This window comes from Arenimonas terrae, assembly GCF_006265115.1.
GTDB classification, from domain to species: Bacteria; Pseudomonadota; Gammaproteobacteria; order Xanthomonadales; family Xanthomonadaceae; genus Arenimonas; species Arenimonas terrae.
Genome location: NZ_SMDR01000001.1, coordinates 56791 through 167033, shown reverse-complemented (window position 1 = coordinate 167033; position 110243 = coordinate 56791). Strand labels below are relative to the sequence as shown.

The following is a 110243-nucleotide window of genomic DNA, read 5'->3' as shown; positions in this document are numbered from 1 at the left end:
GCGCCTGTTCCCCTCGCCGCGCGCCATTCCGGGCTTCGCGCTCGAGCAGTCCGACGGCACGCCGCTGACGCCGGAGGAACTGCAGGGCCACTGGACCGTGGTGTTCCTGGGCTTCACCCACTGCCCGGACGTCTGCCCGACCACGCTGAGCGAGCTGGCCCAGTCCCAGGCCGTCTGGGAAACGCTGCCCGAGGCCGTGCGCCCGCGCGTCCTGTTCGTCTCGGTCGACCCGGCCCGCGACACCCCGGCCAAGACCGGCGAGTACGCCGCTTATTTCCACAAGGCCACCCTGGCCGCCACCGCTCCAGAGCCGGCCCTGGGCCAGTTCGCCGCGGGCCTGGGCCTGGTTTACATGAAGGTCGCCACGACCGACGGCGACTACACCATGGACCACAGCTCGGCCCTGGTGGTGATCGACCCTCAGGGTCGCCAGGCCGGCCTGATCCGGCCGCCGCTGGTGCCGGCCGACATCGCCGCCGACCTCGCCACGCTGACGGAGGCCGCGCCGTGAGCCCGAAGGTCTTCCTGCAGTACGTGCTGCCGCACCGCCTGCTCTCGCGCATCGCCTACGGCGTGGCGCGCACGCGCACGGCCTGGTTCAAGGACTGGTTGATCAAGCTGGTGGTGCGCAGGTTCAACGTGGACATGGCCGAGGCCGTGGACCCGGTGCCGACCAACTACCTGCACTTCAACGCCTTCTTCACCCGCGAGCTCAAGCCCGGCGCGCGCACGGCCGACGCCGACCCGGCGACCCTGCTGATGCCCGCCGACGGCAAGATCAGCCAGGCCGGCCGCATCGAGGCCGGACGCATCTTCCAGGCCAAGGGACAGGCCTTCACCGCCGCCGAGCTGCTGGGCAACGAGGCCATGGCTGCGCCCTACGCCGACGGCTGGTTCGCCAACATCTACCTGTCGCCGCGCGACTACCACCGCGTACACATGCCCTGGACCGGCACCCTGGTCGAAACGCTGCACGTGCCGGGCCGGCTGTTCACAGTGGCGCCCTGGGGCGTGCAGGCGATCCCGCGGCTGTTCGCGCGCAACGAGCGCCTGGTCTGCCACTTCGAGACCGAGTTCGGGCCGATGTGTTCGGTGATGGTCGGCGCCCTGCTGGTCTCGGGCGTGGAGTCGGTGTGGAACGGCGAGGAAATCCCGCCGTACGCGCACAAGCCGGTGCGCCGCGACTGGCGCGGCCAGGGTATCACCCTCGCCCGCTTTGCCGAGATGGCCCGCTTCAACTACGGCTCGACCGTGATCCTGCTCTTCCCGCGCGACGCGGTGGCCCTGGACAGCTTCGCCACCGAGACCCCGACCCGGGTCGGCCAGCGGCTCGGCCGGGTGCTGCCGCGCTGAATCCACGCATGCATCGCCGGCACGCGCGGGCCCGTTTGCGCCGGCGCCGCCCGGCGGTCGTAGACTGAGGCCCATGGGCAACCAGCACGCCATCCGCCTGTTCCAGACGCTCGAGCACGCCTGCGGCTACTGGCCCGACCGGCTCTCGCGCGACCTGATCATCGACCCGGCCGATCCGCACCTGCCCAGCGTGTTCGCGCAGGCGCTGTCGATGGGCTTCCGCCGCTCCGGCGGCCACGTCTACCGGCCCTACTGCAACGGCTGCCGCGCCTGCATCTCGGTGCGCATCCCGGTGGCGGCGTTCCGGCCGAACCGGGCCCAGAAGCGCTGCCTGGCGCGCAACGCCGACCTCGAGATGCGCATCGTGCCGCCGCGCCGCACGGCCGAGAACTTCGCGCTCTACCGCCGCTACCTCGACACCCGCCACGTCGGCGGCGGCATGGACGACCCGGCGCCGGAAAACTTCGACGCCTTCCTGGCCTGCGGCTGGAGCCCGACCCAGTTCATGGAGTTCCGGCTCGACGGCCAGCTGGTGGCGCTGGCGGTGACCGACGTCGTGCCCAAGGCGCTGTCGGCGGTCTACACCTTCTACGATCCCGCGCACGCCGCGCGCAGCCTGGGCACCTACGCCATCCTGCGCCAGGTGCAGCGCGCGCTCGAGGACGGCCGCGAGCACGTGTACCTGGGTTTCTGGCTCGACGGCCATCCGAAGATGACCTACAAGCGCGGCTTCCGGCCGCTCGAATTCCTCGACGGCGCGACCTGGCGCCCGATGCCCGCCGGCTGAATTGCGGGCACAATCGCGCCCATGCGCTTCCCTGCCCTGCTGTCCGCCGGCCTGCTGGCCGCCCTCGTCCTCGCCGGCTGCGCCGCTCCCGTCGCCGCCCCGCGCCCGTCCGCTGCGGAAAAGCCTGCCATGCCCCTGCGCTTCGCCACGCTCAACACTTCCCTCTACGACGAGGAACATGGCGGCCTGATCGCGCGCCTGGACGAAGGCGACGCCGACGCGCGCAAGATCGCCGCGATCGTCCAGCACCAGCGGCCGGACGTGGTGCTGCTCAACGAGTTCGACTACGACGCCGCCGGCCTGGCGGCCGACCTGTTCCAGCGGCGCTACCTGGAAGTCGGCCAGTACGGCGAGCAGCCGATCACCTATCCCTACCGCTACCTCGCGGAAGTGAACACCGGCGTGCCCAGCGGCCTGGACCTGGACGGCGACGGCAAGATCGGCGGCGAAGGCCGCTTCCACGGCAACGACGCCTGGGGCTACGGCCTGCACCCGGGCCAGTACGGCATGCTGGTGCTGTCGAAGTTCCCGATCGACGCGGCGGCCGCGCGCAGCTTCCGCCTGCTGCGCTGGAGCGCGCTGCCCGGCGCGCTAGAGCCGAAACATCCCGACGGCCGCGCCTTCTACCCGCCGGCGGTCTGGGCGCAGCTGCGGCTGAGCTCGAAGTCGCACTGGGACCTGCCGATCGACACGCCGCTGGGCCGCATCCACCTGCTGGCCGCGCACCCCACGCCGCCGGTGTTCGACGGCCCCGAACGCCGCAACGCCGCCCGCAACCACGACGAAATCCGGCTCTGGGCGGAGTACCTCACGCCGGGCGACAAGCCCTGGCTCTGCGACGACGCGGTCCGCTGCGGCGGCCTGGCCGAGGGCGAACGTTTCGTGATCGCCGGCGACTACAACGCCGACCCCGCCGACGGCGGCAGCCTGCCCGGCGCGATCCACCAGCTACTGGAACACCCGCGCGTGCTGCGTTACGCGACGCCGCGCAGCGAGGGCGCGATGGCCTCGGCGCAGGCCAACGCGGTCAACGGCGCACACAGGTCCTTCGCCGGTCACGACACCGCGCAGTTCGGACCGCGCAACGGCAACTACCGCGTCGACTATGTGCTGCCCTCGGTCGGCCTGCCGGTGCAGGCCAGCGGCGTGTTCTGGCCGGCGCCCGGGCAGCCGGGCACGGAGTGGCTGGACGCCACGGACCACCGGATGGTCTGGGTCGACCTTGAGGGCGCAGACCCGCCGGAACTCAGCGCGACGCGACCCTGATTGCCGCAAGTGCCGCCAGGGCCTGGCGACGGACCGCCTCGGGGCCGCCGGGGGCGTCGTCGTTGGCCAGCACGGTGAAGGTGAGCACCGCCTCGCCCACGACCAATGAGCCCTGGGTCAGGTGCTTGAATTCGCCCGCCGGCGGCGCGCGGTCGGTGGCCTGGAAATAGACGCCGCTGACCTGGGGGCCGGTGAGGCTCTGGACCGTCAGCACGGCCTCGACCGAGCGGGAGCGGGCCTGGTCGGCCGCGACCTGAGTGCTTTCGCGAAGGTCGGACGCGGTGATCGGCGGACGGCTGGCATCGCGCGGCAACGGGATCAGGGTCACCAGCATCCGGAAGGACGCGCCCTGCGCCGGCGAGAACGCCAGCGTCGTCACCGCGGCCCCTTCCGGGTTGGCGGTGAAGCCGCGCCAGCCGGCCGGCATGTCCAGCACCAGCTGTTCGTTGGTGGCCGAATCGATCCGGAACTCGGCGCCCTGGGCCGGGAGCGAGAACAGCAGCGCGGCCAGCAGGCCGATCCAGCGCAGGGTTGCAAACATCATTCCAACTCCACCGTGAGCGCCGCCGCGGCGCGACGCGCCTTGGCGCGGGCCGCGTCGACATTGATATCACGTGCCAGCGTCACCGCGATACGACGATGACCTTCGACCTTCGGTTTGCCGAACAGGCGCAGTGCGGTATCGGGTTCGACCAGCGCGCCGTCGACATTGCCGAACCGCGGCACGCCGTAGCCGGTGGCCAGCACCGCGCACGAGGCCGAGGGCCCAAGCGAGGCGATGTTCGGGATCGGCAGGCCGAGGATGGCGCGCGCGTGCAGGGCGAATTCGCTCAGCTCCTGCGAGATCAGCGTGACCAGGCCGGTGTCGTGCGGGCGCGGCGAGACCTCGCTGAACCAGACCTGGTCGCCCTGCACGAACAGCTCGACGCCGAACAGGCCCCGGCCGCCGAGGTTGTCGGTGACGGTCTTCGCGATGCGCTGCGATTCGCGCAGCGCCGCGTCCGACATCGGCTGCGGCATCCAGCTCTCGCGGTAGTCACCATCCACCTGCAGGTGGCCGATCGGATCGCAATACGAGGTACCGTCGCGGTGGCGCACGGTCAGCAGCGTGATCTCGTAGTCGAAGCGGATGAAGCCCTCGACGATGCAGCGGCCCTGGCCGGCACGGCCGCCGGACTGGGCGTAGTCCCAGGCAGCGTCGATGTCGGCATCGCTGCGCACCGTGCTCTGGCCCTTGCCCGAGGACGACATCACCGGCTTGACCACGCAGGGCAGGCCGATGGCGGCGACGGCGGCGCGGTACTCCTCGCGGGTGTCGACGAAACGGTAGGGCGAGGTCGGCAGGCCCAGCGTTTCGGCGGCCAGGCGGCGGATGCCCTCGCGGTCCATGGTCAGGCGCGCGGCGCGCGCGGTGGGAATCACGCGCAGGCCTTTCTCGGTCTCCAGTTCTACCAGCGTCTGGGTGTGGATGGCCTCGATCTCCGGCACCACCAGGTCGGGCTTCTCGTGCGTGATCAGGTCGCGCAGCGCGGCCGGGTCGAGCATGTTCAGGGTGTGGCAGCGGTGCGCGACCTGCATGGCCGGGGCGTTGTCGTAGCGATCGGCGGCGATCACCTCCACGCCCAGCCGCTGCAGCTCGATCGCCACTTCCTTGCCCAGTTCGCCGGAGCCGAGCATCAGCACGCGGCGGGCGGACGGCGAAAGCGGCGTGCCGAGGGTGACGGGGCGCGGGTCGGTCATGGCGGCGGATTCGGTGGTGGAAGGGCGCAATTGTAGCGGCCGAGGTTCAGGCCGGGCGGCGTTTCTGTCATGCTCGGACCTCAAGACCCGCGGTTATTCATGCGCCGAATCCTGCCCACCCTCCTCCTGGTGCTGCTGCCAGCGCCCGCCTTCGGCGCCCGTTGGGGCGATCCCGAAGTCGCCGGCCTGGTCACCGACCGGGCGCTGGACGAGATCAGCGGCCTGGCCGCCTCGCGCGCGCATCCGGGCCACTACTGGGCGATCAACGACAGCGGCAACAGCGCCGAGCTGCAGCTGATGGACGAACGCGGCCAGCACCGGGCCAGCGTGCCGGTGACCGGGGCGGCCAACATCGACTGGGAGGACCTGTCCTCGTTCGAGCTCGACGGCAGGCACTACCTGCTCATTGCCGACACCGGCGACAACGGCGGCATCCGCCAGGACCTGGTCCTGCACGTGCTCGAGGAACCCACCGACCTGACCCGGCCCGTCGCCGTGGCCTGGAGCCTGACCTTCCGCTGGCCGGACGGCCCCCGCGACTGCGAAGCGGCGGCCGTGGACCCGGCGCGCGGGGAGGTGCTGCTGATCTCGAAAAAACGCGTGCCGCCCGAACTCTTCCGCATCCCCTTGCGCCCTGGCGAAGACCAGGCCGTGGCCGAGCACCTGGGCAACCTGCCCGGCATCGAACAGCCCGACGCCGGCGACCTGCGCCGCAGCCCGATCTACGGCCGCTACCGCGCCCAGGTCACCGGCGCCGCGCTGAGCCCGAACGGCCGCGTGCTGGCGGTGCTCAACTACCGCTCGGTGCATTTCCTGGTGCGCCCGCGCGATGGCGACTGGACCCCGGCGCTGCGCGACAAGCCCTCGCATCTGACCCTGCCCTGGATGCCCCAGGCCGAGGCCATCGCCTTCTCGCCCGACGGCCTGTCGCTGACCATCGGCAGCGAGCAGCTGCCCTCGCCCTTCCTGCGCTACCGCGTCGAACCCTGAGGCAAGCCCTTGTTTGCAAAGGCCAGGGCCATCCGGTCCGGTTGACTTTCGTCTGGCCTATTGCACATTGATATCTTTTTGATATCTTGTGGCCACCACTCGGGAGATCCGCCATGAAAGAACAGTCCATCCGCTCCTACCCCGGCATTCCGGCCCTTCTCCTCCTGATCGCGCTGTGCGCCTTCGCCGTCTATCTGTTCGTGATGGGCGCCAAGGGCGACGGCGTGCCGAACCCCGGCCTGCTGGTCGCCGGCCTGGTGGTGGGTGCGCTGGCCTCGGTCGCGCTCGGTGGCTTCTACATGGTCGAACCCAACCAGGCCGCGGTGCTGAGCCTGTTCGGCAAGTACGTGGGCACGTCCAAGGACCAGGGCCTGCGCTGGAACAACCCCTTCTACTCGGCCAAGAAGATCAGTCTGCGCGTGCGCAACTTCGAGTCGGGCAAGCTCAAGGTCAACGACCTCGACGGCAGTCCGATCGAGATCGGCGCCGTGGTCGTGTGGCAGGTCGTGGACTCGGCCGAGGCCGTCTACAACGTCGACGACTACGAAAGCTTCGTGCACATCCAGTCCGAGGCCGCGCTGCGCGCCATGGCCACCAGCTACCCCTACGACCAGCACGAGGACGGCAAGATCTCGCTGCGCAGCCACGCCGCCGAGATCGCCAAGCACCTGACCGAGGAAATCCAGGAACGCCTGGCCCAGGCCGGCGTCAACGTCGCCGAAGCCCGCATCAGCCACCTCGCCTACGCCCCGGAAATCGCCCAGGCCATGCTGCAGCGCCAGCAGGCCGGCGCGATCATCGCCGCCCGCACCCGCATCGTCGAAGGCGCGGTGAGCATGGTCGAGATGGCGCTCGAGCAGCTGTCGGCACGCAAGGTGGTCGACCTCGACCCGGAGCGCCGCGCGGTGATGGTGAGCAACCTGCTGGTGGTGCTGTGCGGCGAGCGCGGCACGCAGCCGGTGGTCAACGCCGGCTCGATCTACTGAGGCCACCATGGACGAAATGACCCAGGCCGGCGTGGCGTGCATCGCGATCGGACTGCCCTGCGTCCTGGTGGGCGTGCTGGTGGCGACGGGCAAGTTCCCGTCGCACTCGGCCGCGGCTGCGCGCGATCCGGCGCGCGCACGCCTGGCGGAAGGCATGCTGCTGATCGCGATCAACGCCGCGCTGGTGCTGATGGGGCTGGCATTCCTCGTGGTACCGGAGCTGATGACCAAGACGGTCACCGGCTGGCTCGTGACGGGGGTGGTCGTGGGCTCGGTGTTGGGCCTGATCCCCGTGTTCCGGGCGCACCGGACCTGAGATGGCCGAGAAAAAAGCCTACCCGCTGCGCATCAACGCCGAAGTGCTGGACGCCATCCAGCGCTGGGCCGACGACGAGCTGCGTTCGCTCAATGCGCAGATCGAGTACGTGCTGCGGGACGCCCTGCGCAAGAACGGCCGGATGAAGAAGGCCGAAGACAGCAACGACGACGACACCTCATCCTGAGCCTGGAGAGAACCGACATGCTCCACATCGTGCACCTGATCCAGAACCGCCGCGCCGGCCGCCCCACGCCCGCCGCCCTGCCTCTCGCCGCCGTCTCGACGCTGGTGCTGCTCGCCGGCCTCGCCCTGCTGCTGGGCCGCTGAGATGGACCGCCGCCTCGCCCTGACGCCGCTGGGCAAGGCGCCCGTGCTGTTCGCCATCGGCTTCGGCGCGGTGCTGCCCCTGGTGATCGCCGTCGTGGTGATTCTGCAGGTGCGCAGCGAGGCGCTGTCCCCGGCTTTCATGCTGCTGATCCAGGGCGTCGTCGCGGTCTCGGTGCTGGCCGTGGTGCTGCCGATGTGGCGGCGCGAGGCGAGCTTCGACGGACGGCGCCTGCGGGTGAAGGCCACGTTCTACACCCGCGAGGCGCCGCTGGCCGACTTCGATCTGGCCGCGGCGCGGGCGGTGGACCTGCGCGAACACACCGAACTCCAGCCCCGGCTCAAGACCAACGGTTTCGCCCTTCCCGGCTTCCAGGCCGGCCACTTCCGCCTGCGCGATCGCCGCAAGGCCTTCTGCCTGGTCACCGATCCGTCAAAGGTGCTGGCCCTGCCGCATGCCGACGGCCGCGTATGGCTGCTGAGCCTGGAGCATCCCCAGGCCGTGCTCGACATCCTGCGCCGCGCCGCCGGCTGAGCCAGGCTTCACGCCGATGGCGCCGGCCCGCTAAGCTGGCCCCATGCGCGCCCTGAACTGGCACCTGGTCAACAGCGAAAAGGTCGAAGCCTGGCCGGCCCGGCTGCTGCGCGCCCGCGCCAATGCCGACGCCCGCGCCCTCGCCGGCGCCGAATGGGCGCTGCGGCGCAAACGCGACGGACGCTTCCTGGCCGCACTCGAAGGCCCGCGCCTCACCGCCCTCGTGCCTCGGCTGCACCACGAGCCCGGCCTCGCCGATGCGCTGCAGGCGCTGGACGCGATGCACGAACGCGCCGGCGCGGGTTTCGACCTGCCGCTCGACGGACTGCGTGAGCGCCTGCACACGCTCGGCCTGGACGAAAGTTACGGCGAACAGGTCGGCCTGCCCCTGGTCGCCGAGCCGGCACGGCTGGAGTTCGCCGGCTTCGACCGCTATCGCCGGCCGCTGTGGCTGCTCGACCCGGCCGCGCGCGCCTGGCGCCGGATGCAGGCCGCAGCCCACGACGACGACATCCGGCTCGAGGCGATCTCCGGTTACCGCAGCCACGACTACCAGCTGGGCATTTTCGAACGCAAGCTCGCGCGCGGGCTGACGGTCGAGCAGATCCTGGCGGTGAACGCCGCACCCGGCTACAGCGAACACCACGGCGGCTGCGCCATGGACATCGGCACGCCGGGCGAACCGCCGGCCGAGGAAAGCTTCGAGGCCACGCCCGCCTTTGCCTGGCTGCACCGCCGCGCCGGCGACTTCGGCTTCCGCATGAGCTACCCGCGCGGCAACCCGCACGGCATCGTCTACGAACCCTGGCACTGGCGCTGGTTCGAAGCCAGCTGAACGCACGACACGAGAACGTCCCATGCTGCAGATGCGCCCCGGCTGCGAACGCTGCGACCGCGACCTGCCCGCCGACCAGGACGGCGCCTGGATCTGTTCGTTCGAGTGCACCTTCTGCAGCGACTGCAACAACCGGACGCTGCACGGCCGCTGCCCGAACTGCGGCGGCCAGCTGCAGCCGCGCCCGACCCGGAGCGGTGACGCGCTGGCGCGCCATCCGGCCTCGACCGCGCGGGTGTTCCGCCCTGCGCCGGGCTGATCAGTCCTGCGAACGTTTGACCGGCGGCTTCTCCGGCGCGACGAAGTCGGCGACGCGCCAGAGGTACAGCCCCGCCAGCGTGCGGTACGGCCCCCACTTCTCGCCGCGTGCGGCCAGTTCCTTCGGCTTGGGCATCTCGTCGAGCCGGTCCAGCAGTTGCGCGCCCTTGCGCACGCCCAGGTCGTCCACCGGCAGCACGTCGGGGCGGCCGAGCTTGAACATCAGCATCATCTCGACCGTCCAGCGGCCGATGCCGCGCACGGCGGTCAGGCGTTCGACGATCAGGTCGTCGGGCATCGCCGCCATCTCGCGCAGGCTCGGCACCTCGCCGGTGGCCGCGCGCGCGGCGAGGTCGCGCAGCGCCAGGGTCTTGTTGCCCGAGACGCCGCAGGCGCGCAGCGCTGCGTCGTCTACGCGACCCAGGGTGTCGGCGTGCAACTTCTTCGAGCCGATCGCCGCCTCGACGCGGCCCACGATGGTCGCGGCGGCCTTGCCGGACAGCTGCTGGTAGAGGATGGCGCGCGCCAGCGCGTCGGTCGGGTCGAAGGGCTTGCGCCAGCCGCCGGCGACATCGAGCGGGCCGATGCGGTCGATCCAGCGGCCGAACTTGCGGTCGCGGCGGCGCAGATGGTCGGTGGCGGCCTCGAGGTCGAAGCCGCGGGGATGTCGGGGCATGGCGGGCTCAGCGGCGCAGGGCGTCGACGGCGATGATGAGCCAGCCCAGCATCAGCAGCAATCCGCCGGCCGGCGCCAGCGTCGTCGGCGCCGCGAACAGCGCCGCGCCGAGCAGGCTGCCGGAAAACAGCAGCAGGCCCAGGGCCAACATCATCAAACCGACTACCTTGACGCGCGTGCGCGCGCCCGGCGCGAGCAACAGCAGCGCCAGCCCGTGACCGAAGGCGAACAGCGCGGCCAGGCCCGCGCGCCGCGCGTCCTCGCCCTGCAGGCCGTGACTGGCGTAGGCCGACAAGCCCACCGCCGCCGCGCAGGCCAGCGCGCCGAATGACGCCAGCGCGCGGCGGGCGGGGGTCACGGCGATCCGGCGAGATAGTCCTCGCGCGACTTCATCAGGTTGGCGGCGAGCTGCGGCGGCAGCAGGAACTGCCGGCCGGCGAACCGGGCCTGCCAACGCTCGACCTTCGCGCGCAGCGACTTCAGGCGTTCACCGGCGTCCGGCGTCGCGTCGCTCTGCGCAGCGGCGTCCATCGTGGGAGCGACCGGTTCGTTCGCGAACCAGGCCTGCGCCCGCGCCTCGTCCAGCTCCACCGCGAGCCGCGCCCAGGTTCCGCCGCCGTCGTCGCGCCAGGCGGCGATGGTGATGCGCAGCCCGTCCACACTCTCGAACACCGCGGTCTGGCCGGCGGCGGCGCCGCTGTCGGCAGCGACATCGTCGAGCACCAGCTGTTCGACGACACCCGCGGTGGCATTGCCGTCGTCGGGATTGGCCAGTGCCGCGGACGGCTGGCCGTCGAGGCTGAAACGATCGTCGCCGGCGCGGGTGAGCCGGAAGGCGCGGCCCTGGGCCGGAGCGATACGGACTTCCGCGACGCGGGCCAGCGGCAGATCGAGCAGGCGGCGATCGAGCCAGTCGACCGGATTGCGCGCCGGGCCGACATCCACATCGAGCAGCCAGACCTGGGCCTCATCGCCGATCCGCGCGTAGCTGCCGCCCAGGCTGGGATGGTTCCGGCCGATCGTCAGGCGCAGCGGTTCGCCGCCGCCGGACAGCTGCAGTTCGGCGCCCTTGGCATCGGCGGCGGCGACCGCTTCCACGCCGAGGCGGGCGTGGCGCTCGGGATTCGCCGTCTTGGCCTCCTGGCGCCGGGCCTGCGACAGGCGGAACAGCGCACGGCTGATTTCGCGCTGGTTTGCCGGCCAATCCTGGCGTGCCGGCATGCGCCAGCGGCCGTCGGTCTTCACGATCTCGACCAGGACCTGATCGCCGGCGCCGCGCACCTGCAGTCGGTCCAGCGATTCCAGCCGTGCCTCCAGCCCCGGCAGCAGCAGCGATCCCGCCGCGCCGTCGCCCGCCACCGGCCGCTCCAGCAGCCACCAGGCGCCGGCCGCGAGCAGGACCGTCAGCACGCCCGCGCCGGCGAGGATCCGCGCCTTCATGGCTCAGGCCTCCGCGGCGCGGCGCCGCGACCAGCGGCGCCAGGCCACGAACAGCGCCAGCAGCACCAGCAGGGCCGGCATGCCCAGGATGTTGATCAGCTTCAGCCGCGAGCCCAGCGCCTCGATGTCGGCGTTGAGGCGGTGCTGCACTTCGCGCAGCTCCTTGCGCATGCGCAGCTTCTCGTCCTGGAAGCGCAGGATCTCGGCCTGCTGCTGCGGCGACAGCGCCTGCGCCTGGCCCTCGGGGCCGGGCTGCTGCAGGCGGGTGAGCTCCTGCTCGAGCGTGTCGAGCTGGCGCTGCAGTTCCTGTTCCTTGGCGCGGTAGCGCTCCTCGGCGCCCCGGCGCAGCGCGGTGACGCGCTCGAACGGGCGCGAGGCCGCGGCGCGGGTGCGCACCGCGATCAGGTCGGAATTGCCGACCAGGTTGTCCACCGCGTTGTAGACGAAGTCGCCGTTGCTGGCGAAGGGGTTGTAGACCGGCTCGCCCATGAACTCGCGCGCCTGCACCCACAGCCGGTCGGTCAGCACGTCGGTGTCGGCGACGACGATCAGGTTCACCGGCTGCTGCGCCTGCGCGATGTGTCCCTCGCCGCTGCGTCCCGGGAAGGCCGACGTGAGCGGACCGCTGAAGCGCGCCGCCAGCACCAGCGGCTGGCCGCCGGGCTGGAAGCCCTCGCGCAGCTGGTCGGGATCGGCGGTGGCTTCGCGCACCCGTTGCACCGAAGCCGTACCGGACGCGCCCGAGCTCTGCGCCAGGGCCTCCATCACCAGGCTCGAAGCGTCGGCCAGCTTCAGCGAACCGGCGCTGGAGAAGTTCAGGTTCTCGAGCTCGGCCGACACCACGTCTTCCTGGTTCAGCGCGGTCTTGCCCAGGCCCAGCACCGCCAGGTGGCGCACCGGCGGGCCGTTCGGATCGGGCTGCACCTGCAGCGCGTGCACTTCGTCCAGCACCAGGCGGGTCGGGTCGTAGTCGATGCCCCAGGCCTTGAACAGCTCCGGCAGGTCGGAGGAACGCGGCACCTGCAGCGACAGCGGGTCGAGCGGGTCCACGCCGGACTGGTCGGCCTCGGAATCGGGATCGACGAAGGCCAGCAGCCGGCCGCCGCGCATCACGAACTGGTCGATCGCGTACAGCGTGTCCTCGGGCAACTGCCGGGGATGCACGACCATCAGCAGGTCGACGTCGTCGGCGATCGCGGTCGGCGCGCCCTGCATGCGGCGCAGCTCGAACAGCTCGCTGATCTGCCGGTCCACCACCCAGCCCGGGTTCTGGCGGCCGGAGGGGTCCATGCTGGGGCCGGTGGGCAGACCGCTGATCAGCGCGACCACCGGCTTGGTGTCGACGCTGAGCGTGGAGATGAGCTTGGCGACGTCGTATTCGAGGAACGATTCCTTGTCCGGCTGGATGAAGGGCATCGTCGTCTCGCCGTCGGTGCTGTTGGTGCCGACCAGGCCGAAGTAGAGCTTGTCGCCGCTGGCGCCCAGCGGCACGCCCTGCAGGCCGTAGGCGGCGGCCTGGTCCTCGGCCTCGGAGAACGGCTCCGGGTCGATCACTTCCAGCACCACCTTGCCCCTGGAGCGCGCGGCGATCTCTTCCAGCAGCTCGCGCACGCGGGTGGCGAAGACGCGGAACTGCTGCAGGTCGCGGGTGGCGTGTTCGGAGTAGTAGAGCTTGAGCGTGATCGGTTCCTCGATCTTGCCCAGGATGTTCCGGGTGCCTTCCGACAGCGTGTAGAGCTGCTTGTCGGTCAGGTCGATGCGGGCGCCGCGCAGGGCCACGGTCGAGATCGCCACCAGGGCGACGAAGGCCAGCGCCAGCAGCGCCAGCGCGACCAGGTAGGTGGAGCGTCGGGTGAAGGGCTTCATGGGCTCAGTCGGCTTTCTTCAGGTCGATCACCAGCACCGTCGCGGCCAGCCAGGCGGCGATGCTGAGCAGGAAGAACACCACGTCGCGCAGGTCGAGCACGCCGCGGCTGATGGCCTGGAAATGGGTGAGGAAACTCAGGCCGGCGAAACCGTCCACCCAGGACTGCGGCGCCCAGCCGCGCACCAGGTCCAGCGCCATCGGGAAACCGGCGAGCAGGAACAGCAGGCACACCACCACCGTCAGGATGAAGGCCACCACCTGGCTGCGCGTGGCCGCCGACAGCGCGCTGCCCACGGCCAGGAAGGCGCCGGCCATCAGCCAGCTGCCGAGGTAGGCGGCGAGGATCGCGCCGTGGTCCGGGTCGCCCAGCCAGGCCACCGTCAGCCACATCGGGAAGGTCAGCGCGAGCGCCAGGCCCAGGAAGGCCCAGGCGGCGAGGAACTTGCCCAGCACCGCCTGCCACAGGCCCAGCGGCAGGGTCAGCAGCAGCTCGAGCGTGCCGGACTTGCGCTCCTCGGCCCACAGGCGCATCGCCACCGCCGGCGCCAGCAGCAGGTAGAGCCAGGGGTGGAAGCGGAAGAAGGGCTGCAGGTCGGCCTGCCCGGCTTCGTAGAAGCCGCCCAGGTAGAAGGTGAAGGCCGTGGACAGCATCAGGAAGATCACCAGGAACACCAGCGCCAGCGGCGTGGCGAAGTAGCTGGCGAACTCGCGCTTGAACACCGAACGCAGCGCGCTCATGGCTTCGCCTCCGCGGTGGTGATGCGGCGGAAGACTTCGTCCAGCCGCCCGCGCTCGGGCTGCAGGCCGCGATGGGCGACGCCGCGATGGCGCAGGCGCTCGGCCACCGCGTCCAGCGGCACCGGCTTGCTGCCCTGCGGGAATACGTACAGGCGGCCATCGTCGCCGTCCTGGTGGAAGCCGCTGACGCCGGGCATGCCGTCGAGCGCCGCGCGCGCCGCGATGCTGTCGGTGGCCAGCAGCGACACCGCGCCCTGGTAGCGCGAGCGCGCCAGCAGTTCGGCCGGCGTGGCGTCGGCCATCACCTTGCCGCGGGCGACGATCATCGCGCGGCTGCACACGGCTTCCACTTCCTCGAGGATGTGGGTGGACAGCAGCACGGTGCGCTCGCGCGCCAGCTCGCGGATCAGGCCGCGCACCTCGTGCTTCTGGTTCGGGTCCAGGCCGTCGGTGGGCTCGTCCAGCACCAGGGCCGGCGGGTCGTGCAGGATCGCCGCCGCCAGGCCGACGCGGCGTTTGAAGCCCTTGGACAGCGTGTCGATCGGCTGGTGCAGCACGCCGCGCAGCGACAGCCGCTCGAGCACGGCGTCGAGGCGCTCCTTTCGGCGCGCGCCGACGAGCCCGCGCACATCGGCGACGAAGCCCAGGAAGGCCGCCGGACTCATCTCGCCGTAACCGGGCGCGCCCTCGGGCAGGTAGCCCAGCGCGCGGCGCGCGGCCATGGCGTCGGACTGAACGTCGTGACCGCAGACCTTGGCGGTGCCGGCGGTCGGCGCCAGGAAGCCCGCGATCATCTTCATCGTGGTGGATTTGCCGGCGCCGTTGGGGCCGAGGAAGCCGAGCACCTCGCCGGGCTCGACCTTGAAGCTGATGCCGTCCACGGCCAGCAGGCGGCCGTAGCGCTTGTGCAGGGCGTGTGCCTCGATCATCGCGGGGAAGTCTCGCTGATTCGTGCTCGATGGAAAGGCGGCGCGGCGGGAACCGGTTGCCGGTGCGTGGACCGCAAAGGATGGCGCAAGTTCCACACGCGGGGCGGACCCCAAAAGCACAGGGCGGGCACTTGGCCCGCCCTGCTGTATTGCCTGATCAGGCGGCCGGTGCCTCGGCCGCGGGCTCGCCTTCGGCGGCCGGCTCGGTGGCCGGCGCCGTGCCTTCGGGGGCCGGCGGCGGCGCGATCTGCACCGGTGCGACGGTCTCGACGCCCGGGACCTTGACCGGCCAGTAGACGTTGAACTCGGCCTCTTCGGACAGCATGTCCTTGATCGGGTCGAGGTAGTCCTCGTACGGGCGGTCGGTGGTCTCGCTGCCGCGGACCATGGCCCAGGCGCGGGTCAGGTCGCGGATGCGCGGCAGGCCCGGCGACGGACCGACGTAGCTGGTCTTGGCGGCGCGGATGGCCGGCAGCTGCACGTACAGCACCGGGTTGCCGGCGCCCTCGAGCTTGACGTCGAAGGTTTCCAGCGGCGCGTTCGGGTCCACCGGCGCGGCGACCGGGGCGACTTCGGCGGCGGTTTCGCCGGCATCGCCTTCCGCGGCCTCGTCGGCCTCGCCCTCGGCGGGCGCGGGACCGGTGCCCTTGCGGCGGATCGGCATCACCACGTCGAAGCCGTAGGTGTCGGTGCTGAACTCGTTGGTGACGATGCGCATCGGGCCGGACGGCTCGAGGTTGTTCTTCTCCATGACCTGCTCGATCCACTTGAGCTGGTTGGTCATGGCCAGGGCGATATCGTCGTTGGCGCGCTTGGCGGCCGTCGTGACCACCAGGGCATTGGTCGCCGGCAGGTCGACGAACTGGAAGCCCGGCTCATGGCTGCTGTAGTCGAAGCGCGGGATCGTCGCCAGCAGGTTGCTGAGCTTGTTCAGGCCGCGCTTCATGTCGTCGCCGACGTCGTCGGTGACGTACAGGCCGGCGTAACGGCCGATCAGGTCCCAGCCGTAGTCGACGGTGTAGCGCTGGGTGATCTCGATGTTCTGGTTGCGCTGGCCGGTCCGCTCGAACGTGAAGGTCATGCGCTTGTTGGTGCCGCGGCCCGGGGTGTTCAGGGCATAGACGATCTTCTCGCCCGGCTCGTTCTCCACCAGCTCCCAGGAGCCCGAACCGACGACCGGGTCGTTCGAGCTGAAGTCGAGCTTGGCGCCCACGCCCTGCTCCGGACCGGACGTGGTCAGCTGCATGCGCGGGTCGTGGTTGATCAGCGCATTCCAGTCACGGAAGCGGGTGAAGCTGCCCACCAGGTCGGTGACGGTCGACATCGGCCGGTTGGTCTCGACGGAGTGCGAAACCGAACGCTTGGCCGGCAGGAACACGCCAATCATCACGAACAGCACGATGACGATCAGCAGGGAAACAATCCACTCGATAACTCGGGTCATTCGGAAGCTCTCCAGGAACGGCCCCCGGCGGGTTCACGATGCCCGGCCGCAGGAACGGAGGAGGATATCAGGTCAGGACGGCCCCCGGCAGGGGGCCGCCGTCACGGTCCTGAATACCCGTCGCGACGGGCTTTCCGGCCGTCGGTCAGACCAGTTTCAGCTCGAAGGCCTTGAGCACGGCCCGGGTGCGGTCGCGCACGCCCAGCTTGGACAGGATGTTCGACACGTGGTTCTTCACCGTGCCTTCGGCCACGCCCAGCGAATTGGCGATCTCCTTGTTGGAGAAGCCGCCGGCCATCAGGCGCAGGATCTCGGTTTCGCGGTCGGTCAGCGGGTCGGGCTGGTCCAGGCTGACGAATTCGTTCTGCAGGCCTTCCAGGCCCGAGAGCAGGCGCTGGGTGACGGCCGGCTGCACCAGCGAGCCGCCGTCCGCCACCGTCTGGATGGCCGAGACCAGCTGGTCCAGCGAGACGTCCTTGAGCAGGTAGCCGCGGGCGCCGGCGCGGATGCCGGCCAGCACCAGCTGGTCGTCGTCGAAGGTGGTGAGGATGATCGTGGGCGGCAGCTGGCCCTTGGCGGTGAGCGCCTGCAGCGCCTCAAGGCCGGACATCACCGGCATGCGCATGTCCATCAGCACCACGTCGGGCTTGATCTGCGGGATCAGCTCCACCGCCTGGCGGCCATCGCCGGCCTCTGCGATCACCTCGATGCCGTCGGCCAGTTCGAGCAGGGATTTGACGCCCTGGCGCACCAGGGTCTGATCGTCGACCAGGCAGACACGGATCATACGGAGTTCTCCAGGGGAAGTCGGATGTCCAGCGCGAAGCCCTGCCCGCGCCCGGTGATGATATCGACCCGGCCGCCGTAGGCGCCCAGGCGTTCGCGGATGCCGCGCAGGCCGTTGCCCGGGGCCGGGTCGTCGGCGCCGCGGCCGTCGTCGCGGGCCTGGATGCGGGCCTCGCTTCCGTCGCGGGCGATCGACAGCCAGAGTGTCGAGGCGCCGGCATGGCGCACGGCGTTGGTGATGATTTCCTGGGTGCAGCGCAGCAGCACGTGGGCGCGGTCCGGGTCGTCGATGTTCAGCGGCTCGGGCAGGTCCAGGCGGATGTCCAGCGCCGGCACGCCCTCGACCAGGGTGCGGATGGCACCGCTGAGGTCGATCGCGCCGTCCTCGCGCATCTCGCTCACCGCCTCGCGCACGTCGGTCAGCAGCAGCTTGGCCAGGGTGTGGCTCTGGCGCACATGTTCCTGGGCGCGGCCTTCGGTCAGGTGCCCCGCGACTTCCAGGTTCAGGCTCAGGGCGGTCAGGTGGTGGCCCAGCAGGTCGTGCAATTCCCGGGAAATGCGCACGCGTTCGCTCATCCGGGAACTTTCGGCCAGCAGGGCCCGGGTGGCGCGCAGCTCGGCGTTGAGGCGGCGCTGCTCCTCGCGGGCCTCGGCCTGCTGGCGCGCGACCAGGCCGATCACCATCGCGAAGCTCGAATAGCCCACGTAGGTCATCGCCTGCAGCACGGCGAAGCCCGGGGTGAAGCCTTCCATCTTGCTGAACACCGGCACCAGGGCCGCGTGCTGCAGCACCAGCCAGAGCACGCCGACCTTCAGCGGCACCAGCCAGGGGATGACGCCGGCGATGATCATCATCAGCACGGCGCCGACGCCGCTGCCGGTCTGGTAGCTCACCACGATGGCCGCGACGGTGAGCGCCGCCAGCAGCACGATGTCGCCCAGCCGGCGCTTGCGCAGGCCCAGGGCGCGGGTCATCTGCCAGTAGATCAGCCCGAAGGCGCCGTAGGCCAGGATCAGCAGCAGCAGGCCCGGGTTGAGGATGTTCGGCCCGCCGTCGGCGGCCTCGATGGCCGGGAAATACCAGGTCAGCGCCACCACCGGGATGCCGACCACGGCCCAGGTGAACAGGCCGGAGTAGCGCAGCAGCTGGGTGTGGGAGAGTCGGTTCAGCATCCGCGCATCATAGGCCGGACCGGGCCCGGGCAAGGCGCCCGAAAGTAATGGCTGCCGCCCCAGGGCCCGGCACCCGTGCGATAATCCCGGCCCGATCGCCCGCCGGCGTCTCCCGCCCCAGCGGCCCCCATGCCATCGGAGTCCGAAAGACAATGCCGATCACCATCCGCGACGTGCGCGAGCACGAGCTGGATTCCGTTCTAGCCCTGAACAACGCGGCCGGGCCGTCCATCCTCCCGATGGATGCGGCCAAGGTCCGGTTCTTCTGGGAACACGCCGAATACTTCCGGGTCGCCGAACAGGACGGCCTGATCACCGGCTTCCTGGTCGCCCTGAGCCAGGACGCCCCGCACGACAGCCCGAATTTCCTGTGGTTCCGCGAGCGCTACGAGCGTTTCCTGTACGTGGACCGCATCGTCATCGCCCGGCCGCGCCGCGGCGGCGGCCGCGGCCGGGCGTTCTACGCCGACGTGCAGAGCTTCGCCGAGCCGCGCTGGCCGCAGCTGTGCTGCGAGGTCTTCCTGCAGTCCGGCAACGACCCGGCCCTGCTCTTCCACGGCAGCTTCGGCTTCCGCGAGGTCGGGCAGCAGGTCATGGCCGGCACCGAGATCCGCGTGGCGATGCTGATGAAAGAGATGTGCAGCCACGCCTACGTCGCCCAGGCCTACGGCGACAAGCTGCCCGACCAGCCCTGGCTGCGCGCCCGCGCCCTGCCCGGCCGCGCGCCCAGCCGCGCCACGGGAACCTGAGGCCATGGCGGCAACGACGATCGACTACGAACAGGCCGGCGAACTCAAGTTCGGCCAGGTCGGCATCGCCAACCTGCGCGTGCGCACCCTAGACGCCGCCCGGCTGGCGGCGGAGATGGCCGAACGCGTGCAGCGCGCGCCCAAGCTGTTCGCCCGCGCGGCGGTGGTGCTGGATTTCGGCGGCCTGAGCCGCTGCCCGGACGCCGCCGAGGTGCGCGCCCTGCTGGACGCGCTGCGTGGCGCCGGCGTGCTGCCGGTGGCCCTGGCCTACGGCACCAGCGCCATCGAGGAGCTCTCGAAGGACGTCGGCCTGCCGCTGCTGGCCAAGTTCCGCGCCTCCTACGAGCGCGAGGGCGAGGCCGACCCGGCCCCGGCCCCGCGCAAGGCCGTGGCCGAAGCGGCGCCCGTTCCGGCGCCCGCCGCCGCGCCCGCCGCGCGCACCGAACCCGGCCTGATGCACGTGCACCCGGTGCGCTCGGGCCAGCAGGTCTACGCCCAGGACCGCGACCTCACCGTTTGCGCGACGGTCGGCGCCGGCGCCGAGGTGATCGCCGATGGCTCGATCCACATCTACGGCGCGCTGCGCGGCCGCGCCCTCGCCGGCGCCGGCGGCCTGGCCACCGCGCGGATCTTCTGCCGCGAGTTCCACGCCGAGCTGGTCGCCGTCGCGGGCCACTACAAGGTGCTCGAGGAAATCCCGAAGGAGCTGCTCGGCAAGGCCGTGCAGATCTGGCTGGAGCATGACAAGCTGCGGATCGAACAACTCGATTGACCCCCCACAGACGCCGGCAAGGCGCGAATCAAGTTACGGAGAAGAACATTGGCTGAAATCATCGTGGTGACCTCGGGCAAGGGCGGCGTCGGCAAGACCACCACCAGCGCGTCATTGGCCTGCGGCCTGGCCAAGGCCGGCAAGAAGACCGCCGTCATCGACTTCGACGTCGGCCTGCGCAACCTCGACCTGATCATGGGCTGCGAGCGCCGCGTGGTGTACGACTTCGTCAACGTGGTCAACGACGAGGCCAACCTCAAGCAGGCCCTGATCAAGGACAAGCGCTTCGAGAACCTGTTCGTGCTGGCCGCGTCGCAGACCCGCGACAAGGATTCGCTGACCAAGGAAGGCGTCGAGAAGGTGCTCAAGGCGCTGGCCGAAGACGGCTTCGACTTCATCGTCTGCGACTCCCCGGCCGGCATCGAGAAGGGTGCGTTCCTGGCGATGTACTTCGCCGACCGCGCCGTCGTGGTGGTGAACCCGGAAGTCAGTTCGGTGCGCGACTCCGACCGCATCCTCGGCCTGCTCGCCTCCAAGACGCGCAAGGCCGAGAACGGCGAACGCGTCAAGGAGCACCTGCTGCTGACGCGCTACAACCCCAAGCGGGTGGAAGCGCAGGAAATGCTCTCGATCAAGGACGTGCAGGAGATCCTCGGCCTGGACGTGGTCGGCGTCATTCCGGAGTCGCCGGAGGTGCTGCAGAGCTCCAATGCCGGCGTGCCGGTGATCCTGGACGAGACCTCGCCGGCCGGCCAGGCCTACACCGATGCAGTCGCGCGCATCCTGGGCGAAGAGCGCCCGATGCGGTTCACCACGGTCGAGAAGAAGGGTTTCTTCTCCAAGATGTTCGGGGGCTGAGCCATGGGCATCTTCGATTTCCTCACCCAGCGCCAGAAGAACACCGCCAGCGTCGCCAAGAGCCGGCTGCAGATCCTCATCCAGCAGGAGCGTTCGCTGCGCGGCGCGCCCGACTACCTGCCGCTGCTGCAGCGGGAGCTGCTGGAAGTGATCCGCAAGTACATCAACGTCGACGCCGACGCGGTGAAGGTGGACCTGCACAAGGACGGCGACAGCGAGCTGCTCGACATCTCGGTCGCGCTGCCCGAGAAGGCCGCCTCCGCGAACGGTTGATCGCGATGCACCACGACCACCCGACGGCACCGGCGCCTGCCGGTGCCGTTTCCGTTTCCGGGGCCGCCGGCGGCGAAGCCTCGGTCGCCACACTGGCCGACATCGGTTTCGCGGCGCCGGCGGCGCTGCTGGCGCGCCACGGGTTGACGCTGGTGCCGGTCGGCGACGGCGAGGCCATTCCGGGCAGTTTCTGGGGCGAACGCGAGGCCGGCCTGATCGGCACCACGGTGTACGCGCGCGCCGACACGCCGGTGCATTCGCTGCTGCACGAGGCCTGCCATCTGATCGTGATGCCGCCCGAACGTCGTGCATCGGTGCACACCGACGCCACCGATTCGGTGCCCGAGGAAGACGCCACCTGCTATCTGCAGATCCTGCTCGCCGACCAGCTGCCCGGCATCGGCCGCGAGCGCCTGATGGCCGACATGGACGCCTGGGGCTACACCTTCCGCCTCGGCTCCACCCGCGCCTGGTTCGAATCCGACGCCGACGACGCCCGCGCCTTCCTCGCCGCCCGCGCCCTCCTTCCTTACTGATGCGCTTGCTGCGCAAGTAGGTCTAGGGCTCGTATTCGGTTGATCCGGCGTGCGCCGTCCCGCACACCTAGGGTCCCCTGCCCGCTCAATCACAGCGGCGTCCTGCCCAGTGATTCGCGGGTCGCTCACGGGCATCCTGCCCTCCGCGACACTTGGACTCCTGTCCAGCGCCGCTACGGCATCCTGCCTTCGCTTCAGGGGTACCTATGTGTGCAGGCCGTCGCCACGTCTCACCTTCGCAAGCCGAAGGGATAGGCGCGTGCCCCCAAAAGGCACGGAAGCTCGCAGCGTGCACTGAAGGGGCTTCTAGGTAAGAGCCGAGCGAGCCGCCGCTCGACGGTAAAGACGCCAGAAGCTTTGCCAATGCGAGCTTCTCAGATTCGATAGACCGGCCCGGTGGGTCCGCAGGCCGTCGTGCGTGAGGGCTCTTCCCGGGGCTTCGAAAACATGGACGTTTTCGAAGAGCCTCCAGGGATGGATTCACGGCGTCCCCGGGAAGAGACCTCACGTACGGCGGACTATCGCCACGAACGAACCCGGCACCAGAGCCCTCACGTACGGCGGACTACCGCCACGAACGAGCCCGGCGCCAAGAACGAGCCCGGCAAGAGAAGCGACCCGGCGCAAAACCGCCCCGGGCCGCCACTTGCGCCGGGAAAGCGGGGGGTCTAGCCTGCCCGCACCCTGCGTTTGGCAGCGGATCCCGACCCGAAACCGGAGCCTTTCCCGTGAAATCCCAACGCGCCCTGCTGGCGCTCGCCATCTCCGCCAGTCTGCTGGCCCTGTCCGCCTGCAAGCCCGCCGACCAGACCGATTCCGCCGCCGATGCCCCGAAGGAATCGGCCGACGAGTTCGTCGCCCGCGTCAACAAGACCGCCAAGGAAGTGACGCCGGAGATCACCTCCGCCGCCTGGCTGGGCGCGACCTACATCAACGCCGACAGCCAGCGCGTCGAAGCCGCCGCCAACGAGCGCTACCTCGCCCTCAACAACGCCTTCATCGAACAGGCCAAGACCTACCCGACCGAAGGCCTGAACGCCGACACCGCGCGCGCCCTGCACCTGATGAAGGTCGGCGCCTCCCTGCCCGCCCCGCGCGACCCGGCCAAGCTCAAGGAACTGACCGAGATCACCAGCCGCCTGGGCGCGACCTACGGCGCCGGCAAGTGGTGCGTGGACGGCCAGGAGTGCCGCGACATCGGCCAGGTGTCCGAGATCCTCGCCGACACCCAGGGCAAGAGCTACGACGAGATGAAGGCCGCCTGGGAAGGCTGGCACACCATCTCGGTGCCGATGCGCAAGGACTACCAGCGCTTCGTCGAACTGACCAACGAGGGCGCCAAGGAAATGGGCTTCGCCAACACCGGCGAGGTCTGGCGCGCGGGTTACGACATGCCGGCCGCCGACTTCCAGGCCGAGGCCGACCGCCTCTGGGGCCAGGTGCAGCCGCTGTACGAACAGCTGCAGTGCTACACCCGCGAGAAGCTGGTCGAGAAGTACGGCGAGCAGGGTTCGGTCAACGGCATGATCCCGGCCCACCTCACCGGCAACCTCTGGCAGCAGGACTGGGGCAACCTCTGGCCGCTGCTGCAGCCCTACGACAACGTCGGCAGCCTCGACGTCACCGGCGCGCTGAAGAAGCAGCGCGAGGCGATCCTGGCCGAGCTGGTGTCCAAGGCCGGCGGCATGGGCAAGCTCACCGCCTCCGAGCAGGTCGAGATCGAGCGCCAGGCCGACCTGGAGATGGCCACGCGCATGACCAAGCTGGCCGAGAGCTTCTACACCGGCCTGGGCATGCCGGCACTGCCGGAGAGTTTCTACACGGACTCGATGCTGGTGCAGCCGCGCGACCGCGACGTGGTCTGCCACGCCAGCGCCTGGCCCATGAACACCGAGGGCGAAGTGCGCATGAAGATGTGCATCAAGCCCAACGAGGAAGAGCTGACCACGATCTACCACGAGCTCGGCCACATCTATTACTACCTGGCCTACAAGCAGCACCCGCCGATGTTCCAGAACGGCGCGCACGACGGCTTCCACGAGGCCATCGGCGACACCATCGTGCTGTCGATGACCCCGGAGTACCTGGCCTCGATCGGCCTGGTCGACAAGCCGGCGGTCAGCGAGGAAGCGGTGATCAACTCGCAGATGCGCATGGCGCTGGCGAAGGTGTCCTTCCTGCCCTTCGGCCTGATGATCGACCGCTGGCGCTGGGGCGTGTTCGACGGCTCGATCGCGCCGGACAAGTACAACCAGGCCTGGTGGGACCTCAAGGCCAAGTACCAGGGCGTAGCGCCGGCCGACGCGCGCGGCGAGGAGTTCTTCGACGCCGGCGCCAAGTACCACGTGCCGGGCAATACGCCGTACACGCGCTATTTCCTGTCGCACATCCTGCAGTTCCAGTTCTACAAGTCGCTGTGCGACGCGGCCGGCCACGAGGGCCCGCTGTACACCTGCAACTTCGCCAACAACCCGGAAGCCGGCAAGCGCTACTGGGCGATGATGGAGCGCGGCGCTTCGCAGCCCTGGCAGCAGACGCTCAAGGAGCTGACCGGCGGCGAGCAGATGGACGGCTCGGCGGTGCTGGAATACTTCGCGCCGCTGCAGGCCTGGCTGGTCAAGCAGAACGAAGGCAAAACCTGCGGCTGGCAAGCGGCCAAGTCCTGATCCCCGCCTCGTGACCTGAGCCACCCGCGGCCGGCGAAGCGATTCGCCGGCCGCTTCGTTTGGATGCCAGAATCGCCGCCATGAATCCGACCGTCCGCCGCGCCGTCGAGTCCGACCTGCCCGCCCTGCTGCCGCTGTTCGCCGGCTACCTGCGCTTCTACGGAAAACCCGTGGACGAGGCGAAGGTAGCGGCTTTCCTCGGCGAGCGGCTGCGGCGGGAGGAATCGGTGGTCTTCCTGGCCTGGCGGGGCGAACAGGCGATCGGCTTCGTGCAGCTCTACCCGGCGTTCGCCAGCCTGTCCCAGGCGCGCAGCTGGATCCTCAACGACCTGTTCGTGGCACCCGAAGCGCGCGGCGGCGGCGTGGCGCGCGCGCTGATGCTGGCGGCCCGGCGGCTCGGCGAAGACACCGGCGCGACCGAGCTGTTCCTGCAGACCGCGCACGACAACCGGGCCGCCCAGCGGCTCTACGAAAGCCTGGGCTGGACCTTGGACGAGCAGTTCCGCGTCTACACGCTGGACCCGCGACGCTAGCCTTTCGCGGCGCCGCGGGGGGCCGCGGACGGCCCCTCTTCCGCCCCGGTCGCGGGCGCGCAATACTGCCGCGGTCCCGCTTCCGGTACCGCCCCATGAACCCGCGCCTGCCCGACCCGCTCGCTCCGCAGCAGCTCTCCCATGCCGTCGCCCTGGCCGCGGACTTCTACCTGGGCGAGGCCATGGTCCAGCGCGACCGCGACGCGGTGTTCGCCCGCAGCTGGCAGCTGGTCGGGCATGTGTCGGCGCTGGCCAATGCCGGTGACCACGTGGTGACCGAGATCGCGGGGCTGCCCATCGTCGTGATCCGCGACACCGAAGGCCGCCTGCGCGCCTACCACAATGTCTGCCGCCACCGCGCCGGCCCGCTCGCCACCTGCGACGGCAAGGCCGCCAAGGTGCTGCGCTGCAAGTACCACGGCTGGACCTACACGCTCGAGGGCGTGCTGCGCAGCGCACCGGAGATGCAGACCGCCGAGGACTTCGTGCCCTCGGAGATCCGGCTGCCGGAACTGCGCGTGGACGTCTGGCAGGGCCTGGTCTTCGTCGCCGGCGACGGTGCGGTGTCCTTCGCCGAGTTCAGCAAGGGCCTCGACGATCCGCTGCGCGCGCTGTCGCCGAAGGACTTCGTCTTCCACAAGCGTTTCCGCTACGAGGTCGCCTGCAACTGGAAGGTGTACTGCGACAACTACCTCGAGGGTTACCACGTACCGCACATCCATCCGGGCCTCAACAGCCTGCTGGACTACCGGCAGTACGTCACCGAGTGCGGCGACTGGTTCTCGTACCAGTACAGCCCGCTGGAAAGCGACCCGGCGCTGTACGGCGACGGCGACGCGCTCTACTACTTCATCTACCCGAACACGATGCTGAACCTGCTGCCGGGCCGGCTGCAGACCAACCGTGTGCTGCCGCTGGGCCCGGACCGCTGCGTCGTCGAGTTCGACTACTACTACCGGGCCGACGACAGCGCCGAGGCCGAGGCCCGCAAACAGGCCGACCACGACTTCGCGCACCAGGTGCAGGACGAGGACATCGAGATCTGCGAGCACGTGCAGCGCGGCCTGGGCTCGGGCTCGTATGTGCCGGGCCGTCTGAACCCGCTGCGCGAGAACGCGGTATTCCATTACCACGAGCTGCTGCGCGCCGCCTACCGGGCGACGCCTTGACGCCGGCCGCCGCGCGCGGCAATCCCTGGCTGCTCGCCGGCGCCGCGGCATCGGCGCTGGCCGCCGTCGCGCACCTGGCCTGCATCGCCATCGGCCCGGCCGCCTACTTGACGATGGGGGCCGGACCGCGCATGGCCGAACTGGCCGCGGCCGGCCATTGGTATCCGCCGACGATCACCGTGGTCATCGCCGGCATGCTGCTGGTCTGGTCGGCCTACGCGCTGTCGGTGGCCGGCGTGATCCGGGCGCTGCCGCTGCGGCGCACGATCCTGGTCGCGATCACCGCGGTCTACCTGCTGCGCGGCTTCGCGCGGCCGGTGCTGGAGCCGTATTTCCCCGACAACAGCGACAGGTTCTGGTTCTGGAGTTCGGCGATCTGCCTGGCCATCGGCGCGCTGCACGCGATCGGCCTGGCCACCCTGCCCGGCCGCGCGCCGCGCCCGGGCTGACCGCGCCGCCTTCAGAGCTCCTGCGTCGGCTCGTGGCGGGCGATGTTGCGGTCCGGATCGGGGATCGGGTCCGGATAGCGGTCGCTGTGCGAGACGTACCAGCGCCACAGCCCGTACGCGACGACGGTGAACGCCGAGGCCGCCAGCGCCAGGTGCAGGCCGTTGTTGCTGACCAGGGGCGAGAGCAGGCCGGCGATGGCCGCGTTCGACAGCAGGCCGACGAAGGCCTGCATCGACGACGCGCCGCCGCGGTGGCGCGGGTACATGTCCAGGATCGCCAGGGTCACGATCGGAAACACCAAGGCGATGCCGAAGGCACCCAGCGCGGTGGGCAGCACCGCCCAGGGCAGGCTCGGCGTTTCGGTGAGCGCGTTGTAGGCGATGTTGTAGGCCGCGGCGATGCCGCAGCACAGGAAACCCCACTCCACCAGCCGTCGCCCGGTGATGCGGCCGGCGGCGCGGCCGCTGACGAAGGCACCCAGCATCATGCCGCCGATGGTCGGTGCGAAGAACCAGACGAAGTCCTGCTCGCCCAGGCCCAGCAGGTCCATCACGAACGCCGGCGCCGAGGCGATGTACAGGAACAGCGCGCCGAAGTTGAAGGTGCCCGCCAGCGCCAGCAGCCGGAACTTCCGGTTCGAAAGCATGTGGACGTAGTCGGTGATCAGGGTCCTGGCGTGCAGCGGCACGCGGTTCTCGACCGGATGGCTCTCCGGCAGGCCCCAGGCGGTCAGGCCCAGCAGCAGCAAGCCGAAGGCCGCCAGGAACCAGAAGATGCCGTGCCACTCGGAGAAGCCCAGGATCCAGCCGCCGATCACCGGCGCGATCGCCGGGGCGATGCCGAAGATCATCGATATCTGGCTCATCAGCCGCTGCGCGTCGTCGCCCTGCAGGCAGTCGCGCACCACGGCGCGGCCGACGATCAGGCCCACGCCCGCCGACAGGCCCTGCAGCCCGCGGTAGACCAGCATCGTGGTCATGTCGTTGGCCAGGGCCGCGCCGACCGAGGCCAGGGTGAACACGACGATGCCCGCCAGCAGCACCTTCTTGCGACCGATCGCGTCCGAGATCGGTCCATGGAACAGCGACATCGCCGCGTAGCCGATCAGGTACACGCTGATCGTCTGCTGCATCGCCACCTTGCCCACGCCCAGGTCCCGCGCCATCACCAGGAAGGCCGGGAACACGGTGTCGATCGAGAACGGCCCGAACATGGCCAGGCCGCCCAGGATGAAGGCCAGCCGGGCGCGGGAGATTTGCAGGTGGGAGATCATGGCAGCCCGGCGCGGAAAACCGTGCCAGCATACAAGCCCGGCCGCCGCCGCGGTTGAACCCCGGTGCAACGCTACCCTCTGCCAGACATGACCGAACCCGCCGCCCCCACGCCCGAAGCCCCGCCGGTCCGCGAACGCCGCCTCGGCGAGGTGCTGCGCGAACTGCTGCCCTTCCTGCGCCCCTACCTTGGCCGCATCGTGCTGGCGATGGCCTGCCTGGTGCTGGCGAAGTTCGCCAACCTGGGCGTGCCGCTGGTGCTCAAGCGGCTGGTGGACGGGCTTGATGTCGAACCCTCGCTGCTGGTGCTGCCGGTCGGCCTGCTGCTGGCCTACGGCGCGGCGCGGCTGTCGGTGACGCTGTTCACCGAGCTGCGCACGATCGTGTTCGCGCGGGTGATGGCGCGCAGCTCGCGCACCGTGATGTTGCGCGTATTCCGCCATCTGCATGCGCTGAGCCTGCGTTTCCACCTCAACCGCCGCACCGGCGGCGTGGCGCGCGACGTCGAACGCGGCGGAACCGCCATCTCCGACCTGCTCGACTGGACCATCTACACCATCCTGCCGACCCTGCTCGAGATCGCGCTGGTCACGGCCGTGCTGGTCTGGGCCTACGACTGGGGTTTCGCGGTGATCACCCTGGGCACCATCGCCGTCTACGTGGCCTGGACCTTCCGCGTCACCGAATGGCGCACCACCTTCTACCGCGCCGCGGTCGAGGCCGACACCCGGGCCAGCGCCCGCGGCGTGGATTCGCTGCTCAACTACGAGACGGTGAAGTACTTCAACAACGAGGAGCACGAGGCCCGCCGCTACGACGAGCACCTGCAGGAGATGGAGAACGCCTCGGTGAAGAGCCTCAAGTCGCTGGCCGTGCTCAACCTGGGCCAGAGCGCGATCATCGCGTTGGGCATCACCGCACTGATGTGGCGGGCCGCCGCCGGCGTCGCCGCCGGCACCATGACCATCGGCGACCTGGTGCTGGTGAACGCCTACCTGCTGCAGCTGTCGGCGCCGCTGAACTTCCTGGGCATGGTCTACCGCGAGGTGAAACAGGCAATCACCAACATCGAACGGCTGTTCGGCCTGCTCGACGAAGCCCAGGAGGTGCGCGACCGCCCCGATGCCCGCGCCCTGGTCACGCACCAGCCGAGGGTGGAATTCGAGGACGTGCGCTTCGGCTACGACAGCCGCCGCGAGATCCTGCACGGCGTCAGCTTCTCGATCCCGCCCGGCGGCACGCTGGCCGTGGTCGGGCATTCGGGCAGCGGCAAGTCCACGCTCTCGCGCCTGCTCTACCGCTTCTACGAAATCCAGTCCGGCGCCATCCGCATCGACGGCCAGGACCTGCGCGAGCTGCAGCAGAACAGCGTGCGCGCGGCGATCGGCATCGTCCCGCAGGACACCGTGCTGTTCAACGACTCGATCCGCTACAACATCCGCTACGGCCGCCCCGACGCCAGCGACGCCGAGGTCGAGGCCGCCGCGCGTTCCGCCCACATCCACGACTTCATCCTCACCCTGCCCGACGGCTACGACAGCGAGGTCGGCGAGCGCGGGCTCAAGCTCAGCGGCGGCGAGAAGCAGCGCGTGGCCATCGCCCGCGCCCTGCTGAAGAACCCGGCCGTGCTGATCTTCGACGAGGCCACCTCGGCGCTGGATTCGGCCAGCGAACAGGCCATCCAGGACGAACTCGACCGCATCGCCGTCGGCCGCACCACCCTGGTCATCGCCCACCGCCTGTCCACGGTCATGGACGCCGACGAGATCCTGGTGCTCGACCAGGGCCGCGTGCTCGAGCGCGGCAGCCACGCCACCCTGCTGGCGAAGGACGGCCACTACGCCCGGATGTGGCGCCTGCAGCAGCAGGAAGCCCTGGCGCCCGCCGCGTCGCCGGCCGCCGCGGGCGACTGACGCGCCGCTGACCGCGGCGACTGGAGCGGCCTCGCGGGCTGAACCGGCGGCGTGTCAGTACGTGGTGTGCGCCCCCAGGCACAGCACCTTGCGGTATTCGCAGAGGTCCTTCACCAGCCCTGCTTCCGCCGCCAGAATGCCGGCCTTCTCCGACTCGCCCATCATCTGGATGAAATAGCTCTGCTCGCCGATGCCCTGGCGGTCGACGAATGGGTAGCGCAGCGTCTCCGGGTCGGTGAGGTCGGGCGCGGCGCCGATGTCTTCGTTGCGGGCGTGCGGCGCGTAGAACATCAGATGCGGCATCGCCATGGTATGCACCGCCATGTCGGGCGGCCCGGCCGTGCGCATGATCGGGCCGAGCATGTACGACAGCCCAGGCCGCGAGGGCACGGCATAGGTCTTGTCCTGCCAGCGCCGGGTGATGACCGCCTTCAGCGCCGCCGCGTCCAGGCCTTCGGCGCGAAGCGCCGCGGCGTCGCGGATCACTTTCAGATAGGTGCTGGCGCCGGCGGCGTCGTAACAGAGCGGGAAATAGATGTCGTCGCGGAAATCGCCCAGTTCCCAGACGGTGCGCTGGACCAGGCATTCCTGGCCATTGTTTCCCTTCTTCGCAAGCCGGTAGCCCGTGGCGGGATCGAGCAGGTAGACCGCGGCGCCGTCGCGCAGCCCGGGCGGCAACGCGCTCAGGGCGAACCGGGTTTCCAGTCCGGCGGGCATGGTTTCGAGGTCGGTGGCGGCACGGGCCGGGGCCGAAGTGCAGGCCAGGCTCCCCGCCAGCAGGGGCATCAGCAGAAAACGTTTCATGGTCGTTTCTCCCGGATCGCGCTCAGGCCGAAAGCCGGCGTGTGTACTCCGCTCGCAGCCGGGCGATGCCGTCCCAGAATGGCTCCGGTTCGGTACCCGACAGGCGCGCGGCCAGGACGTCCAGGTGCATATGCCAGCCGGCGCTGACGCTGAGCAGCATCGCGGGGTCGGGCAGGCGGTGGTGGGTGACGGTCAGCACCACGTGTTTGCCCTGTTCGCTCAGCTCGAAGCTGACGCCGCCGCTGCGGCCCCAGGTGAAGGCGAGCCGATGCGGCGGATCGACTTCGGTGATCTCGCTTTCCATCTCGTGGCGGCCGGTGAAGCCTTCCGGGCGCGGGCCCGGCGGCGTGGTCAACTCGTCGTTGCGCCAGACGAGTTCGAACTTGGCGCCGACCTCCAGTGTCATCTCGCCGGAGGCCAGCCACTGCCGGCGCAGCTCGCCTTGGGTCAGATAGGCCCACACACGATCGATGGGCCCGGGCAGCACGCGCTGGATCGTCAGGGTCGCGGGTTCGGTCAGGACGCCGTAGCCGTCCCGGGGGGTCGAAACATTCATCGCTCACTTCCTCTTGGGTTTGGTCGTCGGCTTGGGCTCGCCTTCCTGGCGGAGCAGCCGGTCGAGTACGTCGAGGTGCTGGGTCCAGAACACCTCGTAGAAACGCAGCCATTCATGCGCGCTCGCCAGCGGGCCGGGCTCGAGCCGGCACAGGTGGGTGCGGCCGCGCACCTCGCGGCGGATCAGCCCGGCGCTCTCGAGCGACTTGATGTGCTTGGAAGCGGCCGCCAGCGAAATGGCGAAGGGTTCGGCGAGCTGCCCCACCGTGCGCTCGCCCTGGGCGAGGTCGCGGAGCATCTGCCGGCGGGTGCCGTCGCCGAGGGCGCGGTAGATGGCGTCGAGCCGGGATGTGTTTAATTCAACCATGTGGTTGAACTTAGGCTCGGCCCCGGCGTTTGTCAACCATTTGGTTGAATGGATTCCCTTACCCGGTCCCGCGTCGGGGCCCTAGCCCGCGCCGAGCATCGGCCCGACCAGCAGGTACAGGCCCAGCACGATGAGGCCGACGAACACCAGGCGCAGCACGAAGCCGGTGATCTTGATCGCCAGCACCAGGCCCACGATCACCAGGAAAATTCCCAACAGGCTCATGGTCTTGCTCCTTTGTGTGGAAGGGGCATCACAACCGGTCGGGGCCGGTAGAATGTGGCCCATCGTTTGCTCCCGAGCCTGACCTGCGCATGACCGAACCTGCCCGCCCCGCCTTCCACGGCTTCGAACAGATCCCGCTGCGCGAATACGCCGAGCGCGCCTACCTGGACTATTCGATGTACGTGGTGCTCGACCGCGCCCTGCCCTTCCTGGGCGACGGCCTGAAGCCGGTGCAGCGCCGCATCATCTACGCGATGAGCGAACTGGGCCTGGGCGCGGCCGCGAAACCGAAGAAGTCCGCGCGCACCGTCGGCGACGTCATCGGCAAGTTCCACCCGCACGGCGACAGCGCCTGCTACGAGGCCCTGGTGCTGATGGCCCAGCCCTTCTCGTACCGCTATCCGCTGATCGAAGGCCAGGGCAACTTCGGCTCCACCGACGACCCGAAGTCGTTCGCGGCGATGCGCTACACCGAATCCAAACTCACGCCGATCGCCGAAGTGCTGCTGGGCGAACTCGGCCAGGGCACCGCCGACTGGGTGCCGAACTTCGACGGCACCCTGCAGGAGCCGAGCTGGCTGCCGGCGCGCCTGCCGCACCTGCTGCTCAACGGCACCACCGGCATCGCCGTCGGCATGGCCACCGACATCCCGCCGCACAACTTGAATGAAGTCGTCAGCGCCGCCGTGCGCCTGCTCGACGATCCCGACGCCACCGTGCGCGACCTGTGCGAGCACGTGCGCGGCCCCGACTACCCGACCGCGGCGGAGATCATCACGCCGGCCGCCGACCTGCGGAACATCTACGAAACCGGCGGCGGCAGCGTGCGCGCCCGCGCCACCTGGATGCGCGAGAACGCGAACATCGTCATCACCGCCCTGCCCTACCAGGTCTCGCCCTCGAAGATCATGGAGCAGGTGGCCCTGCAGATGCGCAGCAAGAAGCTGCCCTGGCTCGAGGACCTGCGCGACGAATCCGACCACGAGAACCCGGTGCGCCTGGTCCTGGTCCCGCGCAGCAACCGCGTCGACTACGACGGCCTGATGGGCCACCTGTTCGCGACGACGGACCTGGAGAAGAGCTTCCGCGTCAACTTCAACATCATCGGCCTCGACGGCCGGCCGCAGGTGAAGAACCTGCGCGACTTCCTGTCGGAATGGCTGGTGTTCCGCACCGACACCGTGGCGCGCCGCCTCAGGCACCGCCTGGAGAAGGTCGAGCGCCGCCTGCACCTGCTCGAAGGCCTGCTGGTCGCCTTCCTCAACCTCGACGAAGTCATCCGCATCATCCGCACCGAGGACGAACCCCGGCCCGTGCTGATGGCGCGTTTCGGCCTGGACGAGGAACAGGCCGACTACATCCTCGAGACCAAGCTCAAGCAGCTGGCCCGCCTGGAAGAGATGAAGATCCGCGGCGAGCAGGACGAACTGGCCAAGGAGCGCGAGAAGATCAAGTCCATCCTCGACTCCAAGGCCAAGCTCAAGAAGCAGGTCAAGGACGAACTGCTGGCCGACGCCAAGAAGTTCGGCGACGCCCGCCGCTCGCCCCTGGTGCAGCGCGAGGCCGCGCAGGCCATCAGCGAGACCGAGCTGGTGCCCAGCGAACCGGTGACCGTGGTGCTGTCGAAGAAGGGCTGGATCCGCAGCGCCAAGGGCCACGATGTCGAGGCCGCGGCGCTGAGCTACCGCGACGGCGACGGCCTGCTGCAGGCCGCGCGCGGGCGCAGCACGCAGCAGGTGGCCTTCGTCGATTCGACCGGGCGCAGCTATTCCACGCTGGCGCACACCCTGCCGAGCGCGCGCGGCAACGGCGAACCGCTGAGCGGCCGCTTCTCGCCGCCGGCGGGGGCGAGCTTCGTCGGCCTGGCGGTGGCGGACAATGACGCGCGCTACCTGCTCGCGTCCAGCTGGGGTTACGGATTCGTCACCCGCTTCGAGAATTTCACCGGACGCAACAAGGCCGGCAAGGCCCTGATCAACGCCGACGCCGCGGCCGACATCCTGCCGCCGGTGCCGGTGAACGACCCGAAGACCGACTTCATCGTGTCGATCACGAGCGCCGGCCACCTGCTGGCCTTCCCGATCGCCGAGCTGCCGGAACTGGACAAGGGCAAGGGCAACAAGCTGGTGCAGATCCCGCCGGCGAAGCTGAAGTCGGGCGAAGAGAAGGTCATCGCTGTCGCCAGCGTGCGTCAGGGCGGCGAACTGACCATCTATTCCGGCCGCCAGAAGCTGGTGCTGAGCTGGCGCGACCTGCAGGCCTACGAAGGCAGCCGTGCGGCGCGCGGCAATGTGCTGCCGCGCGGGTTCACCAAGGTGGACCGTGTCGAAAGCGCCTGACCAGGACCTGGAATCCGCGCCGGCCTATCGCGGCCCGTCGGCGTTCATTCCGCTGGCGTTCGCAGCGGCGCTGCTGGTCTGGGACTTCGCGCTGGGCCAGGCCGGATCCAGCACCAGCTCGGGCGTCCCGCTGCTGTTGGGAGTGGTGTTCGGGCTGAGTTCTCCGCTGCTGGTGCTGGGTTTTCTCGTGGCGGCCCTTGTCGTCGCGATCCGATGGATGCAGGGCGGGTACCGGCCCACCGCATCGCCGGCGGGACTGATCGCATGGCTCGGCGCACTGCTCCTGTACGTGGGCCTGATCGCCTGGCGGGTCGTCGAGTGATCGGACCCACCTCAGCGGCAACTCAGTGTGCTTCGCCCTGACGGCGGGCACGCCATTTGGTCGCGTACGGCAGGAAGAACAGGTACAGCCCGGTGAGCATCAGCAGGAACAGCGGCAGCAGCGGCGAATAGGTGATCCATGCCGGCGGCGTGCCCTGCGACATCGCCACGAAGTTGGCGATCACCGTCAGGGTGAAGAGCATGGACACCCACCGGTGGAACTGCCGGATTCCCTTGCTGACCTTCATCGCCGGCTCCTTCTGCGTCGGCCCTGCCGCGAAATGGCGCGCGCCGCTCACGGCCGCGCCTCGATCAACTTCCAGCCGTTGCCCGACGGGTCACGGAAGCTGGCGTCGGTGCTGCCGTAGCGCGTCGTCGGCGCCTGGGTGAACTCGACGCCGCGGGCGCGCATCGTTTCGTAGGCGGCCCGGCAGTCGTCGACCACCAGCACCAGGGGCGGCATCGCGCCCTTGGCCACCGCCTCGCGCAGGGCCTGCGCCGTGGCCGCATCCACCAGCGGCGCCTGCGGCGTGAACAGGCCCAGCTGGAAGGACGGCTGCTCCGGGTGCTGCACGGTCAGCCAGCGGTAGTCGCCGTTGCGGGCATCGGTGTGGACCTGGAAGCCCAGCTTGCCGACATAGAAGCCCAGGGCTTCGTCCTGATCGTGGACATACAGGCCCACCACTGCAATTCCCTGGCTCATGGCACCTCCGCTGTTGGATTGGAGTCCAGCCTATCGGCCGCCTCCTGCCGGCGCTTCTCCGAAACTGCGGAGATGAGTCCGGGCCGGCGCGCGGCGCTGACGAAGCAGGCCGGCACCCGGTCCAGCGCGTGCACGGCCGCCTGGTCGCTTTCCCGCCAGTCGCCCGGGCTCAGGCCGGTGATGTCGCGGAAGGTGCGGCCGAAGGTGCCCAGGCTGCTCCAGCCGGTCTGGAAGGCGATGTCGGTGATCGGCAGCGCCGTGTCGCGCAGCAGCGCGGTGGCCTTCTCGATCCGGCGCGTCAGCAGGTAGCGGTGCGGCGGCAGGCCGAAAGCGTCCTTGAACGAGCGCGCGAAGTGCGCCTCGGACACGCCGCTTACCTTCGCCAGGCGCCGCACCGGCCAGGCTTCGTGCGAGGCCGCGTCCATGCGGTCCTTCGCGCGCAGCAGGCGGCGCAGCAGCGCGGGATCGCGCGGCGGCGAGGGGCGCTCCGGAGGAACGGCGTCGGGTTCTGGCATGGCGCACTCCCGGCGGGACCCCGTCAGTCTAAGCGAGCCCCCGCCGGCCGCGAACCCGGGCGATGTTCAGTCCGTCGTCCGCAGGTAACGTTCGCCGTCGAACTCGAAACCCGTGATGCGGCCGGCCTGGTCGCGCAGGAAACGCAACGGCTGCGGCGGGTCCAGGCGCAGCCAGCTGGCGCCGAACAGATCGCGGCTGGCGGGCGCCAGCCGGCGCTGCAACGCACCGATCGTCAGCTGCAGCCCCTGCGACCCCGTCGCCAGTTCGGCCATGACCGGCAGGCGCTCGCCGCGATAGCGGCCCGCGTACGCCGCCAGCTCACCGGCCTTGGGCGTCCAACGCCAGCCCTGCCACTGCGGTTCGGCACGGATGGTGGCGAGCTGCTCGCGTCGGAACTTCAGATAGTCGGCCACGCGCTGCGGATACATCCCCTGGCGGGTCTTGGCCCAGGACTCGGCGTCCGGATGGTCGACCAGGTACTGCAGGAACTGGACGATGGTGCGCGAGGTCAGCCAGCCGGTCATGTTGTCGGAGTTCGAGAACACGCCGATGCCGACGCCCAGGTCCGGCGCGAAGGCCATCATGGTGCGGGCGCCGGTGTAGCTGCCGCCGTGGATGAACAGGCGATGGCCCTCGAAGTTGCACTGGTTCCAGCCGAAGGCGTAGCCATCGCAGGGCAGTTCGTAGGCGTTGCGCGCCTTCGGATCCACGTCGGCGCCCTTGCGGTGTGCGGCCGCGAGCAGCCCGGCATCGAAGCCGTCCGGCGCTTCGCCACCCAGGTGCAACTGCAGCCAGCGCGCCAGGTCGTTGGGCGAGGTGACCATGCCGCCGGCGGAATGCATCACGCCGTCGGGCTTGGAGCCGATGCGCTCCCAGCCTTCCGCGTCGCCCAGCCAGGTGTGGCTGGCGGCCAGCACGGCGTCGTCGAACGCAGACGTGCGCGTCGACGTGTGCGCCAGCCCCAGCGGCCGGAACAGCTCCTCGTCCAGCCATTGCTGCCAGGATTTGCCGGTCTTCTGGAACAGGATGGCGGCGTACACGTTGTAACCGAGGTTGTCGTAGTCGAAACCGGCCGGGCGCGCGGTGGCCAGCGTTGCCAGCAGCTGCGGATAGCCCGCCGGATCGGGCGACTGCAGGTAGGACTCGAGCACGGTGATCGCATCGGCGCTGATCGGCACGCGGTGGTTGAGCAGGTCGGCCAGCGTCCACGCCGACGGATCCACACCGTCCGGAAGTTCCAGCTCCGGCCAGTGGTCCGCCAGCGTGCTGTCCAGGCGCAGCACGCCGCGGCGGTCGAGGATGTGGGCCAGCAGGCCCAGGTAGGACTTGGTCTGCGAGGCGATGTAGATCGGCGTGTCCAGCGTGAGCGGCGCGCCGGTGCCGGCATCGCGCTGTCCTCGCACGTAGTCGAGCAGATGCCTGTCGCGATCCACGACCACCACCGCGTAGCCGGGGCCCAGGTCGGGGATGCCGTCCAGGAAAACGCGCAGCTTCTCCGACGCTTCGGCCGGGGTGTCGGCCCGCGCCGGCGCGGCCGGCATCAGGGACAGCGACAGCAGGAGCAGGAGCAGGATCGGGCGCATGCGGACTTCCGGCGTTGGGCGATGCAGCGAGCTTGCCGCGTGGCCACCCTGCCGTCTTGAACGGATTGAACCTGGCCTCAGGCCACCAGGCAGCGCAGCTGCCGCGGCGTGAGGCCCACCAGTTCGCGGGCCGACCGGCTGAAATGCGCCTGGTCCGAAAACCCGGCCGCCAGCGCCGCCGTCGCCAGCGGCTGGCCGCTGGACACCATGCACAGCGCCCGCTGGAAACGCGAGCGCGCGCGGAAGGCCGATGGCGCGCAGCCGGTCCAGCGGGAAAACGCGCGGGAAAAGTACACCGGGTGCAATCCTTCATCGCGCGCCAGCTCGACCAGGGGCGTGGCCTCTTCCTGCAGCCGCTCGCAGGCCCGCATGACCCAGGCCGGACGGGAGCCGCCGGGCGCCGCGCGACGGCCCTTCAGGCATGACAACAGCTCCCAGACCCGCCCCTCCGCCTCGGCCGCGACGGCACGTCCTTCCAGAAGGTCCGTCACCAGCCTGCGGCCGCGCGACATCAGCGCCGTCGCGGGGTTGGGATGCCACTGCCAGATGGCATCCAGGCCGAGCCGATGCAGGTCGGCCTGCGGTTCCAGATCGATGCCCAGGATCAGGGCACCGCGCGGGCCGTAGTCGTTCGCGTGTGCGAATCCGGCCGGCTTCACGCCCACCGCCGGCACGTCGAGCCGCAGGTCGCCGCCACGCCCGGATTCGCCCAGCGTTCCGGCCAGCAGCAGCGAAAGCTGGTGCTGCGCGTGTTCGTGCGAGGCCATTCGCAGGCCCGGTGCGTACCAGCTCAGCCGCGCGGTGATGCCGCGCCCCGCGAAGAGCAGGCGGCTGCGTGACGCGGGCGGAAGCGGAGCGCTCGGCATGGCCGGACCATGGGCAGGAAGTCGGCTGGAGCATAGCCCCGGACTGCGTGCGCGGCCCCTGCCATTGGTCGCGGACGCGATGCGGCGGACCGCGCCCGGTCGATCAGGCCTTGGCTTGCAGCCGCGCCGCCTGATGGAACAGCCGCGCCGAAGCCAGCCACAGCGCGCACATCACGCCGGTGAACACCCAGACGTGGCCCAGGCCGGCCGCCCACGCGTAGACGCAGGCGCCCAACTGCGCGACGGCCGTGGCCACCATCACCCAGGCCATCGCCCGGGCGCGCAGCAGCGCCAGCAGCGCGCCGGCGAACTCGACCGCGAGCACCCAGTAGAAGATCTCGTTCGCGGGATTGTCCTCGCTGCCGATGATGCCGACCGCCCCGTTGGCCCATACCGTGAGGAAGGCGCCGCCGATGGCGATGGCCGCGGCCACCATGTAGGCATTGCTGCGCGCGAGCCGGGCCGCGATCTCGTACACCACGCAGACCGTCAACAGCATCCCGCCCATCACCAGGAAATCGAAGCCATCCCAGTTCACTTCGGCGGTGAACTGCATCGCCACCAGCGGCAGCAGCAGCAGTCCCGCCGCCCCGCCCCACACCAGCCAACGCCACGGACCGCGGCGCAGCTGATCGCTTTCGAGAATGTCGCTCATGTTCCCTCTCCCGGTTGGCGCCGCGCCCGGACGGGCCGGCCGCGGGAAGCATGGAAACGATATCTGGCTTTTTGCGGGCGGGCACGGGGGGATTCCGGGGCAATCGGGCCCGGCTTGACGCCCGCCCCGCTCCGCACGGACCCTATCGGCCGGGGACGCCGGGCCGGCGCCCGGCCTTCCAGGGGAAATACATGTCGCTGACGATGCTGATCGGGCTGATCGTGCTGCCCGTGCTGGCCCTGAACCTGCTCGGCCCGCTGCTGATCTGGCGCACCCAGCGCCTGCCGGCCCGCATCCGTTTCCAGCCGCACGACGAGGCCAGCTTCATGGCCAGCCGCGACGAGGTCTTCCGCGGCCTCGACGCCGACATGCGCGGCCTGGGCTTTCGCTACCTGGGCTCGTCCTTCATGCGCGACACCCACACCGAAACGAACTTCTCGCTGTACGCGCACGACGACCAGGCCTGCGCCATGGTGGTGAGCATCGTTTCGAAGGTGAAGTCGATCTCCTACGTCGAGTTCGCCCAGCTCTACGCCGACGGCTCGATCCTGGACGTGACCAACACGCCCATTCCCTCGCCCTATCCGCGCGTGGACCTGAAGATCCACGCCCGCTTCCCCGAGGTCCAGGCGACGGCGGAGCTGCACGCGCGTTTCCTCGCCCTGCGCGCGACGCTGAAGAACACCGCCCAGCCGATGCCCTACTCGGCAGACGCCGGCTTCCGGATGGTCGAGGACTTCATGGACCGCGAGTCGGACCTGATGACCCGGCTGGGCTACTGCCACCCCGAGGTGGACGCCGACGGCCGGCGCCCGCTGACGCTCAAGGGCGCCTACCTGCTGAGCTGGCGCAGCATCTTCCCCGGCCGCACCCTGCGCGGCTGGCGGGAGAAGCAGCGCTCGGCGCGGCTGCTGGCGGACGCCTCGGCCAAGGCCTGAGGGCCCGCCGCATTCGGACCCTCCGCGTGGCGGCGCCTGCGCCTCAGCGGCGCGTACCGAGCTTCGCCACCTCGCCCAGGTACCAGACGATCAGCGGCCGCATCTTCTCGGCCTCGGCCGACTTCCAGTCGCGGAAGAACTCGGTGGACAGGGCCAGCGCGGTGTTGGGAATGGCGCCGGCATGGGTCATGCGGTCGATGGCGGTGGCGTGCGCGGTCTGCGACATTCCGCCGACGGCGTCGGCGACGATGGTCACTTCGTAGCCCTCCTTCAGCGCGTCCACCACCGGGAAAGCCAGGCAGATCTCGGTGTACAGCGCGCCGAAGACCAGGCGCTTCCTGCCGGTGGCCCTGACCGCGTCGACGAAGGGTTTGTCTTCCCAGGAATTCATGCTGCTGCGGTCGATCACGACAGCCCCCGGGAGTTCGGCGGCGATCGATTCACGGGTGGGTTCGTTGACGCCCATCTCCACGCCCACCGTGCTCAGCACGACCGGGATATCCAGCGCCTTCGCAACGCGGATCAGGAAGCGGGTATTGAGCTCGATCAGCTCCGGGCCGGTTTCCGAGCGGATGTTGGCGAACATCTCCGGCTGGTAGTCGATGAGCAGCAGCGCCACCTCGTCGTGGTTCCAGACCGCGCCCTGCGGCGAACGGCGCTGCGACGGATAGGCGGACGAGCCGACCGAGGGCGCGCCCGTGGACTGCGCGAATACCGCACCCGAAACGGCGGCGGCCAGCGCCGCGGTGACCACCTGACGACGACTGAACATTGCACCTGACATGGCGACACCTCCTGGTTTCAGGAGATTCTGGGCCGACCGCGCCGCGATGCACGGTACGTTCCTGCGCTTTGCTGTCGGTTCCTGCGGTGGCCTAGATCCGGTTCTCGCGCCGCCAGCGCGAGGGCGTGGTGCCCACGAACCGGCGGAAGGTGCGCACCAGGTGGGCGCTGTCGACGAAGCCGGTGGCCTCGGCGATCTGGTCGAGCGAGGCCTCGCTGCCGCGCAGCCGGGCCTGGGCCCGGCGGATGCGCTCCTCGAGCTGCCACTGGTAAGGCGCCCTTCCGGTCGAGGCCTTGAAGGCGCGGCTGAAGTGCGCCTGCGACAGCCCCGCCAGGTCCGCCAGCTCGCGCAGCTCGACCCGTGCCGGCAGCCGCGACTGCAGATGGTCCACGACCCGACGCAGCTGCCACGGCGCCAGTTTTCCGGCCGTGGCCACCTCGGACCGCGGCCGCAGCAGCAGCGCCCCAAGCGCGGTCACCAGCCCGTCGCCGTAAAGCTGGCTGGCCGGATCGGGATCGTCGCAGGCATCGGCCAGCAGGTGGGCCAGGGTCCACACGCGCGCATCGGTGAAGCCCAGGCGCGGCGTGCCGGCCAAGGTGGCATCCAGCCGTTCGCCCAATCGCTCGCTCAAGGCCTCGACATCGAAGCACAACGTGGCATCGCGCACGCGGTGGATGTGGTCGCTGTAGCCCCACACCGGCAGGCCGGCAGGCGCGAAGGCCATGTGCCGCGGTGCGTAGGGCGTTGGACAGCGGGCGTTCTCCGCCAGCCGCGGTTCGCAGCGGCCGCCCTCTTCTTCCAGCACCACCGACAGGCGAGTGCGGTCCTGGTGGCAGAGCAGGTGGACCGCGCGGCCGTCGCACTGGAAGTGCGCGGTCTCGACCAGCACGCCGTTCCACTCGCGTTCGTGCAGGGCGATGGCCCGGATGTTGGCCGGAAGGTCGAGCGCAGCGGTACGCATCACGGCATCTCGGCGGGGGGGGCATGTCGGGAGTCTATGCCCCGGGCGGGGCGGTTGGCGACGCGGAGCCCCGGCCTAGGCGCCCGGAAAGACCAGCGACCGGTGCAACTGCGCCCCGGCCCAGGCGCCATCACCCACGGCCAGCGACACCGAATGCGGCATGCGCGCCACGTCGCCGCAGGCGAACACGCCGGGCACAGTGGTTTCCTTGCTGTCGGCGGTCTGAAGCTGCGTGCCCATCGGCGTGTCCATCAGCGCGCAGCCCAGGCCTTGCGCGACCGGCGTGGCCGGCGCGTTGCGCGGCGCGGTGAACAGGCCGGCGAAACGCAGCCGCCGCCCGTCGGCCAGCACGACATCGGCATGGCCGTCCAGGCGGGCGATGGGCGTGGCTTCGATCGTCACGCCGCGGGCGCGCAGATCGTTTTCCGCATCATGGTCGAGCTCGATCGCGCCGTTGAGCAAAAACGTCGTCGTGCCCCACTCCGGCAACAGCTGCGCCTGGTGGATCGACATCGGCGTGACCGCGATCACGCCGATGCGGCCCTGGTTCAACTCGTAGCCGTGGCAGTAGGGGCAGTGGAAGACTGCGGTGCCCCAACGCTCCGCCAGGCCCTCGATGGCCGGCAGCTGGTCGGAAACGCCGGTGGCCAGCAGCAGGCGGCGGGCCCGGTGTTCGCTGCCATCGCGCAGACGCACGCGGAAGTCGTCGCGTTCGCCGGCGGCCTGCACGGCTTCGCCCTCGCGCCATTCCAGCGTCGGGTAGGCCATCAACTGTTCGCGGGCGGTGCGCGCGATCTGCGCCGGGTCGGCGCCGTCCTGGGCCAGGAAACCGTGCGAATGCGCGGCCATGCGGTTGCGCCGCCTGCCGGCATCGATCACCAGCACCCTGCGGCGGGCGCGCAGCAGCTGCAGGGCCGCCGCCATGCCGGAATAACTTCCGCCGATCACGATCACGTCGTGTTTCATTTCTTACGGGCTCCCTTGTGGGCCGCGTGGCGGCGGGCGAAGTCCGCGGCCAGGTCGGCCAGCGTCACGGTGGCGAAGCGTTCGAGCAGCAGGGCCTCGGCCGCGTCGAAGGCATCGTCGAGGGCCGCATTGACCACCTGCTCGACGAGGCAGGACGGGTTCTCGTGCCGGTTTCCGATGGCGAACGTGGCCGGTTCGCCCAGCGCCTCGTGCAGCTGGCGCAGCGTGATGCGCGACAGGTCGGCGCTGATGCGCCAGCCTCCGGCGTGGCCGCGGCCCGCCGATACCAGGCCGGCATCGCGCAGCAGGCCCATCGTGCGGCGGACCACCACCGGGTTGGTGTTCAGGCACCGGCCCAGCGCCTCGGAGGTCATGGGCTTGTCCTGCTCGGCCATGTGCAGCAGCGCATGCAGGACCGCGGAAAGCCGGCTGTCTCTTTTCATGTAACAAATGCTGTTACATTAAACCGGCACTGTCAAGCCAAGGGTGTCGTGATGACGATGTTTTCCGATCCGCAGGCGGCCGCCCGCTATTCCGAAGGCCCGGTGCGCCAGGTGCCGGGCTTCCATGCCCTGCAGCAGATGACCTGCCTGTTGCTCGCGGAGCGCGTACCGCCAACGGGCGAAATGCTGGTGCTCGGCGCAGGCGGCGGGCTGGAGCTGAAAGTACTTGCGGAATCGCAGCCGGACTGGCGGTTCCTGGGCATCGATCCATCGGCGCCGATGCTGGCGGTGGCGCGCGACACCCTCGGGCCGCTGGTGTCGCGCGTCGAACTGCTGGAGGGGTATATCGACGACGCACCCGACCGCGCTTTCGACGGCGCCACCTGCCTGCTGACCCTGCACTTCCTGCTTGCCGAACATCGCCTGCGCACGCTGGAGCAACTGCGGCGCCGGCTGAAGCCAGGCGCGCCGCTCGTCGTCGCACACCACAGTTTTCCGCAGGGCGCCGGCGAGAAGCGGCGCTGGCTGGAACGCTATGCCGCCTTCGCGGCGTCCTCCGGCATCGCGCCTGTCGATGCGGGGCGCGCGATCGAAGCCATGGGCGCACGGCTTCCCGTGCTCTCGCCCGAGGACGATGTGGCCTTGCTGCGGCAGGCGGGTTTCGAAACGGTCGAGCTCTTCTATGCGGCGTTCACCTTCAAGGGCTGGGTTGCGTATGCGCCGGAACCTCCGTCTTGAGACGCCGGATTCCGCCAGCGCGCGCTTTTGCTTGCTTCGCCAGCACGACCTTGATGCAGACCAGCACCGGCGCGGCCGCCACGAACAACAGCGCCACCGCGGCGAAGGCCGTGTCGAAGGCGAGCACAGTGGACTGACCGGCGACGGTGCGGCCCAGCAGGCTCATCGCGCCCTTTCCGGCCGCCGCCGCGTCCATGCCGCGCGCGACCAGCATTGCCGTGATCGCCGACAGACGATCGGCGACGGCCGGACTTCCTGCCGACAGGGTCGCGCCCACCACCGACGCGTGGCTGGCGGCCTGGTGTTCGATCAGGGTCTGCAGGCCGGCAACGCCGATCAGGCCGCCGAGCTGGCGGCCGGTGTTGAACAGGCCGATGCCGGAGGCCAGGTTCCGCGCATCTAGCTTGCCGAACGCGATCAACGTGATCGAAAGGAACAGGAAGCCCAGGCCGAAGCCGCGCAGCAGGATGGCCGGCATCATGTCGTCGGCACCGCTATCCCGGGTGGACCCGGACAACATCCACATCGCCGCCATGATCATCAGGATTCCGAATGGCACCGTGGCTACCGGCGGCAGTCCGCGCCGCTGCATCAGAAAGGCCGCGACCAGCAACGATGCGACGAACAGCACGCCACTGGGTAGCAGCAGCAAGCCGGCTTCGGCCGCCGTGAAGCCGAGCACAGACACCGCGAAGGCCGGGATCAGGAAGACGCTGCCAAACAGCGCGGCGCCCGCGACGAAGCTGACGGCAAAGGCGAAGTTGAAGTCTTCCGACCGGAACACGGACAGATCCAGCAGCGCGCCGTCCCCGGCCCGACGCTGTTGGTACACGAAGGCCGACAAGCTCGCGACCGCGACCACCGTCAGCCACACGATGCGCGGTTCCTCGAACCAGTCCCAGCGGCTGCCCTGGCTGAAGACATAGGTGAGGCAGGACAGCGCGACCGCGATGAGGGCGAGGCCGGCCCGGTCGAATGGATGGCGCGTGGCCGTGGTGGGAGCCGGTTCGTCGGCGATCAGCAGCAAGCCCGCCGCGGCCAGCGCCATCGGCACGATGCCGAAAAAGGTCCAGGTCCAGGACTGGCTGTCGATCAGCCAACCCTGCAGGGCCGGCGCCAGCGTCGCCGGGGCGACCACCGCACCCGTCGCGAACAGCGCCTGCAGGAGCGGCTGCTGTGCACGCGGGTAGTGAAGGAACAGCGCGGCCTGGCCTGCGACCAACAGGGCGCCGCCGGAAAGCCCCTGGACGAACCTCAGGGCAATCAACAGATCAAGCTGCGTGGTCGCGGCCGCCAGGCCGCAGGCCGCACCCATGACCAGGCTCGCCGTCAGCGCCACGTGTCGCGGCCCGAGTCGCGCCAGCCACCATGGCGCCACCAGGAAACCGATGAACTTCATCGCCACATAACCGATGTCGAGCCAGGCGAACTCATCGGGCGTGGCATGGGTGTCGCCGATCAGGTCGGCCCGGCCGAGCGAGAGCACCGTGCCGGCGAAGGCCTCGGTGAGCGCCGCCAGTACGATGCCGACGAACAGCAGCCCGCCTGCCGCCGACCGGTGGCGATCCGCGGTGGCGACGGCGGGACTCATGATCCGCTGTCCAGGTGAATCTCGACCCGTGCCGACAGGCCCGGCACCAGGCGACCCGGCAGGATGTCGTCGACAAACCGGATCTTCACCGGCACGCGCTGCACCACGCGCACGAAGTTGCCGGTCGCGTTGTCGGCCGGCAGCAGGCTGAAGGCCGATCCACTGCCCGGCGCGAAGCTGTCCACCACGCCGTCGAAGCCCACATCCGGGTACCCGTCGACGGTGATCCGCACCAGCTGCCCCGGCTGGACATGCTCGAGCTGGGTTTCCTTGAAGTTGGCGACGATCCACAGGTCGTCCACCTGCACGATGTCGAGCAGCGGCACGCCCGGGGCCGCCAGCCGTCCGACACGGACCTGGCGATTGCCGACCACGCCCTCGACAGGCGCCCGCACCACGGTGCTTTCCAGGTCGATGCGGGCCAGGTCGCGCATCGCCTCGGCCTGCGCCACCGCGGCGACGGCGGCTTCACGCTGCGTGGCCAACACGGCGATGCGCTGCAGCTGCGCGTCCACCGTCGCCGAGGCCGCCGATACCCCGGCTTCGGCACGCGACTGCGCCGCATCGCTTTCGTCCACCTGGCTCTGCGCAACATAGTTCTTCGCGGCCAGTTCGCGGCGACGCTCGGCCAGTCTGGTCGCCAGCGCCACCTCGGCCAACTGCGAACGCCGCTGGGCCTGGGCCTGGCGGATCAGGGCCTGTTGGAGTCGGGCTTCCGCGTCGACATTGACCAGCCGGGCCCGCGCTGCCTGGACATTGGCCTCGGCCTGGGCCAGCCGCGCGAGGTGGTCGCGGTCGTCGATCCGGAACAGCACATCGCCGGCCTGCACCGCCTGGTTGTCCTGCACCATCACGGCCGTGACGTAGCCGGCGACCTTGGGCGCCAAGGACGTGACGTCGCCGTGCACGTAGGCATTGTCGGTCACGGCCTGCCCCGTCGATTCCGCCCAGGTCCAGCCGGCGATCGCGGTCGCCACCGCGGCGGCGCAGAGCAGCAGGCCGACCTTCCGCCTGCTTCCCGACCGCGCCGGCATCACGCCGGTCGCGGGGCTTCCGGCGGCGGAGGCGACTTTTCCGGTGACCGTTTCCATCTTCCCTGCTCCTTCGGGTGCCGGTGGAATCACCGCAGCGCCGCAGCCGCGGTCCGGGCCAGCCACTGATCGAGACCGATCTTTCCCAGACGCGCGTCCTTGCCGGCGGTCAGCGATTGGTCGTCGAGCACGGACCCGAAATAGCGCGCACGCACGTCCGGAACGACTTCGCGGCTGTCGTTGGTGGCCTTCAGGAAACGCCGCACCAGTTCGTCCATCGGCAGGGCCTCGGGGCCGCCGACTTCGGTGGTGCCGTTGAGCGGCGCCGCCAGCGCGACATCGGCCAGCACGGCGGCCACATCGTCGGAGGCGATCGGCTGGATCAGCGCCGGCGACATGCGGATCTCATGTCCGACGGTGGCCGACTGGGCGATGCCGGCGACGAACTCGAAGAACTGGGTGGCGCGCAGGATGCTGTAGGGAATGCCCGAGGCCTTGATCAGGTTCTCCTGCGCGACCTTGGCGCGGAAGTAGCCGTTGTCCGGCAGCCGCTCGCTGCCGACGATGGACAGGGCGATGTGGTGGCGTACGCCGGCGGCGCGTTCGGCGGCCAGCAGGTTGCGGCCCGAGGTCTCGAAGAAGTCGAGCACGGCCTGGTCCTCCCACACCGGCGCATTCGCGACGTCGACCACGACCTCGGCCCCGTCCATGGCTTCGGCCAGCCCTTCGCGGGTGATGGTGTTGACACCGGTGTTGGGGGCGGCGGGCAGCACGTCGTGGCCACGCTCGCGCAGGATGGCGACGAGCTTGGAGCCGATCAGGCCGGTGCCGCCGATGACGACGATCTTCATGAGGAATCTCCCATTGGGTCCGGCGGCGCGGTGCCGCCGGTGCGTGGCCAGATTGGATTCCAGCCGCGGGGAAGTCCTTGCACCCGCCTTGAAGATCCCTTGGATTTCCGTCCAAACCGGCTCAAAGCCCCTCGCCCCTCGCGGGGGAGGGGTTGGGGAGTGGGGGCCGCCGTACCCGGACACCTCGGCTAAACTCCCCACGACCGCGCGAACCAAGCCGCGGCGCGCTTCAATGAGGCCCACCTTGCCGCTGCTGTTCGCCGACGTCGCCCTAGACCCCGACCGCCGGGAACTGACCCGCCGCGGCCAGCCCGTGCCTATCGGCCCCCAGGTCTTCGACCTGCTGCTCTACCTGGTCCAGCACCGCGACCGTGTCGTCGGCAAGGACGAACTGCTCGACGCGGTGTGGCAGGGCCGCATCGTCTCCGAGTCCACCATCACCAGCCACCTCAACGCCGTGCGCAAGGCGATCGGCGACACCGGGTCGGAGCAGCGGTTGGTCAAGACCGTCGCACGCAAGGGCTTCCGCTTCGTCGGCGAGCTCGATGAAGCCGCGAAAGCCGCGCCGCCCGACGGGCCGGCCACGCCGGCGCTCGCCCTCCCCGACAAGCCGTCCATCACCGTCCTGCCTTTCCAGAACCTCAGCGGCGACCCGGCGCAGGACTATTTCGCCGACGGTGTGGTCGAGGAAATCATCACCTCGCTGTCGCGCGTGCGCTGGCTGTTTGTCATCGCCCGCAATTCCAGCTTCAGCTACAAGGGCCAGCCCGTGGACGTGAAGGAAGTCGGCCGGACGCTGGGCGTGCGGTACGTGCTGGAAGGCAGCGTGCGCAAGGCCGGCGACAAGGTGCGCATCACCGGGCAGCTGATCGATGCGACCACCGGCACCCACCTGTGGGCCGAACGCTTCGAAAGCACCCTCGACGACCTGTTCGAACTGCAGGACCGGATCGCCGAAAGCGTGGTCGGCGCGATCGCGCCCCAGGTCGAACGCGCCGAGATCGAACGCGCCAAACGCAAGCCCACCGGCAGCCTGGATGCCCACGACTACTACCTGCGCGGCATGGCGAAACTGCATGCTGGCAGCCGCAGCGACATGGACGAAGCGTTGCCGCTCTTCTACCGGGCCATCGAACTCGACCCGGACTTCGCCTCGGCCCACGCCGGAGCCGCCTGGTGCATCTTCTGGCGCAAGGTCAACGGCTGGATGAGCGACCGCGCCACCGAAATCACCGAAGGCGAACGCCTGGCCCGCCGCGCGGTGGTGCTGGGCCGCGACGACGCGGTCGCACTGACCCGCGCCGGCCACGCACTCGGCCACCTCACCGGCGACCTGGACGGCGGCATCGCCCTGATCGACCGCGCCCTGCTGCTGAATCCCAACTTCGCCCCGGCCTGGTTCCTCGGCGGCTTCCTGCGCATCTTCCGCGGCGAAACCGACAGCGCCATGCAACATCTGGCCCATGCCATGCGCCTGAGCCCGCTGGACCCGGAAATGTTCCGCATGGAAGCCGGCATCGCCCTCGCCCACTTCTTCGCCGGGCGCTACGACGCTGCCTCCGCCATGGCGGAGAAGGCGTTGGGCAATATGCCCAGCCTGCTGATCGCCGCGGCCGTGGCGGCGGCGGGCCATGCGCTGGCCGGCCGCAACGATGAAGCGCGGCTGGCGATGCAACGCGTCCGTGCGCTGGATCCATCACTCCGGGGCGGCAGCCTCGGCGAATGGCTGCCGATCCACCGCGCCGAGAACCGGGCGCGGTTCGGAGAGGGGCTGCGGCTGGCGGGACTGCCCGACTAGCCCGTCCTCGAAGTGCGCGCCCCCGGCAGATGGCGCGGCAGCGCCATCGACACCAGGGCCGCGACCACGATGAAGCCCGCCGACACCCACAGGCAGGCCGCCAGCCCCGCCGCCTGGAACACCCAGCCCGACAGCACCGTGCCCAGCAGGCGGCCCATCGCATTGGCCATGTAGTAGAAACCGACATCGAGCGACACGCCGTCTTCGGCGGCGTAGCTGACGATCAGGTAGCTGTGCAGCGAGGAGTTGACCGCGAACAGCACGCCGAACACCGCCAGGCCGGCGACCAGCACCGTCTGGGGTTCCAGCCCCAGCAACAGGGCCATCGCTGCCGGCACGACCGCCAGCACCGCCGCCCATGCGAAGGCCGCGCGGCCATCCGGCACCTTGCTGCTGCGGCGCCCGGTCACCCACGGCGCCACCGACTGCACGGCGCCATAACCGATGAGCCACGCGGCGAGAAAGCCGCCGATGCGCCAGAAGTCCCAGCCCAGCGACGTCGCGAGGAAGACCGGCAGCGCGACCACGAACCACACGTCGCGGGCGCCAAACAGGAACAGCCGCGCCGCCGACAGCAGATTGACCGCACGGCTCTTGGACAGCATCTGCGAGAATTTCGGCTTGTTCTTCGCCTTGCCGAGGTCGCGACGCAGCAGTACCAGGCTCAGCAGCCAGACGCCCAGCAGCACGCCCGCCATGCCCACCATCGAACCCGTGAAGCCCACCGTCGACAGCAGCGCACCGCCCAGGAAGAAGCCCACACCCTTCAGCGCGTTCTTCGAACCGGTGAGCGCCGCCACCCACTTGTACAGCACACCCTGCCGGTCGTTCGGCACCAGCAGCTTGATGCTGCTCTTGGCGCTCATCTTGTTGAGGTCCTTGGCGACGCCCGACAGCGCCTGCGCGCCCATCACCCACGGCACCGTCAGCCAGGCCGCCGGCAAGGTGAGCATGCCCAGCGCCACCACCTGCAATGCCAGCCCGAGGTTCATCGTCCGGTTCAGGCCGATGCGCGCCCCGAGCCAGCCGCCCACCAGATTGGTGACGACGCCGAAGACCTCGTAGAACAGGAACAGCATCGCCACTTCCAGCGGCGAATAGCCGAGCTGGTGGAAGTGCAGCACCACCAGCATGCGCAGGGCGCCGTCGGAGAGCGTGAACACCCAGTAGTTCCCGGTGACGACCAGGTACTGGCGGACCTCGGGGGCCAGGCGCGAAAACATCGTCAGCCCGCGGCGCCGACCAGGCGCACGAGTTCGGCCGTGCGGTTCGCGTAGCCCCACTCGTTGTCGTACCAGGCGTAGATCTTCACCTGCGTGCCGTTGATCACCAGCGTGGACAGCGCGTCGACGATGGACGAGCGCGGATCGTGCAGGAAATCGATGGACACCAGCGGCCGCTGCTCGAAGCCCAGGAAGCCCTTCAGCGCGCCTTCGGCCGCCGCCTTCAGCAGCGCGTTCACCTCGGCCACGGTCGTGGGCCGCTCGACTTCGAACACGCAGTCGGTCAGCGAGGCATTGGTCAGCGGCACGCGCACGGCATGGCCGTCGAGCCGGCCCTTGAGCTCGGGGAAGATCTCGGCGATGGCGGTGGCCGAACCCGTGGACGTCGGGATCAGGCTGCTGCCGCAGGAACGGGCGCGGCGCAGGTCCTTGTGCGGGGCGTCGATTATGGTCTGGGTATTGGTCAGCGAATGGATGGTGGTGAGGCTGCCGTGCCGGATGCCGAGGTTCTCGTGGATCACCTTGACCACCGGCGCGAAGCAGTTGGTGGTGCAGGAGGCCGCCGAGACGATGCGGTGCTTCGACGGATCGAAACGCTGGTGGTTCACCCCCATCACGACGTCCAGCGCGCCGGCGGCCTTCACCGGCGCGGTGACGACCACGCGCTTCACGCCCTGGTCGAGGTAGGGCTGCAGCACGTCGGGCTTGCGGAACTTGCCCGAGGCCTCGATCACCACATCACAGCCCGACCAGTCGGTCGCGGCCAGCTCCTTGTTGCGGGTCACCGGAATGCGCTGGCCGTCGATCACGATCGCGTCGCCGTCGGCCACGGCTTCCCGGTCCCAGCGCCCGTGCACCGAATCGAAGTTGAGCAGGTGCGCGAGGGTGGCGGCGTCGCCGGCGGGGTCGTTGATCTGCGCAAAGCGCAGCGCCGGATCGCCCCAAGCCGCGCGCAGGGTCAGGCGGCCCATGCGGCCGAAGCCGTTGATGCCAACGTTCAGTGCCATGGTGAAAACTCCGGTCTCGAAAGGAAAAGGTCGGCGCGCGCGAGGCAGCGCCTGGGTTCGCAAGGCCTCATCGGCTTCGCCGGGCGCGCACGGGAATGGCGGCCGCCGATACCGCGACTTCGGGCGCGCATTTGGACGGATCGCCCCCGCAGCAGTTCTGGCTGAGGAAATCGACCAGCGCCTGCATCGCCGCGAAGTCGGCGCGGTAGCGGATGTTGCGGCCGCTGCGCACCGAGTCGACCAGGCCGGCGTGCTGCAGGGTCTTGAGATGGAAGGACAGCGTCGCGGCCGGCAGCTCGAGCTGTTCGGCGATCTCGCCCGGCAGCGCGCCTTCCGGCCCGCGTTCGACGAGCCAGCGGAAGATGCTCAGCCGCGAGGCTTGCGCCAGGGCAGCTAGAGCGGGAACGGCGGTCTTGGTATCCATGGTTCCATAGTGGTGGAATCATCGAATCGAGGCAAGACAGCCTAGGCGCCTCCGGTTTCGGAAATGTGACAGGGCGCCGCAGCCGGCGGCGGCACCGCGTCGTCGAAGCGGTCTGCGGGCGCGGCTTCGCGCAACAGCGCCGGGGCGAGCACGGCCAGCGCGAACATCGTGACGCACAGCGCCCCCAGCACGATCGGCGCACTGCTGACGGCGGCCAGGGCCACGGCCAGCACCGGGCCGAGCGCCCTGGCGAAACCCTGCACCCGCGCGACCTGGCCATTCCAGTAGCCGGCAGCCTGCACGCCGTACAGACGCTGCACCAGCCAGGGCCGCGCCAGCGTATGCAGCCCCGCGCCGAGACCGAACACCGCCACTGAAGCCGCGGCAACACCGATGCCGGGCGCGCAAGCCATGCCGGCCAATCCCAGCGCCTGCAGCCCCAGCGGCAGCGCGGCGAAATGGCCGGGCGACGGCTGCGCGCCGCCGCGCAGCATCCACAGGCGCCCCGGAAGCTGGGCGATGCCGAGCATGGCGAGCACCGTCGCCGCCAGCGGTGCCGACACCCCGCGCTGGACCAGCAGCGGGATCAACAGCGTCGTCACCGCCATCGCCGCGATGCTGGCCGTCGAGAAGCAGGCGACCAGCGCCAGGAAACGCGCTTCGCGTCGCGAGCGTCGCACCGGAACCGCCGGCGTCGGCCGTCCGGCCTGGGACGGCAGCGCCGGAAACACCCGCCGCTCCATCGCCACCGCCGCCAGCAGCACGAAGCCCGCCGCCACCAGCTGCGTCTGGCGCCATCCCAACCGCTCGACGACCAGCGCCAACAGCGGCAGGAAGAGCGTGCTCGCCAGGCCGCCCATCACCGTCACCGCGGCCAGGGCGCGCAGGCGGTTGCCGGTGTCGTCGACGGCGCGGATGACCAGCGCGAAGGCCGATTCGTACAGCAGTGCCGCCATCGCCAGGCCCAGCACGCACCACGCGGCGTACAGACCCGCGACCGATCCCACCTGCGACAGGGCCACCAGCCCGGACACGGCCAGCGCGGCGCCGACACGCACCACGACCGGGCCCCGGCCCTGGTCGAGCCAGCGCCCGATGCGCGGCGCGACCAGGGCCATCAGCAGCAGGCCGCAGGAAAAGGCGCCCGCCACCGTCGCCTGCGAGGCGACCAGGGCCCGGTCGATCGGCACCAGCACCACGGAAAAGCCGTAGTACAGCACGCCCCAGAAGACGCACTGGCAGGCGCCGAGCCACCACACCGCGCGCCGCAGCTGCGCCGTCATGCGGCGGTCAGCGGCAGCATTCCGACGCGGTCGCCGCCGGTGCGGCGACGGCGACGGGCACGACGGCGGCAGCCGGGACGGCGACGGGCACCGGGCTGGCCGCGCGCTGACCACAGCCGCAGCCAGAGGTGCCCGAGGCCTTGGCATCCTCGTCTTTCACGCAGCAGGCGTCAGCGTTGGACTTGGGCGGTCCGCCGCAACATGCCGCTGTCGCGTCGCCGGTGACCGCAGCGGCGACCGCAGGCGCAGCGGCGTCGACAATGGTCGGACCGCAGCAAGCGGGCGCCGCGCCGACGGCTGCTTCGTCCTCCGCGAACTGCGTGATGCACACGCCCGTCTCCGGCAGCACCAGTTCGACGCGCCGCGCCGCGTCCCAGTCGCCGGCGATGGCGGCGACGACGGAGCGCACCTGCTCGTAGCCGGTCAGCAGCAGGAAGGTCGGCGCGCGGCCGTAGCTTTTCATACCGACGATGTAGACGTTGGCGTCGGGATGGCGCAGCTGCTCGGCGCCGTGCGGGCGGACGCTGCCGCAGCTGTGTTGGTTCGGGTCGATCAGCGGCGCCAGGGCCACCGGCGCCTGCGTGCCGGCGTCGAGCGCGATGCGCAGTTCGGACAGAAGCCCCACATCCGGACGGAAGCCGGTCGCCGCGACGATCTGATCCACCGGCGCCAGGGCCGTGCCGCCGCTGTACGCGACCCAGCCGTCCGGCGTGCGCTCGATGCGGTCGAGCTGGAACGACGTCGCCACCGTCAGCGCGCCCTCCTTCACCAGCCGCCCGATCGTCAGGCCGAGCCTGCCGCGTTCGGCCAGCTGGTCGTTCTCGCCGCCACCCAGCACGCGCTGCAGGGACGGGCGGCGGATCGCCCACTGGATGCGCGTGCCGGGCGCCTGCTGCGCCAGCCGGGCCAGGTCGTTGAGCACGTTGAAGGCCGAATGCCCGCTGCCGACCACCAGCACGCGCTTGCCCGCGTAACTATCACGATGCGCGCCGAGCACGTCCGGCATGCCGTAGAACACGTATTCCCGCGCGCCGCGCTCGCCGAGCGCCGGCAGGCCGGACGCGCCCAGCGGGTTGGGTGTACGGATGGTGCCGGAGGCGTCGATGACCGCCTGCGCCAGCAGCTCGTGTTCGCCGTCGGCGTCCTCGTAGCGCACCACGAAGGGCACGTCGTCGCGCTGCGCGTCCTTCATACGGTCGCGGCGCTGCTTGCTGACCGCGGTGACGCACGCGCCCAGACGCAGGTGCGGCGCGATCTCCGGCGTGCGGGCGAGCGCGTCGAGGTATAGCTGGGCCACGTCGCCGCCGGTGGGAAAGGCCGAAGGCTCGGGTGCCGTCCAGCCATGGCGCGCCAGGATCCGCGCCGCGGCCCGGTCGATCGTGAACTCCCAGGGCGAGAACATGCGCACCTGCGCCCAGGTGCGCATGCCCGCGCCGACACTGGCGCCCGCCTCGAACACGACGGGCGTGAGGCTACGCTCGACAAGGTGCGCGGCGGCCGCCAGGCCGACGGGACCGGCACCGATGACGACGACGGGCAGGGAATGGGCTTTCATCAGGAACTCCTTCCGGACGGACCGGTTGTGGAAACAGCGGTGAGGGAGCGTTCGACGATCACGACATCGAGCCATCGGCCGTCGAGCTGGGCGTGTTTTTCGTAGGTGCCGACTTCGCGGAAGCCGCAGGCCCGGCACAGCGCCCGGCTGGCGGCGTTGAACGGGAAGATGCGCGAGACGAGTTTCCAGAAACCGCGTTCCGCGGCGGTGTCGATCAGCGCGTTCAACAGCCGCCGGCCGACGCCCCGCCCGCGCGCGTCGCGGTCGAGGTAGATCGAGAATTCGGCGATGCCCGCGTAGCAGTCGCGCGGGCGGTAGCTGCTCAGGCTCGCCCAGCCCAGCACCCTGCCCGTCGCATCGGCGGCGACCAGCACGGGGTAGCGGTCCACGTCCGACAGCCGCTCGGCCAGGTCGGCCTCGGTGCGCGGCACGGTTTCGAAGGTGGCGCCGCGGTCGGCGATGCCCTGGTTGTAGATCGCGGCGATGGCCGCGGCGTCGGTGGGGCGTGCATTCCGGATCGTGTCCATGGAATTCCGTTGGTAGTGACAACTATCAGAGCAAAAAAACTCAGCCACACTTTCCCTTGCCCGCCGCGCCCGGCGCGCAGGCGGGCTCGCACGGCCCCACGCTGACGCCCGCGACGAAGCGCGCCTCGGCGGCCTTGGCCAGGCGGCGGATGATTTCGGTGGCGCCGGCGCGCACGTCGGCGTCGAGGCCACGCAGAAGGTCGGCCTGCTGCTCGATCAGTTCGCCGTTGATCCGCTCGTACAGCGCCCTGCCCGACCGGGTCGCCCGCAGCGACACCGCGCGTGCGTCCTCGCCGTCGGCGGCCTTTTCGACGTAACCCTTGCGCACCAGGGCATCGACGACGCGCGAGGTGGTGCTCTTGTCGAGCTTGAGCCCGTCCGCCAGCGCATTGCTGCGCAGCGGGCCGCGTTCGACCAGCACCTCCAGCGCGTAACACTGGGTGACCGAAACGTCGTGGCAGCAGATCTTGTCGCGGTCGCGGAACTGGTACACCCGCACCAGGTGCGACAGCGCCTCATGCAGGGCCTGCGCGTCTTGCTGCAGGGCGGCGTCGGAGGCGGGGCGGCGGGCGGTCTGGGTGGGCATGGCGAATCCGTTGTTAGTGCCAACCATATTCCCGGGCCGTGGGCGGTGTCAACCGCCGGGGAAACCTCGTCGCCTCGATGGGTCGGCGGAGCCATGCGCTTGGCGAGCCCGTCGCGCCGGAGCACGAAGAACCGCCACCCGTCCTGCGCGGCGGAAAGCGGACCACTGCGCCCGCCCTGCCCGGCTGTGCCAGACTTGCGCCCGAAGCGCGGGCGGGACCGCGCGGCCGGGGGCAGGAATGGCGGAGGAACCGGGGCGGGCTCCCGTGACCGAATGGCTGGCGCGCGGCCGCGCCGGCGACGCCGCGGCCCGCGATGCCGCCTACGCGGCCGTCTACGAACAGCTCAAACAGGCCGCGCACAAACAGCTGCGCGGCCAGCGCCACGCCCTGCAGACCACGGCCCTGGTGCACGAGGCCTGGCTCAAGCTCGCCGGCAATGCCGAGCTCGCTCCGGCCGACCGCAATCACCTGATGGCCCTGTCCACCCACGCCATGCGCCACATCCTGGTCGACCATGCCCGCCAGGTGCAGGCCGCCAAGCGCGGCGGCGGCGAGCAGGCGCTCACCCTCACCGCCAGCGGCATCGCCCAGCCGCAGGCCGAGGTCGAGGTGCTGGCCCTGCACGCGCTGCTGGAAGAACTGCAGGGCTTCGACCCGCGGGCCGCGCAGATCGTCGAATTGCGTTATTTCGGTGGCTACGACGAACCACAAATCGCCGGCCTGCTCGACATCAGCCTCACCACCGTGCAGCGCGACTGGCGCCGCACCCGCGCCTGGCTGGCGGCCAAGCTGGGCGACTGACTTCCGATTCCAGAGCGAGCGCGCATGAGCACCGACCGCAGTCCGCAGGCGATGCGAATCTTCGAGCAGGTGGTCGACCTGCCGCCGGCGCAGCGGGCCGCGACACTCGATGGGCTCTGCGGTGGCGACAGCGGCCTGCGGGCCCTGGTCGAGGCCATGCTGGCCGCCGACGGACGCGCGGACGAACCGTTCTCCGGCAATGCCGCCCAATGGAGCGACGCGCTGGGCGGCGATGCCGCCGCCGAGCCGCCCACCGCGCAGACCGGCCGGACCATCGGCCCCTGGCGCATCACCGGCGAACTCGGCCGCGGCGGCATGGGCACGGTCTATGCCGTGCAGCGCGACGACGGCGCCTACACGCAGCGCGCGGCCCTGAAGCTGATCCGCCGCGCGGCGGACTCGCCGGCCGCGCGCGAACGCTTCCTGCGCGAGCGCCAGCTTCTGGCCCAGCTGCAGCACCCGCACATCGCCACCCTGCTCGACGGCGGCTTCACGGCCGACGGCGACCCCTACTTCGTCATGGAATACGTCGACGGCCAGCCCATCGACGCCTGGTGCGACGCGCGCCGCCTGGGCCTGCGCGAACGCATCGCCCTGTTCGGGCAAGTGCTGGACGCGGTGAACCACGCCCACCGCAACCTGGTCGTGCACCGCGACCTGAAACCCTCCAATCTGCTGGTGGATGCCCAGGGCCAGGTGAAGCTGCTCGACTTCGGCATCGCCAAGCCGCTCGATGGCGCCGACGCGACCGCCACCAACGACCGCGCGCTGACCTTCGAATACGCCAGCCCGGAGCAGCTGCACGCGGGCCCGATCACCACAGCCACCGACCTCTGGCAGCTGGGCATCGTGCTGCACCGGCTGCTGTCGGGCGCGCATCCCTTCGGGCTGGGCTGCGATACGCCCCTGCCCCGGCAGCTGCAGCTGCTCGAACGCGAGCCGGAGCCGCTGACCCGCGCCGCCGCGCTGGCCGACCCGGGCACGGCGGCACTGCGCGACGGCATGAGCCCGGCCGCGCTCGCCAGGGAACTGCGCGGCGCCCTGTCGAATGTCGTGCAGGGCTGCCTGCGCCGGGATCCGGCCCAGCGCTACGCCAGCGCCGATGCCCTGGCCGACGACCTGCAGCGCTGGCTGCAGCACCGCCCGCTGCGCATCGAAGCGCCGTCGCGCGCGACGGCCGCACGCCTGTGGCTGCGCCGCAACCGCGGGCCCGCCGCCGCCGCCGCCGCGGTGCTGCTTGCCGTGCTGGCGGGCAGCGCGGTGGCGCTCTGGCAGGCGCGCGAGGCGCGCGCACAGGCGGCGATCGCCGAACAGCAGCGCAACGAGGCGCAGCGGCAGGCCCTGGCGGCCCGTGCGTCCCTGCAGTTCCTGACCAACACGCTGGCCGCGGCGGCGCCGGAAAACGCGCTGGATACCGACGTCAGCGTGCGCGAGCTGCTCGACCATGCCCGCGCCACGCTCGACCAGAGCGGCACGGTCGACCCGCAGGTGAAACAACCGGTGCAGCGCCTGCTCGGCGAGCTCTACCACTCGCTGGGCGACCTGAAGACCGCGGCCGCGCTGTTCGCCGACGGTTTCGAGGGGGTGGAGCCGCGCAGCCGCGAGGACGCCGAAAGCCTGGCCCGGGAAATGGCCACCTACTCGGGCGTGCTGCACGGCCTGGAGCGCGGCGAGGAAAGCCTGGCCGCCGCCGAACGCGCCGCCGCGTGGTACCGGCACGGTGCGGCCGACGATGCCGCCGCGCAGGTGAAGGCCCTGGTCGTGCTGGGATCGGGCCACTCCGCGATGGCCGACTACCCCGTGGCCGAAAAGCACTGGCAGGAGGCGATCGCGCTGGCGAAACCGCTGCCCTCGTCACCGCGCGACGACGTCATCGAGGCCTACCAGCTGCTGGGCGGCCTGTTGAACCTCACCGGCGAGTACACGCGCGCCCTGCAGGTCCTGGACGAAGGCCTGGCCTTCGCCGACGCCCGGGGCGTTGCGCCGGATTCGCTGCTGCGCGTCAGCCTGCTGCGCAACAAGGGCGAGGCGCTGGGCCACAACGGCGACTTTGCGGCGGCGGAAAGCACGATCCGCGAGGCCATCGCGCTGCAGGAAAAGGCGGTCGGCTCGCGCGGCACCACCACCAGCCTGCTGTACGGCGCACTGGGCACCGCGCTGAACAACCTGGGCCGCTACCGCGAATCGCTGGCGGCGCTGGAGCACGCCGACGTCCTGGCCGCCGAAGCCCGCGGCACGCCGCTGGACGCGGCCATCAACCTGAGCAACCTCGCTTCGGTCTATGAAAGCGCGGGCGACTACCCGAAGGCGGTCGAGCTGTTCGAACGCAGCCTGGTGCGCCTGGAGGAAGCCGGGGATTCCGGCGAGGCGGCGGCGATGCGCTGGGGGCTGGAGCGCAACTACGCGCGCGGACTGGGCCAGGCCGGTCGCTACGCCGAAGCCGGCGCCATTTTCGACCGCCTGCGCGCGAAGGCGCTGGCGGACGAAGGCGCGGACTCGTTCAGCTACGCGTTCATCGTCTGGCAGCAGGTGGTGCTGGCCAAGCGCATGGGCGATGCCGGACACGGGTCGCAGGTGCTGGAGGAAGCCCGCACGCGGCTGGGCAAACTGGCGCCGGCGGCCCATCCGGTCTTCGCCCACGCGCTGCGCGCCGAGGCCGAGTTCTCGCGGGTCCGCGGCAACCTGGCCGCCGCGGAAACCGCGCAACGCGAAGCGCTGGCGCGGCTGTCCGCGTCCGGTGGCACCGACACCGCGATCGCGCAGGCGGAGCTGGCCGGCATCCTCGCCGCCGCCGGCAAACGCGACGAAGCGCAGGCCTTGCTGCAGCAGGCCCTGCCGGTGCTGCGCGAGGCGGTGCTGCCGCAGGAACTGCACCGCGCCGCCGCCGAGAGGCTGGCCACGCAACTCGGGGTGTGACGGTCCGGCCCGCAGCGGCTCAGCCGCTGCGGCGGCCGCAGCGCAGGTCGCCCACGCGGATCGATTCGCCCGGTGCCGGGTCGCCCTGGTTCTTGCGGAACACGATGGCATTGCCGCGGCGCGCGCCGCGCCAACCGTCATAGCTGCCGCCGTGGAAGCTCACCACGTCGCCGCCCGCCTGCACCGTGCCGCCGGCGCTGCTGCTGGTGTAGCGGCCGCCCTGGATGGCGAACCACATGCCGGTCGGCTGGTACTGGAAGCTGAAGTTCGCGCCGGCGCCGTGCGAGAGCTGGGCCATCTGGCATTCGTAACGGCCGTCGACGCCGGAGGCGTCCGATACCACGGTCGGCGCCGTCGTCGCCGCCACCGCGCCGCTGGCCGAGGCCGGCTGCAGCAGCTGGCGCACCTCGTCCGGCTCCATCTTCATCAGCTCGCGGCTGTACTGCGCGGCCAGGGCACGGGCCTGCTCGATCTGGGCCGGGTTCTTTTTTTCGCTGCCGTCGATGAACAGCAGCAGCGGCAGGCTGGCACCGCCGATCAGGGTGCTGTAAAGCTCGGCCTTGTCGCGGTCCGGCACGCCGGCCAGGTCCGGCGCCAGCGCCGTGCCCAGTTTGGCGAACAGCTGGTCCTGGGCGGCGGGATCGGGCGCGTCGCCGGTCCAGACCGTGCTGATGCTGCTGACGAAGAAAGTGTAGGCACCGGCGATGTTGTTCTTCCAGCCGCGGGACGCATTCGGCTGCTCGAACAGTTCGGCCTTCACCGTGGCGAAGGCCTCGCCCAGCTGCTGCCGTTCCTGCGGGGTCTTGCCCAGCTTGTCGGCGAAGTCCTGCAGCGAAGTGTCGCCGGGCGGCGGCGTGAACCGCAGCGCGGCCTCCGCGGCGGTCGGCATCCAGAGGAGGATCGTCAGGGCAATGAGGTATTTCATGGTTCGCTCCAGGGGTTGCGTGGTTCAACGCCGATCGCAGCGGGTGACGCTGTCGAATACCAGGGTGCTACCGTCGAGTTTGGCGACCATGTTCCCCATGTCGTCGCCGGAGAACCGCAGCTCGTGGCCCACCACCGACAGCGTGCCGCCACCCGCGCTGGTGCGGTAACGGTTGCCCGCGATGTCGAAACTGATGCTGGGGATCGAATCGACCATCATCATCGACGACCCGCCGGCGCCGGGCACGTAACGCACGGACGACACCACGCACTGCCAGCGACCGTCCAACTGCCCCGCGCCGCTGGCCGCGGGCGCACTCGAGACGGTGGCCGGAGCGACGGCCGCTGCAGTCGCCGGCGGGCCGGCCGGCGGCGCCGCTGGCAGCAGCCTGCCAACCTGCTCCGGCTCCATCTTCAGAATCTCGCGGCTGTACTGGGCGGCCAGGGTGCGCGCCTGTTCGATCTGCGCCTGGTTTCCGGTCTGCTCAGCGTCGATGTACAGCAACAGCGGCAGGCTGATACTGGCGATCAGCGTGTTGTACAGCGTGGCCTTCTCCCGGTCGGAAACACCGGCCAGGTCCGGCGCCAGCGTCTCGCCCATCTGCGCGAACAACCGGTCCTCCGCGGCGCCATCCGGGACCTTGCCAGTCCAGACATAGCTCACGCCGCTGACGAAGAAGGTGTAGGCCCCGGCGACGTTGTTCTTCCAGCCCTTCGCTGCGTAGCGCTGTTCGAAGATTTCGGTCTTCGCCGTGGTGATCGCCTGCAGCATCTGCTCGCGTTCGGACGCGTTGTTGCCCAGCTTGTCGGCGAACTCCTTCAGCGAGGCGTCGCCGGGCGGCGGCGTGAACCGCAGTGCGGTCGCCGCCTGGCTTGCGCCGGCGGACAGCAGGAGGAGGAGCGAAAGGGCTGCGATGCGTTTCATGGCTTCATCCGTCGAGGGAGGGGACTGACTGCGTCCGGCGGGATCAGCGCTGGAGGACGGCAGGCGACTTCACGTTCGGCCGGCGGCCAGGCGCCACCGGGATCGCGGTGCCCCAGTGCCAGAGCCGGCCGTCGGCGGTGGTGGCGAAGACGCGGTAACCGCCGGCATTGACGTTCACCACGTTCGACAGGGTCGGGATGCGCTGGGGCGTCAGGTGGTAACCGCCGGCGGTGCCCACGCCCACCTGGCCGTAACCGTCGAAGCCCCAGGCGCGCACCGTGCCGTCGCCGGAGCGCGCCAGCACGAAACCTTCGCCGGCGACGATCTGCTGCACGCCGCTCACGCCCTTCACCGGCACCGGCGAGAGGGCGAGGTCGTGGCCACTGCTTTCGCCGCGGCGGCCGTTGCCCATCATCGCGCTCTGGTTCGAGCCCCAGGCCCAGACGCTGCCGTCGGATTTCAGCGCCAGCGAGGTCTGCAGGCCCGCGGCGATCGCGACCACGCCCTCCAGCCCGGGCACCGCCGCGGCGGTCCTGGGTTCGCCGGCGCTGCCATTGCCCAGTTCGCCGTGCGCGTTGTTGCCCCAGGCGTAGACCCGCCCGTCCTGGCCCAGCGCCAGGCTGTGCCGCGCGGCCGTCGCCACCTGCACGATCGGCGGCAGCCCCGGCACCCGCGTCACCGGCGCATTGCCTTCGCGAAGCACGCCGCGCAGGCCGGTGACCTCTTCGCCCCAGGCGAACACCGCACCGTCGCGGCGCAGCGCCAGCGCGTGGCCGTAGGTGGCGGCGACCTGGACGATGCCGCGCAGGCCTGGCACCGGCCGCGGCGTCGCGCTGCCCTCGCCTTCGCGGCCGAGCGTGCGGTAGTTGTTCTTGCCCATCGCCATCACGGTGCCGTCGTCCAGCAGCAGGAAGGCGGCGTACTGGTTCACCGCGGCGGCCACCGCACGGCTTGGCAGCGCGATCTGCACGGGCCGGCCGTCGGCCTCGTCCGGCCAGGCCGTGACGGAGCCGTCGGCGTTGACGACCACCGTACCCCAGGACGCCGCGGCCGCCATCGGCAGCTTCGACGCGGGGATCGGCAGCGCAGGGCCTTCGGGGCCGGCATCGTCGACGCGGGGCGCGGCCTCGTCCGCGCGCTTGCCGGCATCGCGCGAACCGTCCCGGGCATCCCGCTCGGCCTCCGCCACGGCCTCACGGACCGCGCGCTTGAACAGGTCGCCGAAACTCTCCGCACCGGCGGGGCCGGAGCAGACGAACAGGACGCACCAGGCGATGGCGAAGGCGGATCGACGGACGTCCAGGGCGAGGTCCTTTCCTGTGCGGCCCATGGATTCACTCCTTGCAGTCGTCGATCTGGGTCCAGATGAAGGACCCGAAGGTGCGCGGCGCAGTGCAGGCCGTCATGCCCGCCGCCTGGCCGCAGATCTTTCCCATGGTGTAGATCGCGGTCATCTCCTCTTCCGGGCCGTGCAGCACATAGCTGCCCTTGGCGTCGGCGAAGCCCTTGCCGCCTTTCCAGTGGAAGGTGAATTCGCCGCCGCGGTCGCTGGTCGGGTTGTGGGTCCAGGTCACCTGGCCGCCGCAGACGGTATTGGTGAAGGATTTGCTGACGTCGCAGACGGTGATCGGCTCCGAGCAGGCGCCATCGCCGCTGGCGACGATGCGGTAGCCACTCTTCTTGGTGTCGAAATCCAGCGTGGCCCGGCCGACACCGCGCCGGCTTCGCGCCTCGAAGGTGATGCTCGCCTGCTGGTCCTTCTGGCCGGGATTCATGTAGTCGAACTGCGCATCGGCGCGGACCTTGTCCTGCGGGCTCAGCGAAGTCGGACCGTTCAACGTCGCCCGGACGGTGCCGCCGGTGGGCATGCCGTCCTTCTTCGCGCGCGGTTCGGCGAATACGGTGTATCGGGTATCGGGCTGGGCGCCCTTGCGCTTCTCCGGGGTGCTGCGCACCTGCAGGTCCACGCAGCGCCCGGATTCCCAGGGCGCCTTGCCGCCGGTGAAGGCGCCCTGGAGCATCATCTCGGCAATCAGCCGCATCGACTTGACGGTGTCGTCGAGCAGCTTCTGGGTGTGCTTGGACTCGTCGGGACGGAAGAAGCTGTGCCCGGTTTCGCTGACATGGGCGGTGGCGGTCGCCGCTCCGCGCGGCGAGCTTTGCGTCAGGTCCACCGACAGCGGTTTGCCGCGGGCGCCGGTGCCCGAGATGTTGACGTGGATGTCCTCGGCGGAACCGTCGTCGCCGTCGACCAGGTGCGCGTCGTCATCGAGCCAGCGCTGGTAGGTGAACTTCGCCTTGACCGAGCCGCTGGCGCCGCCGGCCTGCATGTTCGATTCGGTTTCGATGGTGACCACCAGCTTGCCCTGCGGGTCCGGGCAGCTGTCGAGGTGGATCTTCGTGCGCACCTTGCCGGTGACGCCGTTCGCGTTGACGTTTTGCTCCATCGTCGTGTCCAGGCCGTCCTGGGTGATGCCCAGCTCGGCCGAGCCATCCTTGCCGTCGAGCTTGATCGGCCCGTCCTTGATCGCCTGCGCCACCTGGTCCGGGGTCAGGCTGCCGTTGAGCACGCCGCCGGCCATCGCCCCGCCGACCAGGCCGTAGCCGACGCCCAACACGCCCGCGTCCATGCCGGTACCGTCGAACATGGGCACCATGCGCGGCAGTTCGGCCTGCGCGGCCAGCGACGAGCGCTCGAAGGCCAGGCTGACCGCCGCCATCGCGGCGATCGCCTGTTCCTCGCCACCCAGCGCGTCCTCCATGCCGGTGGCCTTCATCAGCTTGTAGTGCAGCCAGAACTCCAGCGCCGACGCCGCGCGTGCGTTCGGCAGCGGGCCTTCGGCGTTCAAGTGGTCGATGTCTTCCTGGCGGATGGCGCGCGAGCTTGCGGCCGGTTCCACCGGCGTCGCGACGGACGCATCGGTGGACGCGCCCTGCCCGCCCTCGGGCGCCGGCGAACAGGCCCCGACCAGGAAGGCGATGGCGGAAGCGATGAGGAGAGGACGTGCGTGCATGGCGTTTCTCTTGTGTGGGCGGGGTGCTTTCGCGCCGGAAACCGTTGCGACGGAACGACGCCGGCGGCTCAGGTTCCGCGCTTGAACAGGCCGCGCAGCAGGCGCCGGCCGCGGCCTTCCTTCGGGTTGTCCTGGGCGCCCGCTTCTTCCAGGCCCAGCACCAGGCTGGCGGTGGACTTGGTGCGCACGCGCACGCTCCACTCGGGCTTCCACGCCGCCAGCTTCCGGGCATCGGTCGGCCGCGGCGGATACGCCAGGTGCGTCTCCGGTCCGTAGGCCGCCATGTTGAGCACCGCGACGTTCGCCACGCCGCTGTCGTCGGCGAAGATGCCCTGCGGCACCGTGCAGCTGGTGGCGCTGGCCGGCAGCAGCACGCGCTGCTTCAGCCAGCGGCTGATCTGGGGCGCGCCGAGGTAGTCGACCAGCGTCTGGCCCGCCCCGCCCACCTCGGCGCTGCTCCAGACCACCACGTCGAACTTGTTCATGCCCTGCTTGACCGGCGTCTTCATCTGCGCGGCCTGCAGGAAATACGCCTGGGCGCGCTCCACCGGCGACCAGCGCAGCTCGATCGGCGCTTCGATGTCGCCCTGGCCGGTGAGCGCGATCTCGGGCATGAAGTCGGCGTTGCGGTCCAGGTCGAACTTCAGCGAGGCCGGCACGCCCTGGCCGGTGAAACGGTGCGCGCCGACCACGCTCGCGCTTTCGGGCACGCGCGTGCTCTGGAACTTGTTCGGCCACAGCACGTGCGCCGGGCCCGGCTGGATGTCGCCATCGGGCGCGAACTGGCCGGTCGAGACGCCCGCGCCGGTCATCGTGGCCTCGCCGGCCTTCAGGCGGAACGTGGTGACCCGCGGCTGGCCGCCGCGCACCGCCGCACCGCAGCCCCAGTATTCGTGCACGGTGAATTCGACATCGGGCGCCTCGTCGCCCTGCTGGCCGGGCTGCGACGGACCCACCGGCGGCGGCGGCATCAGCACCAGGGTGCCGCCCAGCCCCAGGCCGGCCGGGATCGCGTCCTCGACCTGCACGCCCGGGCGCAGCCGGTTGTGCACGGCGACGTCGAGGTAACGGCCGGTGCCGCCGGGATGTTCGGTGGTCGGGTACTTCGGCTTCGATGCGTCGCGGTCCATCATGCGCTGCGCGAACCGGCCCATGCCGCCCAGGTCGGGTTCGTTGACGTGGTGGTGGGTCGCCACGTCGATCCAGACCTGGGTGGGCGGCGTCTGCGCCGCGGCGTTGCCGGCGGGCGACCCCAGCGCTGCGGTGATGGCCAGCGCCAGGGCGAAAGGCGCGATGCGGGAGCGGTGCAGCGACGGGGACATGGCGGTTCTCCTGTGAACACAGGGCCGCGGGGGGCGGCCTCACAGGGGGTTATCGCGATGCCGGGGCGAAAGCCTTCATTCCTGGCGGTGGGCGGGGTCCAGACGCGTCGGTGGGCAACCGTAGAGTCGCTTCACCACCCGCGCCAGGTGGCTCTGGTCGCAGAAGCCGGTGGCTGCCGCGATCTGCGCCACCGGCACGGCCGTCGTGCGCAGCAGGTGCACGGCCTGCTGCGCGCGGTGGCGGCGGTCGGCTTCGGCCAGGCCTTCGCCGGCGTGGGCGCGGTAGGCCTCCGTCAGCCAGGGCGGGCTCAGGCCGAGCCGGTCGGCCAGTTCGGCGTTGGCCAGCGGCCTCGGCGTCGTGCCCAGCAGGCTTTCGACCTGCACCAGCCAGGCAGGCGCCGCAGGCCCGGCATCGGCAGTGGCCATGTGCGCCAGGAAACTGCGCAGCGCCTGCGCGATCCCGCGCTCCGTGGCCGCGGGGTCCTGGCACAACTTCAGCAAGCGGCGCGAGGCCAGCGCGACCGCGCCGCCGATCCGCCGCACCGGCCGGTCCAACTGCGCCAATGCGCCGGCGCCCAGCCAGGCCGGATCGAATTCGATCTCCAGCTGTTCGTGCCCGAAGCGGCCGACCTGGTTGGCATGCGCGTCGCCGCGGCGATAGAACACGGCCGAGGGACCGGCGATGGCCAGGGCCCCTTCGTCGACGAAGTTGCGGTAACCGCCGGCGATGAACAGCGAAAGCAGGGGCCAGTCGTGCGCGTGTTCCGGCACGCATCGGCCGCCCGGGTCGCTGGTGCGATGCAGGACCGCGCCCGGAAAAATCCGTACGACGTCGCGGCGGCCATTCGGCCCGCCGGGCGGCGGTGACGACCGGTCATCGGTCGCGGCGCGGGACGGGGGATCGCGGTCCACGGCAGGGGTCTCGTTCGGGGCGCCGGGCCGACGCGGGTTCCGCGGCCTGCGGACGGCTGCAGTATGGCCACGCCCGGCCCGTGCTCCGGATGTGCCGTAAGGGATGGGGATAACCGGGAAACGTCCAAGCCAGCGACCGCGCCCGGGCGCTAGATTCGCGCCAGTCCATCCAGGGATCCGCCATGCGCCCGACGCCCCCGCCCGCCTTCCGGCGCGCCACCTGCCTTGCTCTGCTGCTCGTCGCCGCGCTGGCTCCGGCCGCCGCGAGCGCCCTCGTCTTCCGCAACGTGACCGTGCTGCCGATGGACCGCGAGGCCGCCCTGCCCGGCCAGGACGTGGTGGTGCGCGATGGCCGCATCGTCGCACTGCGCGACACGGGCGGCCCGATCGCCGACGGCGACACGGTGATCGACGGCACCGGCCGTTACCTGATGCCCGGGCTGATCGACCTGCATACCCATCCGGTTTCGCCCGCCGAGTACCCGCTCTACCTGCGCCACGGCATCACGACGATCCTGGCGGCTGGCGGCGAGCCGCTGGAGTGGACCGCCGGCCCCGTGCCGGACGCCGCGCCGCTGCAGGTGATCGCCACCACCGACACCCTGCACGGCAAGGCCGGGCCCGGCGGGTACGTGGTCGCCTCGCCCGAGGATGCGCCGGTGGTGGTCGGCCATGCCCGCGCCGCGGGAGCGTCGATGCTCAAGAGCTATACCTCGATGCCCGCGCCGGTGCTGGAAGCGTTGGCGGCGCAGGCCCGGGGCAAGGGCATGGCGGTGGTCGGCCATCTGCCCGCCGGCGTGCCGCTGGAGCAGTCGCTGCCATCGATCGACCTGGTGGCGCACAGCGAGGAATTCGCCCAGTTGCTTCCCGCCGAAGCGACGGACGCCGAGATCGACGCGGCGATCTCGGCGCTGCGCCGGCACGGCACGACGGTGTCGCCGACCCTCGCGGTCGTCGAGCAGATCGGCGCGCAGGTGACGATGACCGACACGTCGCTGCGTGGCCCCGAGGCCGCCCTGCTGCCCGCGCCGATCTACCAGGGCCGGCACCGGCGCAACAACGGCTATGCGAACCGGTCGACCCCGGCGGCCTTCGCCGCGGCGGTGGCCGCGCAGCTGACCCGGCAGCGCGACCTGGTGGCGCGCATGCACCGCGCCGGCGTGCCGCTGGTGTTCGGCACCGACACCCCGACCACCTGCCTGCCGGGTGCCTGCGTGCACCACGAGTTCGCCGAACTCCGCCGCGCCGGCCTGGGCAATTACGAAGCGCTGCGCACCGCCACCTTCAACGCCGGCGCATTCCTGACCGAAAAGAGTCCCGCCTCCGGCTCCACACGCCTGGGCGTGGTCACGCCGGGCGCCGTCGCCAACCTGGTCCTGCTCGAGCGCAACCCGCTGCAGGACGTGGGTGCGTTGGCGTCGGTGGCCGGCGTGATGAGCCAGGGCCAGTGGCTGCCCGTGGAGCAGCTCGACCACCTGGTGCAGGCCTACCGGCAAGCCGAAGCGCCGCGCCATGCCCTCGTCGACCGCTACGAAGCGCAGATCGCCGGTGACGACATTACCGCGCTGGCGCAGGCCCTGAAAGGCATGCCTGGCGACGGCCGCGCCACGCTCAACGCCTTCGTCGTGGTCGCCGACGCGCAGCGCCTGCTCGATGCCGGCCGGGGCGACGAGGCCCGGGCCCTGCTCACCGCCGCGCGCCCGCACCTGGCGCCGGGCATGGCGGTGCACAACGTGGTGGGCACGTTCTGGCTGCGGGCCGGCGACAAGCCCGGCGCGATTGCGGAGTTCCGGCAGTCGCTGCGGATCGCGCCGCGCAACGCCAACGCGATGGCGGCGATGCGCGAGCTGGGCGCCGAAGCCGCCACCACGCCCGAAGCCGAAGTCGCCGCCGTGGTGGCCGATCAGTACCTCGCGGGATTCCGCGACGGCAATCACCAGGCCATGGCCGACCTGTTCGCCGACAACGGCGTGCATGTACTGCACATCGCCAGCGACCCGGCGCCGCTGTCGGTGACGCCGCTGGCCACCCGCCTGCCCGGCTGGACCCGACAGCCCGACCCGCAGGCGACGCTGTCCGGGCTGCGCGTGCTCTGCACCAGCGACACGCTTTGCACCGCCAGCTTCACGCTGCGCTACCGCGGCCGCGAGTTCCAGGACCAGCTGAACCTGGTGCGCACGCACGGGCGCTGGACGCTGGTGGCCAAGGTCACCTACCTGCCCTAGGCCCCGGCACCGGCCGGTCCCCGCATCGCGGGGAGTGAAGGCCGGGGCCGCTGTTCCGCGATAACCCCGGTGTGGCTGCCAGCGGGCGGCCGAATTTCCACCGGAGAATCGCCATGCGCCGCCGTCCTTCCCTCCCGGGCACGCCCCTCGCCTTCTCGTTCTGCCTGGCGTGGGCCCTCGCCCTGACCATCCATCCCGCGGATGCCAGCGGCGCGGCGCTCGCCGACGATTCGCCCGCCTCACGCGACGCGGCGCTGCAGCGGCTGCGCAGCGCGGCGCCACGCGCCAGCTGCGCCGACAGCGCGACGATGGGCAGCGTCTACGGCAGCAGCTGCAACAACCGCGAGTTCCCCGCGCCGCCGATCCTCGCCGCGCCCAGCAAGACCTGGGAGACGACGCCGGGCTGGTGGGGCGCCTGGTCGCCCTTCCTGGTCGGCGAGCTGATGCTGACCGGCAGCTGCAACAACGACGGCAATGCCGGCCTGTCGGCGCTGGATACGAGGACCGGCAAGACCGTCTGGCGCATCGGCGAGATCTGCGCCGTCGGCAACCGGCGCGGCTCGACCGGCAACATCGCCTTCCACGAAATGCAGTCCGGCAAGGTGCTGATGATCTACCCGCGCGACGACGGCGGACCGACCGACTACTACGTGGTCGACGTGAAGGCCGGCCGCCTTGCCGGCTCGCTCAAGCCGGCGGCGAACGTCACCCTGCGCGGGCTGGGCGGCGTGTTTACCGGCGTCAACCAGTCCTTCAACGACGGCGTCAGCAACGTGATCGGCTTCAGCGCGGACCTGGGCGAGGTGCGGTGGCGCAATCGCGAGTTCCGCCTGGCGATGGACAAGTACGACTCGCACTACCAGCCCACCTTCAGCCCGACGGCGATGGCCGGTGGCGTGCTGTTCGTGACCGCGCGCAGCAAGGACCAGCCGGATCCGCCGACGCGCCAGCTGCACGCCATCGACACCGCGACCGGACGGACGCTGTGGCGGCACACGCAGCAGCCGAAGGCCGAGGGCGCCTGGCGTTCGGACGACGGCACGCCGATGGTGGCCGGCGGCAAGGCCGTCATCCGCGTGCAGGGTTTGCTGGGCGCGGTCAGCGAGGGCCGCAAGCCCGATGGCGACGCGCTGCGCGCCTTCGATCCGCGCAGCGGCGCGGTCGCATGGACCACGAAGCCCGTGCCGGGCACGGCCATCGTCAATTACGTCGCGGCCGGCGACACCCTGGTGGCCGAAGTCGACCGCGGCGGTGCACGCGAGCTGTGGGGTTTCCGCCTGGGCGACGGCGCGCTGGCCTGGCGCCGGCCCGCCGGCAAGGACACGCAGTTGCTGGCCTCGTCGGGCGGCGCGTTCTATGCCTCCGAGCGCCTGCCGATCCCCGGCCGCGAAGCCGGCAACTTCGACTACCGCCTGCAGGGCTTCGACGGGCAGACCGGCACGCAGCTGTGGAGCACCGTGCTGCCCGGCAAGAACCTGCTCTTCGACGGCGGCTGGGGCATCGTGCCCGACCCGCGCCGCGACGGCGTGCAGGGCCCGGCCTGGCGCATCGGCCGGGACGGCGCGATCTACGGCGTCACCCTGACCGGTGCCTATCGCATGAAATGAAACACGGGGCCGGTGGGCGGGCTACCATGGCGCCCCATGACCGACCTCGCCACGACGCTACGCGCGCAGCTGGGGCTTGCGGCCCCCGTTCCGGTGGCCTTCGCGCGCGGCGAGGTCGTGGCGGGCGACGGCTACGACCGGGAGCGCATCGAATACCGCGGGCTCGAGGGTGACGTCATCCCGGCCTTCCTGTTCACGCCGACGGGTCGCGACCCGATCGGCGGCGTCGTGGTCTTCCACCAGCACAACGGCGAGTTCCACTTCGGCAAGAGCGAAGTGGCCGGGCTGGTGGGCGATGCCTTCCAGGCCTTCGGGCCGGCGCTGGCCCGCCGCGGCCTGGTGGTGCTGGCCCCGGACGCGATCAGCTTCGAGGACCGGCGCGCCGCGGTGCGCGGCGTGGAGCCGGACTTTTACGACTGGCTGCAGCACTACAACGCCATGAGCTACCGCCTGATCGACGGCGACACGCTGATGCGCAAGGTCCTGGATGATGCCCAGCGCGCGATGAGCGTGCTGCTGTCGGTCACCGGGGTGGAGGCGCACCGCGTGGGCATCGCGGGTCATTCCTACGGTGGGTACACCGCGCTCTACCACGCGGCGCTGGATGCCCGCTGCCGTTTCGCCTGTCTCAGCGGTTCGGTCTGCAGTTTCGACACGCGCCGCCGCGAAGGCACCGGGTTCACCCTGTTCGAGTCCGTGCCGGGACTCGCCCGCCTGCTCGACACGCACCAGGTGCTGGCCGCCATCGGCCCGCGGCCGACGCTGGTCGTTTCGGGCACGCAGGACAAGTATTCGCGCGATGCGGATGCCGTCGTGGCCAAGGTCGGCGGCGATTCCATCACCGAACTGCGCGTGGACCGCGGGCATGCGCTGGACCAGGAACGGTTCGAGGCGATCGTCGAGTGGATCGTCGAACGCGTGTCAGCCCCCTGAGCCGGCGCGAGCCGCCATGCGCAAACGCCCACCCACCCTCGATGGCCTGCCCGCCAGCACGCTGCAGCTGCCGCCGGGCCCGTGGGCGACCGTGCTCGACGGCCTGTGCGGGCATTTCCCGGCTGTGCCGCGGACGGTGTGGCTGGACCGCATGGCGCGCGGCCGGGTCGTGGACAGCGACGGACGCGGGCTGACGCCGGACACGCCGTACCGCGTCGGGCTCGAGGTGCATTACTACCGCGAAGTGCCTGACGAAGCGCCAATCCCGTTCGAGGAAACCGTGCTGTTTGCCGACGCCGACCTGCTGGTGGCGGACAAGCCGCACTTCCTGCCGGTGATGCCGGCGGGTGCGCATGTGCACGAAACGCTGCTGGGGCGATTGATCCGGCGCACGGGGAATGAAGACCTGGTGCCGCTGCACCGGATCGATCGCGAGACGGCGGGGTTGGTGCTGTTCTCGGCAAATCCGCAGACCCGTTCGGCTTACCAGGCCCTGTTTCGGGAGCGGCGAATCGAGAAAAGCTATGAAGCGCTGGCGCCGGCGCTGCCGGATATCGGGTTTCCCTGCACCCGCGCAAGCCGGATCGACACGGGCGAGCCCTTCTTCCGCATGCAGGAAGTCGACGGGCCGGCGAACAGCGAAACCCGGATCGATGCCATCGAACGCGGGGATGGGTATTGGCGCTACGCGCTGACGCCGGTCACCGGCCGCAAGCACCAGCTGCGTGTGCACATGGCCGCGCTGGGCGCACCGATCCTCAACGACCCGATGTATCCGGCGGTAACACATCGCGCGGCGGGCGACTACTCGGCGCCTTTGCAACTGCTGGCCCGCAGGCTGTCCTTCATCGACCCGCTCACCGGTTCCGCGCGGCAGTTCTCCAGCGGGTTCAGTCTCGGGACCTGACGGACAACCCCGGGAAAGACACAAGCCGCCCGCAAAAAGCCACAAGCGCCCGCAACGATCACTGCCCGAGCCCCCATTCCTTCCTCTCCCCTGCGGCAGAGGGCCAGGGAAAGGCGACGCCCTCTCGCGACCCAGCCGAGGCAAATGATCATGCCCCACCCGCAACGCTCCCCGGCGGCGACCACATCCCGCCCCCTCCCCTGGTGCACGCTGCTGCTTTGCGCCGCCACCGTCGCCCTGAGCGTGCACGCGGCGATCGAAATCAGCGGAACCTGGCTGGGCAAAGTAAAGATCGTGCAGCTCGAGCACTACGGCCTGCGCTTCGGCCACCTCCGGGACCTCGAACTCTGGCGCCTGGTCACCGCCCAGCTCATCCACGTCAAACAGCTCCACATGGTGGGCGACGTGTTCTGCCTGCTTCTTGTCGGCGCGGCGGTCGAGCGCCACGTGGGCTCCCTCCGCCTGTTCGTGCTCTGGCTGGTCGGCGGCTCGATCGCCATGCTGATCAGCACGCTGTCCGTCGAATACCCCTGGAACCTCGGCACCGGGTCGTCCCAGGCGATCATGGCAATCGCCGGCGCGGGGCTCTGGCTGATGCTGACGGGCGTCGACCGCTCGAAGTTCATGCGGTGGGCGGTCGGGTTCTCGATCGGCCTGGCCTTCGTGATCGATCTGGTCCATGTCTACTACCCGAAACCCGGGCATGTTTCGGGCGTGCTGCTCGGCTTGTTGATTGCATCGTTTTTTTACCGGAACACCCATAACGGCAGGCCGGCCGCAATCGGCCAACCCGTTCCGTGACGCCATCCACAATTTGCCTTGGCAAACCACCGGGCCGACGCGAACCTGGACCTCCGCTGCAACCCAACCCGCATTGCCTGCAGCCTCGTCGCGGGCACAGGCTTGTCCGCACTGCCGCCTTGTCGGACACTCCCAACAGCCCCGCCCTCCGCGGGAAATGGAAGTCATGCATGCGCTTCGTCGTTCTCGCCGCCGGCCTGTGGGTCGTCCCGGCTTCCGTGCTCGCGAGCGCCCCGCCCGCACCGATCCCGCCCGCACCGTCGCCCTACCGCAACGCCCCGGCCGAGGTGCGCACCTATCTCGAGCAGGCGCGCAAGGCGGACTTCCTGTCCGATCCGCTGGCCCGCTGCCTGGAATGGCCGGCGATCCCGGGCGCGAAGTGGCCCGAGGGCCTGGTGCAGGCGCACTGCGAATACAACTTCGCTCCGCGCCTGACGCTGGCGGAGCTGGACAAGCACCTGAGCGAAGGCACGATCGCCGCGCTCGAGGCCCGGCTGGTGGCCGACCTCGAACGCCACTATTCCGACGGCGACGACTTCACCGAGATCGTGCATGCGCACTTCTTCGACTTCAACGGCAGCGACGAGTCGGGCCGCCTGACCCAGGCCTGGATCGACGCCGCGCCCGAAAGCCCCTTCGCGCAGGTGGCCCGCGGCCACTGGAACCGGAGCATGGCCGGCAAGGCCCGTGGCACGAAGTGGATCCAGCAGACGCCGCGCGAGAACATCGAGCGCATGCATGAATACGGCGACGCCGCGATCGAACACTACGAACGCGCGCTCAAGCTGGAGCCCCGGCTGACCGAAGCGCACGCCGGCATCATCGACGTCGCCACGCTCGGCGGGCGCGACAAGGACATGAAAGCCGCCGTCAGGAAGGCGCAGAAGCTCGCGCCCGCCTGCCGCGCCTGGGGCCACCAGTTCATGGGCGCGCTGGAACCCCGCTGGGGCGGCAGCTTCGAGCAGATGGTGGAGTTCGCCAATACCGTGAAGCCGTATATCGACGAGCGGCCGATGGCGTCGATCGTCGCGGTGATGCCGCAGCTCACCCTCTCCGACGAGCTTTATCGCGTGGAACGATGGCCGCAGGCGGAGGCCGTCGCGAAGGACGCCACCCTCAAGACCACCCACATCGCCGCCTACCGGGACGCCGGGCTGTCGATCCTCGCCCAGGACGGCGGCAACCAGTGGGAGGCGCTGATGTACCTGCTCGGCGAATCGCGCCTTTCGGGCGGCTCCGGCTACGCGGCGCGCCAGCGCGGTCGCCTGATCTGGCAGCTGACGCAAGACGTCGAGTGGGCCCTGCTGGCGACTCGGCGCGCCGTCGACATCGACCCGTCCAATAGCTACGGCCAGTGGCTGCTCGGCGGCCTGTATGCGACCCAGGGCAAGGTGGACGAAGCCGAAGCCGCCTACCTGGAGGCGATGCGGGATCCCGAGCAGCGCCGCTCCGCGCTGAAGAACCTGGTGGCGCTGCTGGTGATGAAGGACCAGACCAAACGTGCGGCCCGCTACGTCGAAACGCTGACCACCGAATACCCCGACTATGGCTGGGGCTGGTTCTACAACTCGCTGGTGATCATCGACCGCAAGGGCGGCACCTTCAGCCCGGACGATCGCGAGGTGATGGACGCGTTCGACAAGTTCGAGCAGACCGCGGACCCGGACGATGCCGAACAGCTGATGCAGGTGCGCGCCCTGCGCGATTCGCACCGCCGGCTGCAGGAGCAGATCAAGGAAGCGGAGGCCGAGGCCAAACGCCGGGCGCGCCGGCCATGAGCGCGTCCCTGCCCTTCGCGGCGGCGATGCTGGCGGCGGCCCTCGCCGCGACGGTCGCCGCGCCTGCGGCACCTGCGGGGACATCGGCAACGCCAGACACCACGTTCGCCGCGCTGCCGCTGGACGCCAAGGTCGAAGGCCGCGGCTATCCCGAACTGGCGGAAGCCTGGTGGCGCTGGGCCTATCGCCAGCGCGACGGCATGCGCCCCACGCAGGACCCGACCGGCGCGCAGTGCCATGTCGGCCAGACCGGCACCGTGTGGTTCCTGGCCGGCACACCGGGCACCGGCACCGCCAACCGCCGCTGCACGGTCCCCGAAGGCCGCCACCTGTTCCTGCCGGTGCACGTCGCGCTGGAGTACTCGGTGCCCGGACGCCGCCGCGACTGCGCGACCCTGCGCACCGCGGCCGGCGAAGTGGCTTCGCGCCCGCTGACTTACCGCGTGGAACTCGACGGCGCGCTGCTGGCCCCGGTCCGCAGCGCCTCGCGCGACTGCTTCGACGCCTACGCCGACGCCGGCCACGACGACGTGCCGCCGGGCCTGTACGCCCCGGCGTCCACCGACGGGCTCTGGCTGCTGCTGCCGCCGCTGTCGAAGGGCACGCACCGCCTGGTCGTGGAGGCACGGCAAACCGCCGCAGGGGCCGCTCGCAGCCGTTTCGACCAGCAGTTCACCTATACGCTCGACGTCGGCGGCAAGCCGGTGGAAGCGGAGGGCGAAACACCGCCGCCGCCCGAGGACGATGCGGAAGTCATAACGTTGTGACGCGGCCGGACGGTCCGACCATCGCCTGCAGATAGGCGTACCACTCGGCCTCGACCTGCGGCAGCGGCCCGATGTGTTCCATGAAATCCGCCAACGAGCCCCCGTGGTGAACCAGCTGGTCACAACCGGTCGCGACCGTCCCATTGCGCGAACGAGCCCACAACCCGACCCGAGTACCGAGCGAGGCCACGGATGACGCCTTCCCCTAGGTATATGTCGCCCCGCTCGAGTGCAATCCTGAAAACGCCAGACATGCCTAGCCTTGTCCCCCATGGCCTACCGCATGCTTGGAAGCCCGGATCAACTCTTGCCGATTCGGTGCGATAGGCACGAAAGCAATCGTGTACGATGGCGCGACGTCCGGAGCGTCGCCATGCCCACAAGACCGCAGTCAGTCTCGTCGCCCACCGGCTTTCGCCATGTCCCCCTGCGCGGCCGCGTGAGCCCTGCTGGGGGCGCATCTTTCGAGCACTGGGTGGGAAAGCGCTCCTCGGTGATGGCGTCGACCAACGCCAGCGACCTGCCCTTCCAGCGCTGGCATCGCTTCAAGGAAGCGTTCGATCCGGAGCTTATTGCTCGCGCCGTTCGGGAGTCACCCCGCCCTGTCCGGAGCTTGGCCGATCCCTTTGGAGGTTCAGGAACTAGCGCCCTTACGGCACAGTTCCTAGGGGTGACACCATCGACGATTGAAGTTAATCCGTTCCTAGCCGACCTGATCCAAGCCAAAGTCACTGCCTACCATGTGCCTGCTCTCATTTCTGCACTGACACACGTCTGCGACGTGGCACGACGCTCGCGCAGCCGGGCCGGCACGATGATCGATGCCCTGCCCGCCACCTTCATCGAGCCCGGTGTCAAGGGACGCTGGCTGTTCGATCATGAGGTCGCGCTGGAAGTTCTGCGTCTCCGCTCAGCCATCGCCCAATTGGAGGACGCGAGCATCGCGCGCCTTTTCCGTGTCATCTTGGGTGGGTTGATAACTAGCTTCAGCAACGCAACGGTCAGCGGAAAGGGACGCCGATATCGGGCCAACTGGGAGAATCGGCCCGTCGATCCGCGCATCGTGCTAGCTGCGTTCTCCGATGCCGCAGCGAACGCGATCGGTGAGATCGACATGTTCGCCGATCGCCCCATCCGCGAGGCGACAGTCCTCTGTGGCGACAGTCGCGCCGTGTTTGAGACACTCGACCCGGTCGACCTTATCGTCTGCTCACCGCCCTATCCCAATTCCTTCGATTACACCGACGTATACAACCTGGAGTTGTGGATGCTCGGCTACCTTGGCTCAGCGCAGGACAATCGAGCGCTCCGACAGTCCACGCTGACCTCCCATGTGCAGGTCTCACGCGACTTCGCCACCGCCCCATCGACGCCCACACTTAACCGGACAATGAAAGCACTACACCGCAGTGCGTCGCAGCTGTGGGACCATCGCTTGCCGGCCATGGTCGGTGGTTATTTCGCCGACCTTCTGACGCTTCTGCGCGCTTCCGCACGCATACTGCCGCAAGGTGGACAGGCGTGGTTCGTCGTAGGCGATAGTCAGTACGCACAAGTGCACGTACAGGTTGCGCGTATTCTCGAAGAACTCGCACCCCTTGCCGACTTCGGCGTCGAATATACAACCCCGTTTCGTTCAATGCGCGTTTCTCCGCAGCAGAGCGGCCGACCAGGCTTGAGCGAAGACCTCGTGGTGATGACTCGTCGCTAAACCGCGGCAAGCACTGCGCGGTAGGCATCCGAGCTGTTGTAGAGGAACCACCGACTCAGCACGACATTGAGCCGCACCGCGTCATCGACGACATGAGCGAAGACAGCGTCGTTCCCGAGATCAGTCGCGCGCATGTCGAAGCAGCAAAGGATCTTCTCACGCATGTTGCGCTTGAGCCCATACGCGTTGGCCTGCTCGAGCCCATCGCGAACGTGATCGTGGATGAACTGATCAGGATACTTGCGACCTGTGGAGCCCCTCTCACGAAGAACTTTCATCTCCAATACCGCGTGATGAATGACGTGTCCGGCAGCCATGCCGCGCTCACTAACGATTTCAAGATCGGTTCGTCCTTCTTTGCCGGGCTGCTCGGGGCGAACTTGGCATCGTAGGAATCGCCCAAGGAGAACGAAGCGAACGATATCCTGAACACGGAACTCGGCCTCATTGACAGCCCAGAACTTCGAAGCATCCTCCCAGAGCGAACCCTTTCTCATCTGGTCAGGCGTTATGAGTTCCTGCTCATAGGCGTGATCGATCGCTTCGATAATGGCCTCGCGGCTCGGCATCTCATCATCGATGTCATACGTCTCGCAGTCATCGTCGTTGGCGATGCCATGTGCATATACGCTGATCGTAGAGTACCCACGCTTTGGCGTGTAAATGATCGTCGGTAGCTCGGCCAATCCGTGAACTTCGAGCGCCTTGAACAGCGCGTCGTCTCCATCGTTCACACCGAAACTTGATCCGCTCAGCGTAGACGAGACCGCGTGAATCTGACCAGTAACCCGACGGTTGCCAGTCCGGAGCAACCGATTCCGAGTCCATGCTGCATCAAGCGACTCGAACACGGACGCCGGCGTAAGTACGAATGCAGCCGGCTGATCGAACTCAGCGTCATCACGGCGTTCACGGCGCGCGAGGAGCTGCGCGACCTCGCGCGGAAAGCGCTGCTCATCCGATAGGTCCGCGTCGCCGCCGCGTCCCGTGACCTCCGCTGCCGCCAGCGCCGCCTCCTCACCGCTCCACGCCCCCAGTAGGTTAGCCATAGGCCTGCGCCTTCTGTCCAAGGTAGTCCAGGTACAGGTAGAGCCTTTCCGCCGGCATGAGCGTGCGTTCGGGCGCAAATGCCATCGCCGCATTGCGGGAAAAATTCTTCGCGCTACTTGCCCACTCACCGAAATCGATCACGTCATTTACATCGACGTCCGCGTCGGCGTACCGCGCATCCCATTGAGTCGCCACGCCCATTGCCTCGTCCGAAAGTCCGGCATAAGCTGCCGCAAGTTCGCTGAGAAAATGCGTTTCATCGCGCCGAAACTGGCGGAGAGCATCGAGAACGGGATCGGCCGCCAAACGGCGTAAGCGATAGCGCGCATGCACTCGGTAGCGGCCATCGGTATCGTCGATCTCATACGTCAGATCTAGCGCGTCCACCAGCCCCCGACCGACCAGGTGATCGAGCGCCGCTTGCAGGCCCGGATAGTACGGTCCTGCGCTACGCTTGAGCAAGGCGGCATCGAAGGGCTGCAGATCAAACACGGGGGACAGCACGTTGGCGAGGTACGCCAGCTCGTGCAGTGCACGCGCGGGCGAAGGAACGACGCCCGAACGGGCTAGCGCGTCGAGCAGGCCCACCACCCGATGGCCCTGCGCAAGCTGGGTTTCCTCGGGCGTAAAAGTACTCACGGCTCCTCCAGCGCGATCATCAGTTTGGCGAGGTAGCGCTCGTACTCGACGACACCATCCACCATCGCCTTTGTAGGCTGACCAGCCTTAAAGAGATTCGTTAGTGTCTTGGCGCGCTCGCCAGGTGGTGCGGCCTTGCGCAGCAGCTCCGGCACGAGCGGTCCAGCACCGAGATTGGATGTGACGACGAGGCGATTTGGTGATGTGCCGTCCGCGAATCGCGCCAACACTGTCGCCGCACGGTCGACAAATATGGCATCGAGCGAGGATTCGGGCGCATCGATGCAGATCGTGCCGACATGGTCAGGCGACGTGACCTCTATCAGTGCCATTCTGAACGCAAGATCGATGAACTCACGCTGGCTCTCCGAGACATAGGCGGGATTCGCGCGGCGCTGCACGCCAACGAAGTCGCTTCCGCCCAACTCGACTGAGAAGGCGGGGTACTCGGCATACGTGTCGCCACCGGTCTGGCCGACTAGACGCCGATCCGGCGTCCAGCTCAGACGACTTTCCTCATAGAGGAAGTCGCTGGATACAGCCTCGAAATGCTCCTTTATTCGGGCGGCCGACTGATGGATCGTCGCCCGGAAGGAATCGAGTGACGCATTGAAGGTTGCACGCTCGGTCTCAAGTTGAGCGCGAAGCTCGGTGACCATGTTATTCAAAGTCTGGAAGCGATCTTCCAGCTCTTTTCTCCGCGACTGGTCCGGAGGCAGCTGGTTGACCAAGTTTGCGACTTGTTGGTGCGCGTCCTCGATCTCCGTCGCCCGCAGCGCCAGCTGTTCGCTGTCGCGCAAGTACGCCGCATGCGCTTCATCGCGATTTGTAGCTGAGACAACAAGCTGGGTAGCACTACGCTCAACGCGGCGCTGCAGCTCCTGCAAGCGCTCCTCGTTCAGTTCGATCACGTCGACTGCAGGAGCTAGCACCGAATCGCAGACCACGCAGTGGCGCTGCGCAACCGCCTCCGCAAGACGAGCCTGGACTTCAGCAACGTCGGTCGCTGTACAGACGAGGCACTGGTTATCGCTCATCAGCCGCGCGTAGATGAAGCGCACAGACTGATCGGCATTTGGCATACGCGACTCGATCGCGAGGAGGCGCGCGCGCTCAAGCTCGCGTAGTGCGCGGTCATACTCGTCTTGAGCGCGAAGCGCGGACAGTCGCGCCTCTTGCCGACTGCGCTCGGCCACACGGATGCGATCGGTCAGCGCATCACGTTCATCCGTCAGGCGCTGGCGTCGCTGCTCGGCGACTTCGAGCGCGTCGCGCACGCCAGGCTCATCCTCGATCTGAGTCGCCTGCCTGCGCTGGATCTTCTCTTCCTTGCGAAAAGCGGCCTGGAGGTTACGAAGGCGAGAGTCTAACGAAAGGATCGAGCGCTCCTGCTTGGTCCAGTCCGCGGCTTGGGTGGGCGTCAGAAGCAGACAACGCAGCAGCTGCCGCTGCGCACCACTGTCCCATACAAGGGCGCGGCGGTCTTCGAAGAAAAACACCAAGGTGCGTAGCACAAGCAGCCAGTCACTGAAGGTACCTAGACCGGCCGCATGGGTGACGGTATCCCGCAACTTCTGCTCATCAAGCGCCTGATCAGTTCCGCCCAGCGTCCAGCCATCGAGCGCAAGGTTGGCGAGCTTGCGACGGACACTGAAGGTCGTCGTTCCTAGGTCGAAGGTCAGCTCGCACGTTGCGTTCTCGGCCCCGTCGTTGACCCGATTGGCAAACTGCTTACGCTGCACAGCGCTAAGGTCGTAAGCCTCCAGACGCGCGTTGCCGACCTCGCCTTCGGGCAGCCCGAGCTCCTGCGTCCCGGCAAGCATGCGGTACAGCAGTGTCATCAAGGTTGTCTTCCCAAGCCCGTTTGCACCGAGAATCAGGGTGACGCCCGGGCGGAATGTGACCTCGAACGTGCCGTCACGCGCAAACCCCGGATACAGGCCGTACTTCTCGATTCGAACATGTTTGAGGAGAGGGAACAGTGCCATGGGATCGTGGGCTCTAGGAGTTCGTGGGTCGGGAGCCCGGTGCATCGAGCGGGCAGCCCTTCATCAGGCTCATCGGATCACAAACCGAATCGGAGGACAGACCGGGGCGGCAAACTCGGTCGGAACCGCAGTTTGCCGGAGATTGACGTGCGTCGCAGCGATCAGGACCTTTCCAAATATAGCTGGACACGATGACGTCGGCGATAGCGCGACCGCATCCAGCGCATCCGCCTGCTGGAGATCGGGCACGACGTTCGTACAAGACAGGAACTCCTGCGCTAGGTCGAATGCAGACGTCGCAAGCTCCTGACTACAGCCCTTTATCCCAAATTGGATTCTCACCAAACCTCTCCCCCAAAAACTCCACAAACGCCCTAACCCTCGGCGGCACCAACCGCCGCTGCGGCATCACCGCCCAAACTCCCGTCGTGGCCAACGGGTAGTCGGGCAACACTTCGACCAAACGGCCGGCGCGCAAGTCTTCGGCCACATGCCAGGTCGCATGCAGGGCGATGCCCATGCCGGCCACGGCGGCGTCGCGCAGGAGTTCGCCGAAGTTGCTTTCGATGCGGCCGTGCACGCGCACGGTGGTTTCGCCGCCCTGGCCGTCGCTCAGGCGCCATTCGTCCTGGCGGCCCTGGGCGCCGGTCAGCAGCAGGCAGTCGTGGCTGGCGAGGTCGGCCGGCACCTGCGGGGCGCCGCGGCGCTTCAGGTAATCGGGCGAGGCCACCAGCACCCGGCGGTTGGGCGCGAGCTTGCGGGCGACCATCGTCGAGTCGTCCAGGGCGCCGATGCGGATGGCCAGGTCGAAGCCGGCCGTCACCAGGTCCACCACGCGGTCGTTCAAGTCCACGCTGACCCGGACCGCGGGGTGCAGGGCCAGGAACTCCGGCAGCAGGGGCGAGAGGTAAAGCCGGCCGAAGGTGGCCGAGGTGGTCACGCGCAGGGTGCCGCCGACGCCGGTGCCGGCCTGGCGCAGGCCGCTGACCAGGGCGTCGAGGTCTTCGACCAGGCCGCGGCCCTGTTCGGCCAGGGCCAGGCCTTCCGGCGTGGGGTGCAGCTGGCGGGTGGTCCGGTGCAGCAGGCGCACGCCCAGTTCCTTTTCCAGGCGGGCCAGGCGCTGGCTGGCCACGGCGGGGCTGAGGTCCAGGGCGCGGGCGGCGGCGGTGATCGAGCCCTGGTCCAGCACTTTCAGGAACAAGGCGAGGTCGTCGAGGCGGTCCATTTTCAACGCTCCGTTGAAACTGATTCCGGATACTGGCGGTTTTTCTGGTGAATGCAAGGGCGCAGGATGCCGCCCTCGCCACCCGGAACCCCGCCCCATGGCTGCCCCGAAACCCGCGCTTCCCCTTGCGCTCTTTGCCCTCACCGCCGGCGCCTTCGGCATCGGCACCACCGAGTTCGTGATCATGGGCCTGCTGATGCAGGTCTCGGCCGACCTCGGCGTGTCCATCGCCGCCGCCGGCCTGCTGATCTCCGGGTATGCGCTCGGCGTGTTCGTCGGCGCGCCGCTGCTGACCGCGGCCACCGGCCGCTGGCCGCGCAAGACGGTGCTGGTGGCGCTGATGGGGGTGTTCACGCTCGGCAACCTGGCCTGCGCGCTGGCGCCGAATTACGAAGTGCTGATGGCGGCGCGGGTGCTGACTTCGCTGGCGCACGGCACCTTCTTCGGCGTCGGCGCGGTGGTCGCGACCGGACTGGTGGCGCCGGAACGCAAGGCCACCGCGATCTCGATCCTGTTCACCGGCCTGACCGCGGCGACGCTGCTGGGCGTGCCGGCCGGTGCGTGGCTGGGCCTGGAATACGGCTGGCGCGCGACCTTCTGGGCCGTGACCGTGCTGGGCGTGCTGGCGACTTTCATCATCGCCTGGCTGGTGCCTGCCGATCGCGGCGATGGTGAAGTCGTGTCTTTCCGCGAAGAAGTGAAAGTAGTGACGCGTCCGCAGGTGCTGCTGGGCCTGGCGATGACGGTGCTGGGTTACGCGGGCGTGTTCGCGGTGTTCACCTATATCCAGCCGATCCTGACGCAGATCTCCGGCTTCGCCGAAAGCGCGGTGTCGCCGATCCTGCTGGTGTTCGGCGTGGGTTTCATCGTCGGCAACCTGCTGGGCGGCCGGCTGGCGGACAAACGGCTCGTGCCCACGCTGATCGGCACGCTGGTCGTGCTGGCGGTCGTGCTCGGCGCGATGACCTTCACGATGCATTACCAGTGGAGCGCCATCCTGTTCACCGGCCTGCTCGGCGCGGCCGCCTTCGCCACCGTGGCGCCGCTGCAGATGCGCGTGCTGCAGAAGGCGGAAGGCGCGGGCCAGAGCCTGGCCTCGAGCCTCAACATCGCCGCCTTCAACCTCGGCAACGCGATCGGCGCCTGGCTGGGCGCGGTGGTGATTCAAAGCGCGCTGGGCCTGGGCGCGGTGAGCTGGGTGGCGGCGCTGGTGACGCTGAGCGGCTTGGCCATCGCGATCTACAGCGTGCGGCTGGATCGGACGGAATCCGGGGTCAGAGCACCCGCTTGTGGGGCTGTGGCGTAAAGCGGTGAATTCGGGCGGGTGATCTGACCCCTCGCACATACATATATATAGGAGCTAGCGATGAGCCTTCTTCTCTCCACCCTGATCGGCATGGCCGCCACCGGCAACGTGGAACCGGCGCCCGTGAAACCCGTGCTGATCGTGCTGACCAGCCACGGCGTGAAAGGCAGCACCGGGCAGCCGACCGGCTTCTACCTCGGTGAAGTCACGCACCCGATGGCGGTGCTCGAGGACGCCGGCATTCCGGTCGAACTCGCCTCCATCCAGGGCGGCGAGCCGCCGGTGGATGGCCTCGATCTCGACGACAAGGTCAACGCGCGCTACTGGAACGACGCGAAATTCCGCGAAGCGATCCGCGGCACGCCCACACTCGCCAGCGTCGATCCGAAACGCTATTCGGCGATCCTGTTCGCGGGCGGCCACGGCGCCGCCTGGGATTTCCCCGACAGCCCGGCCGTGCAGCAGCAGGCGCGTGCGGTGTGGGAACAGGGCGGCATCGTCGCCGCGGTCTGCCACGGCCCGACCGCCCTGGTGAACGTGAAGCTCAGCGACGGCACCTATCTCGTCGCCGGCAAACACGTCGCCGCCTTCACCGACGACGAGGAACGCGCGGTGGAACTCGACACCGTCGTGCCCTTCCTGCTCGCCACGAAACTGAGCCAGCGCGGCGCCATCCACCACCCGGCCCCGAACTGGACGGCAAACACGATGGTGGATGGCCGCCTGGTCACCGGCCAGAACCCGCAGTCGGCGCACGGCGTCGGCGAAGCGGTGCGCGACCTGGTGCTCGGCGCGGCGCGCTGAGAGCAACCGCGGGTCGGGTGGCCGCGCCCCTGCTTCCTTCCCCGCGGCGAGCAGCGACGGAGCCGACGACTGTGCGGTGGATCGTCGTCCCCGTCAGGGCCGGTTGCAGGTCTGGTCTTCGCCGAACTTCAGGCTGTCGCCATTGACGCTGGCCACCATGCCGTTCATGTCGGTGCCGGAGAACCGCAGCGTGTCGCCGTTCCGCGACACCGTTCCGCCGCCGCCGGTCGTGCGGTAGCGGTTGCCGGCGATCTGGAAGCGGATGCCCGGCACCGGCTGGAAAATCATCATCGAGTTGCCGCCCACCCCGGGCACGAGCCGCGGCGACATCACCATGCATTCCCACTGGCCATCGAGGCCGCCCGAACCGGCGGCCCTCGGCGCGGAAGGCACCGGCGCCGGAGCCGCCGGAGCCGCCGGAGCCGCCGGAGCCGCCGGAGCCGCCGGGGCCGCCGGCGCGACGGCCGGAGCGTCGCCGTCGCCGCCCGACAGCATCGCCACCAGCGCCTGCGGCTCGGAGTTCATGATCGTGCGGCTGTACTCCGCGGCCAGGGTGCGCGCCTGTTCCATCTGTTCCCGGTTCCCGGCCTGTTCGCCTTCGACGTAGAGCAGCAGCGGCAAGCTGGCGCTGGCAAGCAGCGTGTTGTAGAGCGTGGCCTTGTCCCGGTCGGAAACCCCGGCGAGGTCCGCGGCCAGCACCTCGCCTAGCCGGCCGAACAGCCGGTCCTGCGCCGCGGTATCGGGGGCATTGCCGGTCCAGACATGGCTCGTACTGCTGATGAAGAAGGTGTAGGCACCGGCGATGTTGTTCTTCCACCCCTTCGCCGCATGGGGCCGCTCGAACAGCTCGGTCTTCGCCACCGTGATCGCCTCCAGCAGCTGCTGCCGCTCCTGCGCGTTGCTGCCCAGGCCGTTGGCGAAGTCCCGCAGCGAGGTGTCCCCGGGCGGCGGCGTGAAGCGCAGCGAGGCCGCCGCGTGGCTGGTGCCGGCGGTCAGGCACAGGAGGATCGACAGCAGTGCGAGCGATTTCATGGCGTTCACCTGGATTCCGGGAGTGAAGGTCGGGTTGGCAAAGCAGAGGGACCAATAGCCAAGAACGACAGGCGCACTGACATTCGGCCGCCGCCCGGGCGCCAGGCGCCGGAAAGAACGTGGCCGCCTTCACCGACGACGAGCAGCGCGCGGTGAAACTCGACACCGTCGTGCCCTTCCTGTTGGCCACCACGCTCACCCAGCGCGACGCCTTCCACCACCCGGCCCCCAACTGGACCGCGAAGGTGATGGTCGACGGCCGCCTGGTCACCGGCCAGAACCCGCAGTCGGCCCACGGCGTCGGCGAAGCGGTGCGCGACCTGGTGCTGGGCAAAGGCCTCTGAAGAGTAGCGACAGGATCGGCACCTTCGCCGGGCGGATTCGCCACCAGCGGCTCGGCCAGGCGGATCCGATGGCGGACGCGGGGCGGGATTGGTTAGGCTCTGGCCGACCCGTCCAAAGGAATGTCCCGTGCGCAAGGCCTGGCTCCTGCCCCTGTTGATGTGGACCGCCGGCACCGTGTCGGCGGCGTCGGAACTCCCGGCAGACGCCACGCCGCCGGCGGAAACGCCGGAGGCGCCGGCCGCCGCCAAGGACGCGCTCGATCCGGAAACGGCCGAGATGTGCACCAAGATCCAGTGCCTGCTCGACGTCCGCATCACGATGCGGGACGAGAAGGGCAAGCCCTTCGACAAGCACTATCCCGCGCTTCCCGTCGTGCAGCCCGGAGGCGTGTCGGTGTACGCGGGCCACGAGGTGCTGATCGAAGCCGAGGTCGAGAACGGCCGGCTGGTGAACCTGCGCCGGGTCGAGGAAGTCAGCGATCCCTCGCGCACCCTCCACAGCCGGCTGGAGCAGGACGAGGACGGCAGCATGATGCTGATCACCCGCAACCCTTTCGACAAGGCGCTGCGGATCCGGATGGGCATGATGCCGATGGGCCACGACGGCCTGGTCAGGACCTCAAGCTGTCCGGTTCGGCCCGGCAGCAGCACGTACGAGATGTGGCCGATGCCGATCTTCCAGATCTACCTGGCCGACATGCGCCTGATTGAGGAAGACGAGGACATGGGCTGCGTCGAGTGATGTCCATGAGCGACGCGACCAGCCACATCCAGGCGATCCTGCAGCCCCTGCTCGACCACCAGGCCCTGCGCGCGGAAATCGTTGAGCCCGGCGACAGCTACTGGTACCACCGGCCGCAGCGCAATTTCCCGCCCCGGGCCATCCAGCAGCCCGAGGACTACGACGGCGGCGAGCGGCTGTCGCTGGCGATCACCCAGACGGCGCTGAAGCCGCCCCAGCAGCGCGCCCTGGTCAAGCGCTGGGGCGAACTGCTGCCGACGCTGGCGAACGTGCGCGTGCTCTGGTTCCACAGCAAGGTCAGCCAGGAGATGTTCGAGGCGGCCTGCGCGATGCCGGCGCTCGAAGGCCTGTACATCAAGTGGGGCAGCCTGACCGACCTTCGGCCGATCACCCGGTTGCGCACGCTCAGCCATTTCCACCTGGGCGGTGCGCCTTCGGCCGAGGGGCTGGATGCGCTGGCGGCGCTGCCGCGCCTGATCGACCTGGAGATCGCCAACGTGCGCGCGGCCGGCGACCTGTCCTTCCTGCGCGGGCTGCCGCAGCTGCGTTCGCTGTTGCTGGCCGGCGATTCGAACAGCATCAAGGCGTTGAAGATCGACACGCTGGCGCCGCTCGCCGCCCTGCCGCAGCTCGAGCGCCTGCGTCTGCTCACCGTGCAGGTGCTCGACGGCTCGCTGGCGCCGCTGGCCGGCCTGCCGGCGCTGAAGCACCTGGCCCTGTGCAACCAGTTCCCGCGCGACGAGTTCGCGCGCCTCGCCGGCCGCCGCCCCGACCTGGCGGCCGAGCTGGAACCGGTGAACGGCCCGGTGATGGCCTTCGGCTGCAAGAAGTGCAAGCAGAAGACGATGTACCAGACGCTGGGCAAGGGCCTGCCCTGGCTCTGCGGCCACTGCGACCGCGCGCGGCTGGACAAACACGTCGCCGAGTTCCGGGCGGTGGCGGCGGCGGCGCGGGACGCGGCCGCCGGTTGATTCCCGCTTCACATCCGGCAGGCAGGCTGCGCCCACCTCCCCCACCGGACGACAGCGATGCGAACCATTCTCCCCGGCCTGCTGCTGGCCACCCTCATGATTTCCACCCCCGCGGTCGCCGCCGACGCCGGGACCACCCGCGCCCTGATCGTCGTCAGCAGCGAAGGCCGCGACGCGGGCAAGACCCGGCCCGGTTTCGAGATGGACGAGTTCGCCCAGACCTGGCTGATCCTGCGCGCCAACGGCGTGGTAGTGGACGTCGCCAGCCCGGCCGGCGGCGCGGTGCAGGCCGACCGTTTCGACCCGAAGGAGCCCTTCAACGCCGCGGTGGTCGCCGACGCCGAAGCGCAGCGCCAACTCGGCGCCACGCGCCGCACCGACGCGGTGAAGGCCGACGACTACGACGCCGTGCTGGTGATGGGCGGCAAGGGCGCGATGTTCGACCTGGCCGACGACGCCGCGCTGCATCGCCTGCTCGGCCAGGTGTATGCCGACGGCGGCGTGGTGGCCGCGGTCTGCCACGGGCCCGCCGCACTGGTGGACGCGAAGCTGCCCGACGGCACGGCCCTGGTCGCCGGGCGCGCACTCACCGGTTTCAGCCTCGAGGAAGAATCGGTGTTCGGCAAGAAGTGGGCGACTCAGTTCCGCTTCCAGCTCGAGACCGCGCTGCGCGACGGCGGTGCGCTGTGGCAGGAAGCGGCCCTGATGCTGCCGAAGGTGGTGGTCGACGGCCGGCTCGTCACCGGGCAGAACCCCTACTCCACCGCCGGCATGGCCGAAGCCGTGGTGCGCGCGCTGGGCCGCACGCCGGTGGCGCGCACGCCCTGGCGCGACGAGTTGACGATGGCCCTGGCGCAGCAGGCGCTGGCCGGCGATGCGGATGGTGCGCGCCAGGCGCTGGCCGCGGAACCGGCGCGTTACCACGCCGCCCTGATCGGCATGCTCGGCTACTACCAGCTGCAGTCGGCACCGAACGATTCCGGCGTGCGCGACGCGCTGCTGCTGATGCAGCTCGCCCGGCCCCACATGAGCGAACCGCAGCTGCCGCTGGGCATCGCCGAAGCGCAGTGGCGCCTGGGCCAGACGGCGGCCGCCCGGGAAACGCTGGCCGCGCTGCTGGCAAAGCACCCGGACCTGAAGCAAGCTCGGGACCTGCAAGCGCGCCTGACCCCCTGAGATGACCGCCCCCGGCCTCCGCGTCCTGATCGTCGAAGACAACCTGGCCCTGCGTTCCCAGCTCGCCGGCCTGCTGGAGGCGCAGGGCCACCGGGTCGACTTCGCCGCCGACGGCCGTACCGGCCTGGCGCTGGCGCTGGCGGATCCGCCCGACGTGATGGTGCTCGACCTCGGCCTGCCCGGCCTGGAAGGCCTGCGCGTCTGCGAGCGTCTGCGCCTGGAAGCCGACCGGCACGTGCCGGTGCTGATGCTGACCGCGCGCGACGCGGTCGAGGACAAAGTGCGCGGCTTCGAGGCCGGCGCCGACGACTACCTGGTCAAACCCTTCGCCGGCGCCGAACTGCTGGCGCGCTGCCTGGCGCTGGCGCGGCGCCACCGCGTCGGCGAACCGGTGCGGCTGCGCGTGGGCGGGCTGGCCATCGACCGGCGCACGCATGCGGTGACCCGCGACGGCCAGCCGGTCGAACTGCCGAACATCCCCTACCAGCTGCTGCTGGCCCTGGCCGAAGCCTGGCCGCGCACGCTGACGCGCAGCGAGTTGGTGCAGAAGGTCTGGGGCGAAGAGGCGCCGCAGTCCGATCCGCTGCGTTCGCATCTGTACGTGCTGCGCCAGGCGCTGGACCGGCCCTTCCCCACGCCGATGCTGCGCACGGTGCACGGCGTCGGCTTCAAGCTCGAGCCCGACGCGTGAGCGCACGCGCCGCACCGCTGCGCCGGCGGCTGATGTGGGCCTTCGGGCTGCTCACGCTGCTGGTGGCCGGGCTGTTCGGCCTGTTCGCGGTCACCTTCATGTATGCGGTGGAGGACGAGCTGCTGGAAGACACGCTGGCGCGCGAAGCCGCCGTGCTGCGGGAAGGACGCGCGGCCACCGGCCGCTGGGGCACACCGCACGAACCCTACGTGCGCCTGTACACCCGCACTGAAGACTTCCCCGACGACCTGCGCGCGGCGCGCGCGGACGAACCCTGGCGCCGCGAATTCGCCGGCCAGGACGGACGCCATTATCACGTGCTCCCGCTGACCGAAAAAGGCGGCGCCACCACCGCCTGGCTCGTCGCGGAAGTGAGCGGCCAGCTGGTGGTGCGTTCGATGCGCGACGAGGTCCTGTGGCTGCTGGCGATCGCCGCCGCCGCGCTGGTGCTGCTGTCGCTGGCGGTGGCGGCGTGGCTCGCCCGGCGCACCGCTGGGCCATTGGCGCAGCTGGCCACCGTGGTGGAAACGATGGACCCGGCGAACCTGCCGGCGCAGCTGGACCAGGGCTTCCGCAACGACGAGGTGGGCGTGCTGGCGCGCGGCCTGGAATCGCTGGTCGCGCGGCTGCGCGACTTCGTCGCCCGCGAACGCGAGTTCACCCGCGACGTCAGCCACGAACTGCGCACGCCCCTGACCGTGATCCGCAGCGCCAGCGAACGCCTGCTGGCGCGCACCGACCTCGACGCCGACGCGCGCGCCAGCGCCGGGCACCTGCATCAGTCGGCGATGCAGCTGCAGGCCACGGTGGACCTGATGCTGTCGCTGGCGCGCGAACAGGCCGTGGCGCCGGGCGGCACGGTGCGCGTGCTTCCGGTGCTCGAACGGATCATCGTCGACCTGTCGCCGCTGGCCGAGGGCCGGGCGATCGAGCTGGACATCGAGCTGCCGGAGCCGACGCTTACCGACCTGCCCGAACCGGTGCTGCGCTGCCTGCTGTCGAACCTGATCGGCAATGCCCTGGCCCACAGCGCGGAGGGCACCGTGCGCATCCACCTGGAAGACGGCGAACTGTGCATCGTCAATCCGGTCCCGCCGGACGCCGACAGACCCTTTGGGCAACGGCGCGACGCCAGTCCTGGCCTGGGGCTGGGCCTGGGCATCGTGCAGCGGCTTTGCGACCGCCACGGCATCTCGCTCGACGTGCGCGGGCAGGACGGCCAGGTGTGCGCCCGTTTCGCCCTGCGCGCGACGCAGGCGCGCTGACGACGGGCGACCGCGTGCCTACGGGCGCAGTTTTCCGAACCCGCCCCCGGCATGCCGCGGCGCCACCAGGGTCCAGGTTTCCAGCGCGGTCCCGACGCGGCAATGCCCGGCAAGCTCGAATCCACGCCGCGTGTAGAAGCCCAGGTTGGCGGCATCTTCCGTGGTCAGGTCCACGGCCTGCGCGGCGGGGTCTTCGGCCGCGAGGTCGAGCGCGGCGGCCAGCAGGCGGCCGCCGTGGCCGGCGCCATGCGCGGCGGTGGCGACGCCCAGCATGTTCACATGCCAATGTTCGCCCGCCGGCTCGGTGGCGGACCAGGCCTCGCACAGCGTGGCGTAACGCTGCTTCGCGTCGGCGCCCAAGGTGCTCCAGGTCGCCTCGGCCAGTTCGGCCAGCGCCGCCGGCACGGGAAACGCACCGCGCGGTGTCATCGTGATCGCGGCCTGCAGGGCGCCATCGGCGCCGCGCAGGCCCAGTACCGGATGTCCGCGCAACCAGCGCCCGGCAGTGAACAGGCCGATCAGCCGCACCAGGCGGCCGGCGTAATCCGGCGCGTCGCCCAGCACGTAGCGCATCACCGGGTAGTCGAAGAAGGCCTCGCACAGCAGCGTGGTCACCGCCCCGGCGTGGGTGGCCACCAGCCTTTCGACGGGCGGGTGCGCATTCGGCGGCGCCGGCGTGTGCATCGGGCTCTCTCTTGGCCTGCCCGCGATGGGGCGGCGGCGGCCAATTGTGGTTCGGCCCGACGCCCTTCTCAAGGGGGGACACGGCGGTGATAGGCTGCGCGGAACCGCCCTGCCCGCTTCCACCATGAACGCACGTACGCTGCTCCGCCTGTTCGCCTTCGTTTCCTTCGGCCTCGCGCACGCGGCGTCGGCGCAAGGGCTGACGCCGGAACAGATGCAGTCCGCCGAAAGCGACTACCAGCGCTACTGCGCGCTCTGCCACGGCGCCGACCGCCAGGGCCACGTCAACGACCACGCGCCCTCGCTGCGTTCGCGCTCGCTGCTCGAGACCGGCTTCCCGATGGTGCTGCGCGAGGCGATCAGCTACGGCCGCCCCGGCACGCCGATGGGCGGTTACCTGGACGAAGTCGGCGGCCCGATGACCCGCGACCAGATCCGCAACCTGGCGCACTGGCTGGCAACGGTCGCCGAGGCGCGGCCCTTCCCGCTCGGCGCGGCGCCGGTGCAGGGCGACGTCGCCGAGGGCGCGAAGCTCTACCGGAAAAACTGCGCCGGCTGCCACGGCGGCAAGGGCGAAGGCGGCACCGGCACCGCGCTGGGCAATGCCGCGATGCTGGCGCTGACGCCCGACGCCTTCCTGCGCCACGCCATCGCCAACGGCCGCGACGGCACGCCGATGCCGGCCTTCCTGGGCAAGCTCACCGACCCGCAGATCGACAGCCTGACCGCCTTCCTGCGCAGCCGCGCCAGCGGCTGGGAGCAGCGCACGCCGGTGCTGGCCGAACCGCCGCCGCTGGACCGGATCGTGCTCAACCCCGATGCCGCCGAGCCGGAGTTCACGCTGCGCGACGGGCTGTATGTCAGCGCCGCCGAACTCGACCGCGAGCTCAAGGCCGGCAAGAAGATGGTGCTGCTCGACACCCGCGTCACCTCGATGTGGCAGATGGCGCACATCGCCGGCGCGGTGCCTGCACCCTACTACGCCAGCCGCGAGGAAGTGATGGCCAGCCTGCCCACCGACGGCACCTGGATCGTCGCCTACTGCGAATGCCCGCGCGCCGCCGCCGAATCGGTGGTGACCCGGCTGCGCGCCAGCGGCCTGCAGAACACCGCCGTGCTCTACGAAGGCATCCAGGGCTGGATCAGCCTGGGCTACCCGGTCGCCGCCGGCCGCGCCGAAGGCGGCGCCGACACGCACGACCACGCCCATTGAGCCGCGGAACGCCCTCGCGCATTCTTTCGCTCCGCCCGGGCCGGGCGGCGCTGCTGTTGATTGCGATGCTGATGCTGGCGGAGTCGGCGCAGGCGTCCGATCCGTCGAACCTGGTGGAGCTGGCCCTGGGGGCGCTGGCAGGGCTGGTCGCGGTGATCGGGCTTGCGTGGTTTCTGCTGGCACGTTCGACCGGCGTGCTGGCGATCCGTGGCGAGACACGCGACGATGCCGACGCCATCGAAGCCGTCACGCTGGCAGCGTTCCGCAAGGCTGAGCACCGCAGCGGCACCGAGCAGGCGATCGTGCGACGGCTTCGCCGCGACGGCGCCCTGACGGTGTCCCTGGTCGCCGAGCAAGGGGGCGCGGTGCTGGGGCACGTCGCGGCATCGCCGATCCGCTTGTCAGGCGGCGAATCGGGCTGGTTCGGGCTCGGCCCGGTCTCGGTACACCCGCACTTCCAGCGTAAGGGCATCGGCCGGCGCCTGGTCGACCAGGCCCTGGACGAACTGCGCGCCCGCGGCGCCATCGGCTGCGTGGTGCTGGGGGATCCTGTCTACTACAGCCGCTTCGGTTTCGCCGCCGCGCCCGGCCTGGTGCTGCCCGGCGTTCCGCCGGAATACTTCCAGGCGTTGGTCTTCTCCGGCAGCGCACCGACCGGCACGGTGAGCTACCACGCCGCGTTCGACGACTAGACAGCGCTGCATGTCGGCCTGGTCGTACGATCAGCGCATGCCCCTCACCCCGCCAGCCGCTTCGCCATCTCGCCGACCTGGCGCAGGGCCGCGTCCATGCGCTCGTCCAGCGGGTGTCCGTAGTTCAGGCGCAGGCAGTGGCCGAAGCCCTGGGTGGCCGAGAACATCGGCCCCGGCGCCAGGCTGATGCCCCGGGCCATCGCCTGCTGCTGCAGCTCCAGCGTGTCGGTGCCGGACGGCAGTTCCAGCCACAGGAAATAGCCGCCCGCCGGGCGGCTGACGCGCGTGCCGTCGGGGAATACGCGCTGCACCGCGTCCAGGTAGCGGTCGCGGCGGGCCTGCAGGGTGTCGCGCAGTCCGACCAGGTGGCGCTCGAAGCCGCGGCGCTCGAGGTAACGCGCCAGGCCCAGCTGCGCCGGCACGCAGGTCGTCAGCGAGGTCGCGAGTTTCTGCTTGGCCACTTCGTGCAGGAAACGCCCTGGCGCGACCCAGCCGATCCGGTAGCCGGGCGCCAGCGTTTTCGAAAAGGACGAACAGTGCAGCACCCAGCCCTGGGTATCGAAGGCCTTGCACGACACCGGGCGCTGGCGGCCGAAATGCAGCTCGCCGTAGACGTCGTCCTCGATCAGCGGCAGCTGGTGACGCGCCACGAGTTCGACCAGTGCGCGCTTTTTTTCCGGGCCCATCGCGCTGCCCAGCGGGTTCTGGAAATTGCTCATCAGCCACACGGCCCTGGGGCGGTGGCGTGCGATGGCGGCGTCCAGCGCGTCCAGGTCCATGCCCTCGCGCGGGTCGGTGGCCACTTCCAGCGCGTGCAGGCCGCGCGCTTCCAGCGCCTGCAGGCAGGCGTAGAAACACGGCGACTCCACCGCCACCACGTCGCCGGGCCGGCAGGTCGCGGCCAGGCTCAGGTTCAGCGCCTCCAGCGCGCCGTTGCAGACCACCAGCTCGTCCGGGTCCAGGCGCAGGCCGCCGGCGAGGTAGCGCAGCGCGATCTGGCGGCGCAGCGGCAGCGCGCCGGGCGTTAGGTTTTCCACCGTGCGCCAGGGTTCGAGTTCGGCCACGCCGGCGGCGAGCGCGCGGCCCAGCCGCGCCAGCGGGAACAGGTGCGGGTCGGGAAAGGCCGAGCCCAGCGGCACCACGTCGCGCGACATGGTCGAGGCCAGCATGCGGAAGACCCGCTCGCTGACCATCACCGGCCGCGCCTCGCCGTCCGGGGCCGAGCGGTGTTCGGGTTCGGGCGGCAGCGACGGCGGCGCGGCCCGCACGTAATAGCCCGAGCGCGGCCGCGATTCGACCAGGCCGCGGGCCTCGAGCAGGTAATAGGCCTCGAACACGGTCGCGGGGCTCAGGCCGCGGTCGCGGCTGGCCTGGCGCACGGACGGCAGGCGGTCGCCGGGTTTGAGCAGGCCGCGTTCGATCGAGCTGGCCAGGTCGGCGGCCAGGGCCTGGTATCGCTTCATCGGGGCTCCCGGGCCGGGACTGGCTGAACCCTAGCATCTGATCCGGTTTTTGTCGCCAAATCTGATTCTGCCGCGGCTGATCTGGTGGACCTAGACTGTGCGCCATCCCCACCCCGCGGCCGCGCCATGAACGCCCACGTCGAACTCAACCTCGCGATGATCCTGTTCCTGCCCTGGTTCCTGATCCTGGGCGCGCTGTTCTGGATCTATCCGCGCGGCCCGCGCGGCGCCTTCCGCAACGTCTTCGACATCGCCAGCCTGGGGCTGGCGACGCTGGCCGGCGTCTGGGGCACGTGGTGGAGCATGGAAAACGCGGATCCGGGTTACGGCAACCTGTGGCGGCAGATCCTGGCCAGCACGATCTCGTACGGCATGTTCCTGGCGGTGATGTGCGTGGCCATCGCGCTGCGCCACGTCCTGCTGCGGCGGCGCGCGGCGCCGCCCTCCTCCGCCCTGCCCGAGGCCACGCCATGAAGACCCTGCTGATCGTCGGCTTCCTCTGCCTGATCGTCTGGAACCTGGGCGCCGGGCTGTTCTACATGGTCGTGGACAAGGGCACGACCAGCCGCACCGTCAACTCGCTGACCAAGCGCATCGCGCTGTCGGTGGCGCTGATCCTGCTGGTGGTGGCCGGCATCGGCCTGGGCTGGATCGAGCCGCACGGCGTGCACGTGGGCTGAGCCGCGCGGCTCAGAAGGTGATCTTCACCGAAGCCGCGCTGCGCGTCGCCTCGCCGTGGTACACGGCCTCGATGTTGTTGCCGTCGGGGTCGAGCACGAAGGCGGCGTAATACCCAGGATGGTAGGGCCGTTCGCCGGGCGCGCCGTTGTCGGTGCCGCCATGCGCGAGCGCGGCCTGGTGGAAGGCGTCCACCATCGCGCGGTCCTGCGCCTGGAAGGCCAGATGGTGGCGGCCGGTGAGCTTGCCCTGCGCGGCCTCGCTGTCGGCGGTCGAGACGAACAGTTCGTCGGCCCAGAAATAGCCTTCGCCGGTGCCGCCCATCGGCACGCCCAGCACCTTGAAGACGGCGGCGTAGAACGCCTGGCTCGCGGGCAGGTCGCGCACCACCAGCTGGAGGTGGTCGATCAGTCGGCCACGATGCAGTTCCTGCGTTTCCATCTGCGCTTTCTCCGGGAAAAAGGAAACCCATTGCAGCACCGGCGACGGCAAGCTTCCGTTAAAAGCGACGGCGCGCAGGTAATGGATCCGCGAAAGCTGCAGCGCCGCTGAACGACGACGCCGCGGCGCGTTGACCTTGACCTTGCGTCAGGCCCGAGGCTGCCCGCCGGCGAACCGCTCGCCACCCGGCCACGCACGCTCCGCGGGCCGCGGTCCCCGCAACGTTCTGCAAGGACTTCCCCCAATGCACAAGACCCTGATGGCCGCCTGCCTCGCTGCCCTGACCCTGCCCGGCCTGGCCCATGCCGACGAACACTACCTGCGCGGCGGCATCGGCCAGGCCGAACCCGACAGCACCGACTTCGAGGACAGCAGCAATGCCTGGACGCTGGGCGTGGGCTGGCGCTTCACCCGCCACTTCGCGCTGGAGGCCGGCTACACCGACCTGGGCGACTACGCCGGCAGCGCGCCGGCGGTCGGCGGCCCGATGGACCTGCGCATCACCTCGCTCGAGCTGGGCCTGGCCGCGAAGCTGCCCTTCGGCCAGTCGAAGTTCTTCGGCCAGGCGCGCGCCGGCGTGCACCGCTGGGAGAACAAGTTCCACAACTTCGAGGCCGGCTTCAAGGACACCGGCGCCGACGCGTATTACGGCCTGGGCCTGGGCTACGACTTCACCGACCTGTTCGGCGTCTCGCTCAACTACGAGCGTTATGCGCTGAGCGGCGACACCGTCGGCGACGTGGACCGGGTGATGCTGGCGTTCGAGATGCGCTGAGCAACACAGCACCGGCGCGGCGTGGCCGCGCCGGAGCTTTTGCGACGGGAGGCTTGGCGCAAACCGGTTTCAGGCGACAGGCTCGGCGCCGGCGGGTTGCGCGACCGAAGGATCCACCCTCAGGCGGCTTCGACGTCGCCGGCGAGGATCGCGACGATGTCGCAGCCCGGCGCCGGCTGCCGGGCGCTGTGTTCCTGGATCCGCTCGAGCCGTTCGCGGCTCGCGCGCAGCTCCGATTCCTGTCGGCGCAGTTTGCGCAGCCGCGCCGCCAGCAGGGCCTCGACCTTGCCGGCACCGTCGCTGCCGCCGCGCCACAGGCCGACCAGGTCGCGGATTTCCTTGAGTTCGAAGCGCAGCTGGCGGGCATTGCGGACGAAGTACAGGGTCCGCAGATCTTCGGGCCCGAAGCGGCGGTAGCCGGAGCGGCCGCGCGGCGCCCGGCGGATGATGCCGGACGCTTCGTAGAGCCGGATGCTGCGGGCGCTGAGCCCGGTCAGGCGGCTGACTTCTCCGATGTTCATTGGGGGGCGGTGTCCTGGGAATCCGGGCGATAGATTTACAGTTGTAATGGTCGAGTTTCCAGCCCTTTCCGCAAGACGCAGGGTCACGCACACGCCGCCAGCCAGCTGGCGTTCATGCACCGGGCACCGCCGCGCTCAGACCGCCGCCAGGTGCACCCCCGCCACCGCCCGCCCCGAGGGGTCGGCGGCATTCGCGAAGGCCGGATCCCAGGCAATCGCCGCCGGCGACGAACAGGCGATGGACTTGCCGCCGGGCACGGTGCGCGCGCAGGCCTCGCCGGGGAACTCGCGTTCGAACAGCTCGCGGTACCAGTAAGCCTCTTTCGTCTGCGGCGGGTTGACCGGGAAACGCAGCGCGGCCTGGGCGAACATCGCGTCGCTCACATACGCCTCGGCGCGGGCCTTGAGCCCGTCGATCCAGCCGTAGCCGACGCCGTCGCTGAACTGCTCCTTCTGGCGCCAGAGGATCTCCTTCGGCAGCGCGCCTTCGAAGGCCTCGCGCAGCACCGCCTTTTCGATGCGGCCGCCGCCGGCCATCTTGGCCTGTGCGTCCATGCCCATCGCCAGGTCGAGGAACTCGAGATCCAGGAAAGGCACCCGCGCCTCCACGCCCCAGGCCATCATCGCCTTGTTGGCGCGGGCGCAGTCGAACTGGTGCAGGGCGCCGAGCTTGCGCACGCATTCGTCGTGGAATTCGCGGGCGTTGGGCGCCTTGTGGAAGTACAGGTAGCCGCCGAAGATCTCGTCGCTGCCCTCGCCGCTGAGCACCATCTTCACGCCCATGGCCTTGATGCGCCGGGCCAGCAGGTACATCGGGGTGGAGGCGCGGATCGTGGTCACGTCGTAGGTTTCGACATGGCGGATCACCTCGGGCAGCGCGTCCAGTCCCTCTTCGAACTTGTAGGTGAAACCGTGGTGCACGGTGCCGAGCGCCTTCGCCGCGACCTCGGCTGCGGCGAGGTCGGGCGAACCCTCCAGGCCAATGGCGAAACTGTGCAGGCGCGGCCACCAGGCTTCGCTTTGGTCGCCGTCCTCGATGCGCTGGCGGGCGAAACGCGCGGCGCAGGCGGCGACGAGCGAAGAATCCAGGCCGCCGCTGAGCAGCACGCCGTAGGGTACGTCGGTCATCAGCTGCCGGTGCACGGCCTGCTCGAAGCCTTCGCGCAGGGCCTGCGGCGACACGGTCTTGCCCTGCACCGCGTCGTAGTCGCGCCAGGCGCGTTCGTGGAAGTACGTGAGCGCGCCGGTGGCGCTGTCGTAGACGTGGCCGGGCGGGAACGCCGAGACGTCCGCGCAGTGCCGCGCCAGCGCCTTCATTTCCGACGCGACCCAGAGCCGGCCATCGGCGTCGTGGCCCCAGTACAGGGGGCAGACGCCGAGCGGATCGCGGGCGATCACCAGCCGGCCCTCGGCCGCATCCCACAGCGCGAAGGCGTAGATGCCGTTGAGTTTCGCGACGCCGGCGGGGCCGTGTTCGAGGTAGAGCGCATTGATCACCTCGCAGTCCGAGCCGGTCTGGAAGGCGTAGCCGGCGGTGGAGGCGCGTTCGAGTTCGCGGTGGTTGTAGATCTCGCCGTTCACCGCCAGGGCCAGGCGGCCGTCGCCCGAGCGCAGGGGCTGGGCGCCGCCGGCGGGGTCGACGATGGCCAGGCGCTCGTGCACCAGCAGGCAGCGCGGCTCGGCGTAGACGCCGGACCAGTCGGGGCCGCGGTGGCGCTGGCGCGCCGACAGCGACAGGGCCAGCGGCCGCAGGGGCATCACGTCGGCGCCGGGCCGCGGGTCGTACAGACCGAGTATCGAACACATGGGAAAGCTCCTTGGGCGGTTTTTCGAGGGGGCAAAAGCAGACGGCCCGCACTTCGTCAGTGCGGGCCGTCTTGGACTGGGGGCTTGGAGGTGGAGCGCGCCTAGTCGTCGACCCGCGGGCGGGGACGATTATTGGTATTGGCGTTGTTGACGGTCGCGCAGTCGCCGCCGGCCCCTTGCGGGACGGTGTTCAGGGCGATGGCGAGGCGGCAGGACATGGGCCATCCTAGGCACAGTCCCCGAATGCCCGCAAGCGAGCCGTCCATGCCCAAGCTTTTCCGCGTCGCCAGCCGCCTGTTGGCCGTGGTCGTGATCCTGGGGGTGGTGGCGCTGCTGGCGGCCTGGCTGTTCTGGCGCGGCAGCCTGGCGGCGCTGGACGGCGAGCTCGCCCTGCCCGGCCTGTCGGCGCCGGTGACGGTGGAGCGCGATGCGCTGGGCGTGGCCACCGTGACGGCGGCGAACGAAACCGATGCGGCCCGCGCCCTGGGCTTCGTGCACGCGCAGGAGCGCTACTTCGAGATGGACCTGCTGCGGCGCTCGGCCGCCGGCGAACTGTCGGCGCTGTTCGGGCCGATCGCCATCGAACGCGACAAGGTGGTGCGCGTGCACCGCCTGCGCGCGCGCCTGCAGGAAAGCCTGGACTCGGTGGCCGGCGACCGGATGCCGGTGCTCGAGGCCTATCGCGACGGCGTCAACGCCGGCCTGGCCGCGCTGGGCAAACCCTGGCCCTACGTGCTGCTGCAGGCCGAGCCCGAGCCCTGGACCGTCGCCGACACCGCGCTGGCCGGCTACGCGATGTTCTTCGACCTGCAGGACGAGACCAATTCGCGCGAGCTGGCGCTGTGGAAGATCCGGGAATCGGTGCCCGCCGAACTCTATGCCCTGATCGCCACCGACGGCAGCGAGTGGGACGCGCCGCTGATCGGCGACGCCCGTGGCAACGCCGTGCTGCCCGGCGCCGACGTGCTCGACCTGCGCAAGCTGCCCACGTCCTGGGACGACGCCGACCACAAGGTGTCCGAACCCGCCGCGCCCGGCAGCAACAACTTCGCGGTGTCGGGCAAGCTCACCGCCGATGGCCGCGCCATCGTCGCCGACGACATGCACCTGGGCCTGCGCGCACCCAATATCTGGTTCCGCGCGCGCCTGCGCTACGACGATGCCCGCGCGCCGGGCGGCAAGGTCGACGTCTCCGGTTTCACCCTGCCCGGCATCCCGGCGGTGATCGTCGGCAGCAATGGCCACGTCGCCTGGGGTTTCACCAACAGCTACGGCGACTGGCTCGACTTCTACCGCGTGGACTGGGCCGACAAGGAGCGACTGCGCTACTACGTTCCCGGCGGCCAGGCCGCCGTGCGCACGACCAGCGAATGGATCCGGGTGAAGGGCGGCGAGCGGGTCGAACTGAAGGTGCGCGACACGCGCTGGGGCCCGATCACCGCCGAACTCGACGAGGAATCCTCGCTGGCGCTGCGCTGGACCGCGCAGCTGCCGGGCGCGCTCAACTTCGGCCTGTCGGACATGGCCCTGGCCGGCGACCTGGACGCGGGCCTGGCGGTGGCCGACACCGCCGGCATTCCCGCGCAGAACCTGGTCATCGGCGACCGCAGCGGCCGCATCGCCTGGCGCCTGACCGCGCAGATGCCCGAACGCGCCGGCGACTGCGAGCCCACCGGCCCGCTGAAGGTCGAAGCGGCCTGCCGCTGGGCCGGTTGGCTGGCGCCGACGGAAAACCCCAGCCTGGTGGACCCGCCCGACGGCCGCCTGTGGACCGCGAACGCCCGCGTGGTGGACGGCGCGGCGCTGCGCCTGGTCGGTGATGCCGGCTATGCAAACGGCGCGCGCGCGAAGCAGATCCGCGACGGCCTCTACGCGAAGGACCGTTTCACCGAAGCCGACCTGCTGGCGATCCAGCTCGACGACCGCGCCCTGTTCCTCGAGCGCTGGCACCGCCTGATGATCGACCAGGCCAAACGCAGCGACGACGAGGCCCTGCAGTCGCTGGCCCGCGAAGCGGCGACCTGGGACGGCCGCGCCAGCGTCGACTCCACCAGCTACCGGCTGGTGCGCGCCTGGCGCCTGGCGGTGATCGAGCGCATCCAGAACGGCCTGCTGGCGCCGGCGCAGGTCGCGCTGGGCGAGGACTTCGTGATGCCCGACCTGCCGCAGATGGAAGCGGTGGCCTGGCCGCTGCTGCAGCAGCGGCCCGCGCACCTGCTGCCGCGCAAGTTCAGCAGCTGGGACGCGCTGCTGGCCGACGCCGCGCAGCAAGTGCGCGACCAGATCCGCGGCCCCGCCGCCGCCCGCACCTGGGGCTCGCGCAATACCGCGGCGATATGCCACCCGCTGGCGGGCGCGCTGCCGGCGCTGGCGAAATCCTGGCTGTGCATGCCGGCCGACCCGCTGCCCGGCGACGGCAACATGCCGCGCGTGCAGGGTCCGGCCTTCGGCGCCAGCCAGCGCATGGTGGTGTCGCCCGGCCATGAGGCCGACGGCATCATCCACATGCCCGGCGGCCAGAGCGGCCACCCGCTGTCGCCGTTCTGGGGCGCGGGGCACGAGGCCTGGGTGCAGGGAACCCCCACGCCCTTCCTGCCCGGCGCCACCGAACACCGCCTCGAGCTGCAGCCGGAAATGTGAACAAGTTCACATTTTGGAGAACAGAAGCTGACAGGCGTCACGATTTCGGCCATAAACGGGGCGCTGCCCGGCTCGCTCCGCCGGCGCAGGGACGGGAAGATCGCCGTCAGGGGGAGCGATCTGCCGCACCGATTCGTAGAACCGGCGAGGTGGATTGGATGGACCTTTTGATTTCACTGCTGACGCAATGGCGTCGCAGGATGCTCGCGCGCCAGGCCGGCGCCGTGCGCCAGGCCGTGCTGGGCATGAGCCCCGAACAGCGCAAGCAGGCCGCCGACATGACCCTCGCCGAGATCCAGGCCGCGGCCGTGCTGCCGCAGCCGCATCTGCACGGCGACAACCAGAGCTCGCTCTACCGGCCCTGGAGCCCCGTGGCCAGCACGGCCGCCGGGCGCGTGACCGACCGCTCGATCCAGCTGCGCCAGCGCAGCGTCGCGATGTGGCTGGCGGTCGTCTACCACGAGACGCGGCGCGCCAGCGACGAAGGCCTGGTCGCCGTGCACCGCGAAGTGCTCGGCATCCTGCGCGAGCTCAAGGACCACAAGGTCGCGGAACGGGCCGAACGCGCCTGGTTCAACGCGGCCGCCTGACGGACACCGGGGGAGACGGCGGGAGGTTCAGGCGAGCAGCAGGCGCTCGGCGATGGCTCGGTAAAGCGTGGGGAGACGCTCGAGTTCAGCCAGTGCCACGCGCTCGTCGACCTTGTGGATGCTGGCGTTGATGGGCCCCAGCTCCACCACTTCGGCGCCTAGCGGCGCGATGAAACGGGCATCAGAAGTGCCGCCGCCGGTGTTTTCCTCCGGCAGCGCCCCGCACAGTTCCCGCATCACCTCGCGCGCCGCGGCGCGCAGCCGGCCTTCGCCGGTGCGGAAGGGTTCGCCGCCGCGGTGCCAGCGCAGGTCGTAGTCCAGGCCGTGGCGGTCGAGCACCGCCTCGACTTCCCGCTCCAGCGCCACCGCCTGCCAACCGGGGTTGTAGCGGAAGTTGAACAGCACCTCGCACTGGCCCGGGATGACGTTGTTGGCGCCGGTGCCCGAATGGATGTTCGAGATCTGGAAGCTCGAGGCCGGGAACTCCGGATAACCCTCGTCCCAGCGGCGCGCGCTCAGCTCCTGCAGCGCCGGCAGCGCCTGGTGGATGGGGTTGCGCGCCTTCTCGGGATAGGCGACGTGGCCCTGGATGCCGAGCACGGTCAGCGTGCCCGACAGGGTGCCGCGGCGGCCGACCCGCAGCAGGTCGCCCAGCCGTTCCTTCGACGACGGTTCGCCGGTAACGCAGAAATCGATGCGCTGGCCGCGGCTGCGGAAGTGCTCGGCGACGCGGCGCACGCCGTCGATGGCATCGCCCTCCTCGTCCGAGGTCAGCAGCAGGGCGATCGTGCCCGGATGGTCAGGAAACGCGGCGACGAACTGTTCGAGCGCCAGCACGAAGGCGGCGACGCTGCCCTTCATGTCGGCGGCGCCGCGGCCGTAGAGGTAACCGTCGCGTTCGGTCGGCACGAAGGGATCGCTGGCCCAGGCCTCGCGCGGGCCGGGCGGCACCACGTCGGTGTGGCCGAGGAAACACAGCACCTCGCCGCCCTTGCCATGCGTGGCCCAGAGGTTCTTCACCGCGCCGAAGTCGATCTGTTCGCAGCGGAAGCCGGCCCGGGCCAGACGCGCCGAAATCAGCGCCTGGCAGCCGGCGTCGTCCGGCGTCACCGAAGGGCGGGCGATCAGGTCGCGGGTCAGGGCCAGCACGTCGCTCATTTCTTGATCCCGAAGCGCAGCTTGTAAGCATTGTCGGTGAAGCCGACGCTGACCGTGCCGTCGGCGGTGACCAGCACCGGGCGCTTCACCAGGGCCGGGTGTTCCTTGAGCAGCAGGGTCCACTCCGGGTCGCTGCCCGGCGACTTGCGCCCTTCGGGCAGCTGGCGCCAGGTGGTCGAGGCCTTGTTGACGAGTTTTTCCCAACCTCCCAGCTGCCCGGCCCAGGCTTTCAGCGTCTCGGCCGGCACGCGCTGGGCGCGGTAGTCCACGAACGTGTGCTCGACCTCGAAACGCTTGAGCCAGTTGCGCGCCTTGCGGCAGGTGTCGCAGTTGTCCAGGCCGTAGACCGTGACGCTCATTCGACGGCGCCCCGCAGCAGTTCGTTCACCGAGGTCTTGGCGCGGGTCTTGGCGTCGACCTGCTTGACGATCACCGCGCAGTACAGCGAGTACCTGCCGTCGGCCGACGGCAGCGAGCCCGAGACCACGACACTGCCGGCGGGAACGCGGCCATAGCTGATCTCACCGGTGGCGCGGTTGTAGATGCGCGTGCTCTGGCCGATGAACACGCCCATGCCGATCACGCTGCCCTGCTCCACCACCACGCCTTCCACCACTTCGGCGCGGGCGCCGATGAAGCAGTTGTCCTCGATGATGGTGGGGCTGGCCTGCAGCGGCTCGAGCACGCCGCCGATGCCGGCGCCGCCGGAGAGGTGGCAGTTCTTGCCGATCTGGGCGCAGCTGCCGACCGTGGCCCAGGTGTCGACCATGGTGCCGGCGCCGACGTGGGCGCCGATGTTGACGAAGCTCGGCATCAGCACCACGTCCTTGCCGATGTGGGCGCCGGCGCGCACGATCGCGCCCGGCACCACGCGCGCGCCCAGCTTCTGGAAATCGCCCTCGTCGAAACCCTCGAAGCGCAGCGGCACCTTGTCCCAGTACGGGGCCGGGTAGCTTTCCACCAGCTGCATGTCGTTGACGCGGAAATACAGCAGCACGGCCTTCTTAAGCCACTGCTGGGTTTCCCAGCCCTTGGCCGAGGGCGTGGCGACGCGCGCCTTGCCCGACTCCAGCAGTTCGATGGCTTCTTCGACCGCCGGGCGCGTGGACCCGTCGATCTCGGCCACGCTCAGCGTGGCCCGGCGCTCGAAGGCGTCCTCGATGATGGCCTGCAGCTGTTCAGTGTTGGGCTTCTTTCTTGCCATGGTCCGTCTCTCCATCGACGCAGGCCACGATGGCCTGGCGCAGCTTGTCCAAAAGGTCCTGGTCGCCGATCGCGCGGTCGTTCTCGTCGGTGAGCAGGAAGAAGTCCTCGACCTTCTCGCCGAAGGTGGCGATGCGGGCGTCGTGCACGCGCAGCCGGTGCTGGCGCAGCACCTGGGCTACGCCGGCCAGCAGGCCCGGCTGGTCGGTGCAGACCAGGCTCATGCGGGTGCGGCTGCCGTCGGCCAGGTGGTCGAAGTCCACGCGCGCCGGCACCCGGAAGTGGCGCAGCTGGCGCGGCGCCGCGCGTTTGGCCGGGCGCACCCGGGCCGGGTCGCGCAGCGCGGCCTGCAGCGCCGACACCACGGCGCCCGGTTCCGGCGCCACGCCCTGGGGCGCGATCAGCTGGAAGGAATCGAGCGCGTGGCCGTCGGCCGAGTTGAGCACGCGCGCTTCCAGCACGTTCAGGCCCAGGCGGTCGAGCGTGGCGACGATGGCGGCGAACAGGCCGTCGCGGTCGGGCGTGCGCACGAACACCTCCAGGCCGCTGTCCTGCAGGTGCGGGCGCACCAGCACCAGGGTTTCGGCGCCGCCGGATTCGGCGATGCCGCGGGTCTGCCAGGCGATCTGCTCGGGCCGGTAGCGCAGGAAGCCGACGTCGGGATAGGCCGCCCAGATGCGTTCGACCTCAGCCTGCTCCAGCCCTTCGCCCAGCAGGCGCTCCATCGCCACCGCGCGGGTCTCGGCCATGATCTCGTTGGCGTGCACGCGGTTCTCGAGCCCGCGCCGCAGCGCGAAGCGCGTGGCCGCGTACAGGTCGGCCAGCAGCCGGTCCTTCCAGGCGTTCCAGAGCTTGGGGCTGGTGCCGGCGATGTCGGCGCAGGTGAGCAGGTACAGGTAGTCCAGGTGTTCGCGGTCGGCGACCTTGCCGGCGAAACGTGCCACCACGTCCGGGTCGGAAATGTCCTGGCGCTGGGCGGTGACCGACATCAGCAGGTGCTGTTCGACCAGCCAGGCCAGCAGGTCGGCGTCGGCTTCCGGCAGCGCGTGCGCGGCGGCGAACTCGCGCGCGTCCACCGCGCCCAGTTCGGAATGGTCGCCGCCGCGGCCCTTGGCGATGTCGTGGAAGAGCCCCGCCAGCAGCAGCAGGTGCGGCTTGCGCAGCCGCGGCAGCACTTCGTGGGCGATGGCGAAACGTTCGTCCACCCGGCGCGCGAAGCCGTCCATGTGCGCCAGCACGGTGAGCGTGTGCTGGTCGACCGTGTAGACGTGGAAGAGGTCGTACTGCATGCGCCCCGACACCTTGCCGAAGGCCGGCAGGTAGCGCGCCAGCACGCCCAGGCGCGCCATGCGCGTGAGCGTGGCGACGGCCTGGCGCGACTGCAGCAGGGCGATGAACTGCTGGCGCACGTCGGCCGGCTGCTCTTCGTAGGGGCGGATGGCATTGAGCGATTCGCCCAGCGCGCGCGCGGTTTCCGAATGCAGGCCGCGTGCGTCCGGGCGCGCGTCCCAGGCGGCGAACAGGGCCAGCATCGGCGCCAGGCCATCGCGCAGCTGCTGCGGCCGGGTCATGGCGAGGTAACCGTGGCGCAGCTCGTAGCCCTCGCCCACCGGCTCGGGCGCTTCCTGGCCCGACAGCTGCTCCTCGAAACGCTGCAGCAGCCGGTCGTTGATCCGCATCACCGTGGCGGCGCTGCGGAAGAAGCCCTGCATCATCTGCTCCACCGCGAGGTTGTCGCGGTGTTCGTCGGTGAGGCCCAGCATCGCCGCCAGGGCTTTCTGGTGATCGAAACCCAGGCGCTCCTCGCGCCGTCCGGCCAGCAGGTGCAGGCCGAAGCGCAGCCGCGCCAGGATGCGCCACTCGCGCTCGAGGCTGGCGCACTCGTCCTCGCCCAGCAGGCCCAGCGGCACCAGGGCGCGCAGGCCGGGCACGCCGTACAGGCGCATGCCCATCCAGGTGACGGTCTGCAGGTCGCGCAGGCCGCCCGGGCCTTCCTTGATGTTGGGTTCGAGATTGTGCGCGGTGTCGTGGAAACGGGCGTGGCGGGCGCGCTGTTCGGCGCGTTTGGCGTCGAAATACTGCGCTGGCGGCCACAGCACGTCCGGCGCCAGCGCCGTGGCCAGGCGCGCGGGCGCGCCGGCGTCGCCGGCCAGCACGCGGCACTCCATCAGCGCGGTGAGCACGGTGATGTCCTCGCGCGCGGCCTCGACGCACTGCGCGGCCGAACGCACCGCCTGGCTGGTGGCCAGGCCGGCGTCCCAGAGCCGCGAGAAGAAGCGGCCGATCGCCGCCTCGTGCGCCTTCTGCGCCTCCGGCTCGCCCAGCACCAGCAGATCGATGTCGGACTGCGGGTAGAGCTCGGCGCGGCCGTAGCCGCCGGTGGCCAGCAGGTCGAGCGGCGCATCGTCGGGCAGGCAACGGCGCCAGGCCGAGACCACGACGGTGTCGGAGGCCTCGTTGCACAGCGACACCAGGCGGTCGATGGCCTCGCCGGCCTCGAAGCGGCGGCGCAGTCCGGTCCGGCGCGCGGCCAGGCCGGCCTTCGCGGCTTCGCGCCAGGCGGCGTCGTCGTGGGCGGCGGCCAGGGCCGCGGACAGCGGGAGTTCGGGCGAGGCAGGGACGGCGCTCATCGGCCGGCCCTGGTCACAGCTCGTTGTCGTCGCCGGGCAGGCGGGTCAGGATCTCGACGCCATCGTCGGTGACCGCCACCGTGTGTTCCCACTGCGCCGACAGCGACTTGTCGCGGGTCACCACCGTCCAGCCGTCATTGAGCAGCTTGGTGTGGCGGCTGCCCTCGTTGATCATCGGCTCGATGGTGAACACCATGCCCTTCTGCAGCACCACGCCGGTCATCGGCTGGCCGTAGTGCAGGACCTGCGGGTCTTCGTGGTAGATGCGGCCGATGCCGTGGCCGCAGTACTCGCGCACCACGCTGAAGCGCTGGCCTTCGGCGAAGGTCTGGATGGCGTGGCCGATGTCGCCCAGGGTGGCGCCGGGCTTGACCACCCGGATGCCGCGGAACATGGCCTCGCGGGTCACCTCGACCAGGCGGCGGGCCTTCACGCTCGGCTCGCCGACGAAGTACATGCGGCTGGTGTCGCCGTGCCAGCCGTCCTTGATCACGGTGACGTCGATGTTGACGATGTCGCCGTCCTTCAGGACCTTGGCCTCGGACGGGATGCCGTGGCAGATGACGTTGTTGACCGAGGTGCAGATCGTGGCCGGGAAGCCCTTGTAGCCGACATTGGCCGGGATGGCCTTCTGCACATCGACGATGTGGTCGTGGCAGATCCGGTCCAGTTCGGCCGTGGTCACCCCCGGCTTCACATGGGGGGCGACGACCTGCAGCACCTCGGCGGCCAGGCGGCCGGCCACGCGCATGCGCTCGATGTCCTCGGCGGTCTTGATGGTGATCCTCATGGGCCGGGATTATCCCTTACTTGCAGGCACTTGGGCCAGCGGGCTATACTCCCGCGGCTCGAAAACCGGCTTGCCCGGCCTCGAACCGCCCACGCCGGGCGTCACCGGCGAATACACACACCAGGCCATCCCCCGTCCCGGGGTGCCCCGGGTCCACGGACCCGAGGTTCGAGACGGCAGCTTGGTGGAGGCCCAACCCCGGAGCTCCGAAGCCGCCAGCGTGCGGCCGGCTCCCTGTTCTTAAGGAAATACCGCAATGACCCAGGTCACCATGCGCCAGATGCTGGAAGCCGGCGTGCACTTCGGCCACCAGACCCGCTACTGGAACCCCAAGATGGGCCCGTACATCTTCGGCGCCCGCGGCAAGATCCACATCATCAACCTCGAGAAGACGCTGCCGCTCTTCACCGACGCGATGAACTTCATCTCGGCGATCGCGCAGAAGCGCGGCACCATCCTGTTCGTCGGCACCAAGCGCTCGGCCCGCGAATCCATCAAGGAAGAGGCGATCCGCTGCAACCAGCCGTACATGAGCATGCGCTGGCTGGGCGGCACCCTGACCAACTTCGCCACCGTGAAGAAGTCGGTCGCCCGCCTGAAGGAGCTCGAGGCCGCCGAGACCGACGGCACCTTCGAGAAGCTGGTCAAGCACGAAGTGCTGACCCTGCGCCGCGAGCGCGACAAGCTGGAAGCCTCGCTGGGCGGCATCAAGGAAATGAACCGCCTCCCGGACGCGCTGTTCGTGATCGACATCGGCCACGAGAACATCGCCGTGCAGGAAGCCAAGAAGCTCGGCATCCCGGTCATCGCCGTGGTCGACACCAACTACGACCCCAACCTGGTGGACTACCCGATCCCGGGCAACGACGACGCCATCCGCGCCGTGCAGCTGTACGTGCGCGCCGCCGCCGACGCCGTGCTGGAAGGCAAGGCCGCCTCGCCGCAGGCCCACGTCGCCGCCGACGATTTCGTCGAGCTCGACGCCGAAGGCAACCCGGTCGCCAAGGAAGACAAGAAGGCCGCCCCGCGTGGCCCGCGCGCCCCGCGCGACGACAAGCGCCCGGCCCGCCGTCCGGCTGGCGACAAGCGCTAAGCCACAACCGCGTCATGCCGCGGCGCCAGGATGCGCCGCGGCCCCTCTTTCGAGTGCACCGGCCTGGCCGATGCGCGCAATCAAATAGTTGGAGATACCCATGGAAATCACGGCTTCCCTTGTGAAGGATCTGCGCGAGCGCACCGGCGCCGGCATGATGGAGTGCAAGAAGGCGCTCACCACCACCGGCGGCGACATCGACGCCGCGGCCGAGTGGCTGCGCAAGTCGGGCCTGGCCAAGGCCGACAAGAAGGCCGACCGCGTGGCCGCAGAAGGCCGCATCGTGTCGGCCGCCAACGGCGGCAAGGCCGTGCTGGTCGAGATCAACTCCGAGACCGACTTCGTGGCCAAGGACGACAACTTCCTGGCCTTCACCAGCGCCGTCGCCCAGGCCGCGCTGGCCTCCGGCGCCGCCGACATCGAGGCCCTGAAGGCCGCGAAGCTGGCCTCCGGCGAGACCGTCGAGGAAGCCCGCGCCGCCGTCATCGCCAAGGTCGGCGAGAAGGTCGACGTGCGTCGCCTGGCCAAGGTCGACACCGCCAACAACGTCGCCGCCTACATCCACGGCGGCCGCATCGGCGTGCTGGTCGAGCTCAAGGGCGGCGACGTCGAGCTGGCCCGCGGCATCGCGATGCATGTCGCCGCCATGAACCCGCCGTACAACAAGGCCGCCGACGTGCCGGCCGAGTTCCTGGCGAAGGAAAAGGAAATCGAGCTGGCCAAGATGTCGGACAAGGACAAGGCCAAGCCGGCCGAGATCCTCGAGAAGATCATCAGCGGCAAGGTCGCCAAGATCGTCAACGAGGTGACGCTGTACGGCCAGCCGTACGTGCTCAACACCGACCAGACGGTCGAGCAGGCCCTGAAGGCCGCCGGCGCCGACGTGGTCGGCTTCCAGCGCCTGGCGGTCGGCGAAGGCATCGAGAAGGTCGTCGAGGACTACGCCGCTGAAGTCGCCAAGGCGATGGCGGTCTGATGGCGGTGGTTGGGCATTCGCCCAACCACCCCCAAGATCCGCTGCGCGTATCTCGGGCCCCGGCTCACCACTCCCGATCCCCGCGCCTTCGGCGCGCCCCCTTATCAAGGGGGCTCTCCTCCAGGCAGGATCAGGAGAACAAAAAACCCCGCATTTTGCGGGGTTTTTTGTTGCCTCCAGACCCCATCAGGTCAGAGGGCATCCTGGACGCGGAGCGTCAGTTCGGCGCGCTCGGCGTCGGTCTTCCGGTCCCAGGTGGGCTGGTACTTGGCCTGGTGCTTGGCCACCTTGTCGTCCTTGCGCAGGTACCAGCGCACCTTCGCGTGCTTCGGATCGGCCGCGTCGGTGTCGCTCAGCCATTCCGGGAAATCCGGATTGGACGTGCTGAAGTCGCCCTGCTCACCCGGACGGATCGGCCGCAGCTGGAAGCCGTTGCCGTAGATGAAGCGCACCAGCACGACGTAGCGCTTGCCGGCCTCGACCTCGGCGTCGAGGAAGTGCACCACGGCCGGCGTGATGTGCGACATGAACCGGTGCTTGCCAGGCGACACGTCGTAGGTCACGCGCTCGCTCTGGCTGAGCACGCCGATCAGCTCGCGCTTCTCGCCGATGATCTCCAGTACGCCGACCGGCAGGCCCGCCCACATGCCGCCACCCGGCTTCACGAAAACGATCTGCGCCTTGTCGGCCGGAACCGGCGGCAGGTCCTGCGGCCACTCGATCGACTGTGCGCCGGCGATGCCGGAAAAAACCGCCAGCAGCAGCGCCAGCGTCCCCTTGAAGATATTCGTCATCCTGCGTCCCTTGAGTGGGGCCGGCGACGCGCCGGCCGGGGCC

The 110243-nt window shown here is 69.9% G+C and carries 111 protein-coding genes and 1 pseudogene (1 of these 112 running past the window's edge); 54 read left to right on the top strand and 58 right to left on the bottom strand.

The genetic code is table 11. The features are described from left to right. The 4 genes from E1B00_RS00820 to E1B00_RS00805 form a co-directional block, all read left to right on the top strand. Positions 1-511, top strand: partial view of an SCO family protein gene (locus tag E1B00_RS00820; RefSeq protein ID WP_139444774.1) — the 3' portion only. Its footprint begins 158 nt before the window's first position; only the last 511 of its 669 coding nucleotides appear in the window; its start codon lies beyond the left edge, outside the window; its stop codon occupies positions 509-511. Further along, positions 508-1353: an archaetidylserine decarboxylase gene (gene asd / locus E1B00_RS00815; RefSeq protein ID WP_246048444.1), complete on the top strand. Its 846-nt coding sequence runs from the start codon at positions 508-510 to the stop codon at positions 1351-1353. Before E1B00_RS00820 ends, asd begins: the two co-directional genes overlap by 4 nt. Before the next feature lie 73 nt (positions 1354-1426). Beyond that, on the top strand, positions 1427-2140 hold the full coding sequence (locus E1B00_RS00810) for an arginyltransferase (RefSeq protein ID WP_139444773.1): 714 nt from the start codon (positions 1427-1429) through the stop codon (positions 2138-2140). A 21-nt stretch (positions 2141-2161) separates the two neighbouring features. Then, positions 2162-3406 (top strand): endonuclease/exonuclease/phosphatase family protein, encoded by a 1245-nt coding sequence (locus E1B00_RS00805; RefSeq protein ID WP_139444772.1) that lies wholly within the window; start codon positions 2162-2164, stop codon positions 3404-3406. Here E1B00_RS00805 and E1B00_RS00800 read toward each other — a convergent pair. Continuing rightward, positions 3387-3947, bottom strand: a complete 561-nt coding sequence (locus E1B00_RS00800) for a hypothetical protein (RefSeq protein WP_139444771.1) — start codon at positions 3945-3947, stop codon at positions 3387-3389. The two genes, E1B00_RS00805 and E1B00_RS00800, sit on opposite strands and share 20 nt — an antisense overlap. Continuing rightward, positions 3947-5146, bottom strand: a complete 1200-nt coding sequence (gene purT / locus E1B00_RS00795) for a formate-dependent phosphoribosylglycinamide formyltransferase (RefSeq protein ID WP_139444770.1) — start codon at positions 5144-5146, stop codon at positions 3947-3949. The genes E1B00_RS00800 and purT overlap by 1 nt, the downstream gene beginning before the upstream one ends. Before the next feature lie 99 nt (positions 5147-5245). On the opposite strand from purT, the gene E1B00_RS00790 reads away from it, so the two are divergent. The 8 genes from E1B00_RS00790 (at position 5246) to E1B00_RS00760 (ending at position 9394) form a co-directional block, all read left to right on the top strand. Further along, a complete protein-coding gene (locus E1B00_RS00790) occupies positions 5246-6136 on the top strand; it encodes a hypothetical protein (RefSeq protein WP_139444769.1) in 891 nt (296 codons plus the stop codon). A gap of 113 nt (positions 6137-6249) precedes the next feature. Then, entirely contained in the window at positions 6250-7122 is an 873-nt protein-coding gene (locus tag E1B00_RS00785; protein ID WP_139444768.1) for an SPFH domain-containing protein, read from the top strand. Between the two features lie 7 nt (positions 7123-7129). Then, on the top strand, positions 7130-7438 hold the full coding sequence (locus tag E1B00_RS00780) for a hypothetical protein (protein WP_139444767.1): 309 nt from the start codon (positions 7130-7132) through the stop codon (positions 7436-7438). A 1-nt stretch (position 7439) separates the two neighbouring features. Beyond that, the gene (locus E1B00_RS00775) at positions 7440-7625 is read left to right on the top strand and encodes a type II toxin-antitoxin system antitoxin (RefSeq protein ID WP_139444766.1); all 186 of its coding nucleotides are present in this window, start codon (positions 7440-7442) and stop codon (positions 7623-7625) included. A gap of 17 nt (positions 7626-7642) precedes the next feature. Beyond that, positions 7643-7768: a hypothetical protein gene (locus E1B00_RS15865; protein WP_281280671.1), complete on the top strand. Its 126-nt coding sequence runs from the start codon at positions 7643-7645 to the stop codon at positions 7766-7768. A gap of 1 nt (position 7769) precedes the next feature. Further along, positions 7770-8300 carry a PH domain-containing protein gene (locus E1B00_RS00770; RefSeq protein ID WP_139444765.1) on the top strand — a complete coding sequence of 177 codons (531 nt, stop codon included), beginning with the start codon at positions 7770-7772 and terminating at the stop codon, positions 8298-8300. Positions 8301-8343: 43 nt separating this feature from the next. Beyond that, on the top strand, positions 8344-9135 hold the full coding sequence (locus E1B00_RS00765; protein ID WP_139444764.1) for a M15 family metallopeptidase: 792 nt from the start codon (positions 8344-8346) through the stop codon (positions 9133-9135). Between the two features lie 22 nt (positions 9136-9157). Beyond that, entirely contained in the window at positions 9158-9394 is a 237-nt protein-coding gene (locus tag E1B00_RS00760) for a DUF1272 domain-containing protein (protein WP_139444763.1), read from the top strand. Here E1B00_RS00760 and E1B00_RS00755 read toward each other — a convergent pair whose 3' ends face one another. The 9 genes from E1B00_RS00755 to E1B00_RS00715 all read right to left on the bottom strand — a co-directional run bounded on the left by E1B00_RS00755 (position 9395) and on the right by E1B00_RS00715 (position 18446). Then, a complete protein-coding gene (locus tag E1B00_RS00755; protein ID WP_139444762.1) occupies positions 9395-10069 on the bottom strand; it encodes a DNA-3-methyladenine glycosylase family protein in 675 nt (224 codons plus the stop codon). Between the two features lie 7 nt (positions 10070-10076). Continuing rightward, positions 10077-10427, bottom strand: a complete 351-nt coding sequence (locus E1B00_RS00750) for a DUF423 domain-containing protein (protein WP_246048443.1) — start codon at positions 10425-10427, stop codon at positions 10077-10079. Continuing rightward, complete coding sequence (locus E1B00_RS00745; protein WP_139444761.1) at positions 10424-11509, bottom strand: DUF4340 domain-containing protein; 1086 nt, start codon at positions 11507-11509, stop codon at positions 10424-10426. Before E1B00_RS00745 ends, E1B00_RS00750 begins: the two co-directional genes overlap by 4 nt. Before the next feature lie 3 nt (positions 11510-11512). Next, entirely contained in the window at positions 11513-13375 is a 1863-nt protein-coding gene (locus tag E1B00_RS00740; RefSeq protein WP_139444760.1) for a Gldg family protein, read from the bottom strand. A gap of 4 nt (positions 13376-13379) precedes the next feature. Beyond that, positions 13380-14114, bottom strand: a complete 735-nt coding sequence (locus E1B00_RS00735) for an ABC transporter permease subunit (protein ID WP_139444759.1) — start codon at positions 14112-14114, stop codon at positions 13380-13382. Beyond that, positions 14111-15043 (bottom strand): ABC transporter ATP-binding protein, encoded by a 933-nt coding sequence (locus E1B00_RS00730; RefSeq protein ID WP_139444758.1) that lies wholly within the window; start codon positions 15041-15043, stop codon positions 14111-14113. Before E1B00_RS00730 ends, E1B00_RS00735 begins: the two co-directional genes overlap by 4 nt. A gap of 157 nt (positions 15044-15200) precedes the next feature. Next, on the bottom strand, positions 15201-16487 hold the full coding sequence (locus E1B00_RS00725) for an SRPBCC family protein (protein WP_139444757.1): 1287 nt from the start codon (positions 16485-16487) through the stop codon (positions 15201-15203). A 145-nt stretch (positions 16488-16632) separates the two neighbouring features. Next, the gene (locus tag E1B00_RS00720) at positions 16633-17274 is read right to left on the bottom strand and encodes a response regulator (RefSeq protein ID WP_139444756.1); all 642 of its coding nucleotides are present in this window, start codon (positions 17272-17274) and stop codon (positions 16633-16635) included. Then, complete coding sequence (locus E1B00_RS00715; RefSeq protein ID WP_139444755.1) at positions 17271-18446, bottom strand: sensor histidine kinase; 1176 nt, start codon at positions 18444-18446, stop codon at positions 17271-17273. The genes E1B00_RS00720 and E1B00_RS00715 overlap by 4 nt, the downstream gene beginning before the upstream one ends. 152 nt (positions 18447-18598) lie before the next feature. Between E1B00_RS00715 and E1B00_RS00710 the strand changes: the two genes are divergently transcribed. From E1B00_RS00710 to E1B00_RS00670, 9 genes are all read left to right on the top strand, one after another. Next, positions 18599-19195: a GNAT family N-acetyltransferase gene (locus tag E1B00_RS00710; RefSeq protein ID WP_139444754.1), complete on the top strand. Its 597-nt coding sequence runs from the start codon at positions 18599-18601 to the stop codon at positions 19193-19195. 4 nt (positions 19196-19199) lie between these two features. Next, positions 19200-19967, top strand: coding sequence for a septum site-determining protein MinC (minC, locus tag E1B00_RS00705; protein WP_139444753.1), 768 nt, complete (start codon positions 19200-19202; stop codon positions 19965-19967). A 48-nt stretch (positions 19968-20015) separates the two neighbouring features. Then, positions 20016-20825: a septum site-determining protein MinD gene (gene minD / locus E1B00_RS00700; RefSeq protein WP_139444752.1), complete on the top strand. Its 810-nt coding sequence runs from the start codon at positions 20016-20018 to the stop codon at positions 20823-20825. A 3-nt stretch (positions 20826-20828) separates the two neighbouring features. After that, positions 20829-21098, top strand: coding sequence for a cell division topological specificity factor MinE (gene minE, locus E1B00_RS00695; protein ID WP_139444751.1), 270 nt, complete (start codon positions 20829-20831; stop codon positions 21096-21098). Between the two features lie 5 nt (positions 21099-21103). Next, on the top strand, positions 21104-21634 hold the full coding sequence (locus E1B00_RS00690) for a hypothetical protein (protein ID WP_246048442.1): 531 nt from the start codon (positions 21104-21106) through the stop codon (positions 21632-21634). Positions 21635-22362: 728 nt separating this feature from the next. Further along, complete coding sequence (locus tag E1B00_RS00685) at positions 22363-24300, top strand: M2 family metallopeptidase (protein WP_139444750.1); 1938 nt, start codon at positions 22363-22365, stop codon at positions 24298-24300. Between the two features lie 80 nt (positions 24301-24380). Continuing rightward, on the top strand, positions 24381-24833 hold the full coding sequence (locus E1B00_RS00680; RefSeq protein ID WP_139444749.1) for a GNAT family N-acetyltransferase: 453 nt from the start codon (positions 24381-24383) through the stop codon (positions 24831-24833). A gap of 95 nt (positions 24834-24928) precedes the next feature. Further along, entirely contained in the window at positions 24929-26002 is a 1074-nt protein-coding gene (locus tag E1B00_RS00675) for an aromatic ring-hydroxylating oxygenase subunit alpha (protein WP_139444748.1), read from the top strand. Beyond that, a complete protein-coding gene (locus tag E1B00_RS00670; RefSeq protein WP_139444747.1) occupies positions 25999-26451 on the top strand; it encodes a hypothetical protein in 453 nt (150 codons plus the stop codon). Before E1B00_RS00675 ends, E1B00_RS00670 begins: the two co-directional genes overlap by 4 nt. Before the next feature lie 11 nt (positions 26452-26462). Here E1B00_RS00670 and E1B00_RS00665 read toward each other — a convergent pair whose 3' ends face one another. Next, positions 26463-27725 carry a multidrug effflux MFS transporter gene (locus tag E1B00_RS00665; RefSeq protein WP_176693079.1) on the bottom strand — a complete coding sequence of 421 codons (1263 nt, stop codon included), beginning with the start codon at positions 27723-27725 and terminating at the stop codon, positions 26463-26465. An 87-nt stretch (positions 27726-27812) separates the two neighbouring features. On the opposite strand from E1B00_RS00665, the gene E1B00_RS00660 reads away from it, so the two are divergent. Next, positions 27813-29636: an ABCB family ABC transporter ATP-binding protein/permease gene (locus E1B00_RS00660; RefSeq protein WP_139444746.1), complete on the top strand. Its 1824-nt coding sequence runs from the start codon at positions 27813-27815 to the stop codon at positions 29634-29636. 54 nt (positions 29637-29690) lie between these two features. Here the strand turns inward: E1B00_RS00660 and E1B00_RS00655 are convergent, their stop codons facing one another. From E1B00_RS00655 to E1B00_RS00640, 4 genes are all read right to left on the bottom strand, one after another. Continuing rightward, positions 29691-30440, bottom strand: coding sequence for a hypothetical protein (locus tag E1B00_RS00655; protein ID WP_139444745.1), 750 nt, complete (start codon positions 30438-30440; stop codon positions 29691-29693). 22 nt (positions 30441-30462) lie between these two features. Then, positions 30463-30996, bottom strand: a complete 534-nt coding sequence (locus tag E1B00_RS00650; RefSeq protein ID WP_139444744.1) for an SRPBCC family protein — start codon at positions 30994-30996, stop codon at positions 30463-30465. A gap of 3 nt (positions 30997-30999) precedes the next feature. Further along, entirely contained in the window at positions 31000-31362 is a 363-nt protein-coding gene (locus E1B00_RS00645; RefSeq protein ID WP_139444743.1) for an ArsR/SmtB family transcription factor, read from the bottom strand. Positions 31363-31443: 81 nt separating this feature from the next. Beyond that, positions 31444-31587, bottom strand: coding sequence for a hypothetical protein (locus tag E1B00_RS00640; protein ID WP_220396220.1), 144 nt, complete (start codon positions 31585-31587; stop codon positions 31444-31446). Positions 31588-31676: 89 nt separating this feature from the next. Here E1B00_RS00640 and parC point away from each other — a divergent pair, with 89 nt between their 5' ends. Next, complete coding sequence (gene parC / locus E1B00_RS00635; RefSeq protein ID WP_139444741.1) at positions 31677-33926, top strand: DNA topoisomerase IV subunit A; 2250 nt, start codon at positions 31677-31679, stop codon at positions 33924-33926. After that, positions 33910-34248: a hypothetical protein gene (locus E1B00_RS00630; protein ID WP_139444740.1), complete on the top strand. Its 339-nt coding sequence runs from the start codon at positions 33910-33912 to the stop codon at positions 34246-34248. The genes parC and E1B00_RS00630 overlap by 17 nt, the downstream gene beginning before the upstream one ends. Before the next feature lie 22 nt (positions 34249-34270). On the opposite strand, the gene E1B00_RS00625 is transcribed toward E1B00_RS00630, so the two are convergent. From E1B00_RS00625 to E1B00_RS15500, 6 genes are all read right to left on the bottom strand, one after another. Continuing rightward, on the bottom strand, positions 34271-34495 hold the full coding sequence (locus E1B00_RS00625) for a hypothetical protein (protein ID WP_139444739.1): 225 nt from the start codon (positions 34493-34495) through the stop codon (positions 34271-34273). A gap of 47 nt (positions 34496-34542) precedes the next feature. After that, positions 34543-34950 (bottom strand): VOC family protein, encoded by a 408-nt coding sequence (locus E1B00_RS00620; protein ID WP_139444738.1) that lies wholly within the window; start codon positions 34948-34950, stop codon positions 34543-34545. Then, complete coding sequence (locus tag E1B00_RS00615) at positions 34947-35465, bottom strand: helix-turn-helix transcriptional regulator (RefSeq protein WP_139444737.1); 519 nt, start codon at positions 35463-35465, stop codon at positions 34947-34949. The genes E1B00_RS00620 and E1B00_RS00615 overlap by 4 nt, the downstream gene beginning before the upstream one ends. Positions 35466-35531: 66 nt before the next feature. Continuing rightward, complete coding sequence (locus E1B00_RS00610) at positions 35532-37049, bottom strand: serine hydrolase domain-containing protein (RefSeq protein ID WP_139444736.1); 1518 nt, start codon at positions 37047-37049, stop codon at positions 35532-35534. 77 nt (positions 37050-37126) lie between these two features. Next, positions 37127-37915: an AraC family transcriptional regulator gene (locus E1B00_RS00605; protein WP_139444735.1), complete on the bottom strand. Its 789-nt coding sequence runs from the start codon at positions 37913-37915 to the stop codon at positions 37127-37129. Between the two features lie 103 nt (positions 37916-38018). Next, positions 38019-38570 carry a hypothetical protein gene (locus tag E1B00_RS15500; protein WP_176693078.1) on the bottom strand — a complete coding sequence of 184 codons (552 nt, stop codon included), beginning with the start codon at positions 38568-38570 and terminating at the stop codon, positions 38019-38021. 191 nt (positions 38571-38761) lie between these two features. On the opposite strand from E1B00_RS15500, the gene E1B00_RS00595 reads away from it, so the two are divergent. After that, positions 38762-39508, top strand: coding sequence for a hypothetical protein (locus E1B00_RS00595; RefSeq protein ID WP_139444734.1), 747 nt, complete (start codon positions 38762-38764; stop codon positions 39506-39508). Between the two features lie 43 nt (positions 39509-39551). On the opposite strand, the gene E1B00_RS00590 is transcribed toward E1B00_RS00595, so the two are convergent. The 4 genes from E1B00_RS00590 to E1B00_RS00575 all read right to left on the bottom strand — a co-directional run bounded on the left by E1B00_RS00590 (position 39552) and on the right by E1B00_RS00575 (position 42662). Continuing rightward, positions 39552-40280, bottom strand: coding sequence for an isochorismatase family protein (locus E1B00_RS00590; RefSeq protein WP_176693077.1), 729 nt, complete (start codon positions 40278-40280; stop codon positions 39552-39554). Between the two features lie 103 nt (positions 40281-40383). Further along, entirely contained in the window at positions 40384-41253 is an 870-nt protein-coding gene (locus E1B00_RS00585) for an AraC family transcriptional regulator (protein WP_139444732.1), read from the bottom strand. A gap of 75 nt (positions 41254-41328) precedes the next feature. Further along, positions 41329-42219 (bottom strand): NAD(P)/FAD-dependent oxidoreductase, encoded by an 891-nt coding sequence (locus tag E1B00_RS00580; RefSeq protein ID WP_139444731.1) that lies wholly within the window; start codon positions 42217-42219, stop codon positions 41329-41331. Then, positions 42216-42662: an Rrf2 family transcriptional regulator gene (locus E1B00_RS00575; protein ID WP_139444730.1), complete on the bottom strand. Its 447-nt coding sequence runs from the start codon at positions 42660-42662 to the stop codon at positions 42216-42218. Before E1B00_RS00575 ends, E1B00_RS00580 begins: the two co-directional genes overlap by 4 nt. A gap of 51 nt (positions 42663-42713) precedes the next feature. Here E1B00_RS00575 and E1B00_RS00570 point away from each other — a divergent pair, with 51 nt between their 5' ends. Continuing rightward, a complete protein-coding gene (locus E1B00_RS00570; RefSeq protein WP_139444729.1) occupies positions 42714-43400 on the top strand; it encodes a class I SAM-dependent methyltransferase in 687 nt (228 codons plus the stop codon). On the opposite strand, the gene E1B00_RS00565 is transcribed toward E1B00_RS00570, so the two are convergent. Genes E1B00_RS00565 through E1B00_RS00555 form a run of 3 tightly spaced genes read right to left on the bottom strand, consistent with a single transcriptional unit; the run spans position 43360 to position 46873 of the window. Continuing rightward, the gene (locus E1B00_RS00565; RefSeq protein WP_139444728.1) at positions 43360-44991 is read right to left on the bottom strand and encodes a DHA2 family efflux MFS transporter permease subunit; all 1632 of its coding nucleotides are present in this window, start codon (positions 44989-44991) and stop codon (positions 43360-43362) included. The genes E1B00_RS00570 and E1B00_RS00565 overlap by 41 nt on opposite strands. Continuing rightward, positions 44988-46082, bottom strand: a complete 1095-nt coding sequence (locus tag E1B00_RS00560) for an HlyD family secretion protein (RefSeq protein ID WP_139444727.1) — start codon at positions 46080-46082, stop codon at positions 44988-44990. Before E1B00_RS00560 ends, E1B00_RS00565 begins: the two co-directional genes overlap by 4 nt. 29 nt (positions 46083-46111) lie before the next feature. Beyond that, positions 46112-46873 (bottom strand): SDR family oxidoreductase, encoded by a 762-nt coding sequence (locus E1B00_RS00555; RefSeq protein ID WP_139444726.1) that lies wholly within the window; start codon positions 46871-46873, stop codon positions 46112-46114. A gap of 232 nt (positions 46874-47105) precedes the next feature. Between E1B00_RS00555 and E1B00_RS00550 the strand changes: the two genes are divergently transcribed. Beyond that, complete coding sequence (locus tag E1B00_RS00550; protein ID WP_220396219.1) at positions 47106-48671, top strand: winged helix-turn-helix domain-containing tetratricopeptide repeat protein; 1566 nt, start codon at positions 47106-47108, stop codon at positions 48669-48671. Here the strand turns inward: E1B00_RS00550 and arsJ are convergent. The 7 genes from arsJ to E1B00_RS00515 form a co-directional block, all read right to left on the bottom strand. After that, positions 48668-49894, bottom strand: a complete 1227-nt coding sequence (arsJ, locus tag E1B00_RS00545) for an organoarsenical effux MFS transporter ArsJ (protein WP_139444725.1) — start codon at positions 49892-49894, stop codon at positions 48668-48670. The genes E1B00_RS00550 and arsJ overlap by 4 nt on opposite strands. Positions 49895-49896: 2 nt before the next feature. Next, on the bottom strand, positions 49897-50901 hold the full coding sequence (locus E1B00_RS00540; RefSeq protein WP_139444724.1) for an ArsJ-associated glyceraldehyde-3-phosphate dehydrogenase: 1005 nt from the start codon (positions 50899-50901) through the stop codon (positions 49897-49899). 67 nt (positions 50902-50968) lie between these two features. Next, a complete protein-coding gene (locus tag E1B00_RS00535) occupies positions 50969-51325 on the bottom strand; it encodes an ArsR/SmtB family transcription factor (RefSeq protein ID WP_139444723.1) in 357 nt (118 codons plus the stop codon). Between the two features lie 41 nt (positions 51326-51366). Beyond that, positions 51367-52608, bottom strand: coding sequence for an MFS transporter (locus tag E1B00_RS00530; RefSeq protein WP_176693076.1), 1242 nt, complete (start codon positions 52606-52608; stop codon positions 51367-51369). A 7-nt stretch (positions 52609-52615) separates the two neighbouring features. Beyond that, positions 52616-54163: an FAD-dependent oxidoreductase gene (locus tag E1B00_RS00525; RefSeq protein WP_139444721.1), complete on the bottom strand. Its 1548-nt coding sequence runs from the start codon at positions 54161-54163 to the stop codon at positions 52616-52618. Further along, positions 54163-54690: an arsinothricin resistance N-acetyltransferase ArsN1 family A gene (locus E1B00_RS00520; protein ID WP_139444720.1), complete on the bottom strand. Its 528-nt coding sequence runs from the start codon at positions 54688-54690 to the stop codon at positions 54163-54165. Before E1B00_RS00520 ends, E1B00_RS00525 begins: the two co-directional genes overlap by 1 nt. A gap of 40 nt (positions 54691-54730) precedes the next feature. After that, the gene (locus E1B00_RS00515) at positions 54731-55276 is read right to left on the bottom strand and encodes a MarR family winged helix-turn-helix transcriptional regulator (RefSeq protein WP_139444719.1); all 546 of its coding nucleotides are present in this window, start codon (positions 55274-55276) and stop codon (positions 54731-54733) included. A gap of 265 nt (positions 55277-55541) precedes the next feature. Here E1B00_RS00515 and E1B00_RS00510 point away from each other — a divergent pair, with 265 nt between their 5' ends. Both E1B00_RS00510 and E1B00_RS00505 read left to right on the top strand, forming a co-directional pair. Further along, a complete protein-coding gene (locus E1B00_RS00510) occupies positions 55542-56078 on the top strand; it encodes an ECF-type sigma factor (RefSeq protein ID WP_176693075.1) in 537 nt (178 codons plus the stop codon). 24 nt (positions 56079-56102) lie between these two features. Next, on the top strand, positions 56103-58994 hold the full coding sequence (locus tag E1B00_RS00505) for a serine/threonine-protein kinase (RefSeq protein ID WP_139444717.1): 2892 nt from the start codon (positions 56103-56105) through the stop codon (positions 58992-58994). Positions 58995-59013: 19 nt separating this feature from the next. Here the strand turns inward: E1B00_RS00505 and E1B00_RS00500 are convergent, their stop codons facing one another. From E1B00_RS00500 to E1B00_RS00475, 6 genes are all read right to left on the bottom strand, one after another. Further along, positions 59014-59919, bottom strand: coding sequence for a DUF6683 family protein (locus E1B00_RS00500; protein ID WP_139444716.1), 906 nt, complete (start codon positions 59917-59919; stop codon positions 59014-59016). Positions 59920-59943: 24 nt separating this feature from the next. Then, positions 59944-60843 (bottom strand): DUF6683 family protein, encoded by a 900-nt coding sequence (locus E1B00_RS00495; protein ID WP_139444715.1) that lies wholly within the window; start codon positions 60841-60843, stop codon positions 59944-59946. Positions 60844-60886: 43 nt separating this feature from the next. Further along, positions 60887-62173: an RCC1 domain-containing protein gene (locus E1B00_RS00490; RefSeq protein WP_139444714.1), complete on the bottom strand. Its 1287-nt coding sequence runs from the start codon at positions 62171-62173 to the stop codon at positions 60887-60889. 4 nt (positions 62174-62177) lie between these two features. After that, on the bottom strand, positions 62178-63857 hold the full coding sequence (locus tag E1B00_RS00485) for a hypothetical protein (protein ID WP_139444713.1): 1680 nt from the start codon (positions 63855-63857) through the stop codon (positions 62178-62180). Between the two features lie 68 nt (positions 63858-63925). Further along, a complete protein-coding gene (locus E1B00_RS00480; RefSeq protein WP_139444712.1) occupies positions 63926-65179 on the bottom strand; it encodes a hypothetical protein in 1254 nt (417 codons plus the stop codon). A gap of 75 nt (positions 65180-65254) precedes the next feature. After that, positions 65255-65950: a helix-turn-helix transcriptional regulator gene (locus tag E1B00_RS00475; protein WP_139444711.1), complete on the bottom strand. Its 696-nt coding sequence runs from the start codon at positions 65948-65950 to the stop codon at positions 65255-65257. Between the two features lie 323 nt (positions 65951-66273). Between E1B00_RS00475 and E1B00_RS00470 the strand changes: the two genes are divergently transcribed. The 8 genes from E1B00_RS00470 (at position 66274) to E1B00_RS00435 (ending at position 76820) form a co-directional block, all read left to right on the top strand. Further along, complete coding sequence (locus E1B00_RS00470; RefSeq protein WP_139444710.1) at positions 66274-68316, top strand: amidohydrolase family protein; 2043 nt, start codon at positions 66274-66276, stop codon at positions 68314-68316. A gap of 113 nt (positions 68317-68429) precedes the next feature. Continuing rightward, complete coding sequence (locus E1B00_RS00465) at positions 68430-69923, top strand: outer membrane protein assembly factor BamB family protein (RefSeq protein WP_139444709.1); 1494 nt, start codon at positions 68430-68432, stop codon at positions 69921-69923. A 36-nt stretch (positions 69924-69959) separates the two neighbouring features. Then, a complete protein-coding gene (locus E1B00_RS00460) occupies positions 69960-70856 on the top strand; it encodes a dienelactone hydrolase family protein (protein WP_139444708.1) in 897 nt (298 codons plus the stop codon). A 16-nt stretch (positions 70857-70872) separates the two neighbouring features. After that, positions 70873-71763: an RluA family pseudouridine synthase gene (locus E1B00_RS00455; RefSeq protein ID WP_139444707.1), complete on the top strand. Its 891-nt coding sequence runs from the start codon at positions 70873-70875 to the stop codon at positions 71761-71763. A 144-nt stretch (positions 71764-71907) separates the two neighbouring features. Next, a complete protein-coding gene (locus tag E1B00_RS00450; RefSeq protein WP_139444706.1) occupies positions 71908-72564 on the top strand; it encodes a rhomboid family intramembrane serine protease in 657 nt (218 codons plus the stop codon). Positions 72565-72734: 170 nt separating this feature from the next. Further along, positions 72735-74342, top strand: a complete 1608-nt coding sequence (locus E1B00_RS00445; protein WP_139444705.1) for a DUF4034 domain-containing protein — start codon at positions 72735-72737, stop codon at positions 74340-74342. Next, positions 74339-75109, top strand: coding sequence for a hypothetical protein (locus E1B00_RS00440; RefSeq protein WP_139444704.1), 771 nt, complete (start codon positions 74339-74341; stop codon positions 75107-75109). Before E1B00_RS00445 ends, E1B00_RS00440 begins: the two co-directional genes overlap by 4 nt. A gap of 496 nt (positions 75110-75605) precedes the next feature. Continuing rightward, the gene (locus E1B00_RS00435; RefSeq protein ID WP_139444703.1) at positions 75606-76820 is read left to right on the top strand and encodes a hypothetical protein; all 1215 of its coding nucleotides are present in this window, start codon (positions 75606-75608) and stop codon (positions 76818-76820) included. Here the strand turns inward: E1B00_RS00435 and E1B00_RS00430 are convergent. From E1B00_RS00430 to E1B00_RS00415, 4 genes are all read right to left on the bottom strand, one after another. Next, a complete protein-coding gene (locus E1B00_RS00430; protein WP_139444702.1) occupies positions 76817-77869 on the bottom strand; it encodes a hypothetical protein in 1053 nt (350 codons plus the stop codon). The genes E1B00_RS00435 and E1B00_RS00430 overlap by 4 nt on opposite strands. Continuing rightward, positions 77862-78509 (bottom strand): hypothetical protein, encoded by a 648-nt coding sequence (locus tag E1B00_RS00425; RefSeq protein WP_139444701.1) that lies wholly within the window; start codon positions 78507-78509, stop codon positions 77862-77864. Before E1B00_RS00425 ends, E1B00_RS00430 begins: the two co-directional genes overlap by 8 nt. Beyond that, positions 78506-80497 (bottom strand): ATP-binding protein, encoded by a 1992-nt coding sequence (locus E1B00_RS00420; RefSeq protein ID WP_176693073.1) that lies wholly within the window; start codon positions 80495-80497, stop codon positions 78506-78508. The genes E1B00_RS00425 and E1B00_RS00420 overlap by 4 nt, the downstream gene beginning before the upstream one ends. A 310-nt stretch (positions 80498-80807) precedes the next feature. Next, positions 80808-81722, bottom strand: a complete 915-nt coding sequence (locus E1B00_RS00415) for a LysR family transcriptional regulator (RefSeq protein WP_139444699.1) — start codon at positions 81720-81722, stop codon at positions 80808-80810. Between the two features lie 97 nt (positions 81723-81819). Here E1B00_RS00415 and E1B00_RS00410 point away from each other — a divergent pair, with 97 nt between their 5' ends. Both E1B00_RS00410 and E1B00_RS00405 read left to right on the top strand, forming a co-directional pair. Next, on the top strand, positions 81820-83028 hold the full coding sequence (locus E1B00_RS00410) for an MFS transporter (protein WP_139444698.1): 1209 nt from the start codon (positions 81820-81822) through the stop codon (positions 83026-83028). A gap of 60 nt (positions 83029-83088) precedes the next feature. Beyond that, positions 83089-83832 (top strand): type 1 glutamine amidotransferase domain-containing protein, encoded by a 744-nt coding sequence (locus E1B00_RS00405; RefSeq protein ID WP_246048441.1) that lies wholly within the window; start codon positions 83089-83091, stop codon positions 83830-83832. A gap of 93 nt (positions 83833-83925) precedes the next feature. On the opposite strand, the gene E1B00_RS15495 is transcribed toward E1B00_RS00405, so the two are convergent. Continuing rightward, positions 83926-84864 carry a DUF6683 family protein gene (locus E1B00_RS15495; RefSeq protein WP_176693072.1) on the bottom strand — a complete coding sequence of 313 codons (939 nt, stop codon included), beginning with the start codon at positions 84862-84864 and terminating at the stop codon, positions 83926-83928. A 119-nt stretch (positions 84865-84983) separates the two neighbouring features. Between E1B00_RS15495 and E1B00_RS00385 the strand changes: the two genes are divergently transcribed. The 6 genes from E1B00_RS00385 to E1B00_RS00360 all read left to right on the top strand — a co-directional run bounded on the left by E1B00_RS00385 (position 84984) and on the right by E1B00_RS00360 (position 90053). Next, complete coding sequence (locus E1B00_RS00385; RefSeq protein WP_220396218.1) at positions 84984-85208, top strand: type 1 glutamine amidotransferase family protein; 225 nt, start codon at positions 84984-84986, stop codon at positions 85206-85208. 127 nt (positions 85209-85335) lie between these two features. After that, the gene (locus E1B00_RS00380) at positions 85336-85950 is read left to right on the top strand and encodes a hypothetical protein (protein WP_139444694.1); all 615 of its coding nucleotides are present in this window, start codon (positions 85336-85338) and stop codon (positions 85948-85950) included. 5 nt (positions 85951-85955) lie between these two features. Further along, positions 85956-86921: a leucine-rich repeat domain-containing protein gene (locus tag E1B00_RS00375; RefSeq protein ID WP_139444693.1), complete on the top strand. Its 966-nt coding sequence runs from the start codon at positions 85956-85958 to the stop codon at positions 86919-86921. Between the two features lie 57 nt (positions 86922-86978). Then, positions 86979-88097, top strand: coding sequence for a DJ-1/PfpI family protein (locus E1B00_RS00370; protein WP_139444692.1), 1119 nt, complete (start codon positions 86979-86981; stop codon positions 88095-88097). Between the two features lies 1 nt (position 88098). Next, entirely contained in the window at positions 88099-88788 is a 690-nt protein-coding gene (locus E1B00_RS00365; protein ID WP_139444691.1) for a response regulator transcription factor, read from the top strand. Beyond that, entirely contained in the window at positions 88785-90053 is a 1269-nt protein-coding gene (locus E1B00_RS00360; RefSeq protein ID WP_139444690.1) for a sensor histidine kinase, read from the top strand. The genes E1B00_RS00365 and E1B00_RS00360 overlap by 4 nt, the downstream gene beginning before the upstream one ends. 18 nt (positions 90054-90071) lie before the next feature. Here E1B00_RS00360 and E1B00_RS00355 read toward each other — a convergent pair whose 3' ends face one another. Next, the gene (locus E1B00_RS00355; protein WP_176693071.1) at positions 90072-90689 is read right to left on the bottom strand and encodes a GNAT family N-acetyltransferase; all 618 of its coding nucleotides are present in this window, start codon (positions 90687-90689) and stop codon (positions 90072-90074) included. A gap of 172 nt (positions 90690-90861) precedes the next feature. On the opposite strand from E1B00_RS00355, the gene E1B00_RS00350 reads away from it, so the two are divergent. Continuing rightward, positions 90862-91950: a c-type cytochrome gene (locus tag E1B00_RS00350; RefSeq protein ID WP_176693070.1), complete on the top strand. Its 1089-nt coding sequence runs from the start codon at positions 90862-90864 to the stop codon at positions 91948-91950. A gap of 65 nt (positions 91951-92015) precedes the next feature. Beyond that, entirely contained in the window at positions 92016-92642 is a 627-nt protein-coding gene (locus E1B00_RS00345; RefSeq protein ID WP_425456463.1) for a GNAT family N-acetyltransferase, read from the top strand. A 44-nt stretch (positions 92643-92686) separates the two neighbouring features. Here E1B00_RS00345 and E1B00_RS00340 read toward each other — a convergent pair whose 3' ends face one another. Next, complete coding sequence (locus tag E1B00_RS00340; RefSeq protein WP_139444687.1) at positions 92687-94105, bottom strand: aminotransferase-like domain-containing protein; 1419 nt, start codon at positions 94103-94105, stop codon at positions 92687-92689. Positions 94106-94231: 126 nt separating this feature from the next. On the opposite strand from E1B00_RS00340, the gene E1B00_RS00335 reads away from it, so the two are divergent. Both E1B00_RS00335 and E1B00_RS00330 read left to right on the top strand, forming a co-directional pair. Further along, positions 94232-94579 carry a hypothetical protein gene (locus E1B00_RS00335; protein ID WP_139444686.1) on the top strand — a complete coding sequence of 116 codons (348 nt, stop codon included), beginning with the start codon at positions 94232-94234 and terminating at the stop codon, positions 94577-94579. Beyond that, the gene (locus tag E1B00_RS00330; protein WP_139444685.1) at positions 94576-94785 is read left to right on the top strand and encodes a twin transmembrane helix small protein; all 210 of its coding nucleotides are present in this window, start codon (positions 94576-94578) and stop codon (positions 94783-94785) included. The genes E1B00_RS00335 and E1B00_RS00330 overlap by 4 nt, the downstream gene beginning before the upstream one ends. 10 nt (positions 94786-94795) lie before the next feature. Here E1B00_RS00330 and E1B00_RS00325 read toward each other — a convergent pair whose 3' ends face one another. Continuing rightward, entirely contained in the window at positions 94796-95224 is a 429-nt protein-coding gene (locus E1B00_RS00325; RefSeq protein ID WP_139444684.1) for a VOC family protein, read from the bottom strand. A gap of 244 nt (positions 95225-95468) precedes the next feature. Here E1B00_RS00325 and E1B00_RS00320 point away from each other — a divergent pair, with 244 nt between their 5' ends. Next, the gene (locus E1B00_RS00320; protein WP_139444683.1) at positions 95469-95999 is read left to right on the top strand and encodes a porin family protein; all 531 of its coding nucleotides are present in this window, start codon (positions 95469-95471) and stop codon (positions 95997-95999) included. Between the two features lie 119 nt (positions 96000-96118). Here the strand turns inward: E1B00_RS00320 and E1B00_RS00315 are convergent, their stop codons facing one another. Next, positions 96119-96520: a MerR family transcriptional regulator gene (locus tag E1B00_RS00315; RefSeq protein WP_139444682.1), complete on the bottom strand. Its 402-nt coding sequence runs from the start codon at positions 96518-96520 to the stop codon at positions 96119-96121. A 135-nt stretch (positions 96521-96655) separates the two neighbouring features. Further along, positions 96656-98326, bottom strand: a complete 1671-nt coding sequence (gene asnB / locus E1B00_RS00310; RefSeq protein ID WP_139444681.1) for an asparagine synthase B — start codon at positions 98324-98326, stop codon at positions 96656-96658. A 264-nt stretch (positions 98327-98590) separates the two neighbouring features. Here asnB and E1B00_RS00305 point away from each other — a divergent pair, with 264 nt between their 5' ends. Both E1B00_RS00305 and E1B00_RS00300 read left to right on the top strand, forming a co-directional pair. After that, positions 98591-100966 carry a penicillin acylase family protein gene (locus E1B00_RS00305; RefSeq protein WP_139444680.1) on the top strand — a complete coding sequence of 792 codons (2376 nt, stop codon included), beginning with the start codon at positions 98591-98593 and terminating at the stop codon, positions 100964-100966. Between the two features lie 158 nt (positions 100967-101124). Next, positions 101125-101556, top strand: a complete 432-nt coding sequence (locus E1B00_RS00300; RefSeq protein ID WP_139444679.1) for a hypothetical protein — start codon at positions 101125-101127, stop codon at positions 101554-101556. Positions 101557-101583: 27 nt separating this feature from the next. Here E1B00_RS00300 and dapE read toward each other — a convergent pair whose 3' ends face one another. The 5 genes and pseudogenes from dapE to map all read right to left on the bottom strand — a co-directional run bounded on the left by dapE (position 101584) and on the right by map (position 107337). Then, positions 101584-102714 (bottom strand): succinyl-diaminopimelate desuccinylase, encoded by a 1131-nt coding sequence (dapE, locus tag E1B00_RS00295; RefSeq protein WP_139444678.1) that lies wholly within the window; start codon positions 102712-102714, stop codon positions 101584-101586. Continuing rightward, positions 102711-103073 (bottom strand): Spx/MgsR family RNA polymerase-binding regulatory protein, encoded by a 363-nt coding sequence (locus E1B00_RS00290; RefSeq protein WP_139444677.1) that lies wholly within the window; start codon positions 103071-103073, stop codon positions 102711-102713. The genes dapE and E1B00_RS00290 overlap by 4 nt, the downstream gene beginning before the upstream one ends. Next, positions 103070-103882, bottom strand: a pseudogene (dapD, locus tag E1B00_RS00285) (2,3,4,5-tetrahydropyridine-2,6-dicarboxylate N-succinyltransferase); the annotation flags it as partial. The gene E1B00_RS00290 and the pseudogene dapD, both read right to left, overlap by 4 nt. Positions 103883-103892: 10 nt before the next feature. After that, entirely contained in the window at positions 103893-106547 is a 2655-nt protein-coding gene (glnD, locus tag E1B00_RS00280; protein ID WP_139444675.1) for a [protein-PII] uridylyltransferase, read from the bottom strand. A 13-nt stretch (positions 106548-106560) separates the two neighbouring features. Next, a complete protein-coding gene (gene map / locus E1B00_RS00275) occupies positions 106561-107337 on the bottom strand; it encodes a type I methionyl aminopeptidase (RefSeq protein ID WP_139444674.1) in 777 nt (258 codons plus the stop codon). Between the two features lie 256 nt (positions 107338-107593). Here map and rpsB point away from each other — a divergent pair, with 256 nt between their 5' ends. Further along, positions 107594-108430 (top strand): 30S ribosomal protein S2, encoded by an 837-nt coding sequence (gene rpsB, locus E1B00_RS00270; RefSeq protein ID WP_139444673.1) that lies wholly within the window; start codon positions 107594-107596, stop codon positions 108428-108430. Positions 108431-108530: 100 nt separating this feature from the next. Further along, on the top strand, positions 108531-109406 hold the full coding sequence (tsf, locus tag E1B00_RS00265) for a translation elongation factor Ts (RefSeq protein ID WP_139444672.1): 876 nt from the start codon (positions 108531-108533) through the stop codon (positions 109404-109406). A gap of 191 nt (positions 109407-109597) precedes the next feature. On the opposite strand, the gene E1B00_RS00260 is transcribed toward tsf, so the two are convergent. Then, positions 109598-110200, bottom strand: a complete 603-nt coding sequence (locus tag E1B00_RS00260; RefSeq protein ID WP_139444671.1) for a hypothetical protein — start codon at positions 110198-110200, stop codon at positions 109598-109600. Between the last annotated feature and the right edge of the window lie 43 nt (positions 110201-110243).

Coding starts and splice junctions, on each gene's coding strand:
- E1B00_RS00810 (WP_139444773.1), top strand. CDS start 1,427: ATGGGCAACCAGCACGCCATCCGCCTGTTCCAGACGCTCGAGCACGCC.
- E1B00_RS00805 (WP_139444772.1), top strand. CDS start 2,162: ATGCGCTTCCCTGCCCTGCTGTCCGCCGGCCTGCTGGCCGCCCTCGTC.
- E1B00_RS00800 (WP_139444771.1), bottom strand. CDS start 3,947: ATGTTTGCAACCCTGCGCTGGATCGGCCTGCTGGCCGCGCTGCTGTTC.
- purT (WP_139444770.1), bottom strand. CDS start 5,146: ATGACCGACCCGCGCCCCGTCACCCTCGGCACGCCGCTTTCGCCGTCC.
- E1B00_RS00790 (WP_139444769.1), top strand. CDS start 5,246: ATGCGCCGAATCCTGCCCACCCTCCTCCTGGTGCTGCTGCCAGCGCCC.
- E1B00_RS00785 (WP_139444768.1), top strand. CDS start 6,250: ATGAAAGAACAGTCCATCCGCTCCTACCCCGGCATTCCGGCCCTTCTC.
- E1B00_RS00780 (WP_139444767.1), top strand. CDS start 7,130: ATGGACGAAATGACCCAGGCCGGCGTGGCGTGCATCGCGATCGGACTG.
- E1B00_RS00775 (WP_139444766.1), top strand. CDS start 7,440: ATGGCCGAGAAAAAAGCCTACCCGCTGCGCATCAACGCCGAAGTGCTG.
- E1B00_RS15865 (WP_281280671.1), top strand. CDS start 7,643: ATGCTCCACATCGTGCACCTGATCCAGAACCGCCGCGCCGGCCGCCCC.
- E1B00_RS00770 (WP_139444765.1), top strand. CDS start 7,770: ATGGACCGCCGCCTCGCCCTGACGCCGCTGGGCAAGGCGCCCGTGCTG.
- E1B00_RS00765 (WP_139444764.1), top strand. CDS start 8,344: ATGCGCGCCCTGAACTGGCACCTGGTCAACAGCGAAAAGGTCGAAGCC.
- E1B00_RS00760 (WP_139444763.1), top strand. CDS start 9,158: ATGCTGCAGATGCGCCCCGGCTGCGAACGCTGCGACCGCGACCTGCCC.
- E1B00_RS00755 (WP_139444762.1), bottom strand. CDS start 10,069: ATGCCCCGACATCCCCGCGGCTTCGACCTCGAGGCCGCCACCGACCAT.
- E1B00_RS00745 (WP_139444761.1), bottom strand. CDS start 11,509: ATGAAGGCGCGGATCCTCGCCGGCGCGGGCGTGCTGACGGTCCTGCTC.
- E1B00_RS00740 (WP_139444760.1), bottom strand. CDS start 13,375: ATGAAGCCCTTCACCCGACGCTCCACCTACCTGGTCGCGCTGGCGCTG.
- E1B00_RS00735 (WP_139444759.1), bottom strand. CDS start 14,114: ATGAGCGCGCTGCGTTCGGTGTTCAAGCGCGAGTTCGCCAGCTACTTC.
- E1B00_RS00730 (WP_139444758.1), bottom strand. CDS start 15,043: ATGATCGAGGCACACGCCCTGCACAAGCGCTACGGCCGCCTGCTGGCC.
- E1B00_RS00725 (WP_139444757.1), bottom strand. CDS start 16,487: ATGACCCGAGTTATCGAGTGGATTGTTTCCCTGCTGATCGTCATCGTG.
- E1B00_RS00720 (WP_139444756.1), bottom strand. CDS start 17,274: ATGATCCGTGTCTGCCTGGTCGACGATCAGACCCTGGTGCGCCAGGGC.
- E1B00_RS00715 (WP_139444755.1), bottom strand. CDS start 18,446: ATGCTGAACCGACTCTCCCACACCCAGCTGCTGCGCTACTCCGGCCTG.
- E1B00_RS00710 (WP_139444754.1), top strand. CDS start 18,599: ATGCCGATCACCATCCGCGACGTGCGCGAGCACGAGCTGGATTCCGTT.
- minC (WP_139444753.1), top strand. CDS start 19,200: ATGGCGGCAACGACGATCGACTACGAACAGGCCGGCGAACTCAAGTTC.
- minE (WP_139444751.1), top strand. CDS start 20,829: ATGGGCATCTTCGATTTCCTCACCCAGCGCCAGAAGAACACCGCCAGC.
- E1B00_RS00690 (WP_246048442.1), top strand. CDS start 21,104: ATGCACCACGACCACCCGACGGCACCGGCGCCTGCCGGTGCCGTTTCC.
- E1B00_RS00680 (WP_139444749.1), top strand. CDS start 24,381: ATGAATCCGACCGTCCGCCGCGCCGTCGAGTCCGACCTGCCCGCCCTG.
- E1B00_RS00675 (WP_139444748.1), top strand. CDS start 24,929: ATGAACCCGCGCCTGCCCGACCCGCTCGCTCCGCAGCAGCTCTCCCAT.
- E1B00_RS00665 (WP_176693079.1), bottom strand. CDS start 27,725: ATGATCTCCCACCTGCAAATCTCCCGCGCCCGGCTGGCCTTCATCCTG.
- E1B00_RS00660 (WP_139444746.1), top strand. CDS start 27,813: ATGACCGAACCCGCCGCCCCCACGCCCGAAGCCCCGCCGGTCCGCGAA.
- E1B00_RS00655 (WP_139444745.1), bottom strand. CDS start 30,440: ATGAAACGTTTTCTGCTGATGCCCCTGCTGGCGGGGAGCCTGGCCTGC.
- E1B00_RS00650 (WP_139444744.1), bottom strand. CDS start 30,996: ATGAATGTTTCGACCCCCCGGGACGGCTACGGCGTCCTGACCGAACCC.
- E1B00_RS00645 (WP_139444743.1), bottom strand. CDS start 31,362: ATGGTTGAATTAAACACATCCCGGCTCGACGCCATCTACCGCGCCCTC.
- E1B00_RS00640 (WP_220396220.1), bottom strand. CDS start 31,587: ATGAGCCTGTTGGGAATTTTCCTGGTGATCGTGGGCCTGGTGCTGGCG.
- parC (WP_139444741.1), top strand. CDS start 31,677: ATGACCGAACCTGCCCGCCCCGCCTTCCACGGCTTCGAACAGATCCCG.
- E1B00_RS00625 (WP_139444739.1), bottom strand. CDS start 34,495: ATGAAGGTCAGCAAGGGAATCCGGCAGTTCCACCGGTGGGTGTCCATG.
- E1B00_RS00620 (WP_139444738.1), bottom strand. CDS start 34,950: ATGAGCCAGGGAATTGCAGTGGTGGGCCTGTATGTCCACGATCAGGAC.
- E1B00_RS00615 (WP_139444737.1), bottom strand. CDS start 35,465: ATGCCAGAACCCGACGCCGTTCCTCCGGAGCGCCCCTCGCCGCCGCGC.
- E1B00_RS00610 (WP_139444736.1), bottom strand. CDS start 37,049: ATGCGCCCGATCCTGCTCCTGCTCCTGCTGTCGCTGTCCCTGATGCCG.
- E1B00_RS00605 (WP_139444735.1), bottom strand. CDS start 37,915: ATGCCGAGCGCTCCGCTTCCGCCCGCGTCACGCAGCCGCCTGCTCTTC.
- E1B00_RS15500 (WP_176693078.1), bottom strand. CDS start 38,570: ATGAGCGACATTCTCGAAAGCGATCAGCTGCGCCGCGGTCCGTGGCGT.
- E1B00_RS00595 (WP_139444734.1), top strand. CDS start 38,762: ATGTCGCTGACGATGCTGATCGGGCTGATCGTGCTGCCCGTGCTGGCC.
- E1B00_RS00590 (WP_176693077.1), bottom strand. CDS start 40,280: ATGTTCAGTCGTCGTCAGGTGGTCACCGCGGCGCTGGCCGCCGCCGTT.
- E1B00_RS00585 (WP_139444732.1), bottom strand. CDS start 41,253: ATGCGTACCGCTGCGCTCGACCTTCCGGCCAACATCCGGGCCATCGCC.
- E1B00_RS00580 (WP_139444731.1), bottom strand. CDS start 42,219: ATGAAACACGACGTGATCGTGATCGGCGGAAGTTATTCCGGCATGGCG.
- E1B00_RS00575 (WP_139444730.1), bottom strand. CDS start 42,662: ATGAAAAGAGACAGCCGGCTTTCCGCGGTCCTGCATGCGCTGCTGCAC.
- E1B00_RS00570 (WP_139444729.1), top strand. CDS start 42,714: ATGACGATGTTTTCCGATCCGCAGGCGGCCGCCCGCTATTCCGAAGGC.
- E1B00_RS00565 (WP_139444728.1), bottom strand. CDS start 44,991: ATGAGTCCCGCCGTCGCCACCGCGGATCGCCACCGGTCGGCGGCAGGC.
- E1B00_RS00560 (WP_139444727.1), bottom strand. CDS start 46,082: ATGGAAACGGTCACCGGAAAAGTCGCCTCCGCCGCCGGAAGCCCCGCG.
- E1B00_RS00555 (WP_139444726.1), bottom strand. CDS start 46,873: ATGAAGATCGTCGTCATCGGCGGCACCGGCCTGATCGGCTCCAAGCTC.
- E1B00_RS00550 (WP_220396219.1), top strand. CDS start 47,106: ATGAGGCCCACCTTGCCGCTGCTGTTCGCCGACGTCGCCCTAGACCCC.
- arsJ (WP_139444725.1), bottom strand. CDS start 49,894: ATGTTTTCGCGCCTGGCCCCCGAGGTCCGCCAGTACCTGGTCGTCACC.
- E1B00_RS00540 (WP_139444724.1), bottom strand. CDS start 50,901: ATGGCACTGAACGTTGGCATCAACGGCTTCGGCCGCATGGGCCGCCTG.
- E1B00_RS00535 (WP_139444723.1), bottom strand. CDS start 51,325: ATGGATACCAAGACCGCCGTTCCCGCTCTAGCTGCCCTGGCGCAAGCC.
- E1B00_RS00530 (WP_176693076.1), bottom strand. CDS start 52,608: ATGACGGCGCAGCTGCGGCGCGCGGTGTGGTGGCTCGGCGCCTGCCAG.
- E1B00_RS00525 (WP_139444721.1), bottom strand. CDS start 54,163: ATGAAAGCCCATTCCCTGCCCGTCGTCGTCATCGGTGCCGGTCCCGTC.
- E1B00_RS00520 (WP_139444720.1), bottom strand. CDS start 54,690: ATGGACACGATCCGGAATGCACGCCCCACCGACGCCGCGGCCATCGCC.
- E1B00_RS00515 (WP_139444719.1), bottom strand. CDS start 55,276: ATGCCCACCCAGACCGCCCGCCGCCCCGCCTCCGACGCCGCCCTGCAG.
- E1B00_RS00505 (WP_139444717.1), top strand. CDS start 56,103: ATGAGCACCGACCGCAGTCCGCAGGCGATGCGAATCTTCGAGCAGGTG.
- E1B00_RS00500 (WP_139444716.1), bottom strand. CDS start 59,919: ATGAAATACCTCATTGCCCTGACGATCCTCCTCTGGATGCCGACCGCC.
- E1B00_RS00495 (WP_139444715.1), bottom strand. CDS start 60,843: ATGAAACGCATCGCAGCCCTTTCGCTCCTCCTCCTGCTGTCCGCCGGC.
- E1B00_RS00490 (WP_139444714.1), bottom strand. CDS start 62,173: ATGGGCCGCACAGGAAAGGACCTCGCCCTGGACGTCCGTCGATCCGCC.
- E1B00_RS00485 (WP_139444713.1), bottom strand. CDS start 63,857: ATGCACGCACGTCCTCTCCTCATCGCTTCCGCCATCGCCTTCCTGGTC.
- E1B00_RS00480 (WP_139444712.1), bottom strand. CDS start 65,179: ATGTCCCCGTCGCTGCACCGCTCCCGCATCGCGCCTTTCGCCCTGGCG.
- E1B00_RS00470 (WP_139444710.1), top strand. CDS start 66,274: ATGCGCCCGACGCCCCCGCCCGCCTTCCGGCGCGCCACCTGCCTTGCT.
- E1B00_RS00465 (WP_139444709.1), top strand. CDS start 68,430: ATGCGCCGCCGTCCTTCCCTCCCGGGCACGCCCCTCGCCTTCTCGTTC.
- E1B00_RS00460 (WP_139444708.1), top strand. CDS start 69,960: ATGACCGACCTCGCCACGACGCTACGCGCGCAGCTGGGGCTTGCGGCC.
- E1B00_RS00455 (WP_139444707.1), top strand. CDS start 70,873: ATGCGCAAACGCCCACCCACCCTCGATGGCCTGCCCGCCAGCACGCTG.
- E1B00_RS00450 (WP_139444706.1), top strand. CDS start 71,908: ATGATCATGCCCCACCCGCAACGCTCCCCGGCGGCGACCACATCCCGC.
- E1B00_RS00445 (WP_139444705.1), top strand. CDS start 72,735: ATGCGCTTCGTCGTTCTCGCCGCCGGCCTGTGGGTCGTCCCGGCTTCC.
- E1B00_RS00440 (WP_139444704.1), top strand. CDS start 74,339: ATGAGCGCGTCCCTGCCCTTCGCGGCGGCGATGCTGGCGGCGGCCCTC.
- E1B00_RS00435 (WP_139444703.1), top strand. CDS start 75,606: ATGGCGTCGACCAACGCCAGCGACCTGCCCTTCCAGCGCTGGCATCGC.
- E1B00_RS00430 (WP_139444702.1), bottom strand. CDS start 77,869: ATGGCTAACCTACTGGGGGCGTGGAGCGGTGAGGAGGCGGCGCTGGCG.
- E1B00_RS00420 (WP_176693073.1), bottom strand. CDS start 80,497: ATGGCACTGTTCCCTCTCCTCAAACATGTTCGAATCGAGAAGTACGGC.
- E1B00_RS00415 (WP_139444699.1), bottom strand. CDS start 81,722: ATGGACCGCCTCGACGACCTCGCCTTGTTCCTGAAAGTGCTGGACCAG.
- E1B00_RS00410 (WP_139444698.1), top strand. CDS start 81,820: ATGGCTGCCCCGAAACCCGCGCTTCCCCTTGCGCTCTTTGCCCTCACC.
- E1B00_RS00405 (WP_246048441.1), top strand. CDS start 83,089: ATGAGCCTTCTTCTCTCCACCCTGATCGGCATGGCCGCCACCGGCAAC.
- E1B00_RS15495 (WP_176693072.1), bottom strand. CDS start 84,864: ATGAAATCGCTCGCACTGCTGTCGATCCTCCTGTGCCTGACCGCCGGC.
- E1B00_RS00375 (WP_139444693.1), top strand. CDS start 85,956: ATGAGCGACGCGACCAGCCACATCCAGGCGATCCTGCAGCCCCTGCTC.
- E1B00_RS00370 (WP_139444692.1), top strand. CDS start 86,979: ATGCGAACCATTCTCCCCGGCCTGCTGCTGGCCACCCTCATGATTTCC.
- E1B00_RS00365 (WP_139444691.1), top strand. CDS start 88,099: ATGACCGCCCCCGGCCTCCGCGTCCTGATCGTCGAAGACAACCTGGCC.
- E1B00_RS00350 (WP_176693070.1), top strand. CDS start 90,862: ATGAACGCACGTACGCTGCTCCGCCTGTTCGCCTTCGTTTCCTTCGGC.
- E1B00_RS00345 (WP_425456463.1), top strand. CDS start 92,016: ATGCTGATGCTGGCGGAGTCGGCGCAGGCGTCCGATCCGTCGAACCTG.
- E1B00_RS00340 (WP_139444687.1), bottom strand. CDS start 94,105: ATGAAGCGATACCAGGCCCTGGCCGCCGACCTGGCCAGCTCGATCGAA.
- E1B00_RS00335 (WP_139444686.1), top strand. CDS start 94,232: ATGAACGCCCACGTCGAACTCAACCTCGCGATGATCCTGTTCCTGCCC.
- E1B00_RS00330 (WP_139444685.1), top strand. CDS start 94,576: ATGAAGACCCTGCTGATCGTCGGCTTCCTCTGCCTGATCGTCTGGAAC.
- E1B00_RS00325 (WP_139444684.1), bottom strand. CDS start 95,224: ATGGAAACGCAGGAACTGCATCGTGGCCGACTGATCGACCACCTCCAG.
- E1B00_RS00320 (WP_139444683.1), top strand. CDS start 95,469: ATGCACAAGACCCTGATGGCCGCCTGCCTCGCTGCCCTGACCCTGCCC.
- E1B00_RS00315 (WP_139444682.1), bottom strand. CDS start 96,520: ATGAACATCGGAGAAGTCAGCCGCCTGACCGGGCTCAGCGCCCGCAGC.
- asnB (WP_139444681.1), bottom strand. CDS start 98,326: ATGTGTTCGATACTCGGTCTGTACGACCCGCGGCCCGGCGCCGACGTG.
- E1B00_RS00305 (WP_139444680.1), top strand. CDS start 98,591: ATGCCCAAGCTTTTCCGCGTCGCCAGCCGCCTGTTGGCCGTGGTCGTG.
- E1B00_RS00300 (WP_139444679.1), top strand. CDS start 101,125: ATGGACCTTTTGATTTCACTGCTGACGCAATGGCGTCGCAGGATGCTC.
- dapE (WP_139444678.1), bottom strand. CDS start 102,714: ATGAGCGACGTGCTGGCCCTGACCCGCGACCTGATCGCCCGCCCTTCG.
- E1B00_RS00290 (WP_139444677.1), bottom strand. CDS start 103,073: ATGAGCGTCACGGTCTACGGCCTGGACAACTGCGACACCTGCCGCAAG.
- glnD (WP_139444675.1), bottom strand. CDS start 106,547: ATGAGCGCCGTCCCTGCCTCGCCCGAACTCCCGCTGTCCGCGGCCCTG.
- map (WP_139444674.1), bottom strand. CDS start 107,337: ATGAGGATCACCATCAAGACCGCCGAGGACATCGAGCGCATGCGCGTG.
- rpsB (WP_139444673.1), top strand. CDS start 107,594: ATGACCCAGGTCACCATGCGCCAGATGCTGGAAGCCGGCGTGCACTTC.
- tsf (WP_139444672.1), top strand. CDS start 108,531: ATGGAAATCACGGCTTCCCTTGTGAAGGATCTGCGCGAGCGCACCGGC.
- E1B00_RS00260 (WP_139444671.1), bottom strand. CDS start 110,200: ATGACGAATATCTTCAAGGGGACGCTGGCGCTGCTGCTGGCGGTTTTT.